100 protein-coding genes, 1 pseudogene and 1 riboswitch (2 of these 102 running past the window's edge) are annotated in these 114918 nt (G+C 59.3%); of the genes and pseudogenes, 53 read left to right on the top strand and 48 right to left on the bottom strand.

Annotation, left to right across the window (positions count from 1 at the left end; genetic code table 11):
- From ARC85_RS00750 to ARC85_RS00735, 4 genes are all read right to left on the bottom strand, one after another.
- Nucleotides 1-484, bottom strand: partial view of a hypothetical protein gene (locus tag ARC85_RS00750; protein ID WP_286714156.1) — the 5' portion only. The gene continues 140 nt to the left of window position 1, outside the view; only the first 484 of its 624 coding nucleotides appear in the window; its start codon is at nt 482-484; its stop codon lies off the left edge, out of view.
- An 83-nt stretch (nt 485-567) separates the two neighbouring features.
- Nucleotides 568-1146 carry a QsdR family transcriptional regulator gene (locus tag ARC85_RS00745; RefSeq protein WP_011783819.1) on the bottom strand — a complete coding sequence of 193 codons (579 nt, stop codon included), beginning with the start codon at nt 1144-1146 and terminating at the stop codon, nt 568-570.
- A 251-nt stretch (nt 1147-1397) separates the two neighbouring features.
- Complete coding sequence (locus ARC85_RS00740; RefSeq protein WP_286714155.1) at nt 1398-2120, bottom strand: 3'-5' exonuclease; 723 nt, start codon at nt 2118-2120, stop codon at nt 1398-1400.
- Nucleotides 2113-3990, bottom strand: a complete 1878-nt coding sequence (locus ARC85_RS00735) for a putative nucleotidyltransferase substrate binding domain-containing protein (RefSeq protein WP_286714154.1) — start codon at nt 3988-3990, stop codon at nt 2113-2115. Before ARC85_RS00735 ends, ARC85_RS00740 begins: the two co-directional genes overlap by 8 nt.
- A 140-nt stretch (nt 3991-4130) precedes the next feature.
- On the opposite strand from ARC85_RS00735, the gene cobU reads away from it, so the two are divergent.
- The gene (cobU, locus tag ARC85_RS00730; protein ID WP_286714153.1) at nt 4131-4661 is read left to right on the top strand and encodes a bifunctional adenosylcobinamide kinase/adenosylcobinamide-phosphate guanylyltransferase; all 531 of its coding nucleotides are present in this window, start codon (nt 4131-4133) and stop codon (nt 4659-4661) included.
- Here the strand turns inward: cobU and ARC85_RS00725 are convergent.
- Nucleotides 4645-5244, bottom strand: coding sequence for a histidine phosphatase family protein (locus ARC85_RS00725; protein ID WP_041656086.1), 600 nt, complete (start codon nt 5242-5244; stop codon nt 4645-4647). The two genes, cobU and ARC85_RS00725, sit on opposite strands and share 17 nt — an antisense overlap.
- Before the next feature lie 4 nt (nt 5245-5248).
- A complete protein-coding gene (gene cobT, locus ARC85_RS00720) occupies nt 5249-6307 on the bottom strand; it encodes a nicotinate-nucleotide--dimethylbenzimidazole phosphoribosyltransferase (protein WP_286714152.1) in 1059 nt (352 codons plus the stop codon).
- A 114-nt stretch (nt 6308-6421) separates the two neighbouring features.
- Here cobT and cbiB point away from each other — a divergent pair, with 114 nt between their 5' ends.
- Together cbiB and cobD are read left to right on the top strand one after the other, a co-directional pair.
- A complete protein-coding gene (gene cbiB / locus ARC85_RS00715) occupies nt 6422-7381 on the top strand; it encodes an adenosylcobinamide-phosphate synthase CbiB (RefSeq protein ID WP_286714151.1) in 960 nt (319 codons plus the stop codon).
- The gene (gene cobD / locus ARC85_RS00710; RefSeq protein WP_286714150.1) at nt 7378-8436 is read left to right on the top strand and encodes a threonine-phosphate decarboxylase CobD; all 1059 of its coding nucleotides are present in this window, start codon (nt 7378-7380) and stop codon (nt 8434-8436) included. Before cbiB ends, cobD begins: the two co-directional genes overlap by 4 nt.
- 18 nt (nt 8437-8454) lie before the next feature.
- Here the strand turns inward: cobD and ARC85_RS00705 are convergent, their stop codons facing one another.
- Both ARC85_RS00705 and ARC85_RS00700 read right to left on the bottom strand, forming a co-directional pair.
- On the bottom strand, nt 8455-9657 hold the full coding sequence (locus ARC85_RS00705; protein WP_286714149.1) for a hypothetical protein: 1203 nt from the start codon (nt 9655-9657) through the stop codon (nt 8455-8457).
- 19 nt (nt 9658-9676) lie between these two features.
- Nucleotides 9677-11647, bottom strand: coding sequence for a TonB-dependent receptor plug domain-containing protein (locus ARC85_RS00700; protein WP_286714148.1), 1971 nt, complete (start codon nt 11645-11647; stop codon nt 9677-9679).
- A 131-nt stretch (nt 11648-11778) separates the two neighbouring features.
- Nucleotides 11779-12007: riboswitch (cobalamin riboswitch) on the bottom strand.
- A gap of 81 nt (nt 12008-12088) precedes the next feature.
- Here ARC85_RS00700 and ARC85_RS00695 point away from each other — a divergent pair.
- The 6 genes from ARC85_RS00695 to ARC85_RS00670 all read left to right on the top strand — a co-directional run bounded on the left by ARC85_RS00695 (nt 12089) and on the right by ARC85_RS00670 (nt 17647).
- Entirely contained in the window at nt 12089-12970 is an 882-nt protein-coding gene (locus ARC85_RS00695; protein ID WP_286714147.1) for a cobalamin-binding protein, read from the top strand.
- Nucleotides 12971-13000: 30 nt separating this feature from the next.
- Nucleotides 13001-13960: a FecCD family ABC transporter permease gene (locus tag ARC85_RS00690; protein ID WP_094624422.1), complete on the top strand. Its 960-nt coding sequence runs from the start codon at nt 13001-13003 to the stop codon at nt 13958-13960.
- Nucleotides 13960-14730, top strand: coding sequence for an ABC transporter ATP-binding protein (locus ARC85_RS00685; RefSeq protein WP_286714146.1), 771 nt, complete (start codon nt 13960-13962; stop codon nt 14728-14730). Before ARC85_RS00690 ends, ARC85_RS00685 begins: the two co-directional genes overlap by 1 nt.
- 10 nt (nt 14731-14740) lie before the next feature.
- Nucleotides 14741-15352: a cob(I)yrinic acid a,c-diamide adenosyltransferase gene (cobO, locus tag ARC85_RS00680; RefSeq protein ID WP_286714145.1), complete on the top strand. Its 612-nt coding sequence runs from the start codon at nt 14741-14743 to the stop codon at nt 15350-15352.
- Nucleotides 15353-16822 (top strand): cobyric acid synthase, encoded by a 1470-nt coding sequence (locus ARC85_RS00675; RefSeq protein ID WP_286714144.1) that lies wholly within the window; start codon nt 15353-15355, stop codon nt 16820-16822. It abuts the gene before it with no gap.
- A 156-nt stretch (nt 16823-16978) separates the two neighbouring features.
- Nucleotides 16979-17647, top strand: coding sequence for a DNA-3-methyladenine glycosylase I (locus tag ARC85_RS00670; RefSeq protein WP_041654455.1), 669 nt, complete (start codon nt 16979-16981; stop codon nt 17645-17647).
- A gap of 14 nt (nt 17648-17661) precedes the next feature.
- Here the strand turns inward: ARC85_RS00670 and cobS are convergent, their stop codons facing one another.
- The 9 genes from cobS to ARC85_RS00625 form a co-directional block, all read right to left on the bottom strand.
- The gene (gene cobS, locus ARC85_RS00665) at nt 17662-18423 is read right to left on the bottom strand and encodes an adenosylcobinamide-GDP ribazoletransferase (RefSeq protein WP_011783835.1); all 762 of its coding nucleotides are present in this window, start codon (nt 18421-18423) and stop codon (nt 17662-17664) included.
- A gap of 75 nt (nt 18424-18498) precedes the next feature.
- A complete protein-coding gene (locus ARC85_RS00660; protein ID WP_011783836.1) occupies nt 18499-20247 on the bottom strand; it encodes an ArnT family glycosyltransferase in 1749 nt (582 codons plus the stop codon).
- Nucleotides 20248-20256: 9 nt separating this feature from the next.
- Nucleotides 20257-20925 (bottom strand): TVP38/TMEM64 family protein, encoded by a 669-nt coding sequence (locus tag ARC85_RS00655; protein WP_141066790.1) that lies wholly within the window; start codon nt 20923-20925, stop codon nt 20257-20259.
- 1 nt (nt 20926) lies between these two features.
- Nucleotides 20927-21694, bottom strand: a complete 768-nt coding sequence (locus ARC85_RS00650; protein WP_286714143.1) for a glycosyltransferase family 2 protein — start codon at nt 21692-21694, stop codon at nt 20927-20929.
- Between the two features lie 87 nt (nt 21695-21781).
- Nucleotides 21782-23194 carry an ATP-binding protein gene (locus ARC85_RS00645; RefSeq protein WP_286714142.1) on the bottom strand — a complete coding sequence of 471 codons (1413 nt, stop codon included), beginning with the start codon at nt 23192-23194 and terminating at the stop codon, nt 21782-21784.
- Nucleotides 23191-23874: a response regulator transcription factor gene (locus ARC85_RS00640; RefSeq protein ID WP_011783840.1), complete on the bottom strand. Its 684-nt coding sequence runs from the start codon at nt 23872-23874 to the stop codon at nt 23191-23193. The genes ARC85_RS00645 and ARC85_RS00640 overlap by 4 nt, the downstream gene beginning before the upstream one ends.
- 24 nt (nt 23875-23898) lie before the next feature.
- Nucleotides 23899-25446, bottom strand: coding sequence for an ArnT family glycosyltransferase (locus ARC85_RS00635; protein ID WP_286714141.1), 1548 nt, complete (start codon nt 25444-25446; stop codon nt 23899-23901).
- Nucleotides 25430-26437, bottom strand: a complete 1008-nt coding sequence (locus ARC85_RS00630; protein WP_058342313.1) for a glycosyltransferase family 2 protein — start codon at nt 26435-26437, stop codon at nt 25430-25432. The genes ARC85_RS00635 and ARC85_RS00630 overlap by 17 nt, the downstream gene beginning before the upstream one ends.
- Nucleotides 26409-26816 (bottom strand): GtrA family protein, encoded by a 408-nt coding sequence (locus tag ARC85_RS00625; protein ID WP_286714140.1) that lies wholly within the window; start codon nt 26814-26816, stop codon nt 26409-26411. Before ARC85_RS00625 ends, ARC85_RS00630 begins: the two co-directional genes overlap by 29 nt.
- A gap of 226 nt (nt 26817-27042) precedes the next feature.
- Between ARC85_RS00625 and ARC85_RS00620 the strand changes: the two genes are divergently transcribed.
- From ARC85_RS00620 to ARC85_RS00585, 8 genes are all read left to right on the top strand, one after another.
- Nucleotides 27043-27753, top strand: coding sequence for a thermostable hemolysin (locus tag ARC85_RS00620; protein ID WP_286714139.1), 711 nt, complete (start codon nt 27043-27045; stop codon nt 27751-27753).
- On the top strand, nt 27737-29929 hold the full coding sequence (locus ARC85_RS00615; protein WP_286714138.1) for an AMP-binding protein: 2193 nt from the start codon (nt 27737-27739) through the stop codon (nt 29927-29929). Before ARC85_RS00620 ends, ARC85_RS00615 begins: the two co-directional genes overlap by 17 nt.
- Nucleotides 29916-30698 (top strand): SDR family oxidoreductase, encoded by a 783-nt coding sequence (locus ARC85_RS00610; RefSeq protein ID WP_022993394.1) that lies wholly within the window; start codon nt 29916-29918, stop codon nt 30696-30698. Before ARC85_RS00615 ends, ARC85_RS00610 begins: the two co-directional genes overlap by 14 nt.
- Nucleotides 30695-31315, top strand: coding sequence for a tetratricopeptide repeat protein (locus ARC85_RS00605; protein ID WP_023007786.1), 621 nt, complete (start codon nt 30695-30697; stop codon nt 31313-31315). The genes ARC85_RS00610 and ARC85_RS00605 overlap by 4 nt, the downstream gene beginning before the upstream one ends.
- Before the next feature lie 77 nt (nt 31316-31392).
- Nucleotides 31393-32907, top strand: coding sequence for a sensor domain-containing diguanylate cyclase (locus ARC85_RS00600; RefSeq protein ID WP_286714137.1), 1515 nt, complete (start codon nt 31393-31395; stop codon nt 32905-32907).
- 82 nt (nt 32908-32989) lie between these two features.
- The gene (locus ARC85_RS00595; RefSeq protein ID WP_141066794.1) at nt 32990-33856 is read left to right on the top strand and encodes an MBL fold metallo-hydrolase; all 867 of its coding nucleotides are present in this window, start codon (nt 32990-32992) and stop codon (nt 33854-33856) included.
- 7 nt (nt 33857-33863) lie between these two features.
- Nucleotides 33864-35588: a SulP family inorganic anion transporter gene (locus ARC85_RS00590; RefSeq protein ID WP_286714136.1), complete on the top strand. Its 1725-nt coding sequence runs from the start codon at nt 33864-33866 to the stop codon at nt 35586-35588.
- Between the two features lie 87 nt (nt 35589-35675).
- Nucleotides 35676-36335 carry an energy-coupling factor ABC transporter permease gene (locus tag ARC85_RS00585; RefSeq protein ID WP_011783851.1) on the top strand — a complete coding sequence of 220 codons (660 nt, stop codon included), beginning with the start codon at nt 35676-35678 and terminating at the stop codon, nt 36333-36335.
- Between the two features lie 9 nt (nt 36336-36344).
- On the opposite strand, the gene ARC85_RS00580 is transcribed toward ARC85_RS00585, so the two are convergent.
- The 5 genes from ARC85_RS00580 to gdhA all read right to left on the bottom strand — a co-directional run bounded on the left by ARC85_RS00580 (nt 36345) and on the right by gdhA (nt 44527).
- Nucleotides 36345-38474 carry a putative bifunctional diguanylate cyclase/phosphodiesterase gene (locus ARC85_RS00580; protein ID WP_286714135.1) on the bottom strand — a complete coding sequence of 710 codons (2130 nt, stop codon included), beginning with the start codon at nt 38472-38474 and terminating at the stop codon, nt 36345-36347.
- Nucleotides 38475-38724: 250 nt separating this feature from the next.
- Nucleotides 38725-39258, bottom strand: coding sequence for a response regulator transcription factor (locus ARC85_RS00575; protein WP_199453598.1), 534 nt, complete (start codon nt 39256-39258; stop codon nt 38725-38727).
- Between the two features lie 2 nt (nt 39259-39260).
- Nucleotides 39261-40532 (bottom strand): sensor histidine kinase, encoded by a 1272-nt coding sequence (locus tag ARC85_RS00570; protein WP_199453600.1) that lies wholly within the window; start codon nt 40530-40532, stop codon nt 39261-39263.
- Nucleotides 40533-40581: 49 nt separating this feature from the next.
- Nucleotides 40582-43170 (bottom strand): PEP/pyruvate-binding domain-containing protein, encoded by a 2589-nt coding sequence (locus ARC85_RS00565; RefSeq protein ID WP_286714134.1) that lies wholly within the window; start codon nt 43168-43170, stop codon nt 40582-40584.
- Nucleotides 43171-43177: 7 nt separating this feature from the next.
- Nucleotides 43178-44527 (bottom strand): NADP-specific glutamate dehydrogenase, encoded by a 1350-nt coding sequence (gene gdhA, locus ARC85_RS00560; RefSeq protein WP_286714133.1) that lies wholly within the window; start codon nt 44525-44527, stop codon nt 43178-43180.
- 251 nt (nt 44528-44778) lie between these two features.
- Here gdhA and ARC85_RS00555 point away from each other — a divergent pair, with 251 nt between their 5' ends.
- From ARC85_RS00555 to ARC85_RS00545, 3 genes are all read left to right on the top strand, one after another.
- Entirely contained in the window at nt 44779-46824 is a 2046-nt protein-coding gene (locus ARC85_RS00555) for a TonB-dependent receptor domain-containing protein (RefSeq protein ID WP_286714132.1), read from the top strand.
- Nucleotides 46825-47013: 189 nt separating this feature from the next.
- The gene (locus ARC85_RS00550; RefSeq protein WP_273030723.1) at nt 47014-48066 is read left to right on the top strand and encodes an efflux RND transporter periplasmic adaptor subunit; all 1053 of its coding nucleotides are present in this window, start codon (nt 47014-47016) and stop codon (nt 48064-48066) included.
- Nucleotides 48067-48072: 6 nt separating this feature from the next.
- The gene (locus ARC85_RS00545; RefSeq protein WP_286714131.1) at nt 48073-51303 is read left to right on the top strand and encodes an efflux RND transporter permease subunit; all 3231 of its coding nucleotides are present in this window, start codon (nt 48073-48075) and stop codon (nt 51301-51303) included.
- A gap of 10 nt (nt 51304-51313) precedes the next feature.
- Here the strand turns inward: ARC85_RS00545 and ARC85_RS00540 are convergent, their stop codons facing one another.
- Nucleotides 51314-51760, bottom strand: a complete 447-nt coding sequence (locus ARC85_RS00540; RefSeq protein ID WP_014420223.1) for a potassium channel family protein — start codon at nt 51758-51760, stop codon at nt 51314-51316.
- Between the two features lie 114 nt (nt 51761-51874).
- On the opposite strand from ARC85_RS00540, the gene ARC85_RS00535 reads away from it, so the two are divergent.
- From ARC85_RS00535 to ARC85_RS00515, 5 genes are read left to right on the top strand one after another with little or no spacing between them, the layout of a single operon-like run.
- Nucleotides 51875-53116: an efflux RND transporter periplasmic adaptor subunit gene (locus ARC85_RS00535; RefSeq protein ID WP_286714130.1), complete on the top strand. Its 1242-nt coding sequence runs from the start codon at nt 51875-51877 to the stop codon at nt 53114-53116.
- A complete protein-coding gene (locus ARC85_RS00530) occupies nt 53113-56265 on the top strand; it encodes an efflux RND transporter permease subunit (RefSeq protein ID WP_286714129.1) in 3153 nt (1050 codons plus the stop codon). Before ARC85_RS00535 ends, ARC85_RS00530 begins: the two co-directional genes overlap by 4 nt.
- 15 nt (nt 56266-56280) lie before the next feature.
- Nucleotides 56281-56964, top strand: coding sequence for an ABC transporter ATP-binding protein (locus tag ARC85_RS00525; protein WP_286714128.1), 684 nt, complete (start codon nt 56281-56283; stop codon nt 56962-56964).
- Between the two features lie 6 nt (nt 56965-56970).
- Nucleotides 56971-59232 (top strand): FtsX-like permease family protein, encoded by a 2262-nt coding sequence (locus ARC85_RS00520; RefSeq protein WP_286714127.1) that lies wholly within the window; start codon nt 56971-56973, stop codon nt 59230-59232.
- Complete coding sequence (locus ARC85_RS00515; RefSeq protein ID WP_286714126.1) at nt 59229-60311, top strand: lipocalin-like domain-containing protein; 1083 nt, start codon at nt 59229-59231, stop codon at nt 60309-60311. Before ARC85_RS00520 ends, ARC85_RS00515 begins: the two co-directional genes overlap by 4 nt.
- 11 nt (nt 60312-60322) lie before the next feature.
- Here the strand turns inward: ARC85_RS00515 and ARC85_RS00510 are convergent, their stop codons facing one another.
- The 7 genes from ARC85_RS00510 to ARC85_RS00480 all read right to left on the bottom strand — a co-directional run bounded on the left by ARC85_RS00510 (nt 60323) and on the right by ARC85_RS00480 (nt 67456).
- On the bottom strand, nt 60323-61531 hold the full coding sequence (locus ARC85_RS00510; RefSeq protein ID WP_011783865.1) for an ammonium transporter: 1209 nt from the start codon (nt 61529-61531) through the stop codon (nt 60323-60325).
- Nucleotides 61532-61760: 229 nt separating this feature from the next.
- Complete coding sequence (locus ARC85_RS00505; protein ID WP_022993371.1) at nt 61761-62678, bottom strand: flagellar motor protein MotB; 918 nt, start codon at nt 62676-62678, stop codon at nt 61761-61763.
- 2 nt (nt 62679-62680) lie between these two features.
- Nucleotides 62681-63457 (bottom strand): flagellar motor protein PomA, encoded by a 777-nt coding sequence (gene pomA, locus ARC85_RS00500; protein WP_014420230.1) that lies wholly within the window; start codon nt 63455-63457, stop codon nt 62681-62683.
- A 90-nt stretch (nt 63458-63547) separates the two neighbouring features.
- Nucleotides 63548-63943 carry a YkvA family protein gene (locus ARC85_RS00495; protein WP_286714245.1) on the bottom strand — a complete coding sequence of 132 codons (396 nt, stop codon included), beginning with the start codon at nt 63941-63943 and terminating at the stop codon, nt 63548-63550.
- Nucleotides 63944-64011: 68 nt separating this feature from the next.
- The gene (locus ARC85_RS00490; protein WP_286714125.1) at nt 64012-65655 is read right to left on the bottom strand and encodes a phytoene desaturase family protein; all 1644 of its coding nucleotides are present in this window, start codon (nt 65653-65655) and stop codon (nt 64012-64014) included.
- On the bottom strand, nt 65646-66137 hold the full coding sequence (locus tag ARC85_RS00485) for a DUF6231 family protein (protein WP_278349817.1): 492 nt from the start codon (nt 66135-66137) through the stop codon (nt 65646-65648). The genes ARC85_RS00490 and ARC85_RS00485 overlap by 10 nt, the downstream gene beginning before the upstream one ends.
- Nucleotides 66134-67456: a DASH family cryptochrome gene (locus ARC85_RS00480; RefSeq protein ID WP_206855797.1), complete on the bottom strand. Its 1323-nt coding sequence runs from the start codon at nt 67454-67456 to the stop codon at nt 66134-66136. The genes ARC85_RS00485 and ARC85_RS00480 overlap by 4 nt, the downstream gene beginning before the upstream one ends.
- A 122-nt stretch (nt 67457-67578) precedes the next feature.
- Here ARC85_RS00480 and ARC85_RS19695 point away from each other — a divergent pair.
- The 3 genes and pseudogenes from ARC85_RS19695 to ARC85_RS00470 form a co-directional block, all read left to right on the top strand.
- Nucleotides 67579-68379: pseudogene (locus tag ARC85_RS19695) on the top strand (PAS domain-containing protein); the annotation flags it as partial.
- Nucleotides 68353-68919: a methyl-accepting chemotaxis protein gene (locus ARC85_RS19690; RefSeq protein ID WP_502688007.1), complete on the top strand. Its 567-nt coding sequence runs from the start codon at nt 68353-68355 to the stop codon at nt 68917-68919. The pseudogene ARC85_RS19695 and the gene ARC85_RS19690, both read left to right, overlap by 27 nt.
- Nucleotides 68920-69006: 87 nt before the next feature.
- On the top strand, nt 69007-70119 hold the full coding sequence (locus ARC85_RS00470) for an S-(hydroxymethyl)glutathione dehydrogenase/class III alcohol dehydrogenase (RefSeq protein ID WP_041654464.1): 1113 nt from the start codon (nt 69007-69009) through the stop codon (nt 70117-70119).
- An 87-nt stretch (nt 70120-70206) separates the two neighbouring features.
- On the opposite strand, the gene ARC85_RS00465 is transcribed toward ARC85_RS00470, so the two are convergent.
- Nucleotides 70207-70890, bottom strand: a complete 684-nt coding sequence (locus ARC85_RS00465) for a type 1 glutamine amidotransferase domain-containing protein (protein WP_286714123.1) — start codon at nt 70888-70890, stop codon at nt 70207-70209.
- A gap of 179 nt (nt 70891-71069) precedes the next feature.
- Between ARC85_RS00465 and ARC85_RS00460 the strand changes: the two genes are divergently transcribed.
- A complete protein-coding gene (locus ARC85_RS00460) occupies nt 71070-71840 on the top strand; it encodes a substrate-binding periplasmic protein (protein WP_286714122.1) in 771 nt (256 codons plus the stop codon).
- 102 nt (nt 71841-71942) lie between these two features.
- Nucleotides 71943-72626 (top strand): cytochrome b/b6 domain-containing protein, encoded by a 684-nt coding sequence (locus ARC85_RS00455; RefSeq protein ID WP_226597483.1) that lies wholly within the window; start codon nt 71943-71945, stop codon nt 72624-72626.
- A 10-nt stretch (nt 72627-72636) separates the two neighbouring features.
- On the opposite strand, the gene ARC85_RS00450 is transcribed toward ARC85_RS00455, so the two are convergent.
- On the bottom strand, nt 72637-73098 hold the full coding sequence (locus ARC85_RS00450; protein WP_286714121.1) for a c-type cytochrome: 462 nt from the start codon (nt 73096-73098) through the stop codon (nt 72637-72639).
- A gap of 135 nt (nt 73099-73233) precedes the next feature.
- Between ARC85_RS00450 and ARC85_RS00445 the strand changes: the two genes are divergently transcribed.
- Complete coding sequence (locus tag ARC85_RS00445) at nt 73234-73662, top strand: hotdog fold thioesterase (protein ID WP_286714120.1); 429 nt, start codon at nt 73234-73236, stop codon at nt 73660-73662.
- A gap of 440 nt (nt 73663-74102) precedes the next feature.
- Entirely contained in the window at nt 74103-74555 is a 453-nt protein-coding gene (locus tag ARC85_RS00440) for a YchJ family protein (RefSeq protein WP_286714119.1), read from the top strand.
- Between the two features lie 5 nt (nt 74556-74560).
- On the opposite strand, the gene ARC85_RS00435 is transcribed toward ARC85_RS00440, so the two are convergent.
- Entirely contained in the window at nt 74561-74941 is a 381-nt protein-coding gene (locus ARC85_RS00435) for a rhodanese-like domain-containing protein (RefSeq protein WP_286714118.1), read from the bottom strand.
- 144 nt (nt 74942-75085) lie between these two features.
- Here ARC85_RS00435 and rarD point away from each other — a divergent pair, with 144 nt between their 5' ends.
- Complete coding sequence (gene rarD, locus ARC85_RS00430; protein ID WP_014420262.1) at nt 75086-75982, top strand: EamA family transporter RarD; 897 nt, start codon at nt 75086-75088, stop codon at nt 75980-75982.
- Entirely contained in the window at nt 75979-76236 is a 258-nt protein-coding gene (locus tag ARC85_RS00425; protein ID WP_041654470.1) for a DUF3565 domain-containing protein, read from the top strand. Before rarD ends, ARC85_RS00425 begins: the two co-directional genes overlap by 4 nt.
- Here the strand turns inward: ARC85_RS00425 and ARC85_RS00420 are convergent.
- A complete protein-coding gene (locus ARC85_RS00420) occupies nt 76215-77096 on the bottom strand; it encodes a LysR family transcriptional regulator (protein WP_022993354.1) in 882 nt (293 codons plus the stop codon). The two genes, ARC85_RS00425 and ARC85_RS00420, sit on opposite strands and share 22 nt — an antisense overlap.
- Nucleotides 77097-77188: 92 nt before the next feature.
- Between ARC85_RS00420 and ARC85_RS00415 the strand changes: the two genes are divergently transcribed.
- Nucleotides 77189-78022 (top strand): cation diffusion facilitator family transporter, encoded by an 834-nt coding sequence (locus tag ARC85_RS00415; RefSeq protein WP_228285611.1) that lies wholly within the window; start codon nt 77189-77191, stop codon nt 78020-78022.
- Here ARC85_RS00415 and ARC85_RS00410 read toward each other — a convergent pair.
- Nucleotides 77945-79282 carry a CHAD domain-containing protein gene (locus tag ARC85_RS00410; protein ID WP_286714117.1) on the bottom strand — a complete coding sequence of 446 codons (1338 nt, stop codon included), beginning with the start codon at nt 79280-79282 and terminating at the stop codon, nt 77945-77947. The genes ARC85_RS00415 and ARC85_RS00410 overlap by 78 nt on opposite strands.
- Nucleotides 79283-79514: 232 nt before the next feature.
- Between ARC85_RS00410 and ARC85_RS00405 the strand changes: the two genes are divergently transcribed.
- From ARC85_RS00405 to ARC85_RS00355, 11 genes are all read left to right on the top strand, one after another.
- Nucleotides 79515-81191: a methyl-accepting chemotaxis protein gene (locus ARC85_RS00405; protein ID WP_286714116.1), complete on the top strand. Its 1677-nt coding sequence runs from the start codon at nt 79515-79517 to the stop codon at nt 81189-81191.
- 112 nt (nt 81192-81303) lie between these two features.
- Entirely contained in the window at nt 81304-82374 is a 1071-nt protein-coding gene (locus ARC85_RS00400) for a TRAP transporter substrate-binding protein (RefSeq protein WP_278349837.1), read from the top strand.
- 131 nt (nt 82375-82505) lie between these two features.
- Nucleotides 82506-83627, top strand: a complete 1122-nt coding sequence (gene potA / locus ARC85_RS00395; protein ID WP_011783894.1) for a spermidine/putrescine ABC transporter ATP-binding protein PotA — start codon at nt 82506-82508, stop codon at nt 83625-83627.
- Nucleotides 83620-84477, top strand: a complete 858-nt coding sequence (gene potB / locus ARC85_RS00390) for a spermidine/putrescine ABC transporter permease PotB (protein WP_113879541.1) — start codon at nt 83620-83622, stop codon at nt 84475-84477. The genes potA and potB overlap by 8 nt, the downstream gene beginning before the upstream one ends.
- The gene (gene potC, locus ARC85_RS00385; RefSeq protein ID WP_286714115.1) at nt 84474-85244 is read left to right on the top strand and encodes a spermidine/putrescine ABC transporter permease PotC; all 771 of its coding nucleotides are present in this window, start codon (nt 84474-84476) and stop codon (nt 85242-85244) included. The genes potB and potC overlap by 4 nt, the downstream gene beginning before the upstream one ends.
- Entirely contained in the window at nt 85241-86281 is a 1041-nt protein-coding gene (locus ARC85_RS00380) for an extracellular solute-binding protein (protein ID WP_286714114.1), read from the top strand. Before potC ends, ARC85_RS00380 begins: the two co-directional genes overlap by 4 nt.
- Nucleotides 86282-86434: 153 nt before the next feature.
- Nucleotides 86435-87508, top strand: a complete 1074-nt coding sequence (locus tag ARC85_RS00375) for an extracellular solute-binding protein (RefSeq protein WP_286714113.1) — start codon at nt 86435-86437, stop codon at nt 87506-87508.
- Between the two features lie 5 nt (nt 87509-87513).
- Nucleotides 87514-88608 carry an ABC transporter ATP-binding protein gene (locus ARC85_RS00370; protein WP_286714112.1) on the top strand — a complete coding sequence of 365 codons (1095 nt, stop codon included), beginning with the start codon at nt 87514-87516 and terminating at the stop codon, nt 88606-88608.
- Nucleotides 88605-89465 carry an ABC transporter permease gene (locus ARC85_RS00365; RefSeq protein WP_031210086.1) on the top strand — a complete coding sequence of 287 codons (861 nt, stop codon included), beginning with the start codon at nt 88605-88607 and terminating at the stop codon, nt 89463-89465. The genes ARC85_RS00370 and ARC85_RS00365 overlap by 4 nt, the downstream gene beginning before the upstream one ends.
- 4 nt (nt 89466-89469) lie before the next feature.
- Complete coding sequence (locus ARC85_RS00360; protein WP_286714111.1) at nt 89470-90318, top strand: ABC transporter permease; 849 nt, start codon at nt 89470-89472, stop codon at nt 90316-90318.
- A gap of 101 nt (nt 90319-90419) precedes the next feature.
- Nucleotides 90420-92621 (top strand): GGDEF domain-containing protein, encoded by a 2202-nt coding sequence (locus ARC85_RS00355; RefSeq protein ID WP_286714110.1) that lies wholly within the window; start codon nt 90420-90422, stop codon nt 92619-92621.
- 2 nt (nt 92622-92623) lie between these two features.
- On the opposite strand, the gene ARC85_RS00350 is transcribed toward ARC85_RS00355, so the two are convergent.
- The 9 genes from ARC85_RS00350 to ARC85_RS00310 form a co-directional block, all read right to left on the bottom strand.
- Nucleotides 92624-94036 carry an alanine/glycine:cation symporter family protein gene (locus tag ARC85_RS00350; RefSeq protein ID WP_286714109.1) on the bottom strand — a complete coding sequence of 471 codons (1413 nt, stop codon included), beginning with the start codon at nt 94034-94036 and terminating at the stop codon, nt 92624-92626.
- Nucleotides 94037-94185: 149 nt separating this feature from the next.
- The gene (locus tag ARC85_RS00345) at nt 94186-94629 is read right to left on the bottom strand and encodes a universal stress protein (RefSeq protein ID WP_011783904.1); all 444 of its coding nucleotides are present in this window, start codon (nt 94627-94629) and stop codon (nt 94186-94188) included.
- A 30-nt stretch (nt 94630-94659) separates the two neighbouring features.
- On the bottom strand, nt 94660-95946 hold the full coding sequence (locus ARC85_RS00340) for a TRAP transporter large permease (protein ID WP_011783905.1): 1287 nt from the start codon (nt 95944-95946) through the stop codon (nt 94660-94662).
- Between the two features lie 36 nt (nt 95947-95982).
- Nucleotides 95983-96576: a TRAP transporter small permease gene (locus ARC85_RS00335; RefSeq protein WP_286714108.1), complete on the bottom strand. Its 594-nt coding sequence runs from the start codon at nt 96574-96576 to the stop codon at nt 95983-95985.
- Nucleotides 96577-96682: 106 nt separating this feature from the next.
- Complete coding sequence (locus tag ARC85_RS00330; RefSeq protein WP_199453662.1) at nt 96683-97711, bottom strand: TRAP transporter substrate-binding protein; 1029 nt, start codon at nt 97709-97711, stop codon at nt 96683-96685.
- A gap of 141 nt (nt 97712-97852) precedes the next feature.
- Nucleotides 97853-98392 (bottom strand): YqiA/YcfP family alpha/beta fold hydrolase, encoded by a 540-nt coding sequence (locus tag ARC85_RS00325; RefSeq protein ID WP_153739838.1) that lies wholly within the window; start codon nt 98390-98392, stop codon nt 97853-97855.
- Between the two features lie 13 nt (nt 98393-98405).
- Nucleotides 98406-99425 (bottom strand): LLM class flavin-dependent oxidoreductase, encoded by a 1020-nt coding sequence (locus ARC85_RS00320; protein WP_153739839.1) that lies wholly within the window; start codon nt 99423-99425, stop codon nt 98406-98408.
- Between the two features lie 131 nt (nt 99426-99556).
- The gene (gene nadN, locus ARC85_RS00315) at nt 99557-101380 is read right to left on the bottom strand and encodes an NAD nucleotidase (protein WP_199453664.1); all 1824 of its coding nucleotides are present in this window, start codon (nt 101378-101380) and stop codon (nt 99557-99559) included.
- A 22-nt stretch (nt 101381-101402) separates the two neighbouring features.
- Nucleotides 101403-103877 carry an ExeM/NucH family extracellular endonuclease gene (locus ARC85_RS00310; RefSeq protein WP_286714244.1) on the bottom strand — a complete coding sequence of 825 codons (2475 nt, stop codon included), beginning with the start codon at nt 103875-103877 and terminating at the stop codon, nt 101403-101405.
- Nucleotides 103878-104062: 185 nt separating this feature from the next.
- Between ARC85_RS00310 and ARC85_RS00305 the strand changes: the two genes are divergently transcribed.
- The 3 genes from ARC85_RS00305 (at nt 104063) to ARC85_RS00295 (ending at nt 106637) form a co-directional block, all read left to right on the top strand.
- Nucleotides 104063-104611 carry a glutathione peroxidase gene (locus ARC85_RS00305; RefSeq protein ID WP_041654477.1) on the top strand — a complete coding sequence of 183 codons (549 nt, stop codon included), beginning with the start codon at nt 104063-104065 and terminating at the stop codon, nt 104609-104611.
- Nucleotides 104612-104704: 93 nt separating this feature from the next.
- The gene (locus tag ARC85_RS00300; RefSeq protein ID WP_041654478.1) at nt 104705-105886 is read left to right on the top strand and encodes a mechanosensitive ion channel family protein; all 1182 of its coding nucleotides are present in this window, start codon (nt 104705-104707) and stop codon (nt 105884-105886) included.
- Entirely contained in the window at nt 105879-106637 is a 759-nt protein-coding gene (locus ARC85_RS00295) for a putative 4-mercaptohistidine N1-methyltransferase (RefSeq protein ID WP_286714107.1), read from the top strand. Before ARC85_RS00300 ends, ARC85_RS00295 begins: the two co-directional genes overlap by 8 nt.
- Before the next feature lie 115 nt (nt 106638-106752).
- Here ARC85_RS00295 and ARC85_RS00290 read toward each other — a convergent pair whose 3' ends face one another.
- The gene (locus ARC85_RS00290; RefSeq protein WP_222447575.1) at nt 106753-107538 is read right to left on the bottom strand and encodes an FCD domain-containing protein; all 786 of its coding nucleotides are present in this window, start codon (nt 107536-107538) and stop codon (nt 106753-106755) included.
- Between the two features lie 220 nt (nt 107539-107758).
- On the opposite strand from ARC85_RS00290, the gene ARC85_RS00285 reads away from it, so the two are divergent.
- The 4 genes from ARC85_RS00285 (at nt 107759) to ARC85_RS00270 (ending at nt 112451) form a co-directional block, all read left to right on the top strand.
- Nucleotides 107759-109450 (top strand): L-lactate permease, encoded by a 1692-nt coding sequence (locus tag ARC85_RS00285; protein WP_286714106.1) that lies wholly within the window; start codon nt 107759-107761, stop codon nt 109448-109450.
- 63 nt (nt 109451-109513) lie between these two features.
- On the top strand, nt 109514-110341 hold the full coding sequence (locus ARC85_RS00280) for a (Fe-S)-binding protein (RefSeq protein ID WP_153739845.1): 828 nt from the start codon (nt 109514-109516) through the stop codon (nt 110339-110341).
- The gene (locus tag ARC85_RS00275) at nt 110338-111780 is read left to right on the top strand and encodes a LutB/LldF family L-lactate oxidation iron-sulfur protein (RefSeq protein WP_153739846.1); all 1443 of its coding nucleotides are present in this window, start codon (nt 110338-110340) and stop codon (nt 111778-111780) included. Before ARC85_RS00280 ends, ARC85_RS00275 begins: the two co-directional genes overlap by 4 nt.
- On the top strand, nt 111780-112451 hold the full coding sequence (locus ARC85_RS00270; protein ID WP_113879531.1) for a LutC/YkgG family protein: 672 nt from the start codon (nt 111780-111782) through the stop codon (nt 112449-112451). The genes ARC85_RS00275 and ARC85_RS00270 overlap by 1 nt, the downstream gene beginning before the upstream one ends.
- Here ARC85_RS00270 and ARC85_RS00265 read toward each other — a convergent pair whose 3' ends face one another.
- The 3 genes in view from ARC85_RS00265 to ARC85_RS00255 are tightly spaced (at most 2 nt apart) and all read right to left on the bottom strand, a layout consistent with a single transcriptional unit that may run on beyond the window.
- Nucleotides 112452-113849 carry an NAD(P)(+) transhydrogenase (Re/Si-specific) subunit beta gene (locus tag ARC85_RS00265; protein WP_153739847.1) on the bottom strand — a complete coding sequence of 466 codons (1398 nt, stop codon included), beginning with the start codon at nt 113847-113849 and terminating at the stop codon, nt 112452-112454.
- 2 nt (nt 113850-113851) lie between these two features.
- The gene (locus tag ARC85_RS00260; protein WP_011783921.1) at nt 113852-114139 is read right to left on the bottom strand and encodes an NAD(P) transhydrogenase subunit alpha part 2; all 288 of its coding nucleotides are present in this window, start codon (nt 114137-114139) and stop codon (nt 113852-113854) included.
- On the bottom strand, nt 114139-114918 hold the 3' portion of the coding sequence (locus ARC85_RS00255; RefSeq protein ID WP_014420290.1) for a Re/Si-specific NAD(P)(+) transhydrogenase subunit alpha. The gene runs 378 nt beyond the window's last position; only the last 780 of its 1158 coding nucleotides appear in the window; the start codon falls outside the window, past its right edge — the gene reads right to left on this strand; the stop codon is at nt 114139-114141. The genes ARC85_RS00260 and ARC85_RS00255 overlap by 1 nt, the downstream gene beginning before the upstream one ends.

Genomic DNA, 114918 nt, shown 5'->3' with positions numbered 1-114918 from the left:
TTTCGCGCATCTGGGCTTTGGCGGCTTCGGGCATGTCGGGATTGTTTTCCATCTCGGCAATGGCGCGCTCCATCTCCGCGATATCCGGAGCCATGTCGGGCTGGGCTTCCATTTCAATGGCAAACCAGGCGCTGACGATGCGGTCGCCTTTGCGGGCCCAGGCTTCCGGGCTGGAGAATCCGAAGTCATCGACCAGGTCGTCCAGGTCATCGTACATTTCGTGGCCTTTCACTTCGTCCACCATCGAGGACATCATCCGGGCGAAATCCACTTCCCGCTCATCGTCGGCTGGATCTTCGATGGATTCGATGAAGTCCTGATGCTTGTCGATCAGGGGCTGCATGGCTTCCATGCTGGCGATGAAGGAAGTGACATCGTCCTCGGTGAGGTTTTCACTGTGCGCTAACGGTGCCAGAGCCAGGCTGAGTAGCAGCAGGCCGGCTTGCAGCACGTTGAGGCGCGGTTGGGTGTTGCGGTGGTTCATGGTGCACTCCTTGCTGGTGATTTCCTGTGACTGTCAGCAAAGAGTAATCCCAGGCTGGCCAGGTTTCCAGCGGTATCAGGAGCTCAGACCTTTCCGCCCAGCAATATGCGCACGGCAGTGCAGGCATCCTCAAGCTCTTCATCGCGGGGTTCGCGGCCGCCAATGATGTCGCTGTACAGGCAGGACTCGGCGATTCGTACCATGAAGTAGGACAAGCTCTGGATGTTCATGGGTGGGCTCAGGTGGCCGGCGCGCACTTCGTCTTTGAGCAGGCGGGTGTTCACTTCCACGGTGCGGGCGTGCAGCGTGGAGTGGGAGGAAGTGAGCATTTTCAGGGCGTATTCCGGGTCCTGATGCAGGAACTTTCGCAGCGGGGCGAAGTGCAGGATGGTCATGTTGATGTGGCGGAACACGCCCACCACGTAGTCGACGCCATGGCCGGGGGTAACGGCGCGGGCTTCTTTGTACAGGGGCTCGTACAGGGACCACAGAATTTCACCAATCAGCAGGTCGCGGTTACCAACCCAGCGGAACAGGGTGGCGCGGCCGATGTGGAGGTCGTCGGCGAGGGCGGCCAGGCTGATTTTTTCCCCTTTTAGCCACATTCTTCTGGCGCGGCGGAAGGCGTCCAGGGGGGTGGTTTTGGCGGTTGGTGTGGTCACTTCGGTCCCTTTGGCTGGTTTGGGGACATTCTATCGGTTGCCGGGGCTTGGGGCTATGGCTGGCAGTCCACGAGTCTGGTTTATAGCCCGCATGGTGAGGTGCATGAGCAGCCGGGGTGTCCCCTCCAAAAACCGCTACGAGCACATCCATGTGCGCTTCTCTCCGGCCATCCATGGCCTCCGAAATTTTTGGAGGGGACACCCCGGCTGCTCATACCAAACCTGGAGTTGTTATCAGAGCGCTTGTTGAATCACACCCACAGATCGCCAATGGGCGTATCGGGGCTGAAGTGGTGAAGTATCTGGGCCTGCAGTAGCTCTGCAGTGGCAATGGCGTCGATCAGGGCGTTATGGGAGGCATAGTGGGGCAGGCCGTAGCGGGGCCGGCTGTCGGCCAGGCGGATGGAGATCGGTTTTTTGCCCATCAGTTGCTGCCAGCGGCTGGGATTGCGGTTTGGGTGCAGGTGCGCTTCGATGGCCATGGTGTCGATGACCGGGAAGCGGAGTTGTTCGTTCAGGCGCCATTGCAGGGCGGTATTCAGGAACGGGCGTTCGATGTTGCGGTAGTGCACCACGGGGATTCGGCCGTTGAGGTGTTCGAACAGCGGGTCGAGTACGTCTTCCAGGTCCGGGGCGTTCTCGATTTCGCTGTGGGTAATGCCGTGGATGGTCACCGAGGTTTTGTGCAGGGGCAGTCTGGGGCGAACCACCTGGTGCCAGCATTGGCCGAGCTGGATGCCTTCCAGGGTGAAGGGCACCAGGCCGATGCTGACGATGGAATGCTGGTCGGCTTCCAGGCCGGTGGTCTCGAAGTCCAGGGCCAGTAACGGGACATCCCGGACAGGCGTGTCCGGACTGGGGCAGCCGGCTTCGTAGAAGGCGCGGATTCTGGCGTCTTTTGCCTGTTCGGCGCCTTTGCGGTAATTCTCTGGCCAGTTCTGGTTGCTGTTTCCGCTTTTAATGCTGTCAGACATTCCTGGTGGCCCCTCCGGCGTTGTAGCGGAAGCGCAGGAATTTCTGGGCATTGCTGACCACCTGGAAGGCGTCTTTCAGGTGGCTGCGTTCGAACGGCGACAGGTCTTCCGGGCGCACGTTGTTGTCCGGTTCGCGGCCCTCTTCGATGGCCAGGGCCTGATGGCGGATGCGGACGATGGAGATGAATTCCAGGGCATCCCGCAGGTTGCCGGCGTCGTCGTCCAGCATGAGTTTGGTTTTGGCGATGTCGCGCAGGCGTTCGAAGGAGTTCTGGGAGCGGGAACCGCAGGCCAGGGCGTGCACCCGGATGAGGTCAGAAACCGGTGCGGTGCCGCGGCGTTTGAGGTTGAAGGTTTTCTGGTGTTTGCCGTCTTCTTCCAGGACGAAGGTGCGAAAGAAGCCCAGGGGCGGCGTGCGGTTCAGGGCATTGCGGGCCAGGAAGGTAAGGAAGCGCTGGCTGTTGCTGGCCTTGTTCACGATCAGGGTTTTCAGCTGTTCAGCATAGTCGGTTTCGCCGTAGATGCCGTCCAGGTCGAAGAAGATGTTGCTGTTGAGCAGGGCTTCGGCTTTGGGGTTGTCGATCCAGTCGGTGAAGTAATCCTTCCACACGCTCAGCGGTTGTCGCCATTTCGGATTGGTGGCCATGATGTCACCGGTGCAGTAGGTGTAGCCGCATTCAGCCAGGCCGTCGGAGACAAATTTGGCCAGGGCCAGGAAGTATTCGTCGTGCTCTTCCGGAATGAAGCTGTCGTCCAGCACCATGGCGTTGTCCTGGTCGGTAACCACCAGCTGTTCATCCCGGGCCATGGAGCCGAGAGCCATAAAGCAATACGGGATGGGTGGCGGGCCGAGTTTTTCCTCGCCCAGCTCCAACAGGCGCTGACTGAAGCTTCGGCCGATGCCAGCCATGGCGCTGCCGATCATGTGGGAATTGGCGTCTTCATTCACCATGCGCACGAAGCTGTCGCGCACTTCGCGGCTGATTTTCTTCAGGCCTTTGACGTCGTTCTGGTGGTAGATGTTGCTCACCAGGTACAGGCTGCTCTGGCTCTCGTATTTGACGATGTCGGACAGCGCGATTACGCCACGCACTTCATGGTCTTCCATCACTGGCAGATGGTGCACGTTATTGTGCAGCATGGTAAGCATGGCTTCGAAGATGTAGCTGCGGGCGCTGATGGTAATCAGCCCTTCGGACATGATCTCGCTGATGGGGGTTTCTGATGGCAGTGCGTTGGTGACCGCCCGGGTGCGCAGATCCCGGTCGGTGATGATGCCCTTGAGCCGGGGCGAATCCCCACTTTCGTCCATCAGCAGCAGTGCCGACACGCCGTTGTCGGTCATGATCCGGGCGGCTTCCTGAAGGCGCACGGTGGTCGGGGCGGAGACTGGCTCGCGGGCAATTAGCCGGGTGACCTTGGCGGACATCAGTTCGTTGGATTTGTGCCGGCGCGAGACCGCCGAACGCAGACGGCTGTGGTCTTCAATCTCGACAAAATCCGCGAAGTTCTCGTCGTTTTCCCACAGATGCTGGAAGGTCTCGTAGGGGATTTTGTAGATCAGGCAGTCTTCGATGGCTTTGGCCGGAAAGCGCACTTTCTGATTGCGCAGCAGGCCAAACTGGCCAAAGATTTCGCCCTCACCGATGCGGTTGTAAAGCTCGCCCGAACGCCGGAAGATTTCCACCGCACCGCTGCGGATGTAGTGCAACCAGTAGTTCTGCTGGCCCAGCTCAAGGATCTGGGTGCCGGCCCGGTAATAGGCCACTTCGATGCCAGTGACGATGCGGTCGAGCAGTTCTTCGGGCATTTCGTCGAAGGGAGCGTGTTGGGCGATGTGGTTGCGGATGTCGAGCAGCTCGGCCTGCATGGGCTCTCCAGGGTTAATCGGTCTTGTTCTGAAGCCGGCGATTGCGGTGCCGCCGTTTCCGGAGTCTGGCCAAACTATAGCAGTTGTCTGTCCGGTTGGTGTACCTTGGCACCGGAATGGGGCGGGCTGGAGAAAGGTTTATGGTCAACAAGTTACTGGTAACCGGCGGGATTCGCTCCGGTAAGACCGGGCTGGCTGAGCAGAGGGCCAAAGCGACCGGTAACGATGTGGTTTATGTGGCGACCGCGACGGCAGGCGATGATGAAATGGCACTGCGTATCCAGCGTCACCAGGAACTGCGGCCGGACCACTGGCAGCTTGCTGAAGAGCCGCTGCGCCTGGGTCAGGTATTATCAGAGTATGCCAGCGGCCCGGGAGAACCGCCTTTGCTGTTGGTGGACTGTATGAGCCTGTGGCTGAGCAATCTGCTGTTTGCCGACGGCGCCTTGTTCCAGACCGAACGGGCGGCCTTTCTTGAGGCGGTTGAGGTCTATCCTGGCTCCCTGGTCATTGTGACCAACGAAGTGGGGCTCGGGACCATCGGCATGGATCCGCTGACCCGTCGCTTTGCGGATGAGCTGGGCTGGCTCAATCAGGCCCTGGCCCAGCGTTGTGATGAGGTGGTGATGGCCGTGGCGGGTTTGCCACTTACCCTCAAGGCTGGTGGCTGATCAGGCTGCGAAACACACCGAATTCGGACTGGTCCACCTGTATCCGGCTGCGGCAGGCGTAAGGCACGGCAAAGCCGGTGAATGATCTCTCCAGCGGAATGCCCAATACATTGGCCAGCACCATGCGGATCACGCCTCCGTGGCAGACCACCAAGACCCGTTTGCCGGCAAGTGTTTGCTGCCATCGATCAAAACCGTCAATAGTGCGCTGGTAGAAATCCGTCACAGCCTCACCGCCGGGGGGGAGGAAGTTGATGGGGTCCTGCCAGAAGTGGTTAAGATGATCCCCATAGCGCTCCTGGATCTGCTCAGCGGTCAACCCTTCCCACTCACCAAAGCCGATCTCCCGGAGATCTTCTTCGATATGCAGTGGAATTCTGTGTTCATCGGCCAGTTGCTGGGCAAAACGCTGGCATCGTTGCATGGGTGAACTGACGATGGCGTCCCACTGATCACCCTCGGCGATGGCAGCTATCATCTGTTGCCACCCGGTGTCGCTCAAGGGGTCGTCTTTACTGCCCCGGAACATCTGGCCGCCTTCCGGTTCGCCGTGGCGTATCAGGTCGATTACTGTGGTGGTCATAGGGCTATTCTTCCGCTTTGCCACTGACGCCAGCGTCGGTAAAACTGGCCATCCGGTTATGCAGCGCGCAGGCGGCGCGTAACAGGGGAACGGCAACGGCGGCGCCACTGCCTTCGCCCAGGCGCATGCCAAGATCCAGAAGCGGCGAGGCATCAAGTGCCTCCAGCACGGCACTGTGGCCGGGTTCGGCTGACCGATGTGCAAACAGAAGCCACTCGCGCGCAGCCGGTTGTTGATGCACGGCCACCAGTGCAGCGACTGAGACAATAAAACCGTCCACCAGAACCGGGATCCGGCGCGCGGCGCAGCCCAGGATGGCGCTGGTCAGTGCGGCTATTTCGAAGCCTCCCAGAGAGGCCAGTACCATCAGCGGATCACGGTCGGGACCATGCCGTTGCAACGCGTTTTCAACCACCCTCGCCTTGCGGGCAACGCCCTCGGAGTTCAGCCCTGTGCCCGGGCCAACGAGGGTGGTGGGCTGCTGCCCCAGCAGGGCACAGGCCAGTGCTGCAGCACTGGTTGTGTTGCCTATGCCCATGTCGCCACCAATAAACAGGCGGCAGCCAACGTTTGCGGCACGCCTGGCGGCTTCGTCGCCACTGGATAGCGCGGATTCAACCTGGCGCGAGGACATGGCCGGTGATTCTGCCATGTTGGCCGTGGAAGGCGCGATAATCTGATCTATGACGCCGGGTAACTCCGGTACTTCACCAACGGTACCCAGGTTGACCACTTCCAGACTGGCACCGAGTTCCTTGGCCATCACGCTGATGGCGGCGCCGCCGCTGGCAAAATTGGCGATCATCTGGGCGGTGACAGCCTGAGGAAATGCGGAAACGCCTTCAGCGCAAACGCCGTGATCGCCGGCAAACACCACCATTCGCACCGGATCAACGCTGGGTCTGTCGGTGCCGTGCAGGCCCGCCAGACTGATGGCGAGCTGTTCCAGCTGCCCGAGAGAGCCGGGTGGCTTTGTGAGCACCTGCTGACGCTCGGCGGCAAGCGCTGTGTGCTGAACCGAGGGCCGTGGGGGAGACGTGAGCCAGCTGTCGGGCAGTGCCATGGCGATGGGTCCTTGTGGGCGGAAAACCGAGGATGGTCTAACCGGGAGGCAAGGCTGTCAAGTTTCGTGACCGGTCGGTTAGACTTGCCGGCAATTGAATCAGGGAGACCGGCTTTGGATACGTTTGTGGTTGCAGTGCTGGTGTGCGGTGCGGCGGTTTTGTTGGACTGGTTGATGGGTGAGCCCCGTCGGTGGCACCCGCTGGTGGGCTTCGGTCGGTGGGCATCCCTGTTGGAGCAACGCCTGAATGATCAGCAGACTTTCCCGGCGCAAAGCCTCTTGCTGGGGGTGCTGGCGACCCTGGTAGCGGTCATGCCAGCCGTCGTACTGGCAATTTTTCTGCAATTCCTGCTGGAGGGCTGGCTGTGGCTGCTCACTCAGGTGGCCGGTGTCTGGCTTGCCATTTCATTAAGGGGGCTGGCGGAACATGGCCGGGCGGTGTCGACTGCGTTGGCGTGCGGGGATGGTGCCAGGGCCCGGCTGGCGGTTGGCCGAATTGTCAGTCGGGATGCTGCAGCGTTGAGTGACGAAGGCGTTGCCGCCGCGGCCTCGGAATCCATGCTGGAAAACGGTGCGGATGCGGTGTTTTCAAGCGTGTTCTGGTATCTGGTCGCTGGCTTGCCCGGACTGGTTTTGCACCGGCTGGTGAATACGCTGGATGCCATGTGGGGCTACCGGACGCCACGATATCTGTATTTCGGGCGCTGCGCCGCCAGGCTCGATGATGCTATGAACTGGGTGCCTGCCCGGCTAACTGCCTTGACCTATGCGTTGCTGGGCAATACCCGGCTGGCCGTGAAATGCTGGCGTGAACAGTCCAGGGCCTGGGACAGTCCGAACGCCGGCCCGGTGATGGCAGCAGGAGCGGGCGCGCTCGGTGTCACACTGGGCGGCCCGGCGCCTTATTCCGGTGGCGTGAAGCAGCGACCGCTGCTGGGCAGCGGGCAAGGCGCCACGGCGCAAACCGTGGAGGGCGCGATTTCCCTGGTTCAGCGTGGCGTGATGTTGTGGCTGTTGGTGTTGTTGGCCTTGGCCGCAAGTCTGAATGCGTTCTGGTCAGGAGGTATCGGGTGACAGCGTTCGATGGTGCTGATTTGCCGGAGCATGGAGGTCGCCTGAGGGCAGCGGCTCAGCACTGGGGCATTCCTCCGGAACAATGGCTGGATCTCTCCACCGGTATTAATCCTGTGCCCTGGCCGGTTCCGGCAATTCCGGCGGAGGTATGGCAACGGCTGCCGGAGCCGGAAGATGGGCTGGAAGAGATTATCCGTATCTGGGCCGGGGCGCCGGAGCGTGCCTGCTGCCTACCCGTAGCGGGTTCCCAGGCGGCGATCATGGCCCTGCCAGCGGTTCGTGCCCGTAAGCATGGTTTCGGTCGGGTGGCCGTGCCCATGCCCGGTTATCGTGAGCATGGTCATGCCTGGCGGCGAGCGGGTTTCGACGTGGTGGCGATTCCTGAGCAGGCGACAATGCAAGCGGAGCTGGCGTGGCTGGATTCTGTGGATGTGGTGGTCTGGATACAGCCAAATAATCCGACCGGGCAGCTGATCCCCGTTGAACAGTTGCTGGTTTGGCGGGAACGTCTGCGAGCGCGGCAAGGTTGGCTAATAGTTGATGAGGCCTTTTTGCCGGCTTGTGACCAACAGAGCCTGATAGCTGCGGGGGCCCTGAAAGGACTGATCGTCCTCAAGTCCATGGGCAAGTTCTTCGGTCTTGCGGGGCTTCGTGCAGGCGCTGTGATAGCTGAGGCAGAGACAGGCAGAGCTTTGAGATCTGAGCTGGGCCCCTGGCCCGTGAGCGGACCAGCGCGCTATATGATGGCGGAAATGCTTCAGGATAGAGCCTGGCAGCAGCAGACAAGGGATCTGCTTGAACACCAGAGCCAACGATTGGGGGAGCTGTTGTCTGAGTTAGGACTTGGTCTCAGTGACGGCACGATTCTGTTCCGTTATCTGAGACACGCCAGGGCTAAGGACTTTCACCGCGAACTGGCGCAGAAGGGTATTCTGGTGAGGTTGTTCGAGAATCCCCTTGCAATCAGAGTCGGACTTCCGGGCACTGAGCAGGAATGGCAAAGACTGGAACAGGCGTTAGAGAGCCTGGTCGGGCACTGGGCGGGCGGCCACTAAAGCCGCCCGCTGTCGAGGTCAAGGATTGGCGACCACCGTGCCGAAGCTGATCGCGATGGGTAGCAGCGAGGTTCCAATGAAATCGGCCTGACTGTTGTCGGAAGGGTCGATGACCCGCACGCCCGGATTCGACAGAGTGGCATCTGCCAACCACAGGCGGCCTTCAGGACTCAGTTCAATATCCCGCAAGTCCTTGCCGGTCAGATTGTTGATGGTGGTCAGGGACGATGCGCCTTCGGAGGGGTTAAAGGATTGCAGGGAGATATCCTGCCAGCCAGCGTAGTTCAGGATGTAACCCTGAGTTTGACTGATGATAACGGCATCATTGATCTGAGTGTCAATGTCGGCGTCTGGAATCATTGAGGAAACCTGATAGGTTTCAGGGTCAACGACATCCAGGCTTGTGCCCTCAAAGGGCGCGGAAAAGCCTCCCAGGTTGGTGATGACCAGCCCGATGCCTTCAACGTGCTGAATGTTGGAAGGGTTCTTGCCAATGAGAGGAATGCCTTTCACTGTGTCGGTAGCACTGGCATTGGTCTCGATTTCTGTGTCTGTTGTGGTATCAAAAACCGCAACGTATCCGGCATTGGTGGGGCTCCAATTGCTATCGAGCCGTTGCATGGTGATAAACAGTTTGCCGTTTACGACAGCACCGGCTGACATCTGAACTACATCGTCCTTACTGTCTTCTGTGGGTACATAGCCGCTCAGATCCAGGGTTTTTCCGGTGAAAAAGTCCTCAGCCCGGTTGGCGGAAGGATTTACAACCCATGCCTCGTTTTTACCGTAACGGAGCAGATACCCTTTGCTTTCATTGGCAAAGACGATCTGGTACGGGTTGGCACTGCCCTGTTCGCCGCTCTCAAGTGTGCTTGCCTCCCAGACTTCCTTGCCAGGGTTTTCAATGTCGACCTTCAATACTTGGTCGCCGTTGAGCTTCCTGATCAGGTAGTAATGCTGACCATAGCCATTCACTGTGATGTCAGATATCCCGCTGAAGTATCCCCCGGAGGCCTGCATGCCCGTTTCTTTGATGGCCACTAGCTCCACCTCACCGGAAGTGTAGTCGTCCGCTGCGGTCGCAATAATCCCGAAGTTTTCGGTGATCACAGGGTCCTGTGTTGAAGATGAGGAATCGCCACCACAACCGGTCAGACCGATGGTCAGTGCGAGCGCTGCAAGGGTGTTTGTGCGCAATGAGAAAAATTCCGTTTGGTTCATGGTATTGCCCTTGTAATGGTCAGAAGGAATGCTTGATGTTGATAAACCAGCCACGCCCGGGGCCGGGGAACCGATTGAAGTCCTGATAGATTTCGTCGGTGATGTTGCGAACTTCCAGTCGTGCCTCAGTCATGCTCTTGTCCGGCCAGATCCGTTGCCATTGCACCGTTGCGTTAAGCGTCTCTCTGGCATCAGCTTCCAGGATATTGGCGGAGTCATAATAGAGTTCATCGTCCACCTGATAGGACAGGTCGATCTGGAAGGGCCTGAAACGCCAGCGGGTACCGGCAAGAAACGATTCGTGATAAATACCCGGCAACCGCTTTTCGAAACGCGTGCGCACTGACTTGTCGGTATTTTCCGACTCCTGCACCGTGGCATTGCCGTAGAGGGACCAGGCGGGGGTGATGGAGAAAACCGCATCCAGCTCCACGCCATAAACCTCGGCTTCCAGGTTGCGATAACGGCCGACGCCGCGCGCATCGTAGGTTGCGATCACCGCAGGGTCGAGCACCCGGAAATACCCCGTGGCTTCGGCATGCCCCCAGCCCTGGTCTGTGCGCAGTGTCAGGTCGTAGTTCATCGATTCTTCCGGCTGCAGGTCCGGGTTGCCGATAAACAGCCCCTGCTGACCGTATAGCTCTTGAAGGGTAGGAACGCGCACGTTGTTTGCAATGTTGCCAGAGAGTGTCCAGTTGTTATCAACCAGATGGGTCAGGCCGAGCTGCCAACTGGTGTAATTGTCTCGGGAACGGGTAGCCTGGGTGGTTCCGTCTCCAAGTGATTCGTCTGATTCATCCCGAACGTGTACCTGACGAATGGCGGCCTGGGTTTTCCAGCGGTTATCGCGACTCTGCCAGGCGTGTGAGAGTGACCCGGTAGCCTGGAAGCGTTCCCGCTCATCCCGAGGATCTGGGTCTTGTCTGTCGTCTTGCTGGTAGTCATAGCGGGTGGTATCAACGCTCAGCGTGATGGTGTGGTTGCCGAGTAAAGCGGATAGGGTATTCACCAGCCCAAGCTGTTGTGTGTCGGTTTTTACATCGGAGACTCCGAGACCTACCCGACCGCTGGTATTGTCGTAGTGTTCGGTGATATCGCCGACAATCAGGCGATGGCTGGAGTGCAGCTTGCCCTGTAACCATCCACGTTCCTGACCCTGAAGTTGTAGGCGAAAAGTTTCGTTCGCCAGAGACGCATCGTTGTCCCGCCAGTTCTGGATGGTTGGCACACCCTGCTCATAATGGGTGTATTGGAACAGAGCGTCGACCTGGGCTGTCCGGCTGATCTCCCAGCCAAGTTTCGTGCTGACAGCATCCTGTTGATAATCCGCATTGCGCCGCTTGGTGTTATCACCATCATTCGGATTGAACCAGTCACTGAGGTTGGGGTATTCAAAGTCGTTATTGCTGGTTTGTCGATCAAGCGACACCCAATAGTAAAAATCGTCGTGGCTGCCGCTGTTGAAGAGGCCGGTTCGGTAAGTATCAAAGGAACCAGCGCCGACATTGATGCTGGTGGCATCCTCGATGTCTTTGCCAAGGCTTTCCAGAACCACCACACCACCGATGCCCGCCTGAGGCAGCTGTGCTGGGGCTCCACTGGGGTACACCTGAATACGGCTGACATCAGTTAACGACAGTTTGCCGAGGTCAACACCGCCGGTGACCGGATCGTTCAGTAGCATACCGTCCAGAACAACCTGTACCTGCCGCGAGGTCGATCCTCGAATGGACACTGACGAGGCGCTTCCCAGTCCGCCGCTTTGTCGGATCTGGACGCCGGCCTGATCGCTAATAACGTCAGCGACTGAAGCGGTCCGGTTTTCGATGCTGGACCGATCCAGAACGCGCACGGGGCCTGTGGCCTGGCTTGGATCTATATCGCTGGCGGCGTTGATGGGAGAGCTTTCCACGACTATGAAGGGAAGAGTCTCTTCCGCAACGGCACTTGTGGCCATCAACGTAAAACCGAGGATAACGACTTTCTTCATCGTAGAACTGGGTACCGGCTGCGTTTCTCAGAGTCTGCAACCAGCATTGGTGATGTTTCTGGTTGCCTGAACAGCTACCAAAAGAGAAGAGGCGCATGCGCCTGCTCCGTGCTCTGACCCTCCGTCAAAACACTGATAGCCGGTAGCAGGCCGGTCTCCGGGCTTGCGGTTGGCGTTATCGCCAGAGTAGGATGCCTTCCCACAGCGTTTTGCTGCAGTGGCTGGCTCAGGGCCATTCCTCTCGTACCGCATACCGTTGCGGGGGCAGCGTCGGAATTTCACCGAACTTCCCAGTTTCACCCATCGCTCAGTCGAACAGTTGTCGCGCTTGAGGTGGGCACCTGCTACGGATAAAAAATTTGAGTGAGAGTTTACGGTGTGGCCAAGAGGTCGTCAATAAATGACAAATAGTTCAGAGTTAGCCAACGCTCAGGAGGTCTCATGATAGTCATTCGGGTTTTCGTGCTTTTCCTGATGCTCTCCAGCCATGTGGTGGCTGATGTCTGTGCCACGGACGATAACGGAGTGGAGCTTTGTTTGCCCGGGCCTGCCCAGCGCATCGTGACACTATCCCCCGGGGCGACGGAGCTGGCGTTTGCCGCCGGTGCTGGTGAGCAGGTTATCGCTGTTGTTGATTACAGCGATTATCCCCCGGAGGCTGAAATGTTGCCCAATGTCGGGAGCCATACCCGGATTGACCTGGAGGCATTGGTCGCTCTTAAGCCGGATCTGGTGGTTACCTGGGTGTCTGGTAATCCGGTTGAGCAGGTCGCTATGCTCAATCAGCTTGGCATGGCCACTTTTGCGATTGAGCCACGAACGTTTGAAGGTGTGTCCTCGGTGCTGGAGAGGCTGGCGTTGCTCGCGGGTACAGAGTCTGAGGGTTATGCTGAGGCGGCCCGGTTTCGACAGGGAATTGCCGCATTGGCCAAGCAATATCGGGGGCGTGAACCCGTTCGTGTGTTTTATCAAGTGTGGGATCAGCCTTTGATGACGATCAATGATGAGCATCTGATCGGAAAGGTGATTTCTTTGTGCGGTGGCCAGAATATTTTTGGCGAGATGGCTCGCCTGGTGCCGCGTATCGGGCCGGAAGATGTTCTGGCCGGTGACCCCGAAGCCATCCTGTCGGGCGGCACCGATGAAGACGGCAACAGTTATACAAGCCTTGAGCGCTGGAGGGAGTTTGGCGCGATGGCGGCGGTAGCGGCGGATAATTTGTTTATCATTCCGGCCTCGCCCATTTCACGCCCCACGCCGCGTTTGCTGGATGGAGCGCGCACGGTTTGCGAGAAACTGGATATGGCGCGTGCTCGGTTGTAATAACACAAGGATCCGCTTGAGGGACCGGGAATGATGCGAGCGCTGACAATACTGACGGTTATTGCGGCACTGGCTTGTGCGCTTTCCCTCGCCGTCGGCAGTGTAACTATCCCGCCCGGTGATCTGTGGCAGGTTGTTCTCGGGCAGGGTGATACGCTGGATCGAACCCTTCTGATTGATCTTCGTTTACCCAGGACGCTCTCGGCGTTTGCTGCTGGTGGTTTGCTGGCGATCGCCGGGGCATTGATGCAGGTATTGTTGCGAAATCCGCTGGCCGATCCCTATGTTCTGGGGCTGTCCGGTGGTGCTGCCACCGGTGCGCTGCTGGCCATGCTTGCGGGGGCTGGCATGGTTTTGGTGTCTGGCGCCGCCTTTGCTGGCGCCCTGTTTGCGACTTTGCTGGTGTTTGGGCTGGCCCACGGTACCGGCAGCTGGACCCCATCGCGATTGCTGCTTACCGGGGTGGTGACCGCCGCTGGTTGGGGAGCGGCCATTACCCTGATGCTTGCCATCACCCCCGCTCATCAGTTGCCGGGTATGCTGTACTGGCTGATGGGCGATGTGTCTTATGCACGTCTGCCCTGGCCCTCCATCGTGGTGCTGATGCTTGCGGTTATTGCCTTGCTGCCACTGGCTCGTAGCTTGAATGTACTGGCGAGGGGACCATTGCAGGCTGCGGCTCTGGGGGTGTCTGTTCGCCCTTTGGAATGGAGTATCTACCTGTTGGCCAGCCTGCTGACCGCAACGGCGGTCACCTCGGTGGGCAGCATCGGGTTTGTTGGCCTGATTGTGCCCCATATGCTGCGTCTCGTGCTGGGGAATGATCAGCGGGTTATCTTGCCGGCCAGTGCTCTGGCAGGCGGCACCTTGCTGGTTCTGGCTGATACTCTGGCCCGGACTGTGATTGCACCCGAGCAACTACCGGTGGGTGTGATTACCGCCTTGCTAGGCGTACCCACTTTCCTTTATCTGCTTCATCGGAGCCGATGATGACGATTCTCTCTGCTCGCGAGCTGATCATCGATATTCCCGGGCGCTCGAACGGTGCGAAGCTGAACCTGGACGTGGCTCCTGGACAGATCTGGGGGGTTCTGGGGCCGAACGGAGCGGGGAAAACCACGTTATTGCATACCCTGGCAGGACTGAAAGCACCCCGGTGTGGCGAAGTATGGCTTGATGATGTTGAGTTGGCTGCCATACCCCGGCGTGAACTGGCCCGGAAGCTGGGGTTGGTATTTCAGGAGCGACAAGACAGCTTTCCTGCCACGGTACTCGAAACCGCATTGATTGGTCGCCATCCTTGGTTGTCAGTTTGGCAAAGTGAACAGGCCGAGGATATCCGTCGGGCAGAAGCCGCGCTTGACGCCCTGGACGTTGGTGAGCTTGGGGAGCGTTTGCTGAATACCTTGTCCGGCGGTGAACGACAGCGCGTTGCGATCGCCACATTGATGACTCAGGATCCTGCTGTATGGCTGCTTGATGAACCGACCAACCATCTGGATTTGCATCATCAGGTCCAGGTGATGCGGCTATTGAGTGTCTGTGCCCAGCGCGACAAGAGCATCTTCATGTGCCTGCACGACCTGAATCTGGCCGCTCGATGGTGCACTCATGTTTTATTGCTGTACCCGGACGGCCAAGCCTGTTGGGGGCCGACAGAGCTGATGCTGGTGCGCGACGCACTGGAAGGCCTTTATGACCAGAAACTGATTGAGCTGAATAAAGATGACATTCGCCTGTTTGCTCCGGCGAACGACTGAAGGAGATCCTGTGAAAGAGCGCGCCAAAGACCCCGAACGCCATGCCAGGCGCATGGCCGCCAAACAGAAAATCATGCAAGAGCGCATTGCCAGTGCCCAGAAAGAACAGGGCGTGTTGCTGGTGCTCACCGGCCCTGGCAAAGGCAAAAGCAGTTCCGGCTTCGGCATGGTCGCCCGGGCCCTGGGCCATGGAATGAAAGTGGGCATCGTCCAGTTTATCAAGGGCGCTTTCAGCACCGGCGAGGAAGCCTTCTTCCGGGGACTGCCGAACGTCACCTACCACGTGATGGGACAGGGCTACACCTGGGACACCCAGAACCGGGAACAGGATGTGAAGAGCGCAACCGATGCCTGGGAAGTCGCAGCTGACATGCTCAAAGACGACAGCTATGACCTGATTCTGCTGGACGAACTGAATATCGCGCTGAAGTACGACTACATCGATCTGGACCGGGTGCTGGACGACCTGCAGGCCCGTCCCGAAATGCAGCATGTGGTGGTCACCGGGCGCGGGGCTCCGCAGGAACTGATTGATCTGGCTGATACGGTCACCGAGATGGGTGTGGTCAAGCACGCCTTCAAGGATCAGGGTATCAAGGCCCAGAAGGGCGTGGAGCTGTAAATGCCCACCCTGATGGTGCAGGGCACCACCTCGGATGCCGGCAAGACTACGGTGGTGGCGGCCCTGTGCCGTTGGCTGGCGCGCCAGGGCGTGGCGGTGGCGCCCTTCAAACCCCAGAACATGGCCCTGAACAGTGCGGTCACCGTGGATGGTGGCGAAATTGGCCGCTCCACGGCGTTGCAGGCACTGGCCTGTGGTCTGGAGCCCCACAGTGACATGAACCCGGTGTTGCTGAAGCCCCAGAGCGATTGCGGGGCCCAGGTGATCTTGCGGGGCAAGGTCCATGGCAATATGGATGCCCTGGATTACCACGCCTACAAAGCTGAGGCGATGAATTCGGTGATGGCGAGCTGGCAGGCACTGAGTGCCCGCTACGATGTGGTCATCGCCGAAGGCGCCGGCAGCCCCGCGGAAATCAATCTGCGGGCCAACGACATTGCCAACATGGGTTTTGCCGAAGCCGCCGATTGCCCGGTGTTGCTGGTAGGGGATATCGACAAGGGCGGGGTTTTTGCCCAGCTGGTGGGTACGCTGGCGTTGATTTCCGACAGTGAGCGGGACAGGACGGCGGGTTTTGTCATCAACCGGTTCCGGGGCGATATTGCGCTGTTGGAGCCCGGGCTGGACTGGCTGACGGAACACACGGGCAAGCCGGTGTTAGGGGTTTTGCCATACCTGCACGGGTTGGTGATCGACTCAGAAGACAGCGTCAGTGCCGCCGGCACCAGTGAGGCCGGCGCCCTGAAAGTGGTGGTGCCGGTATTGCCTCGGATCAGCAACCACAACGATTTTGATCCGTTGCGACTCCACCCGGGCGTTGACCTGGTGTTCGTGGGGACGGATGAACCCATTCCGCCAGCGGATCTGATTATCTTGCCCGGCAGCAAAAGCACCCGGCACGACCTGCAGTGGCTGAAGCAACAAGGCTGGCCGGAGGCCATCCAGAAACACCTGCGCTATGGCGGCAAACTGCTGGGTATTTGTGGCGGTTTTCAGATGCTGGGACAGCGAGTTGAAGACCCGGAAGGCCTGGAGGGTGAAGCCGGCACTACCGAGGGCCTGGCCCTGTTCGAAATGGTTACCCGCATGGTGCCGGGCAAGCAGCTCCGAATGGTAAATGGCGGGCTGACCTCTCATGTTGCCAGCACGGCGGCGACAGGCGCTCTGAAAGGCTATGAAATGCACAACGGTGTCACCGAAGGCGCCGCGCTGGTGCGCCCATTTGCAGAGCTGGAAGGCCGGCCGGATGGCGCCGTCAGTGCGGATGGCCAGGTGGCGGGTACCTATATCCACGGCGTCTTCGACGAGCCAACCGCCTGCAAGGCCATTCTGGCCTGGGCAGGCCTTAAAACACAGGGCGAGCAGTCGGTGGACTACCAGCGTCACCGTCTGCAGCAGCTTGATCGCCTGGCCGATCAGGTGGATCAGTGCCTGGACAAAGAGCGGTTAAGGAGGCTGTTACAGTTGTGAGTAACCCGAATGATCCCTTCACCGAGGCCCAGCGCGAAGGCCTGTACCGGGCCATCTTCGAGCGCCGGGTACCATAAAAAGCTATTATCGTTTTCCTCATAGGTCCCGAATTGGGTACGATCCGACCCGATTTGGGACTTCTGTTCAGGGGGTGAGATGAAGTTTTCTGTGTTTTACCAGCAGGCCTTGGCCCGGAAGGGTGGCGAGCAGGCCCTGAAATCTCTGTTGCCTCCGGTCACCGAAAAGCATCGTCTGGCGGAGATCGGCGACGACCGTTACCTGTCCGAGATCACCCGATGCATTTTCAAGGCTGGTTTCGTCTGGCGGGTAATCGAGAACAAGTGGCCGGATTTTGAGGCGGCCTTCGAAGGGTTTGTGCCCGCCTACTGGCAGCAGGTGCCGCCAGAAGTGCTCGAGCAGCTGGCTACAGACGAGCGTATCGTTCGCAACATGCAGAAGATCCGGACCGTGCCGGAAAATGCCCGGATGATCATGGATGTGGCGAAAGACCATGGCAGCTTTGGTCAGTTTCTGGCCCAGTGGCCGTCGACCGATCAGGTGGGGCTGCTGCTCTACCTGAAGCGTAACGGTGAGCGTCTGGGCGGGAACTCAGCCCAGTACTTCCTGCGCCGGGTGGGTTGGGATGGCTTTATCCTGTCCCACGATGTGGTTACCGCCCTGACCCGGGCCGGAATTCTGGATGCCTCACCGGCCAGCAAGAAAGGCATGAGCCAGGCCCAGGAGGCGTTCAACCGTTGGCACGAAGAGACGGAAATGCCCATCAGCCACCTGTCCCGGATAGTGTCCTTCACGGTGGATAACTGACGATTTCCCGAGCGTTAGAGAAACAGCAACAGCGCCAGTTCACTGAACACGACAGCTGCGCCCAGGGTGTCGCCGGTGTAACCACCGAGCTGGCTACGAAGATAGCTGCCCCAGAACACAGCAACCAGCAGGACGGCCGTTATGGCTGCGGGAATCAGTAACGGCTGCCAGAGTGATAATCCGGCTGCCAGCAACAATACAAACCCCGCGGCCGCCAGCAAACGGCTGCGGGAGAAACCGTCTGCCACCGGCTTGGATTTACTCTTATCGGGGTCAGTGACGTACGGCAGGCAGGCCATCAATATCAGTGGTGTCAGCCGGGAAACCGCAGGTGCCACCAGCAACGCAAGCCAGATCAATTCAGCCTCAGCCAGCAGAGCTACTTTCAGCAGCAAGGCCATCACCAGTGCCACTGTGCCATAGGTTCCGATCCGGCTGTCTTTCATGATCTCCAGTCGTTTTTCAACGGTATAGCCGCCGCCGAGAGCATCAACACTGTCGGCCAGGCCATCTTCGTGGAAGGCCCCGGTGATAAACAGGTGCAGAATAACTACCAGGATAATGGCCGCCAGCGGGCTGGCCACCAATGAGAACAGAAAGTAGGCGGCGCAATAGCCAAGGCCGAGCAGAAGGCCCACCAGGGGAAAATAAACGCTGCTCTGGTTCATCAGGCGCTGGGAGTAATCAATCCGAACGAGCATTGGGATACGAGTCAGGAAGCCCAGGGCCAGCCAGAAGGCCTGCCATTCTTGTGCAATCTGCGAGCGAGGGAGCAAGGGCGCCTCCTTGAGAATTCAAAAGCGCCCATTGTACGTGAGACCAACAAAATTTGCGGTGTTCTCAGGGTTGCATCAGTCCAACCACTTCCCGGGGTTTTCGGTGGTAAAGCGTGTCACCTTGTCCGGTGGTTCACAGCTGTCAGTCATGTCCTGGTCGCTCAGCAGCACGTAGGTATCCCGGTGAGCGGTGCCAATTGATTTTGCGCCGTCAGTGGTGAAGCACGACAGAGCATGCCGATCGGCCACAATGAGGTAACTGTCTGGCGTCTTCTTCATCCAGACCCATGCATTACGATCTTCCTGTTCCAGTGAACTGAAGAAGCTGAAATGAGTGAAATCCCGCTTCGAGAAAAGAATAAACTGTTCACGGAAATCAATCATGCCAATCTGCCCGCCGGCAGGCACGAACTGCTCGGCTGCGGCGAGCACATTTCTGGGTGTGCGCAATGGCTCGAGAATCCGATAACCCCAGGTTGTGAACACCAGCCAACTCACCATCAGGGCAATGAACCAGCGCCCGAGTGCCCGACAGCGCCAGAACGCCATGAGACTTGCGACCCAGATAAAACCAAGGGTGAACAACAGGGTGCCGGCTTCGTGCAGTCGAGCCGGATCCTGGGTGTAGTCAGCGACCTTTTCCACCAGACGAGGGTGGTCATTCCAGGCTAGGACGCCCAGGATGATCAAGGCTGCACCAAGCAGCAGATGCAGAACACTGATGACCGCCCCGAACCAGCGTGCCGGGTTTTGTCCACTCAATGCCGGGGCCAGGCTCAGGGCCAGTGCCGGCAAAGCCGGGAGCACATAGACCCCGCGTTTACCCGGGCTCAGGCTGAAAAATGCCACCACCAACACGACCCACGCCAGCAGAACCACCACGTCCAGCCTGTGTTTGAGAATCTCACGAATGGGCCGCAGCAGTGCCAGGAATAGCAGCGGCAGCGGAAACCACAGCGAGGGAATCACGCTGACGACGTAGTAATACCAGGGCTGAATGTGCCCCCAGGAATCGGCATAGCGCTCACCGGTCTGTTTGAACAGAATGTTGTCGCGATAGGCCAGGGCCTCGTCCGTGCCCAGGTGACTGACGGCCAGCACCATCGGCACCAGCCAGGCTGCCACAACGGCCAGCATGACCAGGGGCCCGAGGGCGCAGCGCCAGCGGAGTGTGCCCTGAAACCGAGAAGTGTCCTGCAGTTTCAGGGCCAGTATCGGAATGAACAGCAAGGCGGGCAGAAAGCCAACCCCTTTGGTAATAATGCCAAGCCCCATAAAGGCCCAGGCCACGAAATACCAACGCCAGGACGGCTGCACGAAAAAATGCCGGATCAGACCGTAACAGGCCACCATGATCCAGCAGGCCACCATGGCATCAATCTGGGCTCGCTGGGCCTGAATCAGGAACTGGGGTGCCACCATCAGCAGCAGTGCGGCAATGGCGCCGGTGCGTTGGTTCCACAAGCGTGTGCCCAGATCGAACACCAGGCCCAGAGTCAGCAGACTGCACAGGGCGTTCGGCAGCAGAAACGCGATTTTCAGGTTGCCGGTCAGCCAGTAGAAAAAGGCGATGGCCCACATGAACACCGGTGGTTTGTCCGGGTAGAGTTCGCCGCCCCGCATGGGCAGCAGCCATTGCCCGGAGGCCACCATTTCCCGGGCGACTTCGGCGAATCGCGGTTCGTCGGCGGGCCACGGAGAGCGTAACCCGATGCCGGTCAGAATCATGAGTGCCGCGAAGGCCAGTACCACCAGTAACAATCGGTTGTACGGCAGATTGAATAAGGTGTCGGGTAAACGCCGAAGACGGAAGTCGAGTGTCATAATCGCAACTCAGGAGGGGTCAGATACGGAATCAGCAAGGGTCTGATTGCGCTGGTTGTGATACAGGTAAGCGCCAATGGCACTTGCCAGCGCGAACAGAACCGCGCTTACCACAAGCTGATCGAGACGGGCCTGGCCAATCCCTGCGCCGGCCATTGCAAAGATCACCATCTGGGGCAGGTAGCCAAGAACGCTGCCCAACAAAAATGGGACGAATCGTATCCCGGAACACCCGGCGAGGAGATTGGTGACAAGATTGCTGCCTACCGGCAACAGCCTGATCATGAGTATTTTGAGCAGAGTGCCTTCCGTGAACAGCAGGTCAAAACGTTGCATGCGATCTGAAAAACGGTTCAGGAGTGATGTTCGCAAAAGCCAGCGTGCGACAAAAAAGCAGCCTGTCGCGCCAATGGCTGTAGCGATAGTCGATAGGATCGCACCCTGAATGCTGCCTGCGGCAAATCCCAGAACGAAAGCGAGGACCTGTCTGGGGGCTCCGAATCCAGTGAAAAGTGCACCGAGCAGCGTAATGGCTGAAAGTCCTGCCAGCCCATTACTGTTCAGGAAATCTGCCACGCGCTCCTGATCGGTCAGAAAACCGAACCAGTCCCCGCTCATGGTCAGATAGCCTGTTAATACCAGGATGGCGAAAGATAGCCAGCGCAGTCCCGAAGCCATATCAAGCCCGTTCCGTTGCCGGTCGACTGTTGTTCGGATCCTCTAGGTTTGCAATTTGAGGAACTCGTGTGCGGTGAAGTAACCACATAACGCCGATCATATCGACGATTCCGGCCCATGCACGGTTCCAGGCATTGTATTTGGAAATCCCGGCCATTCTTGGGCGATGATTGACCTCGACAATGGCGATTTCGCCTCCCGCGCCTTTCACCAGCGCGGGAATGAACCTATGGGCGTGATCGAACCACGGCAGTTTGAGAAAGGTCGATCGGGGAAACAGCTTCAGTCCACAGCCTGTATCGGGAACTCCATCATGTAGAAATGCATTACGAATACGGTTAGCCAGGCGTGATTGGAAGCGTTTCCATGCCGTATCCTTGCGGTTCCTGCGATAGCCCGCAATACAAAAGTCGGGATTGTGGAGTCTGTTCGCTTGTTGCAACAGCGCTGGAATATCTGCGGGGTCGTTTTGACCATCCCCGTCCATTGTCACAATCAGTTGGCCTGTGGCGCGACGGATACCCGTCGCCAGTGCCCCACTCTGACCGATGCTCTGTTCATGTCGAACCGCTAATAGCCGGCCCCCCAACGCCTCGGCCGAACGACGAGCTGTTGCCAACGTCTGGTCGGAACTGCCATCGTCCACGAGCACGACTTCAAAGCCCGGGTAATCCCTCATAACGTTGAAGGCCTCGGTCAGCAGCTTCGCGATGTTTTCCTGCTCGTTTTTTGCAGGAATGACCAGTGACAGAGTGCTGTGCTGAGACATTGAGATATTCTCCAAGATGTTAACCAAACCACGTTGCTGTGCGGTTTATGCCTTGAAGAATTATCTGCCTTAAAGCTTAACCGAATCTTAAGAGCGTTTAGTGAGCGCCGGGCATCGTGCTGGCAGCCATACTTGCACACAAAGCCCGGATTGACCGTCTGCTCTGTCTGCCAGGATTAGATGGCCACCATGGAGCTCTGCAATACGCCGAGCAATCGCCAGCCCTAGCCCTGCGCCTCCTCCTTTACGTTGATCCAGTCGCACAAACCGGCTGAGTGCGCGTTCACGCTCCTCCGCGGGAATTCCAGGACCCTGGTCACAAACCGAAATGGCGTAGCCTTCACCTGCGGGAACGAGATTGGTGGTGATTATGGTATGAGGCGGACTGTATTGGATGGCGTTGGCCAGCAAGGAGCGCATGAGGGTGTTAATCAGGGCACGATGGCAGCTAATCAGGGACTGACCTGTTTCGTCCTGGAGCACCGGCTCTATGTTTTTCTTTAGCGCCAGCGGTGCAACATCTGCGATGCTTTGTTCCAGAATGGCGGAAAGATTGTGATGCTCCGGCGGAAACTGAGCGCCGGAGTCCACCCGACTCAGTAACAGCATTTGTTCGACCAGATGAACCATTCGGTCTACGGCCTGGATAAGGTCTCCATATTGTTCGGGGTTGTCACCGTAAACTTTCTCCAGATTCAGGCGCAGCGCGGCCAATGGGGTTCGCAGCTCATGTGCCGCATCAGCGGAGAAGCGGCGTTCACGTTCCAGAGCCTGATTCAGTCGTCTCAACAGGCCGTTGACTGCGTGCACCAATCCAGCTACTTCTTTCGGAGCCTGACGATCGTCGAGGGGATGGATGTTCTCCGGTGCCATGTTCCGAACCGGTTTTTCGAGCTTTCTCAAAGGCTTGAAACTCACCTGAATTGATGCCAGTACGGCTATGGCCAGTAAAGGTAACGCCAACAGAAAGGGCAGTACGTTGCCCAGTGCAATTTCCTGGCTCAGTTCATCCCGAACGTCCTCTCGCTGGGCGGTACGTATCCAGAACCCGGTCGATGTATCTCGCATGGTAAACGTTCGCCATTGATAGCCGGCGGCCTCCTGCCAGGCAAATCCTGGCTCAAGGCCCTGGGCATCGTTAGCCCGGAGCGTGTCCAGCACAGGTTGTTGATCAGGAGACCAGACTTCGAAAGCGATTTTGCGTTCGTATTTATGCCCGGCACCGTCGGGCAGAATTTCGTCCTCTTCTTCATCGCCCTGAAATAATGCGTCCGGCAATTCGAGAGTTTTCGACAGCGTAAAGGCTAACTGCTCGATAGACTGAGTGCTCGAGAGATGTTCCACCAGCCCCTGCACAATCCGGGTACTTTGTGCCAGCTCCGCATCGAACAGTTCGTCCAACTGGTGATTGCTGACATAGAACCCCCAGCCTGCCGCGATCAGAGTGATCATAAAAACAGTGCTGGTAATTAGCAGAATCAGCTTCCGTGTCAGGCTCATATTTCTTGGCCTTCCGAGGCTGCTTTGCTGTCCAGCATGTAGCCAACGCCGCGCACAGTGCGAATGGCCTGCTTACCCAGTCGCCGGCGCAGATGGTGAACGTGAACTTCCAGGGCGTTGCTCTCGGCACCCTGATCCCAGCCGTAAAGTTGTTCCTCCAAACGTCGTCTGGTTGCCACCTGATCAGGGTGCCGCATCAGATAGTGAAGGATCTGCAGTTCGCTACGGGGTAGCACGAACGTCTCTGTGCCTACCTGCAATTGCGCAGAGTCCGGATCAAGCACGAGTCGCCCCACCTTGAGTCCTGAGACTCGTGTGCCTGAGCGGCGGCGAGTAACCGCCCTTATCCGGGCTTTCAGTTCTGACATGGCAAAGGGCTTGGTCAGGTAATCGTCTGCCCCTGCATCCAGTCCCTGTAGTTTTTCGGTCAGTTCGCTCCGCGCAGTCAGGATGATGATGGGCAACTCTACGCCCTGCTCCCTCACCTGGCGGACAATGTCCAGGCCATCGACACGGGGTAACGTCAAGTCAAGAATGGCCAGGTCAAAGCTCTCGTTCAGTAAGGCGTTCAGAGCCTGTTGGCCATCATCGACCCAATCTACGGTATTCTGGTCGTCCCGCAGCATGCTCAGCATGGTGTTGGCCAGTGGGTGATCGTCTTCGGTCAGAAGTATGCGCATTTGGCTACGCCATCCGGTTGGTTTTTAGCTCAAAGGTTGCTGGTGTTTTTCAGTGTAATGGAATGCGGGCAATTTGCGGTCCGAATAACTGTTCCCAGCCGTATTGTTGGTCATCGGTTCCAGCAGGAACAGCTTGTAACGCCGGTTTTCGTCGACCGGATCGGTAATCTGCTGCAACTGGCCAAGTAAGTCATGCTGGTTTTTTCCCACGGCCACCGCCAAAGGTCGCCGCAGAGTTCCATTCGCGAGCTGAAGACGAAGACTTTCCACGTCAATGCTATCGGCTCTGCCTGCGCTGTAAAACCTGGCCGAAAATGGCGGTTCGCCGGTGTACACAAGCCTGGCCGATGAACGCCCGGCCAGCTGGCTGGCGGTCATCACCAGCTCCCGTTCCGTTTTCAGTTGCTCCGGATACAGGTAGACCCAGCCGCTGGCCAGGGTGCCGAGCACGGGGATGAGCAGGCTGGCCGCTACCGTGGGGTGCGGCAGGCGCTGGCCGGTGTCTGGTGTCAGTAATCCCGAGGCAAGCACGGCCACAAAGGGCAGCCCCGGCAGCACATAGGTCCAGAGTATGTTGCCAGCCAGGGTAAAGAATAGGGCCGGAGCTAACGCCGCCAGCACCACCAGGGTGCTGACGTTGTGTTCGCCACTAAGCCAATGCTGCAGTTTGTGAACACCGCGCCAGTGGTGGCGGACCATCCCGGCCATCGCAGCCAGCCCCCAAGGCATGCTGGCAAGCACCAGATAGAGCCAGATCGTGCCCCGGGGGAAATCGTGGGCGCTGCCGTACAGATCACCCTGCCAGCCGCTGACCACAAAACGCTTGATGTGCTCGCCGACAATGAAGTAATCGAGGAAGCCAGGTGTCTTCAGCTCCGCCAGAACATACCAGGGGGCTGAAATCAGCAGGGTCAGGGCCAGGCCGCGCACCCAGGGCAGGCTGTGCCAGAGGGGCTGCCAGCGGTTGAAGGCGAGCGCCCAGAGGAACACCGGCAGGCCAGCCAGCACCAGAACCAGCGGGCCCTTGGCCAGCAGACCAATAGCCAGGCCGATGAAGAACAGCCAGCTCCAGAGCGGCGGGCCCCCTTGCAGGCGAATGACCAGGCTCACCAGTGTCAGGCTGGTGCCAAGCGCCAGGAACGAATCCGTCATTACCGTGCCGGCAGACAGAAATCCCAGTGCGGTGGTGGCGTAGATCAACGCAGCCCAGAGCCCTTGCGTTTTGGCTCCGTGGCCGAGCGGGTCGGGATGCAGGTAGCGCCGCAGGCTGTATACCAGCCAGACGATGCCGACGTTGGCCAGCCACGACGGCAGTCGGCCGGCGAATTCGTTGACGCCAAACAGCTTGAACGACAGCGCCTGAGTCCAGAACGACAGGGGCGGCTTGCCCCAGAAAGGCACACCAATATCGAACCAGGGGGTTATCCAGTCGCCGGTTTCCGCCATGATCCGCGCCATCTCTGCGTAGCGGGGTTCGGTGGTGTCTGCGAACGGCAACAAGGCAGACAGGCCGAGCCTGGCGGCAAGCACCGAGACCAGCAGCCAGAGCAAGGTGTTACTGATTCTGGTCATGTCCGGCCACTCTCAGCAGGGGTTGTGCGTAAGCCATGGCTTCATGGCTGTCTTCCGCCACGATAAAGACCGGGCGTTGCTTGGTTTCCATATAGATGCGCCCGATGTATTCCCCCAGCAAGCCGACACACAGAAGCTGGACGCCGGACAGGAAGGTGACCATGGCGATCAGGGAGGCATACCCCGGTGTTGAAATGCCGAAGACCAGTGCCCGGATTACCTCCCACAGACCCACCGCTCCTCCGGCGCCCGCCGCCAGCAGGCCCAGCACAAGGGCCAGTCGCAGCGGTCGGGTCGAAAAGGAGGTGATGCCTTCCATGGCCAGGTGCACGAGTTTCAGGTAGTTCCACTTGGTGGTGCCTGCGGTTCTGGGGTCGCGGTCGAATTCCAGGGTCACCGTGGGCATACCCACCCAGGCAAACATGCCCTTGAGGTAGCGGTTGCGTTCCGGGAGCTGTTTCAAGGCCTCGACTGTGCGCCGGCTCATCAGCCGGAAGTCGCCGGTATCCACCGGGATCGGAGAATCGCTGATCCGATTGATCAGACGATAGAAAAGGCTGGCCGTGATGCGTTTAAGCCAGCTTTCGCCGGCCCGGGATCGGCGTTTCATCAGCACGACATCGGCCCCTTTGCGCCATTCGGCAAGCATGTCGGGAATCAGTTCGGGGGGATCCTGAAGGTCTGCATCCATAAGCACCACGGCCTCGCCGCGGGCGTGCTCCAGGCCGGCCGAGACTGCCGCCTCCTTGCCGAAGTTTCGGGACAACTGCAAGACACGGATTTCTGGCTGCCGTTGCCTGGCGGCCATCAGAATGGCGACCGAATCATCCCGACTGCCGTCGTCGACAAACAGCAGCTCAAAGCTGCCGTCGAGCTTTTGCCCGGTTGTCCAGAGTCGAGCCAGCAGGGCCGGGAGCACTTCAGCCTCGTTGTGGACCGGAATAACTATGCTCAGCATAGGTTCAGGGGAGCTTGAGCGTTGTTTTTTCATGGAAAACAAACCTCTTGGCAAAGAAGTAATTGGCAACCGTGACGAGTGCCGTGGCCAGGAACTGTGCTGACAGGACTTTGAGGCCAGCCAGGCTGAGAACGGAGAAGCTGAAAAGGTTCAGGGTCCAGCCCAGACTGGCTGCCGCCAGGTATCGCGGCATCGCGACTCGGTGCGGCAGGTTCGAGGTAAACGCGTACTGATGCTGGGCCACGTAGTTGAAAACCAGTCCGGCCGTGGCTCCGGTTGCTGTTGCTAGCCTGGGGTCAAGCCCGGCCTGAACCAGCAGGCCCATCATCAGCCAATGCAACAGCGTGGCCAGTCCGCCGGCTGCAAGAAAACGGGCAAGTCGGCGTTGAAAAAAATGGCGAGCTTTGGGCATAGGTGTTTGCGTCTGTGTCGATTGTTTTCGGGATAGCCCCGAGGTTGGCCGCAATCTACCCCTCCTTTCTTAAGTGAGCCTTAACCGTGCAGGCACAGAAACCTTAAGGCGCTCTTAAGGTTTCTGTGGTGCCGTCTTAAGACTGGTTTAAGCCAGCCTTTCTAATCTGTCAGCCATGACCCTGCGTCCGTCTGGGCCAGGAAAAGCAAGCAGAGAGAAGGCAGCCATGACTGATCCGTTAACAATGTCGACCTGTTGTCCTCCGGATTCCGGGGAGTTGGTTCCGGCCGTCCGTTGTGCTGGCCGGTGGTTTTGCGAAATCCAGTCCAATACGCCATTGGCCCACACGGTGTCGGATTTCATTCGGCGCCGCTTCCTCCACGCGTACGGGGCCGAGCCTTCCCTGCGTATTCCACGGCTTCTGGCCCTGACAACCGCTCAGGGAACGCTGCTGGCCGCCGTTGGCGTGCGCAATGCGGAACAGGAACGGCTTTTTCTGGAGGATTACCTGTCGGTGCCGGTGCAAACACTGATGCCGGAACCGGGAACAAGGCGCAGCGGTATTGCCGAAATTGCCCACCTGGCCGGGGTGGAAGCCGGGGTCAGCCGCTATCTGTTCGCCTCGCTCTCAGTGTGGTTGGATGCTGCCGGCTATGACTGGGTGGTGTGTACCGGTACCGACCAGTTGCGCAACAGTTTCCATCGGCTCGGCATCGCCACGCAGGTGCTGGCGGATGCCGACCCTTCAAAATTGCCGGATGGCGGCGCTGGTTGGGGTCGCTATTACGACCATCATCCGGTGGTGATGGCCATCAAGGTCGCTGATGGCATGGCGGCCCTGCGCGCCGCCGGCTTGCTGAAGCTGGTGCAGCCGGCAGTCGCGGCCGGAGGTAAACCGCAGGCGGACCTGGGAGGTGCCTATGGCCGCCTTGCCTGATCTCCTGTCTCAGCGGGTCCGGCAACATCCGGAGCGCATTGCACTGCAGGGGCCAGACGCCAGTTTCAGTTATCAGCAGCTATGGCGGGCGGCGCAGTTGGTGGCCGAGCAGTTGCGGAGCCTGGGCGTGAAACGCATAGGCCTGTGTGGCGACAACACCCCGGCCTGGGTGGTTGCGGACCTGGCTTGTCTGATGGCGGACGTGGTGTGTGTACCGGTGCCGGTGTTTTTTTCCAGAAGCCAGACCGAGCACCTGATTCAGCGGGCCGGGCTGGATGCCCTGGTATTCAGTGGCGAAGCAGAACAGGCGGAGATGATCGGTCATGGCGTCTGGCTGAGACATTTGCCGGTGTCCCCTGCTGCCTCCTGGATGCCGGAACACACCGCCAAGATTACCTTCACCTCCGGCAGTACTGGTACCCCCAAGGGCGTGTGCCTGTCGGCGCAGCAGCTGGCGGCGACCGCCGGTGCGCTGCAGCAGCGGCTGGAAGGTGTGGAGCTGGAGCAACACCTGTGCATTCTGCCGCTGGCAACCCTGCTGGAGAACATTGCCGGGGTTTACCTGCCCCTGCTGATGGGCGCTACGGTGACGGTTGCCCCGTTGCAGACTCTGGGCATGACCGGCAGCAGTGGCCTCGATCTCGGCCAGCTGGTGGCCGGCCTGAATCGGCATCAACCCCATTCCGTGATTCTGGTGCCTGAGCTGGCGATGGCGCTGGTCAATGCCGGCGAGCAGGGATTGCTGACAACGGATTCGTTTCGCTTCCTGGCGGTCGGCGGCGGCCGGGTATCGCCGGACCTGTTGGCCCGGGGACGGTCGATTGGGTTGCCTCTGTACGAGGGCTACGGCTTGTCCGAATGTGGCTCGGTGGTGGCGCTGAACGTGCCCGGAGCCGAGCGAGAAGGCTCGGTGGGCCGGCCCCTGGGGCATGTTCAGGTAAAGGTGGATAACGAGCACCGGATTCTGGTCCGGGGCAATACCCATCTGGGATATCTCGGTGATGAGCCGCAAGCCGATGACTGGCTCGATACCGGCGATCTGGGCGACCAGGACACAGAGGGCTTTCTGGCTATCAACGGTCGGGCAAAGAACCTGTTGATTACCAGCTTTGGTCGGAACATCAGCCCGGAATGGCTGGAAAGTGAACTGGTCCAGGCATTGGGGGCTGCTCAGGCTGTGGTATTTGGCGATGGTGAGCCACAACCCGGTGCTTTGGTGGTGATCACCGATAACCGAAGCCCTGACGATATACGTGCGGCCCTGACGTTGCTGAATGCCGGTTTGCCGGATTATGCCCGCTTGCAGGCCGTGTACCTGCGCCGGCAACGGCTGACCCAGGCCGAGGGTCACATCACGGCCAACGGTCGCCCGGTGCGGCACCAGATTCAGGCGGACCTGCCCAGGCTCATGGCCGAATCCTTTCCCTTATTCATGAATCTCTCAGTGCCTGCGGGCACTTCTATCCGACAGACAACGCCAGGAGACTCAAACATGGCATTTTTTGACCGACTGCAATCCGAAACTGAACAGGCCCGGGCCCATGTCACCGGAGCCCCGGTGATTCAGGCTATCCGCGAGGGTCGCTTTGATCTTGAGGGTTACACCTGGTTCCTGACCCAGGCCTATCACCACGTGAAGCACACCGTGCCACTGATGATGGCCTGTGGTGGCCGGCTGCCCGAACGGCTGGAATTCGTGCGCAAGGCACTGGTGGAATACATCGAGGAAGAATACGGCCACCACGAGTGGATTCTCAACGACCTTGAAGCCTGCGGCGAAGACAAGGAAGCCATTCGTCATGGCCAGCCCGATACCTCCATCGAGTTGATGGTGGCCTACCTGTATGACCGCATCCAGCGGGGTAACCCGGCGGCTTTTTTTGGCATGGTTCAGGTGCTGGAGGGCACCTCCATTGAGCTGGCCACGCCCCTGGGTGAAGCCATCCAGAAACAGCTGGGCCTGCCCAATCAGGCGTTCAGTTATCTGTACTCTCACGGCGCCCTGGATCAGGACCACTTCGAGTTCTTCCGCAACCTGATGAACGACATCACCGATCCGGAGGACCAGCAGGCCATCATCGAGGCCGCGCGCATGGTGTATCGCCTGTATGGCGATATGCTTCACAGTATTCCGCTGCGGGCCCATGGCAAGGAGCAACGTCATGAGGCTGCATGACCGTACCTTCCTGCTGCTGGGTGGTACCGGTGGCATTGGCCAGGCCCTGATCGGGCCGCTGGTGGAATGCGGTGCCCGGGTGATCGTTGCGACCCGACATCCGGAGCGGCTGGAAAAGCGCGCCGGCGTTTCGCCGGTACACCTGGAGCTGGCCAGCCCGGAGCTGGATCGACAGCTTCAACAGTTGAGTGAGGTGTATCCCGATATTGATGGTGTAATTCATTGCGCCGGCCAGAACCGGTTTGCGGCGCTGGATGCCATGGCCGTCAGCGACCTGGATGCACAGCTTATGGTCAATCTGCGTTCCGCTATGCTGGTGGCCCGGCATTTTGTGCCTCGTTTCCGTAAAGCCGGCGTGGGCGCCCTGGTGTTGGTGGGGTCCACCTTCGGCAGCATCGGGTTTCCCGGATACACCGCCTATTGCGCCAGCAAGTTCGGCCTGCGCGGCTTCAGCGAAGCCCTGCGTCGGGAGCTGGCGGACACCCCGGTGCAGGTGGTGTACGTAGCGCCCAGAGCCACGGCCACGGCTATGAACCCGGCGCCGGTGAACGAGCTGAACCGTGCCCTGGGCAATGCCATGGACGCACCGGAAGCTGTCGCAGCCCAGATTCTTCAGGCGATGGAAAAAGATGAACGCCGACGTTTTCTCGGCTGGCCGGAAAAACTGTTTGTGGTGATTAACGGCATCCTGCCGAAGCTTGTGGATAAAGCCATGTTAAAACAACTGCCGGTGATCCGGCGCTTTCTGGATTCAGGAGTGGTGTCATGAAGTGGATCGTAATGGTGTTGGCGGGGGTCATGGCCATGCCCCTGTGGGCTCAGGACATGCGGGCTGAACTGGCACAAATCCAGCAACGCTGGGCGCAGATCCAGTATCAGTTGCCCGAAGATGATAAGGAAAAGGCATTTGAGGCACTGGCCAAAGAGGCCGAGACCTTTGTCGCTGATTATCCGGGCCGTGCCGAACCGCTGATCTGGCAGGGTATTGTGCTCAGTACCTACGCCGGCGCCAAAGGCGGCCTGGGTGCGCTGGGACTGGTGAAAGAGGCCCGGGCCTCCCTGGAAGCGGCCCTGAAGATCGCTCCGGAGGCGCTGGATGGCTCAGCCTATACCTCACTGGGTAGCCTGTATTATCAGGTGCCGGGCTGGCCGTTGGGGTTCGGGGATGATGAGATGGCCCGGAAGTACCTGCAGAAATCGCTGGCAATCAACCCGGAAGGTATTGATGCCAATTACTTCTTTGGAGATTTTCTGGCGGAGCAGGACGAGCCTCAACGGGCACGGGTCTATCTTGAAAAAGTGTTGGCAGCCCCGTCGAGACCTGGTCGGGAAGTGGCGGATGCCGGCCGTCGGGCGGAAGCAAAGGCCCGCCTGGACAGCCTTTGAAGCGCATTCGCCGCGACTGTCGGGCTGGACTACACTAAAAAAACCAGTGTAGACAATAGCAGGGAGACCGGCCATTTATGGCAAGCCAGCCCGACGATGAGCAGCCAGAGGGCCTGTCGGCCCGGTTTTTTCAGAAGCTGGCATCCGGCGTGCCGGGCGTGCTGTTTACCTATTGGCTCAGTGCCGATCACCAGTCCCACCGCTATCCCTACGTTAGTGACCAGGTAAAAGAACTGTTCGGCGTCGAGCCGCAAAAGCTCCGGGAAAATGCCGATTCGGTTTTCCGGGTCATTCATCCTGACGATGCGGCCGGCGTTGGTGAGAGCATCCTGCACTCGGTGCGAACGCTGCAACCCTGGTGTTACCGCGCCCGGCTGAGGATGAAGAATGGCGAGTACCAATGGTACGAGGCCCATTCCGTGCCGGAGCGGCAACCGGACGGCAGCACCCTCTGGTACGGCCAGTTCCACAACATTCAGCACTACAAGGAGCTGGAGCAGCATCTTCGGGATAGTGAAGCGGAATTCTCGTTCCAGGCGGGTTTCCAGAAGCTGATTGCCCGGCTTTCCAGTGAGTTCATTCATCTCGGATTTGGCTCCATTGACGACTGCATTGATGAGTTGCTCAGATCCATCGGCGCCTTCTTCAGCGTTGATCGCGCCTACGTCTATGCCTTTTCGCCGGACCTTGCCACCATGACCAATACCCACGAATGGTGTGCTCCGGGTGTGCCATCGTTGATGGCGGATCAGCAGGCGGTGCCGATTGACGATTTCCGCTGGTGGCAGCAACAGATTCGCCTGATGGAGAGCCAGAGCCAGGTGGTGTTCATTGAGGACACTGCGGATTTGCCGCCTGAGGCCGAAAATGAGCGGGCATTGCTGGAGCAGCAGGGAGTCAGTTCCATGTTCTGCGTCCCTGTCCGGATCCGCGGCCAGGTGATGGGCTTCTTTGGTGTGGATTCGTTATCCCGGCGGAGTTGGCGGCGGGATATGGCGGATCTGTTGATTATTGTCTCTGGTCTGTTGTCCGGTGCGTTGGAACGCAACCGGCTGGAAGAGGACCTGCTTAACCAGTCGATTCGTGATCCCCTGACTGGACTGCATAACCGTCGTTACCTGATGCCCCGGCTGGACGAGATCCTTGCTGCCAGCAATCGCCATGGCGACCGTTTCTGCCTGGCCATGTTCGATATTGATCACTTCAAACGGATAAACGACAACCTGGGCCACCTGGCAGGTGATCAGGTACTGATGCGATTTACCGACCTCCTGCTCGCCCATACCAGAACCACCGATGTGGTGTCCCGCTTCGGGGGTGAGGAATTTCTGGTGGTTTTTACCGGGGTAACCGAGAGGGATGTGCAAACCCTGGTGATGCGAATCATGGAAGCAGTAAGGGAGGAGGAATGGTTGGTCGACGGCAAGACATTAACCGTTACGGTCAGTGCCGGGGCGGTGTGCGTGTCGGAGCTGACAGACGAGCCGGCCACCCCGGAGGCAATGATTGCCAGGGCAGATGATAGGCTGTACCAGGCCAAAGATGGGGGCCGGGATTGCCTGGTTGATGCATCGGGATTATCGCGCATATAAGAAAACAGCATTTCACCTTATATATCGTTTCAGTATATCCTTAGATCAAATTAAAGAACTGGCGACTTCAAAGGTGAACACCATGACTCAGCCCATCGTTCAGCATTTTTTTGACGAACCCACTAACACCTTCAGTTATGTCGTGCGCGATCCCGACAGCCAGGTCTGTGCGATTCTGGATTCGGTTCTGGATTTCGATTATGCCGCTGGCCGCACCGATGTGCGCTCGGCCGACGAGATCATTCAGTACATTCAGGCGAACGATCTGATCGTGGAATGGATTCTGGAAACTCACGTACATGCGGATCACCTGTCAGCAGCTCCCTACCTGCATGAAAAGCTTGGAGGCAAAACCGGTATCGGGGCAAAAATCATTCAGGTACAGGAAATTTTCGGCAAGGCCTTTAACGCCGGTACCGAGTTTGCCCGCGATGGCAGTCAGTTTGACCGGCTCTTTGAGGAAGGCGACACCTTTGCGATCGGCAGCCTCGAAGGCCGTGTGCTACATACGCCCGGCCATACACCGGCCTGCCTCACCTATGTGATTGGCGACGCCGCATTTGTGGGCGATACCCTGTTTATGCCGGATTACGGCACGGCCCGCTGTGATTTCCCGGGCGGTGATGCCCGGGTTCTGTATCAGTCCATCCAGAAAGTTCTGGCGTTGCCGCCGGAGACTCGCATTTTCCTGTGTCATGATTACAAGGCACCCGACCGTGATGAATACCAGCACATGACCACCGTGGCCGAGCAGCGCCAGGCTAATGTGCACGTGCACGATGGTGTGTCGGAAGAGGAGTTTGTGAAGATGCGCACCGAGCGGGATGCAACGCTGGATATGCCGAGGCTGATCCTGCCGTCGGTGCAGGTGAATATGCGGGCGGGCCATATGCCGTCTGCAGAAGACAACGGCCAGGTGTACCTGAAGGTACCGGTCAACCTGTTCTGAGCCGCGCATGAATCTGAAACGCTATCTGCCCATTCTGCAATGGGCGCCATCTTACGGTCGCGACCAGGCCACCAGTGATCTGGTGGCTGCCGTCATTGTCACCGTTATGCTGATTCCGCAGTCCCTGGCGTACGCTCTGCTGGCAGGCCTCCCGGCGCAGGTCGGGTTGTACGCCAGCATCCTGCCACTGGTGATCTATGCGGTGTTCGGAACCAGTCGCACCCTCTCTGTTGGCCCGGTGGCGGTGGCCTCGCTGATGACGGCGGCGGCTCTGGCGCCACTGGCCGAGGCGGGCACTGCTGAGTATCTGGCTGGAGCTATCTTGCTGGCGGTGATGTCTGGCCTGATGCTGACCCTGATGGGGGTTCTGCGGCTGGGATTCCTGGCTAACTTCCTGAGCCATCCGGTGATATCCGGGTTTATTACCGCCTCGGGCATTGTCATTGCCGCCAGCCAGCTCAAGCACCTGTTCGGTATCCAGGCCAATGGCCACAACTTGCTGGATATTGGTCACTCGTTACTGGTTTCCCTGGGCAATACCAACGTGCCCACGCTGTTGATCGGGGGCGGGGCCTTGATGTTCCTGTTGTGGTCGCGCCGGTACCTGAAACCGGTACTGCATCGACTCGGCCTGGCGCCCCGGGCGGCTGATATCCTGACCAAGACCGCGCCCATTCTGGCGGTGCTCGTCACCGCTCTGGTTGCCTGGGCATTGCGGCTGGATGAGCAGGGGGTGCGACTGGTCGGTGAGGTACCGTCAGGATTGCCTTCCTTCACCATGCCCAGTCTGGATCTTGGCCTGTGGTCCCAACTGGCGGTCAGCGCCTTGCTGATCAGTGTGGTGGGTTTCGTGGAATCGGTTTCGGTGGGTCAGACCCTGGCGGCCAAACGGCGCCAGCGCATTGACCCGGACCAGGAGCTGATTGGTCTGGGTACCGCCAACCTGGGGTCCGGCCTGTCGGGCGGTATGCCGGTTACCGGTGGCTTTTCCCGTTCGGTGGTGAACTTTGATGCCGGCGCAGAAACACCGGCGGCTGGCGCTTACACGGCGGTGGGCATCGCCCTGGCCACTCTGTTCCTCACTCCGGCCATAGCCTGGTTGCCCCAGGCGACGCTGGCGGCGACCATTATTGTGGCGGTGATCACCCTGATTGATCTGCCTGCCCTGGGGCGCACGTTCCGCTATTCCCGTACCGATTTCGGGGCCATGCTGGCGACCATACTGCTCACGCTCGCTCACAGTGTCGAGGCCGGTATCATTGCCGGGGTGGCGTTATCGATCGGCCTGTTCCTGTACCGAACCAGTCGCCCCCACAGCGCGGTAGTGGGCCGGGTGCCGGGCACCGAGCATTTCCGCAACGTGCTGCGCCATGAGGTGGAACTTTGCCCCAAGGTTACGTTCCTGAGGGTGGACGAAAGCCTGTATTTCGCCAACGCCCGTTTCCTTGAGGAAACCGTGATGGATCTGGTTACCCGGGAGCCGGAGCTGACTGATCTGGTGCTGGTGTGCCCGGCGGTGAACCTGATTGATGCCTCAGCCCTGGAAAGCCTGGAAGCCATCAACGAACGGCTGCGCGATGCCGGGGTGCGCCTGCACTTCTCGGAAATCAAGGGCCCGGTCATGGACCGGCTCAAGGGCACGGAACTTCTGGAACACCTGGGTGGGCGTATCTTCCTGAGTACCTATGAAGCCTGGCAGGCACTCACGGGTCGGGCGGCGGTGGCGGCTTGACCTGTACGGTGTGATCCCATTGACGGTGTATGGGGTATGTGTAGACACTGCCTCTGATTCCAATCGCACCCGCACCGGTAAAACGCCATGGGAATGACCGACAACCTGCTCTCCACCAGTCAGTGGCTGATCACCGCTGTGTTGTTTGCGGTTATCCTGCTGAAGGCGGTGCGTTCTGTCGACTGGCCCGCCTTGCGCAAGGACAATGCCCTACAGCATTCGTTTTTCGGTGCGGCGGTTATTCTGGGCTTTGTCTGGCAGCTGAGGGCGGGTATTTCGCCAGGGCTGGCGATTCACATCTTTGGCATTACGGTGATTACCCTGATGCTGGGTTGGGCTTTGGCGGTGCTGGCGGGCCTGCTGGCCCTGGTGATCACCGTCATCACCGGGCGTGAGCCGCTACTGATGTTTGCCGCCAACGGCCTGATTACGGTGATGGTGCCGGCCTTGGTCAGCCACGGCATCATGTTGTGGGAACGACGGCGCAATTTCCGTAACTTCTTCGCCTACATCTTCTTCTGCGGGTTTTTCGGAGCCGGCCTGTCGGTGGCTGCGGCAGGCATTGTCATGTGTCTGATGCTGTGGAGCAGCGGCACCTACAGTTTTGATGAACTGGTGCATGAGTATCTGAGGTATCTGCCGCTGTTCATGATTCCGGAGGGTTTCATCAACGGCACCTTTGTCACTGGCCTGATGGTATTCCATCCGGACCGGCTCAGTACGCTGGATCAGAGCCGCTACCGGTAACCCTGCTGTTCAGATGCCCTCACCTTGCTCCGAAACGGTCTGCAGTTCACGAATGTCCCTGTTGGAGTGGCTTCTCTGACGCCAGTTGTCCAGCCAGTCCAGTACTTCGTCTGACGGCATAGGCCGGGCGATGCCATAGCCCTGAACCAGGTTGCAGCCCATGTCCCGCAGTGCGGTGGCGTGCTCCAGCGTTTCCACCCCTTCGGCCACTACGGGGTGGTCAAAACGCTGTGCGAGGAAAATGACGCTTTCGACGATGGCACGGTCATTGGCGTCGGTAAGCATGTTGCGGACGAAACTCTTGTCAATCTTGATGACGTCCACGGGCAGGGTGCGCAGGTAGGTCAACGAGGAAAAGCCGGTGCCAAAGTCGTCCAGCGCCACCTGCAGACCCAGAGACTGGCAGCGCGCCAGCACATTGCTGGCGCGTTTGGTGTCTTCCAGCGCCGTGGATTCTAGCACTTCCAGAGTGATTTGCCCGGGGCTCACTTCCGGATGGCTTTGCAGATAGCCTTCCAGGTAGTCCGCAAACTTCCGGTCCATCAGGTGGGGCGCGCTGATATTGATGCTGACTGCCAGAGCTTCGCCGGCTTCCCGCCATCGGTTCATCTGGTGAATCGCTTCTTTCAGCACCCATTGGCCCAGGGGGATCTCCAGGTGACTGTTGGCCGCCGCCGGCAGAAAGGCATCGGGGGTAATCAGTCCTTTTTCGGGGTGGTTCCAGCGAATCAGGGCCTCAAAGGCAATCACCTGACAGTCGGCCATGCGCAGTTGTGGCTGGAAGTAGAGTGCTAATTCCTCGTTCTCCAGGGCGCGGGAAATCTCCATCAGCAGGTTCCGACGTTCCTTGCGGAAGGCATATTGGCCTGGATCGAAAATATAAAACTGGTTGCGGCCTTTCTCTTTGGCAGCATACATGGCCTGGTCGGCATGGCGGATCAGGCCTTCGGCGTCGGTATCATCCTCCGGGTACAGGGTGACGCCGAGGCTGGCGGTCAGATTTACCGCTTTACCCGCCATGTCGAAAGGCTCACTGACCGAGCTCAGGATACGCTGATACAGCGGCTCCGAATGATCGCTCTGAATCAGCAGAACAAATTCATCGCCGCCGATTCGGGCGACGGTATCTCCGCTGCGGAGACTTCGGGTGAGCCGTTCCGCCACCATGCGGAGCGCCTCGTCGCCGAAATCGTGGCCGAGTTCATCGTTGATACCCTTGAATCCGTCCAGGTCAAGATAGCAGATGGCGAGTGAGCGTTTCTGCCGGTCCGCGTGCGCCCTGGCGGATCGCAACCGCTCTTCCAGAAGCTGGCGGTTGGGCAGGCCGGTGAGGTCGTCGTAATTCGCGGCCCGGTCGAGCTCTTTGGCGTGATTCTTCAGGGCGGTGATATCGGAGAACGCCGCCACATAATAATGTTTGCCGGGTTCTTCCAGGTGCACCCGGCTGATCGATAGCAGTTCCACATATTCCTCACCGTTTTTGCGGCGATTCCACACCTCTCCGCGCCAGTGATCGGTTTTTTCGATGGACTGCCACATGGAACGGTAGTATTCCCGGGAATGGCGGCCAGAGCTCAGAATGGAAGGGTTGAGGCCGAGTACTTCCTGACGGCTGTAGCCGGTAATCCGGGAAAACGCTGGGTTTACATCGATAATGTGGTTGAGGTGATCGGTGATGACAATCGCCTCGTGGCTGCGATCAAAGACGCTGGCAGCGATGCGCAGGCCGCGTTCGCTGTTTTTCCGGTCGGAGATGTTGGTCTGGATTACCACAAAGCCGGGTTCAATGCCGTCCTCTCCATCGACGGGTGTGCAGTAGGTGTGTACCCAGTAAGGTTCGCCGTTGGCGGTGTAGTGCAGGATGTCTTCTTCAAACGCCTCGCCCCGGAACAGGTGGCGGTGTATCCGGCTGACCGTCTCCGGATCCGTGTCCGGGCCGGCCAGAACCTGGCTGGGCAGTTTCCCGCGCACCGAATCCAGCGAGTAGCCAGTGTGCTTCTCAAACGCCTGATTGACCCACTCGATGCAGCCACTGGCGTCCAGAATCAGTGCCATGTTGCGGGTGGCGGTGGCCACCAGCGCCAGTCGTTTCGGGTCGATATCCGTGGCAGGCTGAGGGGTATCCGGGGTGTTGGGCATAGATCAGGTGTTCCGGTTATCGGTGGCTTTCGGCTTCCTCCTCTCCATGTGAGAACTGTTTGCGAGTATAGCAATGATGGCTACCCGCAACCTCCGTATTTGCCATGTACCTGTTATCCGTTTATTGCAAAGGGAGGTTGCGTGGGATGCTACCGTATCCGGGATTGGAAGGCATTCGACCTTGGTTTCAGGAAGTTGACCATCGTCAATTCGAAGTGAGATTTTTACCGTTTCAGGACAGCTGGGAGATTCACTGTCGCCAGCGGGAATGCTTCTGGAGTTTTCGTTGCAGAGTTCGGCGGTGCATGTTCAGAGCCCTGGCCGTTGCCGATATATTGCCCTCGTGTTCATTCAGCACCCGCTGGATATGTTCCCACTCCATTTCCTCCACCGAGGGCGGTTCCTGGCGGAGTGCGGGGCCGCCCTCAAGGGGTTCAAAGCCCTGTATCAGCTGGCTGACGGTGACCGGTTTGCACAGATAGTTTGCGGCGCCACGGCGCATGGCCTCCACCGCCGTGGCGATACTGCCGTAGCCGGTCAGTACCAGTACCTCCAGATTGTCATCGTGTTGCAGCAGCTCTGGCAGTAATTGCAGGCCGCTTTCACCCGCCAGATTGAGGTCCAGCACGCAGCGGTTAAAGCGGTACTCATCAAGTGCCCGTAGCGCATCCTCGCGGTTACTGGCCGTGACGCTCTCTACGCCTTGCCGCGATAGGGAGCGGCCCAGCACCTGAAGAAAGGTTTCATCATCATCAATCAGCAACCAGCGTTCGCCGTCTGTCATGTTCAGATAACCCCCGTAGAAGGCTCGTCAGTCACCGGAAGGTCGATCACCATGGTGGTGCCCTGGTCGCTTACCCGGGCACGAAGGTGGCCACCCAGTCGCTGTATGGTGGCGTTGGACAGAAACAGCCCCACACCCAGACCATTGCGGGAATCCACCACGTCTTCGCCCGGCGCACCGGCAAAGGCACTTTCCAGACCATCGCCGTGGTCTTCGACGATAATCTCCACCCGTGCATTGTCTGAGCTGCGGCAACTGACCGCGACCCATTGCGGACTGGCGGTCAGGGCGTTGGCGAGCAGGTTCAGTACCGCCTGATCGAGGGTGGCATCTACCGCGACCGTTGCCTCAGGACACTCGTCTGCCCAGCGTATCGGCCCGGCGGGCCAGAGCAATGTTGCAGACTCCCGAAGCCGCTTGAGCCAGGTGGATACCGCCAGGTTTTCCAGTTTTGCGTTGCGGGCTTCGATGGCGGCCTGGGTCAGCTGTTGCAGATGGCCACTGCACAGTGCCAGCTGTTGCTGCATCATGCCCAGGTCCTCTTCCAGATGTTCGTCGCCCCGCCCCGCGGTGGCAGAACGAATTTCATCCAGCAACAGCGTCATGGTGTTCAGAGGTGTTCCAAGCCGATGGGCGACGGCAGCGGCCGACAGGCCCAGGGAAATTATCTGCTCGTCCCGAAGCCGGTCTTCCCGGAACTGCCCAAGCTGGGACTGCTGTGCTCTCAGCTGGCGGGCCAGGGTTCCCACCACCAGCAGCAGAATGGCGGCGGTCAGGGCAAAGGTTACCCACATGCCGACCAGATGCAGCTGGGCCAGGTCGCTGCCGTGGTGCTGGTGTTCAATGGCAGGCGTGTGCCAGAGCACCAGGGCGGTATACACCAGAATACCGGATACCGTCAGGACGATACCCTGACGCCCGGGCACCAGGATGATGGCGACCGCAATCGGCAGCAGCAGGAGCGAGACCAGGGGGTTGGTGTAGCCCCCGGTGAGGTAAAGCCAGAACCCGATAAGCACCAGATCGGCCGCCAGGGTAAGGCTGACAAAAACCGCAGAGGCGGGCGGGCGCCGGCTGAACCATAACCACCCGAACGTGGCCAGTACACCGTACAGCAGGCATAGCAGCAGCGCCTCGGCCCGATGAGCAAGGGTGATGGTGGTTTCGGCAACGGCAACGGCCACCAGCAAGGTAACAATGATGGCCAGGCGCATGCCCAGAAGGTAACGGGCGGCCTGCCGAAAACCGGTCTGTGAGTGTGTCAGCCATTCCATGGGGGCATTCTAGCAGCGTGCGGCCGGTTCCGGCGCGAAAAACGCTTGGCTATTGCTTCGGGTCAACCGGCCGGTAGCACACCAGTTCTTGGCGAACCACATCGCCGGCCAGCTGAAGGGGCGACTGATCCATGACATACACCCTGATGGCGCGTTCAATGTCACTGGCGTTCTCAGGCTGGGGGATTTCACCGGGCAGAAGGTCAGGCTGGTAGTGGCACTGGCCGGATTCGGGAAACAGCGCCACATAGGCGATACCGGTTTCCACCAGGTCCTGAAAGAAATGAGAGCCGTAGGACAGATCCGGCACCATGTCGCCGGCGTTTTCGGATACCTCCACCAAAGCACTGACTCCGGCGATGTCGCCAAACCTGACCGGTACGCCCAGTTCCGGGCTGCTGGTGCCCCAGCGGCCGGGGCCGATCAGCAGGGTGCTGTCGCTGGATGCCCGCACCACCTCGCCGACACGGCGGGCCACCTCGTAACGCTCGTTGGTATTGAGATTGGCGTAAACAGCTGCATCCACACGGATAACCCGCTCGATCGCCAGATTGATGTTGCCGCCCATGAAATGGCCCTGGGTGCGGAAAATCTCCTGCTCTGCTGGCAGGTGTTCCGGCAGTGTGACCGGACCGGTTTCGCCAATGGTGGCCAGTGGCCGGCACTGCACCAGGTTGAAGGCCGGTTCGCCGTGCTCATCCAGGTGCAGGGTGAACTCGACATCCACGGGATGCTGATAGCCGGCCTCCAGGGTTGATAGCAAGGACGACAGCCGCTGAATAAACGAGCTGGCCTGAACCAGCGGCCGGAAGGTGAGCCGCCACACTGGCCCTGGCAGGCCAATCTGTTCCGCCCGAGCACTGGCGGCCCGGTCGATCTCGCCCATGTGTGCCATGGGCAGGTCGCTAACGGTTTCCAGTAACTGGCTCAGGGGCCGGGTTTCCAGATGGCCTTCCTGCAGATCGAGCAGATCCACCAGATGCTGGGAGAACCGGTAGTGTTCGTCCGGATTGCGGAATGGTTGCCGAGCGGGATGGTCCAGCGCCATCACGCAGGCGTGGTCGCCTTCAATTCGGTCCACGGCCCGGGTGCCCAGCCCCATAACCAGGCGGACCATGCCCGCTTTCGGGTCCATGGTGCTGTCCCAGGCAAAGGTGTTTCTGGACACGCCAACGCCCGCGGCATCGGGCAGGTAATAGCGGCCATGGAAACGGCCATTTACCCGCTGGATCAGCAGGGCCATGGGTTCCTCGCGCTGATCCAGGCCTCGTTGTTTACGGTACACCAGAGCGTCGTCACTCATGGACGAGGCGTAGACCTGGCGGATGGCATCTTCCAGTTCCGCCAGTCGCTGTTCCGGTGCCCCCTGGTTGATCAGGAAGACACTGTCGTATTTGCCGGCAAAGGCGTTGCCGAAACCATCCTCCTGCAGGCTGGATGAGCGCACCAGGATGGGATACTGGCCGTAATGGTCAAGCAGGCGTTCCAGCTCCGAACGGACTTCCGCCGGGAATTGCCCGGTCAGGATGGCCTTGCGCAGGGCGGGTGCTTCACTGAGATAACCTTCTGGTGAGCGTTGTCGCATGATTGCCGGCCACAGGCCGTTGTGGACCAGAAATGCGTAGTAGGCGTCGGTGCCCAGGTAGCTGGAATCGTGGGGTTCCAGATTCGGCTGCCAGAGTTCAGGCGCGTCTTTCAGCAGAATGTTCCGGGCAATCAGCATGCCTGTGGCCTTGCCGCCAATATAACCGCTGCCAACCAGACGGCTGCGAATGGTGAGCAGATCCTCCAGAGTCAGGTAGCGCCGGGCCAGTTCCAGAATCTTGGGGTCGCGGCTGATCATCACCTGCAGAACCTGCTCCTGCAGATCAGGCATGCAGGCCTGGTCCTGCTCAAAAACGGCCCGGCTGACTTCCTGGAACAGTCTGTCCCAGTAATCCAGCAGTGGCTGGCGATGCAGGTGCCCGGATTCCAGCGAGGCCTGCAAGCGGGTGGCATCGCTGCTGTCGGTAATCGGTCGGAACTGGCCAGCCTGTTCCCGATGGGGCAGGAACATGGTCGGTGACTGCCGGCGCCAGGCCTTGATGGGATGAATCTGCACATCGTCGCCGTGGCGGTGTACATCAATCATCACCTGGGTGGTCTGGCGAATCCGGTCCAGGGTCATCCGGGAGTGTCGGTCCGGGTGCAGGGCGAACCAGGCGACGGTATCCAGCTCGAACAGGAAGGGACACACGACCCGGAAAAAGTTGCCCACCATGGCGTCGGTGGCCCAGGCGTTGAGTAGCTCACTCAGGCTGTCGCAAACGTAGAAGGCGCCGCGGCCATGCCGTTCGATCAGGTGCCAGACCCGGCTGGTAAAACTCTCGAAGCCGCCGAGGGCATCAATGGTGATGGTGCGCACCGCAGGGTGCTGGTCAATGATCGGCGGATGCTCGCCGAAGCGGAGATAGATGATCTGCCGGCCGGCTTTGGCGGCAGCATCCAGAAAGGGAATAACGAATCGGCGGTAATCGTCCAGATCGGAGACCCGCCAGACAACATTGTCGCCGATTCGCAGGCCATCCAGCACCTCATCCAGACCGGGCAGTCCGGTGGACACCCGGCCTGTGGTCTGCTGAGGCTGCTGGTGCGTCATGGCGTGATCAGATCACGCCCATGGCGGTCATAGCCTTGGCTACGCGAAGGAACCCGGTGATGTTCGCGCCCAGCACATAGTTACCCTGAGCGCCAAACTCTGCGGCGGTCTCGTAACAGTTCTTGTGGATATCGATCATGATTTCCTCAAGGCGCTTCTGGGTGTAATCGAAAGTCCAGGAATCGCGGCTGGCGTTCTGCTGCATTTCCAGGGCGGAAGTTGCAACACCACCGGCGTTAGCGGCCTTGCCCGGGCCGTAAGCAATCTTGGCGTCCTGGAAGATGATGATGCCTTCCGGCGTGGTCGGCATGTTGGCGCCTTCGGCAACTGCGATACAGCCGTTTTCCACCAGGGTCTTGGCATCGCTGCCGTTGAGTTCGTTCTGGGTGGCGCAAGGCAGGGCCACATCACACGGAACGCTCCAGATGTTGCCGTCTTCCACGTACTTGGCATCCTTGTGGAACTCAGTGTAGGCGCTGATACGGCGGCGCTCCACTTCCTTGATGCGCTTGACCGTCTGCAGGTCAATGCCCTTCTCATGCACGATCATGCCCTGGGAGTCGGAGCAGGCAATTACCTTGGCGCCCAGTTCGTGGCATTTTTCGATGGCATAGATGGCTACGTTGCCGGAGCCTGACACCACCACGGTCTTGCCTTCCAGGGAGTCACCACGAGCCTTGAGCATTTCGTGGGTGAAGAACACGGTGCCGTAACCGGTGGCCTCGGTACGGGCGCGACTGCCGCCCCAGTCCAGGCCTTTGCCGGTGAATACGCCGGATTCGTAGCGGTTGGTGATGCGCTTGTATTGGCCGAACAGGTAGCCGATCTCGCGGCCACCGACGCCGATGTCACCGGCGGGAACGTCGGTGTACTCGCCCAGATGGCGGTACAGTTCGGTCATCAGGCTCTGGCAGAAACGCATGATTTCGTCGTCCGACTTGCCTTTCGGGTCGAAGTCGCTGCCGCCTTTACCACCGCCGATGGGCAGTCCGGTCAGGGCATTCTTGAAGATCTGTTCGAAGCCCAGAAACTTGATGATGCCGAGGTAAACAGATGGGTGGAAACGCATGCCACCTTTATAGGGGCCAAGAGCACTGTTGAACTCGACACGGAAGGCTCGGTTGATGTGGATCTCACCGCTGTCGTCCTGCCAGGGCACACGGAAGATGATCTGGCGCTCGGGTTCGCAGATGCGCTGGATGATCTTCTTGTCCGCGAACTCCGGGTACTTCACCAGCACGGGCCCCAGGGTTTCCAGTACTTCGTGAACCGCCTGGTGGAATTCCTTCTCACCCGGGTTGCGATGAAGAACATCCTGGAAGATCGGTTCGAGCTTTTCGTCGAGTTTTGCAGTCATGGTGTCATGCCCTCGGAATACGCGTATTGAAGGTCGCAAGAAAATGCGGTCGCCCAAAAAAAGGGCACTGATTGCACCACAGCGGTGCGGTATTTGGCAAGTGAATCTGCTGCAAAGCCCGGCGTTCTACCCGACGGAGATACCCCCAAGGGGGTGCGGCATTGTGTCTCAATCCAATGAAAATGAAGCGGCATACAATTCCGGCTAATTCGCAAAATACCTGATCAAAACGCCCCAAGGACCGCCAACCCATGCTGAGAAAGACCCACCTGGCTCGCTGTATCAGCCTTGTGATGGCCGGCTATGCTGTCGCACCTCTTGCCCATGCCCAGTCTGAAGCCGATGCCCTGATGTTGATCCGGGTGACCGAAGGTCAGTCTGCCGAAGCCGCCCGGCTCTCTGCCGCGGCCATTCAGACCGAACCCGTGCAGCGATTGTCATCGGATGCCGGGGTTTCGCTGTCGCGCATGGGTGGCCGCGGTCTGGACCCGGTGATCCGTGGCCAGAACGAAGAGCGGGTTGAGGTGCTGCTCGACGGCATGCGGGTGGAAGGAGCCTGCCCTAGCCGGATGGATCCGCCCACCAGCCGCTTGAGCACGGCGCTGGCTCCGGTGCTGGAAGTGCGCACCAGCAACCGCACCCTGCGCTGGGGCCCGATTGCCGGCGGCCAGGTGGTCGCCACCACCGCCGCCCCGGAATTTGCTGATGACAACCGCACAACCGGCCACCTGACCGTCGGCGGTGCCGACAATGGCGAAGGCAAGCTGGTGAATGGCAGCGTGGCGGTCGGTGACAAGGAAACGTTTATCCGCCTCGCTGGCGGCTACGACGAAGCCGACGACTATGAAGACGGCGACGGTAACGACGTCCGTAGCGCCTACAAAAACTCTGAAGGCCGGGTGGATGCTGCCTGGACCGCTGATAATGGCTTCTACATCAAGGGCCTGGTCAGCCGCCAGGAAGAGCGGGATGTAAAGTTTCCCGGCCGGGGTATGGATGCACCGAAAACGGATACCGACCTGTACCGGCTGGAGCTGGGAGCGCCGGTCGCCAGCGGCGGCTGGAACCTGATGGCCTGGCAGGCAGATGTGGATCACGTGATGGATAATTTCAGCCTGCGTGAGCCGCCGGTAAATATGGGTATGCCCATGAAAATGCAGACCAACTCGGAAACCCGTACCCGGGGCGCCCGACTGGTGCTGGATCAGACCATCAACTACACCAAAGATATTGCCTTTGGTGTGGATGTGGAAAGCAATGAGTGGGACGCCACCATGTACAACGGCATGAATCTCGACCACGAGGCCTCTTTGATGTGGCCGGGCGTTGAGCGAGACCGGGTAGGTGTGTTTGTGGAAGCCTTCCACCAGATCCGCGCCAACGCCCGCCTCGGTGCCGGCATCCGTTATGACCGGGTTGAAATGGATGCCACTCGAGCAGTCCAGACGTTTACTCCGATGGCCGGCGGTATGATGACGTTCTCCCCTTCGGGACTTTATGCCTCGGCCTATGGTGCAAACGATACCGAAGCCAACGATGACAACGTGAGTGGTTTCCTGACCGGGGAGTGGCGTTTTTCTTCGGTCCAGGCCCTTGAAGTTACGGCCAGCCACAGCGTGCGCTCCCCCAGCGTGAATGAGCGCTACGTTGCCCGTAAGACCATGAAAGGCAGTTGGATTGGAAACCCGGATCTGGACACCGAAAAACACCACAAGCTGGAAGTCAGCCTGCCCGGCAATCAGGGCGAGTGGAGCTGGCGCCCGGCCGTCTGGGTAGATCAGGTGGATGACTATGTTTACCGCTTTGACATCCGCAATCCGAATAACACCACGGATACCCGCTACGAAAATATCAGCGCCCGCCTGCTTGGTGTGGAGGGCATGCTGGGATGGAGCAACGGTACCTGGAGCAGCAACAGCAAGCTGGCTTCCGTGCGCGGCGAAAACCGGGATGCCGACAAGGCGCTGCCGCGGATTCCGCCTATCCAGTTTATCCAGACCCTGGGCTGGCATTATCAGGGCCATACTCTGGAGGCCGAATGGCAACTGGCCCGTCGCCAGGATCGGGTAGATCTTGAATCCGGACTGGACCCCAGTACTTCGCCAGGATACGGCGTATTCAACCTGTCCGGCACCCACCCGCTCATGGCCAATCTGAGCCTGACCTGGGCAGTGGATAACCTGTTCGACAATACCTGGGCGAACCATGTCAGTAAGGACAACCTGGCCGACAGCGGGGTGTTCCGGGTCAATGAGCCGGGGCGCACATTGCGCGCAGCGCTTACGGCCCGGTGGTAAAAACGATTATGGCGGTTACCCGCTTCTCATAGCCGGCGGGTGACATTGATACCCCGGGTGGAGGTCACTCCATCCGGGGTTTTTTTGTCGTTGATCAAACCCGGTTCGCAAGGACAGCAACTAGACTGAAGGGTGTCAGGGGTAATGCTACAATTGGTTATCAAGTAATTCTCTAAAGGAATAACGAAGATGGGTAAGTGTGTTCAGGCGATTCGGGTGCTGCTTCTGATGCTGATCAGTTCCGCTTTATCGGCTGAGACCGTGGAAACGCAGGCGGTAACGCGGGCCACCCTGCAGGAAACCGCCCATCTTGATGGTGTTATTGAAGCGGTTCAGCAGAGTACCGTATCCGCCCAGACCAGCGGTACGGTGGTGGAGCTGCCCTTTGATGTGGATGATTCTGTTGCCGCCGGTGATCTGATCGTGCGCCTGGAAGACAGCGAACAGCAGGCCCGGCTCAACCAGGCTGAAGCCGGATTGCAGGAAGCCCGTTCCGGGTTGCAGGATGCCCGTCAGCAGTATCAAAGAATCGAAGCCATTCATGAACGGGGCCTGGTGTCCCGGCAGGAATTCGACCAGGCCCGCAATAATATGAGCGCTGCTCAGGCCAGGGTGGAAAGGGCGGAAGCGGCGGTGGCCGAAGCCCGCAAGCAGCTGGACTACACCCGTATTATCGCCCCCTATGGCGGCATTCTCACCGAACGGCATGTCGAGTTGGGTGAGTCTGTGAGCCCCGGCCAGCCTTTGCTTAGCGGTTTGTCCCTCGAACAGCTGCGGGTGGTGGTGGATCTGCCCCAGAAATACGCCGACGTGGCCCGCAGCCAGCGCCAGGCCACCGTGACCCTGCCCGATGGCCGGGTGCTGGAGACCGGCGAGATGACGTTCTATCCCTATGCCAACCCGCAAACCCATACCTTCCGGCTGCGCCTTCAGCTCAACGAACCCAATGGTGCCTTGTTCCCGGGCATGCTGGTGAAAGTGAGTGTGCCGGTGGCGAGCCGGGAGGCGCTGTGGATTCCGGCGTCTGCCCTGGTTCAGCGCAGTGAACTGCGGGCCGTGTTCGTGATTAACCCTGAGGGCGAGCCACGGCTGCGCCAGATTCGGCCCGGCGTTCGCGATGGTCAGCGGCTGGAGGTGTTGTCGGGGCTCAGTGCCGGTGAACAGGTAGTGAGCAATCCGGGGGTTCTGGTGGGCAGCGAAACACTGGCCATGCCCGGTTCCTCAGCGGCAAGCGGGGAGTAAGCGGCCATGAGTCAGGAATTGCCCCCGGTTGGCCCGTCCGGTGTCATTGCCCGGGCCTTTCAGAACAATCATCTGACCCCGCTGCTGGCCATTCTGGCGATCATCCTCGGTGTCCTGTCGGTGATCGTCACACCAAAAGAAGAGGAACCCCAGATTGATGTCACCATGGCCGACATCATGGTGGCGCTGCCGGGAGCCAGTGCCCGAGAAGTGGAAAGTGTGATTGCCACGCCGGCCGAACAGGTGATGAGTGAGATCAAGGGCGTAGAGCATGTTTACTCCGTGTCACGACAGGGCCAGGCGGTGGTGACCGTTGAATTCGAGGTCGGTATCACCCGACAGGAAGCACTGGTGCGGCTCTACAACCAGGTGTATTCCAACCAGGACTGGCTGCCGCCGGATCTCGGAGCCTCCCAGCCCCTGATCAAGCCCCGTGGCATCGATGATGTGCCGGTGATGAGCCTGACCCTGTTTGATCCCACCAACACCCATTCCGGGGAGGAACTCACCCGGCTGGCACACATGCTCGAAGTGGCCCTCAAGCGCGTGCCCGGTACCCGGGACATCTATACCCTCGGCGGCGTACCGGACCGGGTGGACATCCTGTTTGATCCGGCGCTGTTGGCGGGCTATGGCCTCACCACCGAGGACATCGCGAGTGCGCTCAATGCCGGCAACGCGGCCAGCCAGGAAGCCCGGGTAACCCGCGACAACGTCTCCATTCCGGTACAGGCCGGAACGCTGCTGGAATCCGTAGACGATGTCCGTTCCCTGGTGGTGGGCATGCACAATGGGGCGGCCGTCTACATGGATGATGTGGCGCAAGTGCGCCGTGGCGGGACGGTGCCGGACCAGAGCGTGATGGTCGGTTTCGGCCCGGCCCACCCGGAGCATAAGGCAGGCGTGGCCGGCCAGGTGTATCCGGCGGTGACGCTGGCGATTGCCAAGAAGCCCGGCGAAAACGCCATTGATATCACCACCGCCATCGAGCGGCGGCTGGATGAGCTGCGTAACCGGGCCCTGCCACCGGATATTGAAGTGCTGGTGACCCGAGATTACGGGGTGACCGCCTCCGACAAGGCACAGAAACTGATCTCCGATCTGGTGTCCGCCACCGTGGCGGTGATGCTGCTGGTGCTGGCGGCCATGGGCTGGCGCCAGGCCCTGATTGTCGGTATTTCGGTACTGATTACACTGCTGCTAACGTTGGTGTTTTCCTGGGCCTGGGGCTTTACCCTGAACCGGGTGTCGCTGTTCGCGCTGATCTTTTCCATCGGGATTCTGGTGGATGACGCCATCGTGATCACCGAGAACATCAACCGGCGCATCCAGAACACTCGCCGTTCGATCAGGGACATCATCCCGGTGGCGGTGGATGAGGTGGGTACCCCCACCATTATGGCGAGCCTGACCATCATGGCCGCGCTGCTGCCCATGGCGTTTGTGACTGGCCTGATGGGCCCCTACATGAGCCCGATTCCCATCAATGCCTCGGCCGGCATGGTGGTTTCGCAGATCGTCGCCTTTGTGGTCGCCCCCTGGCTGGCCTTCCGTTTGCTGAAACACAAAAAGGGCCAGGAGCTGGACGACGGCGGTGAGGCCGCCAGTTCCGCCGAGGGTGCCAGCCCGCTGGCGATGAAGATCTTCAACGGTGTGTTGGGACCGTTTCTGGGCGAGCATGCCTGGCGCCGCCGTTTTCTGGGTCTTGGCGTGGTGCTGCTGACGCTGGCGGCAGCGTCCTTGCCGGTCTTTCTGGCGGTCATTCTCAAGATGCTGCCGTTCGACAATAAATCCGAGCTGCAGGTGATTCTGGATATGCCTGAGCGCACGCCGGTGGAACAGACCCAGCGGGTGCTCACTGATATGGGCCATTATCTGGAAACGGTGCCGGAAGTCACCGACTGGCAGACCTATGCCGGTACCGCATCGCCCATCAATTTCAACGGGCTGGTGCGGCAGTATTATCTGCGCAGCGAACCCTATCAGGGCGATATTCAGGTAAACCTGGCCGGCTCCGGGCACAGAGAGCGGCCATCACACCAGATTGCCCAGAGCCTGCGTGGCCCGCTGACAGCCATTGCCGATCGCTATGGTGCCAGGGTGAAAATTGTTGAGGTGCCACCGGGGCCGCCGGTGCTGTCGCCGGTGGTGGCCGAAATCTATGCCGCCGATGCCTTCCGCCGGGCGGAACTGGCAACCCTGATTGCTGACGATATGAACGGTATCGAGGGGCTGGTGGATATTGATACCACCCTGGAGGCCCCTACCCGGCAATGGGAAGTGGTGGTGGATCGGGCTCGGGCAGCCCGGCTCGGGGTCTCCCAGGCGCTGGTGGTCAGTACCTTGCAGACCGCGCTGGGCGGGGCTGGTGTCAGTTATCTGCATGATGACCAGGCCAAATACCCAGTGCCGATTCGGGTGATTCTGGCCGAGGGTGACAAGGCACAGCCCTCGGCCCTGCTTTCGGTACAGGTGCGCAGTCGCAGTGGTGAACTGGTTCCGTTGGCCAGCATCGCAGACGTGCGGGAGGCGGACTGGATGGGGGCCATCTATCATAAGGATCTGCTGCCAGTGACCTACGTCACGGCCGATATGGCCGGAGACATCGACTCGCCCCTCTATGGCATGTTCCGTATGGTGGACTTGCTGGAAAATCAGGCGGAGGCTCCGGAGCAGTTCTTTATCCAGCAACCGCCGTTGCCGGAAAAAGGTACTCTGAAGTGGGACGGTGAGTGGCAGATTACCTATGAAACCTTCCGGGACATGGGCGCCGCGTACAGCGTGGGTGTCTTCATGATCTTTGTGCTGCTGGTGGCCCAGTTCCGCTCCTATTTGCTGCCGCTGATCATCATGGCTCCGATTCCGTTGACCCTGATCGGCATCATGCCGGGCCATGCTCTGCTGGATAAGGAGTTCACCGCCACCAGCATGATTGGCATGATCGCCCTGGCCGGCATCATTGTGCGTAACTCCATCCTGCTGGTCGTATTTATCCAGCAATTAATGGAAGAAGGCATGGCGCTTGATAAGGCGGTGGTCATGGCGGGTGCGGTGCGCATCAAGCCTATCCTGCTGACGGCTATATCGGCCATGGTGGGCGCTTACTTTATCCTGAGCGACCCCATTTTCAACGGGCTGGCGATTTCGCTGGTGTTCGGCCTGGCAATGTCGACCCTGTTCACCGTGATCGTGGTGCCCTTGCTTTATTACACCCTGGCCCGTTGCAAATGGATCTGAGGCGTGGTGGCTATCGGGTTGGCCAGTAGCGCTGCATTTCCAGGAACAGGAACGAGGCACTCCAGGTGATCAACATCAGGCCAGTGAGTGCCTCGATGCCGGTGAGGTGCCGGAGTTGGCCGACGGCCTCGATATCGCCATAGCCCAGCGTGGTGAAGGTGGTGAAGGAAAAGTAGGCACAGTCCAGCATGGTGCCACTGAAGTTACCTGTTAGCTGGCCCCAGCCCTCGGCGTGGTGCATGAAATAAAAGGCCGTGGCGAAGATCCACACTTGCAGGGCATGGGCGGTCAGGCAGCCGAGCACCGCCACAATCAAACGGAAATGGTGGCTTTGGCGCATGCGTGCGAGAAGGCCGCTTAAACGGATCAGGACTTCGTTATGTATTACCACAACGGCACACACCAGAAGGATGTTCAGCAGGGTGACGTTGATCAGGGTATCGTGAGTGGCGTCCAACGGAGTCTGTCCTGAAGCCGGGAAACCTGCCGGAGTAATCCGGAACCTGTTGAAAATTGTATAGTAAATTCGTTGCCTTCGCGCACCTTCATTTAATCAGAGTATCGACGGCCCATGTCCAGAAAACTGCTCCCCCTGTTGATGATCGCTCTCGGTATCGCCGGCTTTCTGCTTCTGAAGGTAACCCGGCCGGAACCGGCGGAAGTGTCCGCCACCGAGCGCAGCTGGCTGGTTCAGGTACAGGAAATACGTCCTGCGAAAGCGACCCCGGTACTGCCTCTGTATGGTGAGGTGGTGGCGCCGGATCTGCAGACCATCACCGCCACTCTGGCCGGGCGTATTGACCGGTTACCGGTACGGGAAGGGCAGCAGTTGAGCGAAGGTGACTTGCTGGTCGCGCTGGATTCCGCCGATATTGAACCGGTACTTGCCCAGGCTCGGGCCCAGGTCGCCGACCTGGAGGCGCAGGTGCGGTCCGAACAGGTGCGATACCGCAACGATCAGCAATCCCTGGAGAGTGAAAAGGCCATTCTGGACAACGCCCGTCGCCAGTTTGAGCGCACTCAGTCGCTGGTTGAGCGCAACCTGGCCTCCCGCGAAAGCCTTGAGGCTGCCACCGATACGCTGGCCAGGGCGGAATTGACCGTTCGTACCCGGGAGCGGGCCATAGCCGAGCATCCGGCCCGGCTGCAAAGCCTGGAAGCCCGGTTGTCGCAGGCCCGGGCCAGTCTGAGTTCGGCAGAACTGGACGGTGAGCGGGCGGTATCAACAGCGCCTTTTGACGGTATGGTCACCAACCTGCAAGTGGCGGCTGGCGATCAGGTATCCCGCAATCAGGCGTTGTTGAGCATCTATCCGATACAGGGGCTGGAAGTCCGGGCGCGGGTGCCGCAGATGTATCTCGGCGAGTTGGTGGATGCCCTGGCCGAGGGGGCAACACTAACGGCTACCACCGAGGATTCCGGCCAGCGCTTTGAGCTGGTCCGGTTTGCCGGCCTGTCTGATCCGGCCGGTACCGAGGCGGTGCTGGAGCTGAACGGGGAATCGGGAGCCTTGCGGCCCGGGGCTTTGCAGCCACTGTTGCTGCAGCGGCCAGCAAGGGACAACTTGATTGCCATACCCTTCAGCGCACTGTACGGGGCCGACAGTGTTTACATCATGACTGATGATAACCGCATGCAGCGGGTGACGGTGCAACGGGTTGGCGAGGCACTCAGCGAGAATGGCGAGCGCCGGTTGTTGATCGCCAGTGAACACCTGAAACCGGGCATGCATCTGATCACCACCCATCTGCCCAATGCGATCACCGGCCTGAAAGTAAAGCTGGCGGATAGCGAGGGGGCACCGGCCTCATGAGTCGCAAAAAGGGTGTGATCGGCTTTTTTGTCCATCACCGGTTGGCCGGCAATCTGGTGATGCTGGTGATGTTGCTCGGTGGCGTAATGGCCCTGACCCGCATGAATATCCAGTTCTTCCCTACTTTCGCCCTGGATGTGGTCAGCGTGCGGGTGGTGTGGAGTGGGGCGTCGGCCGAGGATGTGGAGCGCGGTATTACCGACCCGCTTGAGCAGCGTCTGCGCAGCGTCGACGGCCTCAAGAAGATGACCTCCACGTCGGCGCAGGGGGTGTCGTCCATTACCCTGGAATTCCATGAAGGCACCGACCCGATACAGGCAGTGGATGACGTGCGCCAGCAGGTCGACGAGTTCAATAACTTGCCGGCGGATGCCGAAGAACCGCAGGTGGCCAGGGTTGAACGGTACGAACCGGTGGCCCGGCTGCTGGTTTACGGTGATGTCGACCGGGCCGAGTTGCGCCAGCTGGTGTACCGGTTTGAAGATGAATTGCTGGACCGGGGCATCGACCGGGTCACGCTCCGGGGCCTGCCGGAGCAGCAGATCAGTATTGATGTGCCGGTGGAGCGGCTGGAATCCTTGGGCCTGTCGCTGGAACAGATTGCCGATCGGGTGGCGTCGCTGTCCCGTGACCTGCCGGCGGGGATGATGGCTCAGCAGGATGCCACCCGAGAGCTGCGGGCGGTGGAACAGCGACGCAGCCCCCAGGCCTTCGAGACCATTCCGGTGCTCAGCGGTGATCGCATCCGCATGCAACTGGGTGACATAGCCATCATCCGCCAGGAAGCCCGGGACAACCAGACGGTCATGGAAAACAACGGCATGCCCGCCGTAGAGCTGCAGCTTCAGCGGGCGGAAAACGGCAACTCCCTGACCGCCGCGCGGGTGTTTGAGTCCTGGCTGACGGATACCCGCCCGACCTTGCCGGCCACCGTAAATATCAAGGTTTACGACGAAACCTGGCAGCTGATTGAAGACCGGATTTCCCTGCTGGTGAATAACGGCCTGGGTGGTCTGGTGCTGGTGGTGGGGCTGCTCTACCTGTTTCTTCCCGGGCGGGTCGCCGCCTGGGTGGCGGTGGGTATTCCCACCGCCTTTCTCGCCGCCCTGGGGGTGCTATGGCTGATCGGCGGCTCCATCAACATGATTTCACTGTTTGCCCTGATCATGGCCCTGGGGGTGATCGTTGACGATGCCATCGTTGTGGGGGAGGACGCGGATGCCCATGCCCGTATGGGAGAGCAGTCCATCTATGCCGCCGAAGGCGCTGCCAAGCGTATGGTCTGGCCAGTACTGGCTTCGTCCCTGACCACGGTGGCGGCGTTCATGCCACTGCTGGTGGTGGGAGGTGTAATAGGCAATATCCTGGGCGATATTCCGGTGGTGATGATCTGCGTGTTGATTGCCTCTCTGTTGGAGTGTTTTGTGGTCTTGCCAGCCCATCTTCGCCATGCCTTTGTCCGCAAGGTATCCGAGAATCAGCCAGAGCGACGCCCTCACGCCGTGGCCCGTTTGCGCCGGGGATTTGAGCAGCGGTTCGATACCTTCCGCGACGGCCCTTTCCGCCGGTTCTCCCGCTACAGCCTGAAGCACCGGGGCATGACCGTAGCCTCGGCACTGGCGTTGGCCATTGTCACCGTCGGCCTGCTGGCCGGTGGACGGCTTGGGTTCAATTTCTTCCCGACGCCGGAACCATCGGTGTTCTACGCCAATGCCAGCTTTGTGGCGGGCACGGACAAGGACACGGTGGCGCGCTTCATCCGGGAAATGCAGCGCTCACTCACTGAAACGGAGGAGGCCCTGGGTGGCGATCTCGTACTCCATGCCGTGACCACCTACGGCGCTACTCAAGGGGCTGAGGGCAGTTCCCGGAACGATGACGAGCTTGGCTCCATGCTGGTGGAGCTGGTGCCTTCGGACAGCCGTTCTGTGCGCAATGCCGAGTTCATTCGGGAATGGCGCAGCCGTATGACGCTGCCAGCCGGACTCGATGCCCTGAACATCAACGAGCGCCAGGCCGGCCCGCCCGGGCGAGATGTCAATGTGCGACTGACCGGTGATGACGCAGAGGCCCTGAAGCGGGCAGCGGATGAAGTGGCCCAGGCACTGGCTACCCTGCCGGGCGTGCTGGATGTGGAAGACGATATGCCCTGGGGCCGGGAACAGTTGCTCTATCAGGTGAGCCCCTATGGTGAAGCTCTGGGGCTGACCACTGTGGATCTGGGCCGACAGTTGCGGGCGGCATTTGATGGCCGGATCGCCCAGATCTACCAGGATGGTCGCGATGAGGTGGAAGTCCGGGTGCAGTTGCCGAGGGCGCAACGGGAGCAATATTCCACCCTGGAGCGCATGACCATCCGCATCCCTGATGGCCGTTTCGTACCGCTGACCCAGGTGATGAACCTGGATCACCGCCAGGGGTTCCAGGCCCTGCGCCATGCCGATGGCAAGCTCGCGGTGGAGGTCACCTCGGCACTGAATACCCGGGTTGCCACCACCGACCAGATTCTTGAAAGCCTGCAGTCCGGGCCTTTGCCGGAGATCGCCAGTCGCCACGGTGTGCGCTACAGCTTTGAGGGCCGCTCGGCCGATCAACGCGAAACCATGGCGGACATGCAAACGGGGCTGCTTATCGGCCTGGCCCTGATGTATGTGGTGCTGGCCTGGGTATTTGCATCCTGGAGCCTGCCCCTGATCGTCATGGCGATTATTCCCTTTGCCCTGGTCGGTGCCCTGCTGGGCCACTGGATCATGGGGCTGCAGCTCACCATACTGTCCCTGTTCGGGTTGTTCGGCCTGTCCGGTATCGTGGTGAATAACGCCATTATTCTGGTGGCTTTCTACAACCAGCAACGGCAGAAGGGGCTGGACATCACGGATGCCCTGAATGAGGCCGCCGTGCAGCGGGTTCGCGCGGTTCTGCTGACGTCCCTGACCACTATTGGGGGGCTGACACCGCTGCTGTTCGAAACGTCGTTGCAGGCCCAGTTCCTGATTCCTATGGCAACGTCCATTGCCTTTGGCTTGGGACTGTCCACCTTCCTGGTGCTGCTGGTGATTCCAGCGCTGTTGTCCTGGGTCGAGCAATTCCGGGAATGGCGTGCCCAAAGCAGGAACGGTGCGGCAGAACCTCTGGGGGCTGCCGACTGAATACCGGGAGAAAGCATGGCCGATAACCTGATCAGTGCCACCGGTCTGAGCAAACAGTTCGAGAGCGGCGACCAGCATGTGACCGTGTTGCGGGAACTGAGTGTGCATCTGGGGCGAGGCGAGTCGCTGGCGCTCATTGGCCCGTCTGGTTCCGGGAAAAGCACGCTGCTGAATATTCTTTGTGGCCTGGAGTCTCCCGGTTCCGGTCGGCTGGTGATGTTGGGACAGCCTTTGGCCGGGGATGGCGCGCCAACGGGTAAGGCCCTGGAGCGGGCCTGGTGCGAATTGAGGCAGAGCCGACTCGGCGTGGTCTTTCAGGATGCCAACCTGATGCCGACCCTGTCCCTGCTGGATAATATCCGGTTGCGAGCGCGCCTGGCTGGCCGGGACGACACCAGCGCTGGCAACTGGCTCCAGAGGTTGGGCATTGGTGAGCTGGGCCAGCGTTATCCGGATCAGGTTTCCGGTGGCCAACGCCAGCGGGCTGCGCTGGCCATGGTATTTGTTACCCGGCCGGCACTGATTCTGGCGGATGAGCCGACCGGTAGCCTGGACCGGAGGACGGCTGAGACTGTCGCTGATGAGTTGTTCGAACTCCAGGCCCGCCATGGCTGTGGGCTGGTGCTGGCGACCCACGATGCGGACCTGGCAGCCCGTTGCCTGCATCAACTGGACCTCGGGCACCAGGGCCGGCCCTGAAGACCTATGTCTCCCCGCATCGCATTGTTCAGTCATTATCGTCGTCACCCCCTGCAGCTGGCCGCGCTGGCCGCCATGATCCTGCTTGCCACCGCGCTCTGGACTGGAATACATCACCTCACCAGCCAGGCCAGGGCCAGCCTTGAACAGAGCGAGAGCGCTGTCGCCGAGCGCCAGCAAGTGGTGCGTGAGGACGGCCAGCCGGTCTCGGTGCAGGACTTTGTCACCCTTCGGCGCCAGGGCCTGTGCGTGATGCCTTGGCTGGAAGTGCCGGTACCGGGGCGCGGTCGGCTGGTGGGCATTGATCCGCTGGCGGCCCATTGCTTTGCCGAGCCGGAACACACGCCAGCACCCTGGCAGGGCGAACTCGATGGCAAGCCCTTCGTCGATATCAGCGAAGCCGCCGCCCAGGCCTCAGCCGAAGCATCGGCCCTGGTTCTGCTGGTGTCGCAAGCCGACGGTCAGACGCCACCACCGGCCGGCTACCGCTATCAGGCATTCGCCGTTGCGCCTGACACGGCAGAGCTGGGTGACAGTTTTCTGCTCAACCTGGATGCGCTCGGAGTGCTGGTCCTGCTGATTACCTCGTTGTTGTTGCGCAGTGTGTTCCTTCTGGGTCTGGCTCAACGTCGGGAAAGCCTGGCTTTGCTGTATCGCTATGGCGTGAACAGGAGCCAGCTCAGCCGACTGTTGCTGGTGGAAAACCTGCTGCTGGCGTTGGTGTGCATACTGCCCGGGGTTTGGTTGGGGCGGGCGCTGTCACTAGTTTTGGCAGATGGCTTTGGGCAGGCCCTGGAAGGCCTGTTCGACCGTCCGCTCTATGCCGGTGGAGGGGAGGACTGGTGGCTGCCAACCCTGACCATGGTGGCGGTGATCGTGGCCGCTTGCCTGGCGGGCGTTCGGGACTCGTCGGGGCCGCTCCTGACTCGGGTGCAACCGGCATTTTTTGCGGTGCTACTGGCCCTGGGGCTGGCAGTATCTCTGTGGGCACCAACTCTGATCTGGCTGTTCCTGGCGGTGGCACTGGTTTTTCTCGCTGCCGGTTGGCTGGCCCCGCTGGCGATTGCCGGGGTTGTCCGCTGGCTCGCCCGTAACACCGGGGATCCGCTGATTCGCTGGCGTTTACAGGAGGTCGCAGTCCTGGTGCGTCGGCTGGCGTTACCGCTGGTGGCCCTACAGTTTGCCTTGGCACTGGTGCTGGCGGTTCATGCCCTGGTAACCACGTTCGAGGACACCTTTGATCAGTGGCTGGGGCAACGGCTGGAAGCGGATTACTACATTGAAGTACCGCCAGGGGCGGATATCACCGCTGCCGCAAGCTGGCTGACGGCGCAGCCGGAGCTGGTGAGCCCGGAATTGTGGCATCAGGTGATTCGTGGGCGGGCCAGCGTGCAGGCAGCATCAGGCAGTGAGCCGGTGCCTGTCGATGTGTTTGCGCTCGGGCCGGTCAGTCACCTGGTGCAAAACTGGCGCCTGCTGGCGCAAACAGAAACGCCCTGGCAGGCGTTGGCGCGGGGCGAGGGGCTAATGGTCAATGAGCAGTTGGCCAGAAGGCAACAGCTTGCAGTAGGCGACCGTCTCTTCGTCAGGCTTGGCGCCCGTCGGTTACAGGCTCCGGTGCTGGCCGTTTATCCGGATTACGGGCGGCCCTCCGGTGAGGTGCTGGTGCCGGCGAGTCTCTTGCCCGAGGACTTTGAAGCCCGCTTTCGAAGCCTGTCGATAAGCGCGGGCATCGAAGAGATCAAAGTGGTTGAGGCGCAACTGGCCCGGCTTTGGCATACCCCTCAGCTGACCGTGAGGGATAACCAGGCCATCCGGACCCTGGCCACTGATGTTTTTGATCAGACCTTCTTGCTGACCCGGGCCATGACTACCCTCACGCTGATTCTGGCCGCCGCCGCGTTGTTGCTGATGGTGTGGGTCTTTCTCTCTACCCGCGCCTGGTATTTTCGCCTGCTGATCGTCTGGGGTATGCCCCAACGCCAGGCCGCGACTCAGCTCACCCGGGTCTCCCTGGCTCTGATTTTTGCGGTATTGGTTTGTGCACTGCCACTTGGCGTGTGGCTCACCTGGATTCTGGTCCAGCGCATCAATCCGCTGGCTTTTGGCTGGTCACTGCCGATGGCGGTATACCCGGGGTTCTGGATCGAGCTGGCCGTGTTGGCTCTGATCATCGGCCTCAGCATTGCCTTGCTGATGCGCCTGCAGCTGCGTCGCCCGGCCTCGGCGCCGGAGTCCGCACACGGGCTGCAGGGAGGGGAACGATGAATCGTTTCGTTATCGTACTTCTGGCGCTGCTACTCACCGCCTGTGATCGAGCAGAACAGCCGAGCGGATTCGCAGGCCTTGCCGGTGTGGCGGAATCTGAGCATGAGATTCAGTTCCTGCAGCCCGGGCCCGGAGACCGGCTGTCCTTCCCCGCCGATTTCGGCCCTCATCCCCAGCACCGCATTGAATGGTGGTATCTCACCGCGAATCTGGAAACCGAAAACGGCGGGCCGCTGGGTCTGCAATGGACGCAGTTCCGGCAGGCCTTGACCCCGAGGTCCGTTGAATCCGAACCGCCGAAGCCGGCACTCTGGCCTCTGGAGGCTGCCTGGATGGCTCACGCAGCGGTGAGCTACAGCGGTCAGCACCGCTTTGCCGAAAAGCTGGCCAGGGGTGACGTCGGGCATGCCGGGGCCACCGCCCAACCATTTTCAGTCTGGCTGGATCACTGGCACCTGAGGCCAGCGAGCGGACACGTTGGCTGGCGGCTGTCGGTCGCTACAGAACACTGGTCCTACGATCTGTCGTTGCAGCCGCAAGGTGATCCTGTGGCTCATGGTGACGACGGTTTCAGCGCCAAATCCGCCAGTGGCGAAGGCTCCATGTACTTCAGCCTGGTAGATCTGAAAATTGAGGGAACGGTTACCCTTGAGGGTGACACGTTGAGGGTGGCGGGCACTGGGTGGTTCGACCGGGAGTGGAGCAGCCAGTTTCTCAAAGCCGGACAGCAGGGCTGGGACTGGTTTGCCCTGCATCTGGATTCGGGGGACAAGCTGATGCTGTTCCAGTTGCGGGAAACACAACAGGCATTCCGCTCGGGTACCTGGATTCCAGCCACGGGCGAGCCGGTGGCGCTGGGGCCGGAACAGATCGGGCTGACCTCTGTGGGCCAGCCAGTCGGTTATCCGCGCCGTTGGCAGATAACCCTTCCGGCTTTCGACGTGAACCTTGAGGTCTCCGCGCCGGCAGGGGATTACCGGAATTCCGGGCTCTATCCGTATTGGGAGAGCCCGGTTTCCGTCACCGGAAGCCATTCCGGCGTGGGTTACATGGAGCTTACCGGTTACCAGGCACAATAAGGCCCGGAAACTCACTCAACGGCATTGGCACCGATACGGTGAATGCTGAGGTCGGCACCGTTGAACTCTTCTTCCTCTGTCAGTCTCAGGCCGCTAATGGTTTTGATGGCACCGTAAACGATGAGCCCGCCGGCAAAGGCCACGATCACACCGGCCACCGAGCCAATAATCTGCGACATCAGGCTGACGCCACCCAGGCCCCCGAGCGCTTCCTGGCCGAAGATACCGCAGGCAATGGCGCCCCAGACACCGCATACGCCATGCAAGGGCCAAACACCCAGAACATCATCCAGCCGCTCGATTTTCGCCTGTGCCCACTCGAACAGGTAGACAAAGATGGCGCCGGCCACGCCCCCGGTAATCAGGGCGCCAACGGGGTGCATCAGGTCTGAGCCGGCGCACACCGCCACCAGTCCGGCCAGCGGACCGTTGTGAATGAAGCCAGGGTCTTTGCGGCCGAGCAGCATGGAAACCAGAATACCCCCCACCATGGCCATCAGGCTGTTGACCGCGACCAGGCCACTGATGCCGTCCAGAGTCTGGGCCGACATGACGTTAAAGCCGAACCAGCCCACGGTCAGAATCCAGGCGCCGAGGGCGAGAAACGGAATGTTGGAAGGGGCAAAGGCCACGACCCGACCGTTGCGATAGCGACCGGTGCGGGCGCCGAGCAGCAGCACCGCAGCGAGAGCAATCCAGCCACCGACAGCATGCACCACAACGGAGCCGGCGAAATCATGGAAGGACGCACCAAACTGGTTCTCCAGCCAGGCCTGGAAACCAAAGTTCCCGTTCCAGATCAGGCCCTCAAAGAAAGGATAGACGAAGGCCACGATCAGGCCCGAGGCAATCAGCATGGGGTAGAAGCGGGCACGCTCTGCGATACCGCCGGAAACGATCGCCGGAATGGCCGCGGCGAAGGTCATCAGGAAGAAAAATTTGACCAGTTCATAGCCGTTGGCGGAGGTGAGTTCGGCGGCGCCATTGAGAAAGTGCCCGCCATAGGCGATGTAGTAGCCGATGAAAAAATAGGCGACTGCGGATATGCCGAAGTCGGTCATGATTTTAACCAGGGCATTGACCTGATTTTTATGGCGAACAGTGCCCACTTCCAGGAACGCAAAGCCGGCGTGCATGGCCAGCACCATAATGGCGCCAATCAGAATGAAGAGCGTGTTGGCGCTCTCGGTCAGGGTGTGTACGGCACTCGTGATATCCACGGGTTTTTCTCCTGAATGTTTTGATTACGCGGCTTCTGATGAGCCGTTGTGCATTGTTGGGGTGCGACTTAAGCAAGTGCTGTTCCAAAACAATGCATATCAAGTACTGCAGGGGGGTTGGAGAACCTGAGGGCGCCGAGGGAGGTATTTATCTGCGTCAAAGTGCACCAGAGGCGTGCGCATCAAGGGCTTGTGCACCAATCTGGATAGGGCGCGAGGCAAGGTTTTACTACCAGGTAATCTCGCTGGGCGTATCCCGACCGGGCTCAATGCCAATAATGGCTTCTTGCGACTCGCTTTCGGAACGAATCAGCTCGCGAAGGCGCAGTTCCTGCTCTTCCATGGGCTCTGACAGATCGATAACGATTTCAACCCGCCGGTTCTTGGCTCGGTTTTCCGGCGAGGTGTTGGGTACCCGTGGTTCGGTGTCTGCCAGACCGGTCACCCGGATGCGGTCCGGAGTCACTTGCTCCCGAGCCAGCAGAACATTAGCCACCGCGGCGGCACGGGCTGCGGACAGGTCCCAGTTACTGTAGAAACGTTCGGTGCGGATGGGCACGTTATCAGTATGGCCTTCAATGGCAAGGTCGCCGGGCATGTCGGCCAGAACCTCCGCCATATCCAGAAGCAGGCCTTCGAATTCCCAGGTCAGTTGGGCTGAACCTGAGGCAAACGAGCCCTTCTCCTCAATGCGAATGATGATGCGGCGCTGATCTTCCGAGACGTTGATCCGGCCATCCATAATAGCCGGTTCCAGCACTTCAAGAATCCGGGCCATGTTGGCGTCCATCTGTTCCTGGATGGATTCCTCAATGGCTTTCTCTTCGGGGCTTTTCAGAGTCTGGATTTCGGGCTGTACGTCGGTGGTGGTCTGTTTGACTTCATTGACCACAGTGGGCTCTGGCGGCGCCGGCGAAAACTTGTCGAAGATCGGGCTGGTGCCCTGAGGGATCTCAAGCGCAGGCACTTCCCGCTGCACCCCGAAGGCCTTGGAGAGTTCACCGGCGATCTGTTTGAACTTCTGGGCGTCGATTTCCGAAAACGACAGGAGCAATACGAAAAAGCACATCAGCAGCGACATCAGGTCGGCAAATGTGACAACCCACGCAGGAATCCCGGGCTTTTCCTCTTCTGGCAAATCATCCATGTTTAACCGCCTGCCGTTTCCGCATCGCCGTTTCTGGCCCGCTCTTTGGGCGAAAGATAGCTGGACAGCATCTGCTCGATAATGCGCGGGTTGGTGCCTTCCTGGATGGCGACGAGGGCATCAATATAGAGCGATTGCATGCGGGCCTCCTCCGTCATGCGCAGGGACAGCTTGTCGGCAATGGGGGTAGCGATCATTGTGGCGATCATGGCGCCGTAGAGCGTGGTCAGCAGGGCTACGGCCATGGCCGGCCCGATAGACTTGGGATCTTCCATGTTGGACAGCATCTGCACCAGGCCAATCAGCGTGCCAATCATACCCATGGCCGGAGCCACATCTGCCATGGCGGTGAACACTTTTGCGCCCGACCGGTTGTGTTCCAGTGTCATCAGGCGTTCCTTGTTGAGGAGCTGCTTGATGGTGTTGCCGTCCTGTCCGTCCACCAGCATCTGAATACCCTGGCCCAGGAAAGGGCTGCTGACCTCCCTCCCTTCGATACCAAGAACGCCCTCTTTTCGGGCGATGCTGGCAATCTCCACCAGTTCTTCGATGCTGGCCTGAGTTTCGGGCAGTTTGAACTTGAACGCTCGGGCTGCCACCTTGAAGGCATCAAAAAACTGGGCAAGACTGAATTTGGCCAGAACCACCAGCAAGGTACCGCCGATCACAATCAGCAGGGATGGCGGATTGATGAACATGCCTGGCGATGCGCCCAGGATAATGGCCGAAGAAATCAGAAGAATGGCGCCGACGAGGCCGATAAGGGTGGCGAAATCCACAGTAACTCCAGAACTGTGCAGGTGACGATTAAGGGGGCGGGAGAATACTCCCTGGTTGATTATTAATCAATGCCCGATTGGTCCCTCATCCTATGATGAGTGAAGATCCTTCCATGCAGCGTAGCGGTGCAGATCGGATTCGACCAGTTTAAGGCACAAGGCAACCACACCGGCATCATCAACCAGGCCGAAGCCGAAGATCAGATCCGGAATCAGGTCCAGCGGATTCAGCACGTACAGCAACGCTCCCGCTACTGCAGCGACGGACTTCCAGGGTATGGCCCGGTAGTGGCCGTACCAGTAATCGCGAATCAGCGAGAACATCAGCTTGATATCGGTAGAGAAACGATTCAGCCTGCCGCTGTCTCTGACCTTTCCCTCAATGGCTTTCTGTCGGTCCAGCAGCGTTTTCAGGTCAGCCTGATGGACCTTATTGCTCTGTTCGTTCAGTTCTTTCTCGGCCGTTTTTTCCGAAAACAGTGCCATGGGTGCTACTTCCTGATTCAGTGATCTTAGCTGGTGGTCTTCGGCCAGTTTACGGGATTCCAAGGGCATCAGCCCACGAAAATCCGTTTGGCCAGTCCCGCACCTTTCAGGCCGCGAATCGCCAGGGTTGTAACCAGCCCGCCGATCATTGCTCCGACTACGCCACAGGTAAGAATATCCTGCCCGGTGAGGTACAGGCCGGGTATGTCGGTTTTCGGCCTCAGCCAGCGTTGCTCGAAACGTTCTGGCGTGTGGTCCAGCCCGTACAGCTCACCCTGCTCATAGCGGCAGAACCAGGCGGTCGACAGTGGTGTGGAGGTTTCCACATAGTCGACTTTACCTCGAAGCTGGGGCAGTTTTTCGTACATGACTTCCAGAAGCTGCTCGGTGATCCGAGCCTTCAGAGCCTCATAATCCTCGCCCCGTTTGCCCCAGGTGGAGCCCTGCCACGGCTCGAACATTTCCCAGGTGGTGGGCGCCACAATCTCGATGGTGGAGGTTCCGGGCCAGCGGTTCTGGTAATCCGGATCCTTGGCGGCGGGGAAGGAAATATAGACCACCGGGAAGGGCTCGGATTCCGGGCTTTGCAGGAACCGCTGTACATTGCCGTCGTGGTCGGCGCTGGGGTAAATCCAGAAGTTGGTGCGCGGCAAGCCGAGCTGGTCGGGTGTGCCTTTAAGGCCTATATACAGACCGATATGGGGCATTGAGGGCTTGATGTGTTTCCGGTTGCCGGGATAGCCAATACTGTCTGCGACGGACTCGGGTAGCAGACGCTCGAAGGTATTGATCACACCCGCGTTACTGATCACCAAAGGTGCCCGGATGTCCTGGCCATCGGCCATGCGCACACCCACGGCTTTGCCCTTTTCGACCAGGATCTCTTTCACGTCGGCGTAGGTGAGCACGTCACCACCGCCAGACTGAATCACCGGGATGATGGTTTTGGCAATTTCCGAGGCGCCGCCCACGGGGTAGAAACCACCGTACAGATAATGTTTGGCAATGAGTGCGTGCACCATGAAGCTCGACTGTTTCGGGGTTACCCCACAATCCCCCCACTGGCCGGTAATGGCGCCAATCAGCTCCTCGTTATCGGTCAGTTCCCGCAATACGTCATAGGTGGTGCGGTTGAAGCAGTCCGGCAGCACTGTCTTTAGCCCCCGGGAGACCAGTGGGCCTGCCAGAGCGGGCGACAGCTTGGACAGGGTATACCACTGCATGCCATCGGCCACTTTGCCGAGCAGAGCCAGGTAATGGTCGATGGCCTCTTCTTCGTCCGGGAAGGACGTCAGTAGCGAGTGCCTCAGGCCTTCCTTGCCGGCCCGAAGGTTGACCACTTTGTCGCCCAGAAAGAACCGGTCGTAGTTCTCGTCCATCGGCGCCCATTCGAGCTTGCCGTCGGTAATGTAATCGAACAGCCGGCGGCCGAGGGTGTGGCGCGCGCCCATGTCGCCGATGTAGTGCACACCCACATCCCACTCGTAGCCATTGCGGGCGTAGCTGTGGGTGTAACCGCCAGCGGTGTAATGCTGTTCCAGCACCAGAACCTTGTAGCCGGCTTTGGACAGGCAGGCGGCGGTGGTCAGGCCGCCGATACCGGAGCCGATCACCACGGCATCATAGGGTCCTTTGAGCCGGCTGGCGCGGTAACGAGTACCGATGCGGATTGTACTGGGCTTCAAGGATTTCGAATTTGTTTCTACCACCACGCTTTTCCCCACATTTCCGGATTGGCCCAGTTATCGGGATTGTTCCAGGCCCGTTTATGATTGTAAGTATCCAGATTGTAGGTATAGAGCGTGAGTGCGCCGTTCTCGCTTTCGATATCGGCGTGACGCTGAAAGCCGAGGGCGATGAAGTCGGTAAAACCCCAGTCTGTGGTTTGGGACACCAGTACCGCAATCTGGTGGGTGCCGTAGTTGCGTAACTGACCCAGTAAAAGCGCCCCTTCTTCGTAGGGGAGATGTTCCAGAGTCTCGGTGATGATGGCCAGATCGGGCACCGAATCCAGTGGCAGTCGGGCGTTCGGGTCGGAAGTCTCCAGTGTCAGCAAGCGGACGGCTTCCCGCTGCCCGTGCCACAACTGGCTCACCCGGCTGGCGGTATCGCCGCAACACAGGAGCGTGTCTGGCTGGCTGGTATCCAGAATCCGGGCCAGTACTTTCTCCGGATGGCTTACAGATGTCGTCATGATAGTGGCCAGTCTGCTGCGTCTACGGTATGCAGGCCCACTGGTTGTAGAGCCTCGCCTTGCCAACGATGCACGAAGGCCCCCTCAGGATCGTACTGTTGCGCCTGCTTGTCCAGATTGAACTGCCTGAGCCCGCGGGGATCGGCGCCGACGCCGGCCAGGTACTGCCAGTTTCCGTAGTTACTGGCAACATCGTAATCCACCAATTGCTGTTCGAACCAGGCGGCACCGTAACGCCAGTCCAGTTCCAGTTCATTGATCAGGCAGCTGGCTACCAGCTGGCGTGCGCGGTTGCTGATATAGCCGGTTTCCCGCAACTGATTCATGGCCGCGTTGACAATCGGGTACTGGGTATTGCCCTCGCACCAGGCCTTGAATCGATGGCCATAGAAGGTCACCGGGCGGCGTTTACGCTGAACACCATCGCGACGAAACAACCGACTCCCGTGTTTGAGGGCATACCAGTAGAAGTATTCGCGCCAGAGCAGTTCGAACCAGAGCCAGTAGGTGGAATCGTTGCGGGTGTGCTTTCGTTCATACTCTTCGATGGCGGCGGCGACTTCCCTTACCGACAGGCAGCCGTTCGCCAGCCAGGGCGAGAACTTGGAAGATGAGCCCCAGTCGTCCAGCGCATTACGGGTTTCCTTGTAATCGGCAATGCGGTGCTGCTCGAACACGAAGGCCTGCAGCTGTGCCAGGCCGGCTTCCTCACCGCCGGTGAATGGTGACCGATGTATCGGTTCCGGTATCGGCGGGCACTGGCCCCGGTTATCTTCGGGGAATCCCGGGGGTGGTGGCAGGGCGCTGACGGTTCGGATCCTGAGCGTGTGGTCCGGTTGCTCGGTTTTTTCCACCTGCTTGCGGAATTGCGAGAAGGTATCGGGCAGCTCTGCCAGTTCCATGGGAAGCTGGCCTTCCGTGAACATGCCCAGGGTTTCAAACTGCTGGAACGTCGCCTCCGGTAATCGGGTTTTGAGGGCCTGCCACTGCCCGGCTTCTTCGGTGCCCGGTAAACGTGAGCGAATCAAACGCTGCACGCCGTGCTCACGGACCAGCGCCGGCAGAACGACTTCCGGTTCGCCCCAGGCGATATGAAGCCGCTGCCCCATGGGCCGCAGGCTGCGTTCCAGTGCCATCAGACTTTGCCACAGGAAGCGCCAGCGATGATCCCCCAGGGCACGGCACTGGAACCGGTCACCGGTAAACCAGCGCGGGTCGACCACAAAGACACACAGCAGCATGTCTGAACGGGCCGCAGCCAACAACGCCGGGTTGTCGTGTAATCGAAGGTCGCGGGTAAACCAGTAAAGGGTATGCAACGTATACACCTCGCCGTTAGATAGTAAACCGTTGAGTGGTACGCCTGCTGATTCGAAAAGGATCTGAAAACCCAATGCAGGAATACCTCGGGGCGCCGATATAACGCTACCCACGGAACAGGATGTCAGTGGTTACCGATCAATGTAAGAGTAAAACGACGATGTTCCTGACCCGAAAGCAAAAGCAAGACATGGCCGACTGCCAGGCCCGAGCTAGCCAGTGCCAGGCTGTGTACAGCGCTATCCGCCACGCGGTGGCGACGATTGAATTTACCACCGATGGGCTGATCGTGGATGTAAACGATCTGTTTCTTGAGGTGGTGGGCTACCACCGGGATGAGGTGGTTGGAAAACAACACAGTCTGTTCTGTGATCGTGAAGTGGCAAACTCGGCCGAGTACCGGAAGTTCTGGGATGGAATCCGGGCTGGCCAGGCACAGACCGATACCTTCCCGCGCCGGCGCAAGGATGGCGGCAAACTCTGGCTGGAGGCAACCTACTTCCCGGTTTATGGGAACGATGGCCGGGTGCAGCGAGTGATGAAAATTGCCTCGGATGTCACCGCGAAACAGGAGCGCCTGCGGGACCAGCAAGCGGTCTTTGAGTCCGTTGACCGCTCCATGGCAATCATCGAGTTCGAGCCGGACGGCACCATCATTACCGCCAATGCCAATTTCCTTGCCGCGACTGGTTACCGGTTGAGCCAGGTTGAGGGCAAACACCACCGGATGTTCTGTGATCCGGGCTTTTACCGGGATAATCCCGATTTCTGGAAGGGTCTTGCCAGTGGCCAGTTCCGCAGTGGCCGTTTTCATCGCCTGCGCTCAGACGGCAGCGACCTGTGGCTCGAAGCCAGCTATAACCCGATACTGGACGAGCGTGGCCGTGTCACTAAAGTGATCAAGTTTGCCAGTGACATTACCGAACGGGTGGAAAAATCACTGCAGATCCAGGATGCGGCAGCGATTGCATCATCCACCGCCACCCAGACCGCGAATATTATCGGCAAGGCGGATGAGGCCCTGCGCCAGTCCAAAACCACTGCCGAACGCATTGAAGCGGGCGTCGACAAAGCCCGGGCTCTGATTGCTGATCTGAACGAACGGTCGCAAAGCATCGAGAAAATGGTCGATACCATTGCCGGCGTCGCGGACCAGACCAACCTGCTGGCCTTGAATGCCGCCATTGAGGCCGCCCGCGCCGGAGAGCATGGCCGCGGCTTTGCCGTGGTGGCCGACGAAGTACGCAAGCTGGCGGCCAGAACAGGCACAGCCACCGATGAAATTGCCGATGTGATTCACACCATTCTGGAACTGTCTGGTGGCGTGGAAACGCAGATTGCCGAGGTTCTGGATGTGGCGGTGGAAGGTCGCCGGCAATCCGAGGATGCCGAGGCGGTGATCGCCGAAATCCGCGATGGCGCCAGAGCGGTACTGGCCGCTATTGATGACATAGGAAACTAAAGTCCGGACAGCTCTGAGCTGTGCTAGAGTTGTGAACTGTATCAATGTCGGCGCTGGCCGGCCGAACCGGACAACAGGAGACTGAACGTGATCAAATCCCGCGCAGCTGTGGCATTTGAAGCCAACAAACCGCTGGAAATTGTGGAAGTGGATGTGGCTCCGCCCAAAGAAGGCGAAGTGCTGGTGAAGATCGTGGCCACCGGCGTGTGCCATACCGATGCCTACACCCTGTCCGGCGCCGATCCCGAAGGCCTGTTTCCGACCATTCTCGGCCACGAGGGCGGCGGCATTGTTGAAGCCGTAGGCCCGGGAGTGACCGGCCTGGAAGTGGGTGACCACGTGATCCCGCTGTATACCGCCGAATGCGGCAAGTGCAAATTCTGCACCTCCGGCAAGACCAACCTGTGCGGCGCCGTGCGCGAAACCCAGGGCAAGGGTGTGATGCCCGATGGCACCTCGCGCTTTTCCTACAAGGGCCAGCCGCTGTATCACTACATGGGCTGTTCCACCTTCTCTGAATACACCGTGCTGCCGGAAATCTCCCTGGCCAAGATTCCCAAGGAAGCGCCCCTGGACAAGGTGTGCCTGCTGGGTTGCGGCGTCACCACCGGCATTGGGGCGGTGCTGAACACCGCCAAGGTTGAAGAAGGCGCTACGGTCGCCATCTTTGGCCTGGGCGGCATCGGCCTGGCGGCGATCATCGGCGCGACCATGGCCAAGGCCGGCCGCATCATTGCGATTGATATCAACCCCGGCAAGTTCGACATTGCCAAACAGTTGGGTGCTACCGATGTGGTTAACCCCAACGACTACGACAAGCCGCTCCAGGAAGTCATCATCGAGATGACCGACGGCGGTGCCGACTATACCTTCGAGTGTGTGGGCAACGTGAAGCTGATGCGCGCCGCGCTGGAAGCCTGCCATAAGGGCTGGGGTGAAAGCACCATTATCGGCGTAGCCGGTGCCGGTGAAGAAATCAGCACCCGCCCGTTCCAGCTGGTGACAGGCAGGGTATGGCGCGGTTCCGCCTTTGGCGGCGTGAAAGGCCGTACCGAGCTGCCATCCTATGTGGAAAAAGCCGAGAAAGGCGAAATCCCGCTGGATGTGTTCATCACCCACGAGATGAAGCTGGAAGACATCAACAAAGCGTTTGACCTGATGCACGAGGGTAAGAGCATCCGGTCTGTGATTCACTTCTGACCGGACCAGCCGTGTTCGCGCCAGTGTTCTGAAACCACAAAGGGGAGGCCGCCGGCCTCCCCTTTGCTTTCATGCTTCAGGACACTGTCAGCCTTCCTGCAAAGCCTGCAACACAGCCTTGGCGGCACCCTCAGAGGACGCCGGGTTCTGGCCGGTAATCAGCTTGCCGTCCACCACGATGTGCGGTGCCCAGTCATCGCCCCGGCTGTAGCGGCCGTTGTTCTGCTTGAGCATGTCTTCCAGCAGGAAGGGCACGATGTCGGTGAGCTGTACGGCGTCTTCTTCGGTGTTGCTGAAGCCAGTGACTTCGCGGCCACCTACGATGTTCTGGTCCGGTTTTACGAACACATTCTTGAACACGGCCGGAGCGTGGCACACCGCGCCGATCACCTTGTCCTGCTCGTAGGCGGTTTTGATCAGGGCGACGGACTTGTCGTCCTCGGCAAGATCCCAGAGTGGGCCATGGCCGCCGGGGTAGAAAATGGCGTCGTACTGATTCATGTCCACGTCGGCCAGTTTTTTGGTGCTGGCCAGCATTTCTTTGGCGTGGGTGTCTCCGGCAAAGCGCCGGGTGGACTCGGTCAGTGCCTCTTCGGCCTCGCTGTTGGGGTCAACCGGCGGCTGGCCGCCTTTTGGGGATGCCAGGGTGATATCGGCGCCTGCGTCTTTGAACACGTAGAATGGCGAGGTGAATTCTTCCAGCCAGAAACCGGTTTTATGGCCAGTGTCGCCCATCTGGTCGTGGGAGGTTAGTACCATCAGAATCTTCATACCAGTCGACCCTCCTGTCGGGAGTCCGGGTGTGTTTCATTGGTCTCACTACATCAAATTGTGATGATCGCTCGGTTTTCAACCGTTAGTACGTTGGCCCTGGCATATTGGATGCTCATTAACGGTTATACTGGCAGGATGGTCATAGCACATGTAACGCCATGGAACAGGACGGATTTATGAGGTGGATTGCCTTGAAAAGCGGGCTTGCCGGCATGCTGATGCTGCTATGGGCGCCCTTGGTTCTGTCACAGCAGGGCACCGAAACGGTTGAGCCACTGACGGTGACTGTTGGCGTTGACCACTCGCCGCCCTACCGGATAATTGAGCCGTCCCGTAAAACCGGTCTGTATCTAGACATATTCGAGGAAATTGCAGACCGGCTAGGCTGGCGTGTTGAGTATCGGGAGGCACCATTCCGGCGCGTACTGTTGCTGATGCGCAGGGGAGAGGTAGATGTCATGCTGGGACCGCTGCGCACGGAAGAAAGGGAAGAATTCATGACCTTCGTGGCGCCGGCTTTTCCGCCGGAACGGCGGCTGTTCTTTTACCTGAATGAGCAGAACCGTATTGAGCGCTACAGCGACCTGCAGGGAAAAACTATCGGTATTCTGGAGGGCGCCCGCTACTTTACCCGGTTTGATCGTGACCAGGCCCTGAAAAAAGAGTCTGCAGCCCACTACGAAAACCTGATGAAGATGCTTCAGCGAGGGCGGGTTGATGTGGTGGTGGCCCCGGAGCTGGTGGGGCAGTACACGCTGCGAGCCCTCGGTATCGACGCGAGTATTTCACCGTTTTTCGTGCCGGGTGAACGATCCTGGATTGCGGTTTCCGAGCAGTCGCCTGCGCGTAAATACGCAGAAGACATCAGGGCTGCCCTGAAGCTGATTGAGCGTGAAGGTATTCGGGAGAACCTGGTGTTGAAGTATCTGGAACAACCCGCCCATTGATCTCCAATCGCGTTTTATACCGGTATGCTCCTGTTTAAAGGAACTTAGGGTGCTTACCTTTGTCTGTGATCGTTTAACAGGTGTTTTGGCAAAGGAACTGGTATGAAAACGATTCGATTATGGGATCTCCCCACCCGGCTGTTCCACTGGTTGCTGGTTGCCGCCGTTGTCGGCGCGGTGGCGACCGTCAAGCTGGGGACTGGCTGGATGGTCTGGCATGAGCGGTTTGGTCTGGCGGTTATCGGGCTGCTGTCATTCCGTCTGGTCTGGGGGCTGGTGGGCTCCACCTACGCGCGTTTTGGCCAGTTCGTAGCGGGGCCGGGGGCGATCGTCCGTTACCTGCAAGGCCAGTGGAAGGGCGCAGGCCACAACCCGCTGGGCGCCTGGTCGGTGCTGTTGCTGCTGGGGCTGTTCGGTTTTCAGGCGGTTACCGGTTTATTTGCCAACGATGAAATTGCCTTTAACGGCCCGCTCTACCCGCTGGTGTCGTCAGGCTGGAGCGATACCCTGAGCGGCTGGCACCGTCTTACGGAGTGGGGGCTTTACGCCGTGGTTGCCCTTCATGTACTGGCGGTGATGTTTTACACCCACGTGCGCAAGGATAATCTGGTTAAGCCAATGGTGACTGGCCGAAAGCCGGTTCAGAACCCGGAGCTGAGAGACGCCAGCGGTGGTGGCTGGCTGGCATTTGCCATTGCACTGGCAATTGCCGTTGCTGTGGTCTGGGCGGCGAGCGGCGGGCTGATACCGCCACCGCCGCCACCGCCCCAGAATCTGGGCTGGTAATTCCTCTGGATTATTTGGCCCGGAAGTTGTCGTGGCAGGCCTTGCAGGTTTCGCCGACCTTGGCGAACTGGCGTGCAATGGCGGCCTGGTCACCCGCTGTGGCCAGTTCCTGCAGTGCGTTGGCTTCACGGACGAAGCTGATCGCAATTTCCTGAACCTTCATCGGCTCCTCAAAGAAATTCGGCTTGAGGCGGGTGTTCTCGGCCCGGTCGTTGGCGCTGTCACGACTGTAAAGCACGCTCATGCCAGAGTTGGCTACGGCGGCAATGGCATTGGCTGCTGCGGCAACCTGGTTCTGATCAAACGCTGCGGAGCCATCCACCGCCTGGGCCTTGATTTTGCCCATATTCCAGGAGGCGAACTGGTAGGCCGCCTGGCGGGTTTCGATCTGGTCTTCCACGCTCATCTGGGCAATGGCCGGGGTTGAGATGGCAGCCGCAAGCACCGCTGTGGCAACAAAACGTTTATTCATTCTAGGTCCCTCTCTTGGTCTGATTGGTCGTAATGCAAAAATGCTCTATAAAGGCGTGGTTATGAGCATGCTACCTGTATAGACTCATTCCTGACAGCTATAAGAAACGAAAGTTCAATATGGAGAAGTCGCACGATGTCGATCTGGACGGTTACCCCCAATCTTGAGCAAATGACAGAGGCCAGCAAAAACACCGCGGTCAGTCACATGGGTATTGAATACCTTGAAATCGGTGACGATTACGTGAAAGGCCGGATGCCGGTGGATGAGCGCACGGTTCAGCCATTCGGCATTCTCCACGGCGGCTCGTCGGTGGTACTGGCAGAGACCCTGGGCAGTATGGCCGCTAACTGTTGCCTGAAAGACAGGAATACCGTGGCTGTGGGCCTGGACATCAACGCCAACCACATCCGGCCTGTGACCGGAGGCTGGGTATACGGCACGGCGACGGCAATGCACATCGGCAGCACGACACAGGTGTGGGAGATCCGCCTGGAGAACGAGCATGGCAAACTGACCTGTATTTCGCGCCTGACCATGGCGGTCACCAGACGCCCGGGATGAACTGACGTACAAATTGACGGATATCAAAAAAAACACTGACTGCTGACAACCGCCAGGCTGCTATACTCGCAAATAGTTGAGTTTGTGAATTAAGTGTCATCGGGGTGGCTGTGTCAGTAAAGAGGTGGGCGTCAATGTTGTCGGTACTGCACAGAGTCGTTTCAGTGTCAGGCCTGTTCATAGCCTTTGCAACTGAAGAACCGCCTGTTTAATTACGGCATTGGCCGGACCTGAAAGGCCGGCAGAGCAGTACCCTTATCAATAACAGCTTCCTCCCTGGTCAGCCGGCTATTCGTCGGTGCTGAGATTCACCCGGCCCCGCCCTTGGTGCTTGGATTGATAGAGTGCCCGGTCGGCACGGGATAGCAGGTCTTCAAGTCTTCTGTCCCGGGAGCCCAGAAGGCTGATGAAGTTTTGGATTCATGAGGGTGCCGGAAGGTATGAATCGTTTCGGGGAAAACTGCCCCTGTGGTAGCGGAAAAGCCTACCAGCTGTGCTGTCAGCCCTGCCACGCCGGCGCCGCTGCGGACACACCGGAAGCCTTGATGCGTAGCCGGTTCAGCGCCTTTGTGGTGAAAGATGCCGATTACCTGCTGGCGACCTGGCATCCGGATACCCGGCCGGCCGAACTGGATCTTTCCGGCTCACCGGAATGGGTTTCGCTGCAGGTGCTCTCCTCCAGTGCCGGGGTAGACACGGGGCGGGTTCACTTCCGGGCGGTCTATCGTGTTGGTGGTGGCTGGGGTTATCTGGAGGAACAGTCAGACTTCAGCAAAGAGAATGGCCGCTGGTTTTACCGAGAAGGCAAAACCAGCGAGGGAGCCCTGAAGCCCGGCCGAAACGACCCTTGCCCCTGTGGCAGTGGCCGCAAGTTCAAGGCCTGTTGTCTTTAAGCGTTCTATTCGAATTTCGGCAGATCCGGCTGAGCGACCTCTTTACCCGCTTCCAGCCAGGCGTCAAAGCCGCCTTCAATGGATTGTGCGTTCATGTAGCCCATCTCTTTCAGCGCTTTAGCGCTGAGTGCTGCACGGCCGGAGGTTTTGCAGTAGAGCACAATTTTCATCTGCCGGTCCTCCAGTGCAGGGTCGTTGGTGAACTTGAATTCGAGCATGCCCCGGGAAACATTGACGGCCCCGGGGATGTGGCTGGCCCGGTATTCATCGGCATCCCGCACATCCAATAGCAAATCGGCATTTTTGATGGCCGCCTCGGCGCTGGCCAGCGGCACCTCCTGAATGTCTTTTTTGGCTTCGGCAACAAGATCGTGAGCAGTCTTCATGGCAGTTCCCTTTGAGCGTGGGTGTATCCGTTCAGGTTAAGGCATTTGCCACGGGTGAGCCACCTATGGGTTGCCTATGACTAAGGCATGAGCCTTTGGCGACGGGGTTTGTGTTAGATTGGCAGGCTGGACAATGAGGAAGCTATGAAACCGCTGAATGACACCACCAAAGGCGTGGTCTATGGGTTAGGTGCCTACACCCTGTGGGGAAGCTTTCCCCTGTATTTTGCCCTGTTCAAGGGGATCCCTTCCTGGGAGGTGCTGATTCATCGGGTGATCTGGTCCTGCCTGTTTCTGGCCGTGGTCATCTCGATACTCAAGCGCTGGCCGCCGGTGGTGGCGGCACTGCGACAGCCGCGCCGGCTGGGGTATGTGCTGGGTTGTGCCGTGTTTATTGCCTTGAACTGGGGTATCTATATTTATGCCGTGGAAACCCGCCATGTGTTACAGGCCAGTCTGGGCTATTTCCTGACGCCGTTGGTAAATGTGGCCATGGGGCTGCTGATCCTGGGTGAGCGTATTTCCCGGCTGCAGGCTGCGGCGGTGGGTCTGGCGGCGGTTGCGATTCTCTATCAGCTGTTGCTGCTGGGCGAGCTGCCGTGGATTACGCTGGTACTGGCGTTCAGCTTCGGCACCTATGGCCTGATGCGCAAGAAAGTGGAACTTGATGGTCTTTCCGGTCTGTTTGTTGAAACGCTGTTATTGCTGCCGTTGGGCCTGCTGACCCTGGCCTGGCTGTCGTCGCAGGGGCTGTCACACTTTTCGGACAGCACCTACAGTGCATTGCTACTGGCCTCCAGTGGCGCCGTGACCGCCATCCCGCTGCTGGCCTTTGCCGGGGCTGCGCGCCGTTTGAAGCTGTCAACCGTGGGCTTTCTTATGTACATCAACCCCACAATCCAGTTCCTGATCGCGCTGTATATCTTCCATGAGCCGCTCAGCACGGCCAAACTGGTGAGCTTTGTGATGATCTGGGTGGCGTTGTCAATATACTCGTGGTCGGCCTGGGTGGGCCGATCGAACAGAGAGGCTTCGGCATGAAACACCCCATCAGCGGCTATCACAAAGACGATGAAAACCACTGGGTAGCGCAGCTGGCGTGCGGTCATAACCAGCACGTGCGCCATGATCCGCCCTGGGTAAACCGGCCCTGGGTTGTCACGGTGGAAGGCCGGCAATCCATGTTGGGAGTTGAGCTGGATTGCCGGAAATGCGATGACCATGCGCCAGCGGATGTCCGTCCGGATAGTCCGGAAGGACCTCAGTCTCCCAATCAGGCCAGGGTTTCCAGATAGGCTTCCAGTTCGTTGGCGAGCCAGCCCACCACGGCGCCCCCTTGCGCCTGCTCCGACTCCAGCGCACTGAACACTTTCCACCAGCGGGCGCTGCGGTGGTGGATGGTTTTCAGCTGTTCCTTGCGCAATGCCTCAGCAATCAGGGGTAAGGGTAAATCCGCCCAGCCGGCGCCATCAATCACCGCATCACGCATCAGTTCGTATTGAGTAAAGGCGAGGTAGTTGGCGGTTTCCGGGGATTCGGCCACCAGTTGGGCATCGAGCATGTAGGCCAGGGTGATTTCCGTGTGGCTGACCAGGTCGTCCTGAGTGACCCTTTTCAGTTGGCTCAGGGGGTGGTCCGGAGCTGCCACGGTGAGCATGCGCACATCAGCCAGTTCCCGAAACCATTGATAACCTTCGTTCAGCAATTCCGGCATCAGGCCATAGGCCACATCCACGGACTGGTTGCGAACCAGCGGCGCCAGTTCCCGGGGCGAGGCCAGGTAAACCGACAGGCTGGTCTGGGGGAAGCGTTGTTTCAGCCGGCGCAGAATGTCGCGCCAGATATCTTCCGGAATGGCATCGTCCCGGGCAATGCGCAGGACCGATTCGGCACCACTCAGGTGGTGCTGGCAGCGAGCCCTGATCTGGCTGGCAACCTGGTCGAATCGGCGGCAGTCGGTCAGGATGGACTGGCCGATGGCCGTCAGGTGCAGTTGATTGCCGCTGCGTTCAAACAGCTCCACCCCCAGTTCATCCTCCAGGGACGCCAGCACGGTACTGACGGTGGTGCGGCTGCGGTTCAGCTCCCGGGCTGCCGCGGCCACGCTGCCGTTGCGCACAACCGAGAGGAAGGTCTTGATCTGTGACGTTTTCATGGTTTGCTCTTTGCGACGGATTTTCCGTCGCTCAGCGACTCACACCTGTTGAATGATGCCGCTAATATGGCAGCAATTCTCAGGAGGTCAAAATGTTTACTTCTCTGGCGCGGGAAAACCTGGCGCTGACATTATCAGCAGTGGGCGCGGGCCTGTTTGCGCTCGCCGGTATTACCTGGGGTCTTTGGGTCGATTCCCTGGTTATTCTCTTCGATGGTGCCTATTCCCTGATCAGCCTCGGGTTGTCGCTCCTGTCACTCTATGCCGCCCGTCTGGTGCGCAGGCCGGCCAATGACGATTACCCATTCGGGATGGGGGCCGTGGAGCCTTTGGTGATCGCCGTGAAAGGTCTGGTGATTGCGGTGGTGTGTATCTTGTCGCTGGTATCGGCGGTGGTGTCGCTGCTTCAGGGTGGTCGTGCCGTGGCGGCGGACATGGCAATGATCTTTGGTGCGGTGAACGTGGTGGGGTGCCTGGCGGTCTGGGCGTATCTACGGTGGTCAACTCTGCGCAATGGTTCGGGGCTGGTGCAGGCGGAACAGCGCCAGTGGCTGATGGACAGTGCCCTAAGCGCTGCCGTAATGATTGGTTTTGGCGCGGCCTGGCTGCTGGAACGCAGTCATTGGGCGGAGCTGGCCGTGTATGCCGACCCGGTAATGATGCTGGTGATTTCGGTCTACTTCATGACGGTGCCTGTGAAGATGGTTCTGGAATCAGTTCGGGAGCTGTTGCTGGCGGCGCCCAAAGAGGATGCGCTCGAAGACATCCATGAAACGCTGGAAGATCTGGGTCTGAATCCGGAACAGGTCCGGGTGGCCAAGCTCGGCCCGAACCTTCTTCTTGAGGCCTCAGACGTTCAGCCCTCCCATAGCCAGTATTTGCCTGCGGGTATTGGCTTTCTCTTGCTCAAGTTTGCCAGTCAGTGACACCCCGTCGCACTCCGGATGGTCGGCGAGGAATCGCCGGGTCAGCTCGATCTGGACATGCAGATCCTGGAAACGGCCATACAGATCCTGTCGCTGGCGCAGTTCTTTCAGTGTTGGCTTGCCGTGCCGGGCATCCCGCTCCAGAAGATATCGGATACGCTTTAGGGCCTTGCGCAGCTGGTGCAGGGCTTCATCCGGGGCGGTATGAAGCAGTTCTGCGGTTTTCCGGTTGAACTGTTTCAGGCGCCGGTTTGCGGCGACCTGGATGTCTTTTTTTCGCAGCTCTCCAGCCAGCTTATGAAAAGCTTTGGATTCAATATAGCCGTGCCAGCGCTCTAGACTTTGACGATAGCGTTTCTGGCCAAGGCGTTTGGCCAGTTTGCGCTGTGCTTTAGATGCCCTGAGCCGCGCCCAGTCGGTCAGCGTGGTGCAGAGTTCCGGGTTGTCGTGGCACAGCTCGGGGATATCCTGAAGAAATACGTGCAGATCCCGCAGGGCGCTGGTGGCCCGGGCATGTCGCTTCAGTTCGCGAATATGCTCCTGTAGTTGGCGATCGCCGGTAATCTCGGCCAGGGGTTCGGCAATGGCCCGGCTGCGGCGAAGGGCAATGCGGTACTGGTGCAGAAATTCGTCATCCAGCCCCAGAATGACCCCCGGGGTCAGCAGTTCCAACTGATTGTTCAGCTGCTGCAAAACCTCCGGGAGTGTGTTCTGGTCCAGTTCAGTGGCGCCGGGACTGGCTTTTCGGTTCTTGCGCCGGAATTCGTTGTAACTGAAATCACGAGGCGTCAGGAAGGTTTTCAGTGCACCCTTGTTTTTGTCCACTTTCTTCCAGTGCCTTACCGGCAGCCGGATCTCCAGGATACTGGCGGTTGGCAATTCGAACGGAGCCTGGGGTACCAGAAAGGCGGCCAGTTCGAGTAATGCCGGGTTGTGGCCGATGAGGGTGATGCGGTTCTGAGCGTTATCCAGATTCTGCAGCCAGCGTAATAGACGCCGGAAGTCGAAGGTGTAAAGCTCATCTTCGGTGCGGACATGGGCCGGCTGGTCGTTGACGCTGAGTGCACCTGCCAGCGTTTGCTGGGCTCGCACAGCGGGGCTTGCATAAATGGCACCGGACAGCGCGCCCAGGCATTTCATTGCCCGCGCGAGCGGCGCAAGCTGGCTTTGGCCTCTGTTATTCAGCGGGCGTTCCTGGTCGCAGAGGCTGTCGTCGTTCCAGCTCGATTTGGCGTGGCGGATAAGAAAAAGCCGTTTCATGCATGCTTGCTCATGAGCTGAATGTTCAGACCTTAGTCTGACACAGCCTCAAGTCGTTTACATGACGGCCGATACGTATTTAGACGTATGACTCTGATATGACGGGCTTGTTTACACAAAAACCTGTTCCGGACCTGCGTTTGGTATACAGCTTTTAACAAACTGCAACGGAGTGCGGACTGCGTTTGTGCATAATCAAAGGATTACAAGAAATGACCCCGGAGCGAAGACCATGACCTTCATGAGCAACCTGACCATCAGAACACGGCTTCTGATTGGTGTATTGGTGCCTGTACTGATTACGGCTGGAACAATTGCATGGATTACGGCGAACCAGATCCGGGCCAATGGAGAGGCAGAGTTGCAACGCCTCGAGCAGGAACTGTTGGAAGCGCGCAAGGAAGGTTTGAAAAATCTGGTTGAAACCGCGAAATCCGTGGTGCTTGAGGCCAAGTCCACTCCCGGTTTTTCGGAGCAGGAGGCGCAGGAAGAGGCGCGAGAGCGGTTGCGGTCAATCAAGTTCGGTCAGAACAACTATGTCTTCGCCTATGATCGCAGCCTGTTCAATCTCGCCTATGCACCGGACCCCTCCAAAGAAGGGCCGACCACCAATCCGAACACGCAGAAGTTGGTGCGAGGCTTATTTGACGCTGCAGGTGACGATGGTTTCATGCCTTATGAGTGGCCCAACCCTGCTACCGGCCAGGTGGAACCGAAAGTCTCCTATTCCACCATTATTCCGGGCTGGGACTGGATGATAGGGTCCGGCGTGTATGTAACCGATGTTCAGAGAGCGGTGGCCGCTGCCCGGGAAGAAATTGATGCAACCATGACATCTGCTATGGGCTTCATTTTACTGCTGACCATTGTGGTGGTGGTGATTTCACTGGTAATCGGGTTGGTCATTGGCCGCACCGTGACTGCGCCGCTGAACAAGGTCAGCGACATGATGCGGGAGATTGCCGACGGAGAGGGCGACCTGCGCCAGCGCCTGCCGGAAGATGGTAAAGATGAGCTGGCCGTTCTGGGTCGCCGCTTCAACCATTTTGTCATCAAGATTCAGGACACCATCCGCGAGGTGGGGTCTACCACGGACCAGGTGGCGTCGGCGGCTGAAGAACTGAGCCGGGTGGCGAATGAAACCCGCCAGTCTGTTCAGGAACAGGGTTCGGAAACCGACCAGATTGCTTCGGCCATCAACGAAATGGCGGCAACGATTCAGCAGATTTCCGGCAACGCCAATGAGGTGGAAGGCGCAGCTTCCGATGCGGACCGCATGGCCAAAGAGGGTGGCGAGACCATCAACAGTGCCCAGGGCGCGGTCAATCAGCTGTCCCAGGAAATGGAAGATACCGCCCGCAGCATCAATGCCCTGGCCGAGAAGTCGAACGATATTCAGCAGGTGCTGGATGTGATTCACGCGGTTACCGAGCAGACCAACCTGCTGGCCCTGAACGCTGCCATTGAGGCAGCCCGGGCCGGCGAGCACGGTCGCGGCTTCTCGGTGGTTGCCGACGAAGTGCGCCAGTTGGCCAAGCGGTCAGCGGAATCCGCTGATCAGATCCGGGAAATGATTGATGGCTTTGTGGCGGAGTCCAAGGCTTCGGTGGAGCGCATGAACAACTCCCGCAAGAGCTCGGAGGCGACGGTTGAGCGCATCAATCATGCCACCAGTGCACTGAACACCATCGTGACCTCGGTGACTCAGATTCACGATCAGGTGACACAGATCGCTACTGCCGCTGAACAGCAAAGCCAGGTGGCGGAAGAGATCAACCAGAACGTGGTGCGGATTGTCGACGCGGCCCAGCGCAGTGACACCGGCGTAACCCAGACCAATGAAGCCAGCCACGAACTGGCCCGGCTGGGTGAGAACCTGCGCGAGCTGGTTGGTCAGTTCAAGGTCTGATTGCCCTCACAAGAAAGCCGGCCCGCCACATTGGCGCGGTCGGCTTTCGTCGTTATGATGGATCATTCAGGCATGTTTGAATCAAAAATCGATAACAATGGAAGCCAACACTATGTCCCTGCGTAAAACCCTGCTGGCGGCAGTCAGCACTCTTGGCCTGCTGGCCAGTCCTTTCGCGGTCTCTGAAGAAACCTATACCCTGCGTCTCGCGGAAACCTGGGGCCCCAATTCCGGGCTGCTGGGGGATGCGCCCCGCAACATGGCGGCCATGGCCGAGGAAATGTCGGGCGGTCGGCTGAAGATCCGGATTGATTCCTCCAACAAGCACAAGGCCCCTTTCGGTATTTTCGATCTGGTCCGTAACGGCCAGTACGACATGGGCCACACCGCCTCTTATTACTACAAGGGCACCATTCCCAACGCCATGTACTTCACCACCATACCCTTCGGCATGATTGCACCGGAGATGTATGCCTGGTTCTACCACGACGACGGCATGGAGCTGATGCAGAAGGTGTATGAACCCTTCGGGCTGCTGTCCTTCCCGGGTGGCAACACGGCCAATCAGATGGGCGGTTGGTTCCGGAAAGAGATCAAATCTCTGGAGGACCTGAAAGGCCTGAAAATGCGCACCCCTGGCTTTGCCGGCGAGGTTATGTCGGAAGTCGGTGTGGCGGTAACCAACCTGCCACCGGGCGAGCTGTATACCGCGCTTGAGCGCAACACCATCGACGCCGTTGAATGGGTTGGCCCGGCGCTGGATCTGCAGATGGGCTTTCACCAGATTGCCAAGTACTACTACTCCGGCTGGCAGGAGCCCAATGCCGAAGTGCAGTTCCTGATCAACAAGAAAACCTGGGATAAGTTGCCGGCCGATCTACAGGCCATCCTGCGAGTCTCCATGCGCACGGCAGCGTATGACATGTATATCCAGAGCACCCACGAAAGCGGTGTGGCCTGGGAGAAGATGAAGCAGGAATACCCGGATGTGACCCACAAGGTGTTTCCGCCGGAAGTTATTACCGCCCTTCGAGAAACCACCAACCGCCTGCTGGATGAGTTTGCCGAGAAGGACGAGCTGGCGAACGAAATCATTACTTCACAGCGCGAGTACCTGAAGCAGGTTCGCCCCTGGACTAACATCTCGGACAAGGCGTATCTGAACAGCGTCGCCGACCAATAAGACCGGTGCGTGACAGCCCGGCCTGGTAAGGCCGAAAAACAAGAGGGGCGTGGTCAGGGAATATCCGCACGCCCCTTTTTGTTTGCGTCTGTTTCTGGAAAAATACGCCGCTCAAACTTTGGGCAGGGCCGATGAAACAGACACTGCTATCTCTGAGCAATCTCACCAAACAGTTCGACGGCAAAAAAGTGCTGGATTCTCTGGATCTGGACATTTTTGACGGCGAGTTCATTACCCTCCTGGGGCCCTCCGGTTGCGGCAAGACCACCTTGTTGCGGATGATGGCGGGTTTCGAGCATCCGGATGACGGCACCATCGCCCTGGGCGATCAGGACCTGACTCACACTCCGCCGGAACACCGGCCGCTGAACACGGTCTTCCAGAACTACGCGCTGTTTCCTCATATGTCGGTCTTCGACAACGTGGCCTATGGCCTGAAAATGGAGAAGCGGCCAAAGCAGGAAATCCGGGAGCGGGTCGAGGATGCCCTGGCCATGGTCCAGCTTGAGGACTTCGCCCGGCGCAAGCCGCATCAGTTGTCCGGTGGCCAGCAGCAGCGGGTGGCCATTGCCCGTGCGGTGGTCAAGCGCCCGAAGGTACTGCTGCTGGATGAGCCGTTGTCGGCGCTGGACTACAAATTGCGCCGCACCATGCAGGTGGAGCTCAAACGCCTGCAGCGGGAGCTGGGCATCACCTTTGTGTTTGTCACCCACGATCAGGAAGAAGCCCTGTCCATGTCCGACCGGGTGGTGGTGCTGAAAGATGGCCTGATCCAGCAACTGGGGACGCCGCGGGAAGTCTACGAGCGCCCGGCCAACCTGTTTACTGCCCGCTTTGTCGGTGAAACCAACTTCTTCCCGGGCCGGGTGGACAAAGCCAACGGCGATGACACCATCACCGTGGACGTGTTCGGTCTGAAGCGTACCTTCCGCAAGCCGGATTTCCCGGTCTCCGGTGGCCAGTCCCTGCATGTGCTGTTGCGCCCCGAGGATATCCGGGTACTGGCGCCGGACGATGAGGATGGTGTGGCTGGCAAGATCGTAGAGCGTAACTACAAGGGCAGTACCCTGGATTCGGTGATTCATCTTGAGGATGGCACCGAGGTGCTGGCGTCGGAATTCTTCGACGAAGACGACCCTACCTTCGACTATCGCCTTGGCGAGCCGGTCAAAGTGAGCTGGGTTGATGGCTGGGAATGGCTGTTACCCACAGAGCCGGAAGCTCTGCCAGAGGAAGAAGGCACCGATGCGTAGCCTGACACAGCAGCCGTTCAGAACGGCCGTGCTGGTGCTGGTCTGGGGCTGGTTGTTGTTTCTGGTGCTGACCCCCAACCTGCTGGTGGTCGGTGCCAGTGTAATGACCCGGGACCCGGGCTCCTTCATTTCGCTGCCGCTGACCCTGGATGCCTACCGGCAACTGCTCAATCCGCTGTACCTGGAAGTGTTCCTGCACTCCCTGTATATGGCGGCCATGACGACGCTGGTGTGTCTGCTGATCGGCTACCCGTTTGCGTGGGCGTTGTCCAAGGTCGGCAAACGCAATCAGGTGCTGCTGATCTTCCTGCTTATCGTGCCGTTCTGGACCAATTCCCTGGTGCGAACCTACGCCCTGAAGTTGATCCTGGCCACCAATGGCCTGCTCAACAACGCGCTGATGTCGCTCGGGGTGATCGAGGAGCCCATGCAGCTGCTGTATACCGAAGGAGCCGTGATTATCGGGCTGGTGTATCTGTTGTTGCCGTTCATGATCCTGCCGCTCTACTCGGTGTTTGAAGACCTGCGGGAGGACTACCTGAGGGCGTCGCACGATCTGGGCGCGGGGCGCCTGTCCACGTTTATCCATGTGATCGTGCCGCTGACCCTGCCGGGGGTGCTGGCGGGCATCATGCTGGTGCTCTTGCCGGCCATGGGGTTGTTCTTTGTGCCTGATATTCTGGGCGGTTCCCGCAACCTGCTGGTGGGTAACGTCATCAAGAACCAGTTTCTGGATGCCCGCAACTGGCCCTTTGGTGCCGCTGCCAGCATCCTGCTGACCCTGGCCATGGCGTTCCTGATGTTCGCCCACCGCCTGAGTAAACGGCGGATCGGGGAGGACGGTGTATGAATCGCTGGCTGCCCCGCACCTACCTGACGCTGGTGTATCTGCTGCTGTACGTGCCTATCGTGGTACTGGTGGTATTCTCCTTCAACGATTCCCGCACCGGTTACGAATGGGGTGGCCTGAGCCTGCGCTGGTACGAGGCCCTGTTCAACAACCGGGCCATGTTGCAGGCCATGTGGAATTCCCTGTGGCTGGCGCTCTCCGCGGCCACCGTTTCGACATTGATCGGCGCGCTCACCGCTCTGGCCCTGCACCGATACCGGTTCCGGGGCAAGAAAGTGCTCAACGGCATGTTGTTTGTGGTGATGATGTCGCCGGAGATTGTACTGGCGATTTCGCTGCTGGCACTGTTTCTGCTGGTCGGCCTTCAGCTGGGCTATGTATCCCTGTTGCTGGCCCACGTTACCTTCTGCCTGCCCTTTGTGGTCATCACTGTGATGGCCCGGCTCAGCGGGTTTGACGAACGCCTGCCGGAGGCGGCCCGGGATCTGGGCGCCAACGATTTCACCATGACCCGCACGGTACTGATTCCGGTGATCATGCCGGCCTTACTGGCAGGCTGGCTGCTGGGGTTTACACTGTCACTGGACGACGTGGTGGTCAGTACGTTTGTCAGTGGCCCGAGTTATGAAATTCTGCCGTTGCGTATCTATTCCATGGTGCGGGTGGGCCTGAAGCCCGAAGTGAATGCCCTTGGCACCCTGCTACTGGTATTCTCACTGGTCATGTTGATCTTGTCTCAATGGATACTGTTAAGGAGCAAACGATGAAGAAACTGGCACTGGCCGGCCTGCTGGCGGTGGGCCTGACTGGCTGCAGTGGTTCTGAGGAGCCCAAGGTTCTGAACCTGTACAACTGGTCTGAGTACATGCCCCAGGAAGTTCTGGATCGCTTTACTGAGGAAACCGGTATCCAGGTGGTCTACACCACTTACGACAGCAACGAAGCCATGTACGCCCGGCTGAAACTGCTGGATGAGAGTGCCGCCTACGACCTGGCCGTGCCCTCCACCTACTACGTGAGCAAGATGCGGCAGGAAGACCTGCTGATGCCCATCGACCGCAGCAAGATTGAAGGCTTCGACAACCTGGATCCGGAACTGGTGAACCTGGATATCGACCCGGAAAACCAGTACAGCGTGCCTTACCTGTGGGGCACCACTGGCCTGGCTGTGGATACCGCGGATGTGGAAGGCGAGGTTACCGCCTGGGCTGATCTGTGGGATGAGCGCTTTGAAGGCCGGGTCATGCTGACCAACGACATGCGTGAAGTCTTTCACGTAGGCCTGCGGGTACTGGGTTACTCTGGTAACAGCACCGATCCCCAGGAAATCGAGCAAGCCTACGAGAAGCTGACCGAGCTGATGCCGTCTGTGCGTACCTTTAACTCGGATGCCCCCCGCATGCCGTACCTGGAAGGTGAAACCGACGTAGGCATGATCTGGAACGGCGAAGCCGTCATGGGTCGCGATACCCTGGATTCCCTGGAATACGTGTATCCGGAAGAGGGCATCATCGCCTGGCTGGACAGCTTCGTGATTCCCAGGAACGCCAAGAACCCGGAAGCGGCCCACCAGTTCATCAGCTTTGTGCTGCAGCCGGAAATCTCTGCCCTGATCAGTGAAGAAATCGGCTACGCCACGCCCAACCTGGCGGCCCGGGATCTGCTGGATGACACTGTCGCGAACGACCGTGCCAGCTACCCCAACGCCACCGACATGATCAATGCCGAGTTCCAGACCGATATTGGTGACGAGGCGCTGCAGGTGTATGCCAAGTACTGGGAAATGCTGAAGTCCGGTCAGTAAGTCTGGTCAGGCTTAACAGCAATAGAAAACGGAGGCTTCGGTCTCCGTTTTTTATTGCCCGGGTTTCACAAAACTGAAATACATGGTCTATAACTTCCTGATAACAAAACGTTAGCGAATCCGCATCACACCGTTTCAGGGGAATGAACGACCATGGCACTGCGCAAGACACGGATATCAGCACTGGCCACCCTGCTGGCCGCAACCACAGCTTCCGGCAACCTGTTGGCGGAAGAACTTCGCCTGATTACCTGGGGAGGCTACGCCCCGGATGAGGTGGTCGCCCAGTTCGAGGAAGAAACCGGAATTGATGTAAAGATCACCTTGTCCAACAACGAGGACATGATCTCCAAGCTTCGGGCCACCGGTGGCGCCGGTTTTGATCTGGCCCAGCCGAGCCAGGATCGCATCGTGGGTGTACAGCGCCAGTTCAACATCTACAAGCCCATTGATTACAGCCGTATCAATACCGGCCAGTTGCAGGCGTCGATGGTGAAGGCGACTCAGGAGTCGACGGCTCTGGATGGTCAATCTTACGGTGTGCCCTCGGTCTGGGGGACCAGTGGCCTGATTGTGCACAGTTCCGTCGCGGACACCGTTACCGATTACACCGACCTGTGTGACCCGGCAGTGGCTGGCAAAGTGAGTTACCGCCTGAAGCGGCCGACGCTGATCGGCTTTGCTTTCGCCATGGGCATGGATCCATTTGCGGCCTATGAAAACCGGGACGAGTACCAGTCCATTATGGCGAAAGTGGAAGACAAACTGATCGACTGCAAAGACAACGTGAAAACCTACTGGACCGGTGGCGACCAACTGCTGTCGCTGCTTCGTACCGGAGAAGTGACCGCTGCCATGGCCTGGGATGCCGGCGGCTGGAAGCTGAATGCGGAGAACCCGGACATCCGCTTTGTGGCGCCGGAATCCGGAGCCCTGGGCTGGATTGATACCTTTGCCATCCCGCGCCGCAGCGAGAACGAAGAGGCCGCCTACAAGTGGATCAACTTTGTGATGCAGCCGGAAATTGCGGCCAAAATCACCAATGCCTCCGGTAACTTCACGGCCTCCAAAGGCGCCGATGAGTTTGTGAACGCCGAGCTGCGGGATGCCTATCGCCTGAGCTTCGATGAAGAAGCTATCAACAACATCAAATGGTATCCGCCAGTACCACCGGGGCTGGAAGCCATGGAAGGGCAGGTGCTGGATCGCGTCCAGGCGGCGAACTGATCCTTATGGCAACAGAGTCTGACCTGTCCTGCAGCGGACTGGTCCGCCGCTTTGGTAATAACGCGGCGGTGGACCATGTGTCGCTGGATGTTCCTGCGGGCACCTTTTTTTCCATTCTGGGGCCGTCGGGGTGTGGCAAGACCACCCTGCTGCGGCTGCTGGCAGGCTTCGACAAGCCGGATGAAGGGGATATCTTCATTCGCGGCCAGCGCATGAATGAGGTGCCGCCTAACAAGCGCCCGGTGAACATGGTGTTCCAGCACCTGGCGCTGTTCCCCACCATGTCCGTCGGTGACAACATTGGCTATGGCCTGAAGCGCAAGAAGGTGCCCGCGGCCGAGCGCCGCAAGCGGATTGCACGGGTGCTGGAACAGGTGGGGCTGCCGGAACTGGAGAATCGCAATCCCCAGGAATTGTCGGGTGGCCAGCGCCAGCGCGTGGCCCTGGCCCGCTGCCTGGTGCTCGAACCCACCTTGTTGTTGCTGGATGAGCCTCTCGGTGCCCTGGATCTGAAACTTCGGGAGCAGATGAAGGTCGAGCTCAAACACCTGCAAAAGCAATTTGGCACCACCTTTGTGTACATCACCCATGACCAGTCCGAAGCCATGGTGATGTCGGATCAGGTGGCGGTGATGAAAAATGGCCGCTTCGAGCAGGTGGCGCCGCCGGAGGAGCTATACCGGCATCCGGCAACGCCGTTTGTCGCGGGGTTTGTCGGCGACAACAATCGCCTGGCGGGGACGGTGGTGTCCGTGGCCGATGATGTGGCGGCTGTTCGTCTGAGCGATGGTGCGGTGGTACGCGGTCGGGCTGCATCGGCGGGCCTGGCACCTGGTGCCCAGGCAGAATTGTACATTCGGCCGGAATCATTGTCGTTTTCGCAAACGGCTGCGGTCGCGGGTTCCTCCTCACTGCAGACCCGAGTCCGGACCACGCTGTTTGATGGCGCCAACAGCCGGGTTGAAGTCGAAAGCAATGGCCAGGCACTATTTGCACGACTCCCCCAGGACGGCTCGGCGCCGGCGCTGACGCCGGACGGCCATCTTGAGCTGTCGTGGGATCCGGACCTGGCCCGGGTATTTGGAGCTTCGCCCCAGTGAATAGCTCGGTTAGCCGTTTCTCGCTGTGGCTGTTGCTGGCGCCTTTTCTGCTCTGGATAGTGCTATTGGTGCTGGTGCCCCATCTGCAGATGTTGCGGGTGTCGTTCCAGGTGCGGGAAAGCTGGGATACCCTGGCCTGGGGGCTGGAGCAGTACCAGAATTTCTTCAGTGAATCCTACTACTGGCGTACCTTCGTGCGTACCGGGGTGATGTCCCTGTTCACTACCTTCCTTACCCTGCTGATTGCCTTTCCCATTGCCTGGTACATTGCCCGCCTGGCCCGAGGGAGGAGCAAGGGTATTCTGTTCCTGGCTTGCCTGATCCCGTTCTGGGCCAGCGAGTTGGTGCGTACTTACGGCTGGATGATCCTGTTGCGGGAGAGCGGCCTGTTCAGTTCCTGGCTGCAGGCGCTGGGCTGGGTGGATGGCCCGGTGGAGATGCTCTACAACGATGTCGCGGTGATCATCGGCCTGGTCTACAACGGCCTGCTGTTTATGGTGGTGCCGCTGGTGACCACGCTCGACGGCATGGACGAGAACCTGGTCGAGGCCGGCTACGATCTCGGCGGCGGCCACGGTACCGTGCTGCGGGAGGTGGTGATTCCCTGGGCCATGCCGGGCATTGTCTCCGGCTGTATTGTGGTGTTCATGCTCACCCTGGGCAGTTACCTCACGCCGATTCTGATGGGGGGCAAAGACAGTGCCTGGTTTACCCAGCAGATTTTCACCCAGTTCATCACCCGGTTTAACTGGGAGCAGGGTGCGGCTTTGGGGGTCTTGCTACTGGTATTGTCGTCGCTGCTGGTCTGGCTGGGCCTGAAGCTGACCGGGCAATCCCTGCGCAAGGTTATGGGGTGATGTCATGATCCGCTCTGTACCTCGGTCCCGGTTGTTTGATGCCCTTTACCTGAGCTATCTGTTGGCCTTTTTCCTGTACCTGGCGTTGCCTTTGCTGGTGACGGCCGTGTTCGCATTCAACGACTCGCCGTTCCCGTCATTGCCCTGGCAGGGCTTTAGCCTGGACTGGTATCTGGCCGATGGCACGGCGGGGCGTACCGGGCTGTTTCATGACGACGGCTTGCTCAGTGCCCTCTGGGTCAGCACCAAGATCGCGTTCTGGGTAACGCTGGTCAGTGTGGCGCTGGGCTGCGTCAATGCGGTGTTGTTCGAGCGGCTGGAATTTCGCGGTAAAGAGCTGCTGTATCTGTTGATGCTGCTGCCGCTGGTGATTCCCGGCGTGATTCTCGGGGTGTCCATTCTGGTGTTCTACAGTGGCATGGCCAACGATGTCTCCCGCTTGTGGGGCATCGAGCTGGATCTGTTCCGGCCGGGTATGACCCTGGTGGTGATGGGGCAGGTCACTTTCATCACCACCTTGGCTACCCTGGTGATCGCGGCCCGGCTGCGCAAGTTTGACCGACAACTGGAAGAAGCCGCCCTGAATCTGGGTGCCACGCCGGTCGTGGCCTGGTTTACGGTTACTTTGCCGTGGCTGCTTCCCTCCATCCTCGGGGCCGCGGCGATGGCGTTTTTGATGTCCTTCGAGAACTTCAATACCACGGTCATGCTCACCGGTAGTGATACCCCGCTCACCGTGGCCCTGTTCAATCGTCTGCGGGAAGGCTCAACGCCGGTGTTGAACGCGGTGGCGCTGTTTCTGATGCTGGTGTCTGCGTTGTTGGCGCTGTTTACCCTCCGACAAAAAAGTTGAGAAAGTTCTGTATCTGCCGGTTACGGTTTATACTGGAACGATCACTCCTGAAAGCGGGTTCTGCTTTGCACGCGTCCACTTGTCGCATCAGGTTTCTGCTGGTGATCATCGCCCTCGGGGTCTGTCTGTCCCAGCCGGGATTTGCCGCCATGCAGCTGGTGGATGAGGGATGGCAGTATCGCTGGGGGGATTCACCGTTTCAGCCTGATGGCACGCCGCTTTGGGCCACGGAAGCCGATTCCGGCCCCTGGCAGGACATTGCCTTCCCGTCAAACCCGCCGGGCCGTAAAGGCCAGCAGCATGCCTGGTTCCGGGTGAACCTGTCAGAAGGTGAATGGTCTGCGCCGGCGCTCTATATCTACAGTGTGGACATTATCGTTCAGGTCTGGCTCCGGGGTGAGCTGCTCTACCAGTACGGCACCTTTGATGACCAGGGGCGGGGCAAGTTTGAGGGCTGGCCATGGCACGAAATCCCGCTGCCGGATGGCTACGAAGGCGAAACCATGTACTTCCGGGTTTTCTCCAACTACACGGATATCGGGTTGTGGGGAGAAGTGGCCATTCTGGACCATCCGGACCTGGTGTTGCACATTGTCAGCCAGTCTGCCGAAAGCCTCGTTATTGCCGCCCTGTCGGCCCTGATTGCCTTATTGGCCCTGGTGTTTGCCCTGATTCAGCGGGGCCAGCGCAGTTTCGCCAGCATTGCTCTGTTTTCATTCCTGACCTCGGTGATGCTGTTGGCTGAGAGCCAGGCGAGCTTGTTGATTGCTTACAAACCTTTGTTGTGGGACTACCTCGCGGCCGGCTCTTACTACCTGATTCCTATGGCGTTGGCCTTGTTGTTGCGGCAATGGCTGGGCGCTGCGCGCCCGGCGCTGATCAGCTGGCTGGTGTGGGTGCATCTTGGATTGGCGGTGAGTGCTCTGACCCTGGCGTTGGTCGGCGCGGTAGACCTTTCGTCGACCTTCCCGGTGTTTGATGTGTTGCTTCTGGTCTCCCTGGTGTTGATGGCTGGGGCTGTATTGCCTCGCTTCTGCGTGCTGTTCCGGGAGCAGCAGGTGCTGGTGGTGGCCTGTGGTGTGCTGGCGGTGCTGCTGATCGTCGATATGGCCGTTGCTCACGGGTTCCTGCCCTGGGGCCGGGTGCCGGTGAGCTGGGGCGCGCTGGGTTTCTCGCTGGCGGTGGTCAGCATTTCGGTCTGGCACTACGGCAAGACCCAGAAAGAGCTCCAGCAACTGAACATCCGGCTGGAACAGAAGGTTCAGGAGCGCACCGCCCGCGCTGAGTCACTGGCAGAAAGGGAAGTTGCCCGGGCCCGGTTGCTGGCACTGGAAAGCAAGAAAAGCCAGAAGCTGGCGGATGTCATTGCTGCCCTGCAGGATTGCGCCGGCATTGAGGAAGCCTTCGAGCCCCTGTTAAGAGCCATGCCGGAACTCTACCTGCCCATGACCGGTTGCTTTTATCGAAGAGGCGTCGATGGGCATTACGACCGCGTGGTTCACTGGGGCAGCGCCCCGGAGGACGTGTTCCCGGCGTCACTGGGGTCGAATCTTTCTGCCTTGACTGAAACCGTACTGCCGGTGCGTAGCTACGATTTACCGGCTCAAATGTGTTTCTTCCTGCGGGTAGAGTCTGCCCGCTCCGGCAACCGGCCTGAAGGGGTGTTGATGCTGGAGCGCCCGGATCTGCCGCCAGTGGTGAAAGACTATGGCATCGCACGGGTGATTGCCTGGGTATACCAGTCGGTTGAGAAAATTGGCATTACCTTGTCTGGTCTGGCCTTGCGGGCTGAATTGCAACGATTCTCTTATGAGGACAGCCTGACCGGCCTGAAAAATCGTCGCTACTTTGATGAACTCTTTCGCCATGAGCGGGAAGTGTCGGCCAGATCCGACAGGCCGCTTTGCCTGCTGATCTTCGATATCGATCACTTCAAACAGTTCAATGATTGCCATGGCCATGAAGCCGGTGATCAGGCGCTGAGAATGGTCGGTGACGTGCTCGGTACCTACTTTCGCGGCAGTGATACCGTATGTCGTTACGGCGGTGAGGAGTTTGCGGTGCTGATGCCGGGGGCATCCCTTGAGGAGGCCCGACAACGGGCCGAGCAGCTACGGGCGGCCATCTCAGCCGAACAGGTGGAATATCGGGGTGAAAACCTGGGCAGCCTGACCATTTCAGCCGGCATTGCCTGCTGGCGGGAGAATTGCCCGGAGTTTGACGAGCTGTTCCGGGCCGCCGACCAGGCGCTGTACCAGGCCAAGGAAGCGGGCCGCAACCGAGTAGTTGCGGCCACGCTCTGACATCAATGCCAGATATTGCTGTCGATCTTTTCGTGCAGCTCAGGATAGTCCTTGGACTTGAAGTGCGGCACCAGGCCTTCCTTGCGCTGAGCCAGGTAGTCTTTGGTCAGTTTCACAACCGTGCCGGACAACAGAACGATAGCAATCAGGTTGATGGTGGCCATCAGCCCCATGGATGCGTCCGCCGCATTGAATACCGTCACCACCGCTTCGTAGCCACCCCAGATCACCATACCAAGCGCGGCCAGGCGCAACAGGGTCAAGCCCAGGGTGTTGCCGCCGCGCAGGTAGATCAAGGCATTCTCGGCGTAGGTGTAGTTGGCGACGATGGAGGTAAAGGCAAAGAACAGGATGGCAATGGCGATAAAGTAGCCTCCGAAGTCACCCAGATGCACTTCCATGGCCTGTTGGGTCAACTGGGTGCCGGTCACGCCGGAACCCGGCTCCAGAACGCCCGCCAGTAGAATCATCACGGCCGTCGCCGTACAGACAATGATGGTATCGATGAACACACCGAATGCCTGAACCAGGCCCTGTGAAGAGGGATGATGCGGAGCCGGGGTTGCGGTTGCGGCAATGTTGGGTGCCGAACCCATACCGGCTTCGTTGGAGAACAGCCCGCGTTTGATGCCATTCAGCATGGCGGCGGTAATGGAGCCTGCCGCGCCACCAGCGGCCTCTTCCAGGCCAAAGGCGCTTTTCACGATCAGCGCCAGCACGCCCGGAACCTCGGTAATGTTCATAGCCATCACGCCCAGTGCCAGCAGCACGTAAGCGCCGGCCATGAACGGCACGACAAACTCAGCGAAGCGAACGATCTTGCGCAGACCGCCAAAGATAACAATGCCGGCAAAAGCCGCGATGACCACGCCAACACCGAGCTTGGGCACACCAAAGGCGCCCTGCATGGCATCGGCAATGGAGTTGGCCTGTACGGCGTTGAAAACCAGGCCGAAGGAGATAATCAGACAGACCGCGAAAATGGCCGCAGCCCAGGGCGCTTTCAGGCCTTTGGCAATGTAAACCGCCGGGCCACCCCGGTACTGGCCTTTGCCGTCACGGACCTTGTACAGCTGGGCCAGCGTGCTTTCAGCGTACCCGGTGGCCATACCGACGAGGGCTACCATCCACATCCAGAAAATGGCACCGGCACCGCCCAGGTACAGGGCAACCGCAACCCCGGCAAGGTTACCGGTACCCACCCGGGAGGCCAGGCTGGTACACAGGGCCTGGAAGGGAGAAATCCCGTGTACATCGCTTTCCCGGGAGCCACGGATGGCGCGGACCATTTCGCCGAAATTGACGAACTGAAGGAAGCCCAGACGGATGGTAAAGAAGACACCTACGGCAAGCAGGCCATAGACGAGGACATAGCCCCAGAGAATCGAGTTGAGAAAATCAACAATTGCAGTCATGGCTAGACGCCTTGTGATTTGTGAATGAGAAGTAATCCAAGGCGAGGCAGTCTAGCACGGTGAAAAATCAAGCTGACTGCGGAAATCCGTGATTGCCGGGCAGCTATGAATATGCTGCCCGGCGGTACTGCGGGGAGGACTTTACCGATTCAGACCACCAGAACCGGGCACTTGGCCTGGGAGGCGACCCGGTGTGAGACACTGCCCAGGAAGGTGCCATCTTTATCGCTATTGGTACCCTTGGTACCCACCACGATCAGGTCGGCTTCCTTGTCCTGGGCAAATTTGACAATCACCTTCGAGGGTCGACCGGCCTTGACGAAACCACGCACCTTGGTGGCGCCATGCTCCTTGGCCAGCTCCTTGGCGTGGTTCACTACGCCTTTGGCATACTCAGACAGCACCTTGTCCGGGATGTCCATGTCGTCGGGCCTTCCGATAGACAACGACGCCTCAAACAGGCTGTGATGCTTGTACACACAGAGGATGTAGATCTCGGCGTCCGGGATCAGTTTCTGCAGTTCAATGGCTTTATCCAGTGCCTTGAGTGAGGTTTTGGAACCATCCACAGCGGCCAGAATCCGTTTAAACATGTTGTTCTCCTTTGATCAGTGGCTGTGGATCTAGTCCCTGAACGCGATGTCACGCAGGAACAGGGCAATATCCGGGAAGGCGATGATCAGGCCGGCAGCCGCCACCAGCATGAATATGAACGGAGGCGTACCCCGGATAACTTCCATGTAGGGCCGTTTGAAGATGGCAATGGCGGTGAAAATGTCGCAGCCAAAGGGTGGCGTGGCAGAACCGATGGCCACCTGCAGGGTAATCAGCACACCGACAAGCACCGGATCCAGCCCGGTGGCCTGAATGGCGGGCGCAAAGATCGGTGTCAGCACCAGGATAACCACGATGGGATCGACGAACATACAGGCGATGAAGAAGGCCACACAGATGGCAATCAGCACGCCCACAGGTCCGGCCTCGTTGACGCCCACCGCTTCCAGGATGGCCTGGGGAATCTGGGCAAAGGAAATGATCCAGGAGAAGCCATTACCCACGGCCACCAGAATGAACACCACAGCCGTGATCAGCCCGGTGGATTTGGCAATCTTGTAAATGTCGTTCAGTTTCAGCGACCGGAAGACCACAAATTCCAGCAAGAAGGCGTAGAGCACGCAGACTGCAGCTGCCTCGGTGGGGCTGAAAATACCACCGTAGATACCACCGACAATGATCACCGGGAACATCAGGGGCCAGGAGGCATCCCTGACTGACATCGCCCGTTCTTTCCAGCTGGCCTTGGCTTCAGTCGGAACATCGTTCTTGTAGGCGTAGATCAGGCAGTAGATCGAGAACATGAACAAAATCAGGATGCCCGGGCCGATGCCCGCAATGAACAGTTCGGCAATGGAGGTTTCCGAGATGACCCCGTAGATGATCATGCCGATGCTGGGAGGGATCAGGAAGGCGATATCACTGGCGTTGATAATCAGAGCCAGCGTGAAGGGATCGGAGTAGCCAGCCTTGAGCATTTTCGGGCGCAGCGGTGAGCCCACTGCGACCACGGTGGCCTGGGTTGAGCCAGACACCGCCCCGAACAGGGTGCATGAGGTGGCGGTACTGATGGCGAGGCCACCTTTGATGTGGCCGATAAAGGCCATGACCATATTGATCAGGCGGTCCGCAGACTGGCCCCGGGTCATGATATCGGCCGCCAGAATGAACATGGGTACCGCAATCAACGACGCTGGCCGGATGCCACCCATCATCTGCTGGATGAATGTGCCCATCTGCCCGAAGCCATCGAACATCATAACGAAGCCGATGACGGCAGCAGTGGTTAGCGGAATCATCATCGGGAAGCCCAGAAGCAGCAGCCCGATCATGACGATCATCATAATAGTTGCCATGGTGTGTCTTTCCTTAACCTATGGGTTCACGCTGCTTCAGACTTCGGTTTCGGTATCGGCGTAGCCATCCACCACACCCGTCGACAGGTACACGTCTTTGGTGGTGAAGTTCTTGATGGCGGTCAGCAGGTACTGGATGCCGGTAATGGCGAAACCGACAGGGGCCCAGATGTAAATCCACCAAATCTCAAAACCAAGCGCTGGCAAAATCCGACCTCGGCTGTACAGGGTCTGGATGTACTCAAAGGAGTAATAGCACAGGAAAAACATGACCACGGAGGTAAACAGGGCGATGATGATCATCAGTACCTTACGGCCCTTGGTCGGGAAGGCATCGTACATGGCGGACATGCGGATATGGCGGCCGTGCCGGGCGGCGTAGCCAATGCCGGCAAAGGTAATCAGAATGATCAGAATCCGGTTGATTTCACCGGAGAAAAACAGGCCCTCACTGAACACGAAACGGGCAATAACATTGGCGCAGGTGTTTACCGCCATCAGAATCACGCCAGCGGCGAGCATGACGGCTTCGATTTTTGAAATCCAGACGTCAATCGTGCCCAGAAAGCCAGGCAAGCCGGACTCATAGTGACCGGTATCGTCTTCGATCTCCGGGGAATTCTCGGACATGGATTCTGCTCCAGAACATGTCGCTCCCGGCGGGAAGAATCCCCGGCGGGGCGGGGTTAAAGCTGGGTTGCCACCCGCCGGAGCGGGGGCAACCGTTTGGCGAGGTTCAGTCGTTCTGAACTTCTTTCAGATCTTCCTTGAACTGCTCCAGCAGCTCTTTACCACGCTCACCGGTCATTTCGATGAACTTCTCTTCCACCTGTGGCGCGCGGGCCTTGAAGGCTTCGATCTGTTCGTCAGTCAGACGGGTAACGGTAACTTCGTCGCTGTTGGACTGGATCTTTTCCAGGGCCTCGTCCGCCAGACCATCAATGTGCACGATGATTTCCTCGAAGGCGTAATCAGCGGCATCCTGAACCAGCTTCTTGTCCTCATCAGACAGGCCTTCGTAGAAGTTCTGGTTCGCCATCATGGCGGTGGTGAACCAGCCGTGGCCGGTGAATACCAGGTTCGGGGAAACCTCATACAGACCACCTGACTCAATCCAGAAAATCGGGTTCTCCTGACCCTGGATCATGTTGGTCTGCAACGCACCGTATACTTCACCCCAGGGCAGGGGCGTGGGAGTGGCACCAAACGCAGAGTAGGTCTCGGACAGAAGCGGGTTGGTCATTACCCGGATCTTCTTGTTGTTGAACTCTTCTGGTGAGGTAACCGGCTCATCCACAGTCACCACCATTTCCCCTTCCGGGTACATCTTCAGCAGCTCCAGGCCTTTCTCGGAATACAACTCCGGGAAGTCTTCGTTGATGGCCTCGGATTCACGGAAGAACTTGATCACCTGGTCCATGTCGGTAGGCATCAGGTAAGGAATAAAGAAGATCTGCGCTTCCGGGATCAGGGAGCCGGTAAAGCCAGGAGACTGGTTTACAAAGTTAAGGATACCGGCCTGGGTCTGTTCCATGATGTCGTCAGACTCACCCAGCTCACCGAAACGGTAAATCTGCAGGGTGTGGTCGGAATTCTCTTCAATGTATTCCTTGAACTTATATGCGAATACGTCCTGAACGTCGCCTTCGTATTCTTCATGGGCGTAGCGCCAGTTGGCGGCATTCACGGCATTTGCCGCGGTCAGGCCGGCAAATGCCAGCGCTGAAATACCAGCCAGTTTCCTGAATTTACTTGTGCTGCTCATCGGGTTGTCTCCGCTCGTTATTTTACGTTAATCCATTGTTACATTATTAAAGACTGGCAAATCAAAGCGGTTTTCGCAAGGAAACGGGGGAAATAACCTGCGCGCCAATAGCCGATTAAGTCAAATTGCAAGTGCATGAATTCAGGATGGATTCGGGTTTTCAACACACAGGAACAGGAACCTTCTGAACTCCTCTGCCACCCGCTGGACACTGTTTTCCAGCCGATGTCCGTCGGGTAGAACCAGGGCTTCAATCTGCTGCTTCCGGGCCAGCTCCAGAACCGGCATTACCGGTACCACATCGTCGTTCCAGCCGTGGATAATGCGAGCGTGGCGGGCGCCGATCACCGGGTTGGACTCCGGATAATCCGGTAGCGCCAGTGCTGGTGCCAGCATAAAACAGCCCCTGACCGGCGTCTGTTCGCTGGTCCGGGCGCAGACCCAGCCGCCCATGCTGGAGCCTGCCAGGATGGTCTGTTCGGGCTTTGCACCGACAGCTGCCATGGCGTGTCGCATCTGCGCGAGGCGTTCGGCAGGGTCTTTAGTGCTGCGATGATCCACCGCCTCGGCATAAACGCCTGAAAACGTTTCCGCCACCGTTTTCAGGGCCTGGATCTTGGTACTGCCGGGGCCACTTTCCAGACCGTGGGAGAGAAACACATGGAATGCCGGTTGAGCCATGATCAGGTTCTGCCTAGTTGATGGTTGCGTCGGAGTCAGTTTGCGGGGAACGGGTTTCGGCCAGGATATCCAGGGCCTGCCGGCGTTTGTCCGGGTCGTGGATATCAATGGTGAACATCAGTTCGTCCACCTGAATGTCGGCCAGCAGGTCGTCGAGTTGCTGGCGCAGGTCTTCACTGTTGCCCATGATCTGCAGTTTCAGGAAGTCCCGCACGCCGGCCTCTTCGGCCGGATTCCAGAGCCCGTCCATGGATTCGACCGGCGGTCGCATCCACAGGGGCTGCCCGCGGAACAGGGCCAGAATGCGCTGGTAGCTGGTGGTGGCCAGATGGCGCGCTTCGTCCTTTGAGGCCGCCGGGATAGCGGGAATGGCCAGCATGGCATAGGGCTGTCGCAGCTGTTCTGAGGGCTCGAAGTTCTCGCGATAGACCTTCAGGGCTTCCCGGTAGAGCCGCGGTGCGAAGTGGCCGGCGAAGGCATAAGGGAGGCCCCGCATTGCCGCCAGCTGAGCGCTGTACAGGCTGGAGCCCAGAAGCCAGATGGGGACATTGGTGCCGGCGCCGGGAATGGCCTTCACCGGTTGGCCCGGTTGAAGCGGTCCCAGCAGGTTCTGCAGACGGGCTACGTCTTCCGGGAATTGCTCGGCGCCCAGACCATCCCGTCGCAGTGCCCGGGCGGTGACTGGATCGGTGCCCGGCGCGCGGCCAAGGCCGAGATCGATTCGGCCCGGATAGAGACATTCCAGGGTGCCGAATTGCTCGGCAATCACCAGCGGTGGATGGTTCGGCAGCATGACACCGCCGGAGCCCACCCGGATACTCCCGGTTTTGCCAGCGATGTGCCCCACCAATACCGAGGTGGCGGAACTGGAAATCCCTTCCATATTGTGGTGCTCTGCCAGCCAGAAACGCTTGAAGCCAAGTGCCTCCGCATGCTGGGCGTAACGCACGCTGTTGGCCAGTGTCGTTGCTACGGAGTCGCCCTCGCGCACGGAGGCCAGTTCGAGCAGGGAGTAATCGGGTGTTCTGGACATGGGGTTCCGGTACCTGTGAAGAAACAACGGTGTTCAGCGTTTCACAATGACGCCAGCGGACGGTTTCTTCAAGGGTAATGACAGGAGGGGCAGGAGCATCCGTTAGTGCCGGATGCTCCTGCAAGCACTCGTTACGGTGCTGGCGTGTACATCTGAGTGGAGTACTCGCCCTGGACGGGCTTGCTGAGGGTTACCTCTTCCTTGACGTAATCGACGAAGGATTGGGCATAGTCCAGAAAGGTATCCGTGGCTCGGCCATCCTCGCTGACGGTTCCGAAGGTCAGGTAGCCGTCACGGCCAGCCGCGGTGAAGCTGTTGGTGACGACGTTCAGGGTTTCAGCGTCGGTCAGAGCGCGCCAGGTGGTTTCACTCCGGGGCCGAACTTCGATGTCGTAAAGGCGTTCGCCAGCAGGCCTGGTCATGTCGACGGTCCAGCGCAGACCGGCGGCATAGGGGTAGGCACCCGTGGAGCCGCCTTCAACGTGGGCGAAATCCACTGCTTCATTCAGCACCTGTCTGATTTCTGCTCCGGTCATGGGCAGATCGGTAAGGGTATTGGCAAACGGCAGCAGGTTGTAGGCATCACCAATGGTGATATCGCCGGCCAGAATGTCGGTGCGAACGCCGCCGGCGTTCTGGATCGAAACATCGGCATTCTTGCTCTGGAACAGGAAGGCCTGAGCCACCAGGTTCGGGATATCCCCCCCACGGTTCGGGTCTTCGTTGGCGCAGGTGTCATCGCCGTATGGCCGGCCGGGAATTCGGGCCAGGCACAGGTCCTCGGATGCGGTACCGATGACCTGATTGCGGAAGCTGTCCAACTGGTTGGCGTACGTGGCCAGGGTTTGAGCGCCGGTCGGGTCGTCCGTCACAAGGCTGAGTTGCGGGTCCGCCTCGATGGCTGCCCGAATGGCGGCCAGTTCCTCGCCTTGGGGTTGGTAGCCATCGTCGGTGCCGTCATCACGGATGATGGGGTTGCCCAGGAGCAGGTGTGGCGTTCCGGAGCAGGAGGAAACAGTGCCATTGTTCTCCCAGGTCACGCTCAGTTCACCCAGCACACGCGAATACTGCCAGGCCTGGGCCACGCACACTTTGTCGCCGTCGGCATTGGTCACTTCGGTGGGGTAGGGGCCGGAGGCACTCAGGCCGTAGGCGTCAAAGTTGCCAAGCAGGGTGTGGGAATCTCCGCCGATAATGACATCCACTCCAGACAGGCGCTCGGCCAGTGCCAGATCGTTGGCATACTGGTAGTGGGTCAGCAGGATGATCTTGTCGATGCCCTGGTCGTTCAGCTCATCAATCATGGCCTGGGCGGTTTCGGTTTCGTCCAGAAACTCAGTGCTTGCCAGCGGGCTTGAGCTGTTGCGGGTTTTGGTGGCGATGTCGATGCCGATGATGGCCACCTGCTGGCCATCAATGTTCTTGATGGTGTACGGCTGGATGTAATCGTCCTGGGCCACCGGGGCCAAAGGGGTGCCGATGGCCGGTTTGACGTTGGCCGCGAGAACCGTCGTGTTACAGCTGCCTGCCGCCAGGTAGTCGAGGAATTTCACCAGCCCTTCGTCACCACGATCAAACTCGTGATTGCCCAGTGCAAAGGCATCAAAACAAACCTGGTTCATCAGCTCGGCATCGGCCTCACCTTCGAAGGAGGTGAAGTACAGGGTGCCGGTCATGGCATCTCCGGCATGCAGTTTCAGCACGTTGTCCAGTTCGGCGGTTCGTTCGTTGATCTTGGCGATCACCCGGGGGAAGCCGCCGGCGCTGAATTCGGTTTCTTCACCAGCGATATCCAGGGACTGTGAGCCCGCTTCCAGATGGGAGTGGTGGTCGTTGATATGCAAGATGTTAACGGTAAAGCGCTCGGTTTCCGTGGCGGGCGCGTCGTCGTTATCACTGTTACAGCCGGTCAGGGCAATCAGCGGGATTGCCAGCCAGAGTCCTTGCCGAATCATTACTCTATCTCCGTTGTGGGGGTTAGCGGCTGGTCAGCACGCGAATCAGGGCGATCAGGTCGTAATGGTTAATGCGCCCGTCACCGTCAATGTCGTAAGCCGGAGCTGTGGCTTTGCCGAACAGCATCGCCAGCACCAGGCGGGACAGGTCCCGGCCGTTAACGCGGCCATCGCCGTTCAGGTCGGCGCGGTCTGCGGGGGTTCTGGTATCGAGATTCAGGGCAACGATCACAGGGTCATGGTCAGAGGCCCGGTAAGCGTCCGGTGCGTAGAAGCTGGCCTGCTGCTCCGGCGTCTTGAACTCGGTGTTGTAGTCCAGGGCTCGGGGCTCATCGGCATTGATCGGCCAGACGGTGGTATCGGCAATTTTGCCGGCCAGGGCGGTATTGGCCAGAGCGTGGTCCAGGTAGCCTGCCTGGCCATAGAACACGTAGGAATACGCCTGCTCGCCAACGTAGGCCGCCAGTAGATCGGTATAGCCGGCACTGGCCAGGGCGCGAATGGGGTCTTCTTTCGCGTAGGCGTTGAGATCGCCGATGATTAACACATCCGGTTCGCCGGTTCCGGTGGCATCGTCTGCCAGCCAGGATGCCAGCGCCTGGGCGGCCTGGGTCCGTACTGGATTCCAGCAGCCCTGACCATCGTTCTGGTCAGCGTTGCTGCCTTCGGCACTGCCGCAGCCTTTGGACTTGAAGTGGTTGACGGCAATGGTGACGCCATCGTCTGAATCCTTCAGCCGAAAGGTCTGTGCCAGGGGCTGGCGGTTCAACTGATCAAAAGGAGCCGCGCTCAGAGTGGCGGCGGTGCCAACGATCTCGACACGGTCGGCGCGATACAGCAGGCCAACGGCAATGTCATCATTGCCCAGTTGTGCCAGGCCGGGATCGACCCACTGCCATTCGGAACCCAGGGCCCCGGCAAGTTCGGCAATGGCACTGGTCTGGCCGTAGCCGTCATTCTCGATTTCCATCAGGCCGATGATGTCGGCATCAAGGGCGACCAGGGCACTGACCAGCTTCTCGGTCTGGCGGGCCAGTTCTTCCGGGTTGTCTGCGCCCCGCGCCGTCGGGAATCCGCCACCCATGCCGTCACCGTTGAAGAAGTTCAGCACGTTGAAAGAAGCCACCACCAGGTTACCGCGATCCTCAAGGCCGGGCTCGGTTACACGTGCATTTGCCTGGCTGAAGGACGGGCTCGCGGTCGGCTGCAGACGCCATTCCGAAAAACGGTAGTCGAGAACGCCGGCAAGATCCTGAACGGTGTCGCCAGCGCGCATGGTCTGGCTGGCGCTCAGTTGCGGTGTCGGGTAGGGCACGATGGCCGGGTTCTGGCGGTTACTGGCGTCGTCCAGGATAATCCGGTCCAGCGCATTCAGATCAGCCACCAGTGCGGCATCCGCTCCGGGCTCAGCGATACTGGTGGGGATAAAGTGGCGACCGCTCCCGAGGGTCAGGCTGCCGTAACGGCCCAGGTCGTAGTTGTCGTTCACCACAAGAGGCGCGCTGAATTGTACCCGCATGGCTTCAAAGGCTTCCGGAGCAGTGGCATCGGCCCAGGGCAGGGAGATCTGCGCCGCCGGTGGAAGCTCCGCATTACCACAGTTTTCGGTACCGCTCAGGTTGGTCAATTCGGTCAGGCCGTCGTATTCGGTCACTTCACCGGCAAGCCGCAGGCGCTGGCCGGGCTCGGCGTTCAGAGTTGGCGCATAGACAAACAGGCCTTCGGAGGTGGCAGGGTTGTCGTCGCGGTCTGAGGCTTCTTCCTCCACAAAGACGCCGCCAAGGCCATCGTTGGTGTTGAAGGCGGCCGTAACTACGGCTTCGATCACCACGTGCTGGCCGGCAACCGGGCTGATATCGCCTTCGCCCTGAATGTCCGAAATGCGGGTGGCGGGAGCACCACAGGTCAGATCCGGCGCAGTCGGTGGCAGGTCCGGGTTATCGTCATCGTTGCCGGCGACGCCGAGATCGTCGAAGCTGTTCTGGGGAAAGCCGTCAAAGACTGTGGCCGGGTCGTAATCATCGTAGGCATCGGTATCGGCCAGGGTGCCTGCACGGCGGCGCAGAGTGCGATCCTGAGTGCGGGTATCCCCGGAGCCCCAGTAGCTGCCGGGGTCTGTGCCGACCTGGCCGATACTGTCAGCAACCGTGCCGCCATTCAGGAGCAGGACAGCGTCATCACCGTTGAACAGCCCGGCTCCGGTGGTTTGATCCGCCACAGCGAGAATGGCCGGGTCAGCAGCGCTATGCGCGAAAACGAAGTTGCTGCCCGGAGCAATCGAACCCTCCAGGTTGAAGGTTTGCCCGGGGGTGGCGCTGCCGTTGAAGAAAACCTGCAGCTCCCAGGGGGCAAGATCCACCACCGCGTTGCCGGTGTTGAGCAGTTCAATGGCTTTGTTGTTGCTGGAGCCTTCGACATACTCGCTGATGACCAGCGATGCCTGTGTTGTCGATGCCAGAAGGCCGCCGATGGCGGCTGCCAGCAGCGTTGGTTTCATCGTCATGGTACTGTCCTTGTTTCGGTTATGTTGTGTGTTTTGACACCACAATCTGACCGTGCTGTGTGACGATGACATGAGAGTTTTGTGAAGGATGCTTTGCCGGTTTGTGTCAATGTGGACAACGCGCCTGAGCAGTTTGGTAATCCAGTGCGTATACAGGGGATCTGTCGACAGGAGGGCCGATGATGCGTTGGACAGTCTTGAAGTGTGTGAGTGTGCTTTTACTGCTAGGGTTGACGGTGCCTGCCGTTGCCCGGGATTGCCCGGATTTCCTGGACCACGAGCAGCGCAAGCTGCACTCCCGGGATTCGGTGAATCTGTGCGAAGTGGCTGCTGGCAAGCCGATGCTGGTGGTGAACACAGCCAGCCGTTGTGGTTATACCGGTCAGTTTGAAGGCCTGGAGGCCCTGCACCAGCGGTACAAGGATCGGGGGCTGACGGTCGTGGGATTTGCCAGTGATGACTTCCGGCAAGAGGCGGATTCCGAAGAAGAAGCCGCGAAGGTCTGTTTTGTGAACTTTGGTGTGAGTTTTACCATGATCGCGCCGAGCGCAGTGACCGGTGAGCAGGCCAATCCGGTGTTTCAGGAAATCAATCGCCAGAGCCAGCCGCCAAGCTGGAACTTCACCAAGTATGTGATCGATCGTGAGGGTAAGGTGGCAGCCCGTTTCCCGAGCCAGGTGCGTCCCGAAGATGCCCGGTTGATTCAGGCCCTGGAATCGGTTCTGTAATCCCCGGCCGGTTTGCGGATAGCAGTCTATTCTGAAGGCAAAGGTTGTTCACCGCTCCGGGTGTAGTATGCAGTGTTTGGAAAAGGATGCCCTATGGCAGAAGCCCTGTTTGAATCCGTACGAAGCCAGATAGCACAGAATCTCTCGGCTACCCTGGACGCTCTCGCGGGCGGACAGACCGATTGGGTGGCCCTGGCCGGGCATGTTCTCAGTCAACTGCTGATTTCGGTGATCTACCTCGGCATTCTGTTGCTGGTCTATGCCATTCTGATCAGCCTGATACGCCTTGTCGTCGGCAGCCGACGCAGCTCGAAGCCCTGGTTTGGTCAGTTGCGCACTGGCATCCGTTATCTGTTCGGGCTGGGCGGATTGCTGGTGATTATGGCGCAATTCGAGGCCTCGCCGGAGCTGTTGAAGGGCATGGCCAGGGCGGGCCTGATGGCGTTGGGCTTTTTTGTGGGCTGGCTGGCGATTGGTCGTCTGCTGCGGGAGACGATGAATCGCTACCGTCTGGAACCCTCTATCCGCCAATTGGTCGAGAATCTGTTCTCGGTGCTCACCGTTACCTTCGCGGCCGTTACGGTGCTGTCCCAGTTCGGTTTCGATGTGGTCTCCATCGTCGCGGGTCTGGGGATCGTGGGGATTGCCGTCGGGTTTGCGGCCCAGTCCACGCTGTCGAACTTTATTGCGGGTATTACGTTGCTGATTGAGCGCCCCTTCCGGATTGGCGATTGGGTCACCATCAACGGCCAGGATGGTAAGGTGGTGAAGATCGCCCTGCGGACCACCTGGCTGCGTACCCGGGACAATATCTTTACCATGATCCCGAACGATAACGTGGCGTCCTCGGAGATCATCAATTACAGCGCCGAAGGGGCGACGCGCCTGAACATTCCAGTTGGCATTGCCTACAAGGAGTCTGCCAGGGCAGCGCGGGACGTGATAATGCCGGTTCTGCTGGCGCACTCTGAAGTCTTGCAGGGGCCGGGTATGGAGCCGCGAGTGGTGGTCAAGACCCTGGGCAACTCTTCAGTCGATCTGGAGGTCAAGATCTGGATTACACCGGACAATCTGGAGGTTCAGCCCAGAATTATGGCTGATGTGCTTGAGAAGATTAAAGAGGCCCTGGACGAAGCGGACATTGAAATACCTTTCCCGCACCTGCAACTGTTCATAGATGATGCCAAAGGGCTTGCGCCGTTGGTACAACCGTTTTACCCAAGGTCGACGGAACAAGGGAAAGGCCTGTCGGCGCCAGGAGACAATCATGAATGAGCCGTCCGGCTACTACGAAAGCAACACCACCTTGGCCCAGTATCTGGAGTTTCACTTCGGTGAAAGCTGGCATGGTGAAGCCAACTTCGCGAAAGAACTGGCCGATGCCGCGCTTGGAGCGCTGGATGGCCGCGCCAGCTGCCGGGCGTTGGATATCGGTTGTGCGGTAGGACGTACCTCGCTGGAGCTGGCCCGCCAGTTTGACCATGTCGATGGGGTCGATTATTCGGAAACCTTTATCGGCAAATGCCGTGAGGTGGTGCGGGAGGGGGTTGCGCGGTATGCGCGGCCCGAAGAGGGCGAGCTGGTCAGCTACCAGGAGCGGTCACTGGCAGCCCTGGGTCTGACCGAGGCTGCCCGCCGCGTGGCGTTCCATCAGGGCGATGCCTGCAAGCTCGGCGCTGATTACCGGGACTACGATCTGGTGCTGGCCGGCAACCTGATTGACCGTCTCTACAACCCATCCCTATTTCTGGAACAGATCCATGAGCGTATCAATGCGCTGGGGCTGCTGGTGATTGCTTCACCCTATACCTGGCTGGAGGAGTACACACCCAGGCAGGACTGGCTCGGTGGTTTCCTGAAAGACGGTGAGCCATTCACCACCCTGGATGGTCTCAAGGCGGCGTTATCCCCCCGTTTCCGCTTGCTGGCAGAGCCCCGGAGCCTGCCCTTCGTGATCCGGGAGACCCGCAACAAGTTCCAGCACAGTTTTTCGGAGCTCACAATCTGGGAGAAGTTGCCAGATTAGCGTGCCCTGTCACACAAGCGTCATCTCTTCCGGTTAGTGTGAAGGCTCATCAGGACGACATGCATTGTGTTGATGCATCGTGTGATTGCTTATGCCGGGGCTTGCCCCGGCTTTTTTATGGAGCCCGGTGTTCGCCGCTCCCTTCCCTTCTCAACGCCCGTTCACGCCGCCGCGCGGTTTCACTCCGCTCCGATATGGTTTGCTGTACAAACTGAATGTGCTCCCCGGCGATGGCCCGGGCGTCTTCTTCCCGGCCTTCAACGATGGCGTTATACAGTTTCTGGTGTTGGTCCATCAGGCCCTGGCGGGTCTGAACCTCGCGGGAATACATGCCGCCGATGTTGGTGACAATGTTGTTCTTGAGCATGCTGAACAAGTTGCGCATGGTGTGCAGCAGCACCACGTTGTGGCTGGCTTCAGCAATGGCCATATGGAAGCGGGCATCGGCGGCGCCTTCTTCTTCCAGATTGTGGGCAGTGGAATTCTGGTAGCAGGCGTGGAGTTCTTCCCAGGCTTTTCCCAGTCGGGCCAGATCCACTTCTGTGGCGCGCAGGGCGGCATAGTAGGCGCAGTCGCCCTCCAGCGTGCGACGGAACTCCAGCAAATCCCGGTGCGCTTCCGGGTGCTTTTCCAACAGTGGAATGAGTGGGTCGCTGAAACTGGTTCCCAGATTCTCCGCCACGTAATTGCCGCCGCCCTGGCGGCTTTTCAGCAGGCCTTTGGCCGCCAGGCGCTGCACGGCTTCTCTGAGTGACGGGCGGGATACGCCGAATTGCTCCGCCAGTACCCGTTCCGGCGGCAGGCGCTGCCCCGGCTCCAGGGTTCCTTCCAGAATCATGGTCTCCAGCTGCTCGACAATGGTGTCGGCCAGCCGCTTGGGAGCAATCTGATTGATGGGCATGATGCCTCACTTGTGTGTCTAAAAATTGGTCATACCAATAAATCTTACCTGCGTCTACGCTTGTTTTTACAACAAAACTTCAAGGCAATACGACTAATGTATGAGTGGGCGGTTTTGACACCACAAGGCCTGCTCAAATAACGTACTCGGCACAGGTTTTTAAATTGGTAATACCAATTATCCAAAAACAGAATCCAACAACAAGACCCTGGAGAAGATAATGTCGTCCGGATTGCTCGCCCTGTTGGCGTTTACGCCCATTCTTCTGGCTGGAGTGCTTTTGATTGGCATGCGTTGGCCCGCCCGCCATGCCATGCCCGTGGTATTTCTGGTTACCGCGCTGATTGGCTATAGCGCCTGGGATATGACCCTGAACCGTATCCTCGCTTCCACTCTGCAAGGGCTGGTAATCACCATCGGCCTGCTGTGGATTATCTTTGGCGCGATATTGCTGCTGAACACGCTGAAGCACTCCGGTGCCATCACCACGATTCGGGCCGGCTTTACCAACATCACCCCGGATCGCCGTATTCAGGCCATCATCATTGTCTGGCTGTTCGGCAGCTTTATCGAAGGTGCCTCTGGCTTTGGTACACCGGCCGCCATCGCCGCGCCCCTGCTGGTTGCGGTCGGTTTTCCGGCCATGGCGGCGGTCATGCTGGGCATGATGGTGCAGAGCACGCCGGTATCCTTTGGTGCTGTAGGTACGCCGATTGTGGTGGGAGTGACAACGGGTCTGGATCGGGCCAGCATTACCGAGCGACTGGAATCCCTGGGCTCCAACTGGGACACCTACCTGCAGCTGATCACCTCGGAAGTGGCCATCACCCACGCCATTGTCGGTGTGGTCATGCCAGTGCTGATGGTGACGATGATGACCCGCTTCTTCGGCAAGAATAAAAGCTGGAAAGAGGGGCTGGAGGTCCTGCCATTTGCGTTGTTTGCCGGCATCGCGTTTGTTGTGCCCTACGCCCTGACCGGGGTGATCCTGGGGCCGGAATTCCCGTCTCTGCTGGGTGGCCTGATTGGTCTGGCGATTGTGACCACTGCCGCCAAAAAAGGCTTCCTGATTCCGAAGCGGACCTGGGATTTTGCCGACAGCAAAGACTGGCCCAGTGAGTGGCTGGGCAGCATTGAGATGAAACTGGAAGACATCGCCGCCAAACCGATGAGCGGTTTCCGGGCGTGGGTACCCTACGTGCTGGTCGGCGTGGTACTGGTTCTGAGCCGCACCGTTGAACCGATCAAGCAAGCTTTCACCAGCGTTGGCGTGTCGTTCTCCAACATCCTGGGAGAAGCAGGTATTAATGCCGGGATCCAGCCACTTTACCTGCCGGGCGGTATTCTGGTGATGGTAGTGCTGGCAACTTTCTTCATCCACCGGATGAACCTGAAAGCGCTGAATTCGGCGGTGAAAGAATCCGGTGGCGTGCTGCTGAGTGCCGGTTTCGTGCTGCTGTTCACCGTGCCTATGGTGCGAATACTGATCAACTCCGGCGTTAACCTGTCGGACCTGCCGAGCATGCCGCTGGCCATGGCCACCTGGGCTGCCGATGCGGTTGGCGGCATTTACCCGTTGCTGGCCCCCACGGTGGGTGCGCTCGGTGCGTTCCTGGCCGGTTCCAACACGGTCTCCAACATGATGTTCAGCCAGTTCCAGTTTGGCGTTGCCGAGAGCCTTGGTTTGTCCACCGCACTGATGGTGGCGGTGCAGGCCGTGGGTGCTGCGGCAGGCAATATGGTGGCCATCCATAACGTGGTGGCAGCATCTGCTACGGTCGGGTTGCTGGGCCGTGAAGGTCAGACACTGCGCAAGACGGTGTGGCCGACCCTATACTACCTGGTGATGACCGGTTCGATTGCGCTGCTGGCCGCCTACGGCCTGGGGCTGACGGACCCGTTACTGAACTGAAAACACTGGGATAACCACAACGGGTGGCCGGCTGCCGGCCGGACCGCCCGGAGGCAATGACTGATGAGTGAGCTGTTTTACGACGCCGCCCCCAATGCTACCCGCGTGGCTCCAGAGCGCTCCAGGCCACGAACGTATCCGGCCAAGCCGGCCGAGGTCATTTTGTTCGGCACCTGCGTGGTGGATTTGTTCTTTCCCGAGGCCGGGCTGGATGCTATCCGCCTGCTGGAACGGGAAGGCATTCGCGTGCATTTTCCACACGAGCAATCCTGCTGCGGTCAGCCTGCCTGGACCTCCGGCTACGTGAACGAGGCCCGGGAGGTGGCGCGGGCACAGCTCAATCTACTCGACAACGGCTTGCCGGTGGTGGTGCCGTCCGGATCCTGTGCCGGTATGTTCCGACAGCATTACCGGGAAGTCTTTGCAGAAGAACCAGATACCCTTAAACGTGTGGAAGATCTGGCTGAACGAACGTTCGAGCTGACCGAGTTTCTGCTGCATGTATGCAAGGTGGACTGGCAGGATCTCGGCCAGCCCACACAGATTGCCTTGCACACCTCCTGTTCCGCCCGCAGGGAAATGAACACCCACCTGCATGCGCGGGAGTTGCTGGGCAAGCTGGCGAATGTCGAGCGGCTGGACCACGATCATGAAAGCGAATGCTGCGGCTTTGGTGGCACCTTCTCTGTGCGCATGCCGGAAGTGTCCGGGGCCATGGTGCTCGATAAAACCCGTTCGTTGCGGGAATCCGGTGCAGCGGAAATGGTAACCGCTGATGGCGGCTGCCTGCTCAACATCAACGGCTCCCTGGAAAAACAGAAACAGACGTTCCGGGGCCGGCATCTGGCCAGCTTTCTGTGGGAGCGGGTGAGTGGAGAGGTGAAATCATGAGCCAGCGAATACCGGTTAAAGAACTCACCGACAGCTTCCGTGGCCGAGCGGTGGGCGCCCTGGCTGACGACCAGCTGCGCACCAACTTCCGCGTCGCCATGGACTCGCTGATGAAAAAGCGGGCCGATGCTTTTCCGGACGAGGAAGAGCGTGAAGGACTGCGGGAACTCGGCAACCATATCAAGGCCCGGGCGCTGTCCCGGTTGCCGGATTTGCTTGAGCAGCTGGAATCGAAGCTGACCGATAACGGTGTCAAGGTTCACTGGGCCGAGACTACCGAGGAGGCCAACCGAATTGTCCACTCCATCATTGAGGCGAAGCAGGGCTCTCAGGTGGTGAAGGGTAAATCCATGGTCAGCGAAGAAATGGAAATGAACGACTACCTGGCTGAACGCCACATCGAGTGCCTGGAGTCGGACATGGGTGAGTACATCGTCCAGCTGGATGGCGAAAAGCCCTCCCACATCATCATGCCGGCGATTCACAAGAACCGCTTTCAGGTCTCCAGACTGTTCCACGACAAATTGGGCGTGGATGAGACCGAGGATGTGAACGAACTGATCCAGATTGGTCGCCGCACCCTGCGCCAGAAATTCCTTGAAGCGGATGTTGGGGTCTCCGGCGTCAACTTCGCCATTGCCGAAACCGGCACCTTGCTGCTGGTGGAGAACGAAGGCAATGGCCGCATGAGCACCACGGCGCCGCCAGTGCACATTGCCGTCACCGGCATCGAAAAAGTGGTAGAGAACCTGCGGGACGTGGTGCCCCTGTTGTCGCTGCTGACCCGTTCCGCGTTGGGTCAGCCGATCACTACTTACGTGAACATGATTTCCGGCCCGCGCAAGGCGGATGAGCTGGATGGTCCGGAAGAAGTGCATCTGGTTCTGCTGGACAATGGCCGCAGTGGTGCTTTCGCCGATGCCCAGCTGCGCCAGACATTAAACTGTATCCGCTGCGGTGCGTGCATGAACCACTGCCCGGTCTATACCCGTGTGGGTGGCCACACCTACGGTGAGGTTTATCCGGGGCCGATCGGCAAGATTATTACGCCGCACATGGTCGGGTTGCACAAGGTACCGGACCACCCCAGCGCGTCTTCATTGTGTGGCGCCTGTGGTGAGGTGTGTCCGGTGAAGATTCCGATCCCGGAAATGCTGCAGCGCTTGCGCCAGGAAAACGTGAAGAACCCCGCCGAACAGCCGAAAGTGAAAGATGGCGGCGCCAAGTATTCCCGCAAGGAGCGGGCAATCTGGCGCTTCTGGGCCAGGCTGAATACGGCGCCGGTGTTTTACCGCCTGTTCCTGTGGGGCGCGACCCGTTTTGGCAAACTTGCACCGAAAAACGTCGGCCCCTGGACCGAGAACCACTCGGCGCCGGTACCGGCCCGGCGGTCTTTGCATGATCTGGCCAAAGCCCATTTGAATCAGGGAGACCGGTGATGAGTGCCCGCAGCAATATTCTCAACAAGCTCCGTGCCGGTCTGGCCGGCACCACGCCCCGGCCGGACGATTTCGATGAGGGTCTGGTAACCCGCCCCTGGCAGTATGCGCCGGAGGACCGGATTACTCGCCTGCGTTCTCTGATGGAAGCGGTGCACACCGAAATCCACCAGCTGACGACCGAGGAGTGGCCCTCAAAGGTTCAGGAATTGCTGGAGAGCCGCGGCCTGAAGAATGTGCTTTATGCCCCGGGTACCGGGCACGGCAAGCAGCTGGCGGAGCACTGGCAGCGTGCGGAGCCCAGACCGGAGCTGTTGGTCTATGACCGTCCGATTGAGGAATGGAAGGAGGAGCTGTTCTGGCAGGTGGATGCCAGCGTGACGGGCACGGTGGGCGGGATTGCTGCCACCGGTTCACTGGTACTGTGGCCGGATCGTCACGAGCCGCGGCTGATGAGTCTTCTGCCGCCGTTGCATATCGCGTTGCTCAAGGCCAGTGAGGTGGAAGACAACCTGTATGGGATGATGCAGAAGCACAACTGGTCCGCGGGTCTGCCCACGAACCTGTTGCTGGTATCTGGTCCGTCCAAGACGGCGGACATCGAGCAGGTGCTTGCCTATGGGGCCCATGGCCCCAAGGAGCTGGTGGTCCTCATCCTTGAGGACGGCTGATCAGAGTTCCTTGATCGCGCTGGTGGTGGCTTGCAGGACTTCCTTGGCGTCGCCCTTCACCATCAGGCTGTTGTCGCGAATGAACAGACCGTTGGGAATGCCGGCGAAGCCAGCGGACAGGCTGCGCTTGACCACCACCACGGTTTTCGCCTTGTGCACATCGAGGATCGGCATGCCAAAAATGGGCGAGTTCGGGTCTTCGGCGGCGGCCGGGTTTACCACGTCGTTGGCGCCGAGCACGATGGCTACATCCGCCTGCGGCAGTTCCGGGTTAATGGCGTCCATGTCTTTCAACTGGTCATAAGGGATTTCAGCTTCGGCCAGCAGCACGTTCATGTGCCCTGGCATCCGGCCTGCCACCGGATGAATCGCGTAACTGACCTTGGCACCACGGCCCTCAAGCTGGTTGGCGAGTTCTTTCACCGCATGCTGGGCCTGAGCCACCGCCAGGCCGTATCCGGGCACCATGACCACCTTGCGGGCACCATCCAGCAACAGGGCCAGATCGTCAGGGGTGGCGTATTTCACCTTGCCATCGTAGAACTCCCCTTCATCCTGCTGGCTCGCCGTACTGTCTGATCCGCCCAGTACACCGCCGAACAGAACGTTGGGCAGGGACCGGTTCATGGCCTTGCACATGATGGCGGTCAGAATCAGGCCGGAGGCACCCACCAGGGAACCGGTAATGATCAACCCCTGGTTGCCCAGCACGAACCCGGTGGCCGCACCCGCCAGGCCGGAATAGGCGTTAAGCAGGGCGACGACGACCGGCATGTCGGCACCACCGATAGGCTGGACCAGTCCAATGCCAAGTAGCAGGCAGAGCCCTACGAGGGCCGCGAGGGCCAGCGGGCTGGTGCTGCCGCTGGTGGCAAACAGCACCGCTCCGGTCACGGCGGCAATCAGAGTAACCAGCGTGACACTGTGCCACAGGCGATTGTTCCGGCTGTCGCCAATATTCCCCTTGAGTTTCAGAACGGCTACGACCGACCCGGTCAGGGTCACTGAGCCGATGACGATGGAGGCCAGAATAGCGGCGGTCCAGCCACTACTTCCGGCACCGGTGGCGTTAACCGCATGCATCCAGGTACTGGCGGCCACCGCAACGGAGGCGCCCCCGCCGATACCGTTCAGGCTCGCCACCAGTTCCGGCATTTCCGTGGTTGCGGTCCGTTTTGCGAGCCAGACGCCGATCGAGCCGCCCAGCAGCATACCAGCGATGATGGCCGCGTAGCTGATGATTTCCTGGTGCAACAGGGCGGCGACGACCGCAATCAGCATCCCGATGGCGGCCAGCTGGTTGCCACGTACCGCTGTTTTTGGGCGGGTCATGCCCTTGATGCCGAGAATGAAGCAGACAGCAGCTGCAAGGTAAGACAGATTGATCAATGCAAACATGGTTATCCCTTCCGCTTGAACATATTCAGCATGCGATCCGTCACCAGAAAGCCAGCTACGATATTGATGCTGGCCAGGGTGACAGCGATAAAGCCCAGAACGCCGGCGACATTAGGCGACAGCTCTGTGCTGCCCGCACTGATGATCGCGCCGACGATTACGATGCCGGAGATGGCATTGGTGCCGCTCATCAACGGGGTATGAAGGGTGGGCGGAACCTTGTTGATCAGTTCTACCCCGACGAACAATGCCAGAATGAAAATGGTAAAGCTGAGTGCAAACAGTTCCATCAGTCCGTGTCCTTTTGGGTTGAAGTTTGCGGAGTGTCTCGAGTCTCGGCGTTGTGGCGGACGCTGCCGTGCTGGACCACCAGTGTGGCCGCAACAATCTCGTCCTCCAGCTTGGGTACCACACGACCGTCTTCGGTCATGTTGAGCAAAAAGGCGGTAATGTTGCGGGTGAGCAGCTGGGACGCGTGCACCGGTACGCGGGAGGGGTGGTTGGCATGGCCGACCAGGGTAACGCCGTCCACATCCACCTTCTGGTTCAGAACGGTGCCTTCCACGTTACCTCCTTTGTCGGCCGCCAGATCCACGATGACCGAGCCGCTCTTCATTCGGTGAATCATTTCCTGGTCAATCAGTTTGGGAGCCGGTTTTCCGGGTACCGCCGCCGTGGTGATTACCAGGTCGGCGCGGGCGACGCAGTCTGCCAGTTGCTGTCGTTGGGCGGTGTAGAACGCCTCGCTCTGCGCCTTGGCATAACCGCTGTCTCCGGTGGTATCGGATTCAGGCACTTCGATTTCAATGAAATCGGCGCCCAGGCTCTCCACCTGCTCTTTCACCTCAGGGCGAAGATCGTAGGCCTCGACCACTGCGCCCAGACGGCGGGCGGTGGCAATGGCCATCAGACCTGCAACACCGGCGCCAATGACCAGTACCCGGGCCGGATGAATGGTGCCGGCGGCGGTCATCAGCATGGGGAAGTAACGGGGCAGGGCCATAGCGCCACTGAGGACGGCGCGGTAGCCGCTGATGCCCGCCATGGCACTCAACACGTCCATGGACTG

The organism is Marinobacter sp. tcs-11 (genome assembly GCF_002049515.1).
Taxonomy (GTDB): Bacteria; Pseudomonadota; Gammaproteobacteria; order Pseudomonadales; family Oleiphilaceae; genus Marinobacter; species Marinobacter nauticus.
This window is presented reverse-complemented; position numbering and strand designations above follow the sequence as displayed.

What these genes read in the sequence shown, in the direction of transcription:
- ARC85_RS00740 (WP_286714155.1), bottom strand. Translation starts at nt 2,120, where the DNA reads ATGTCTGACAGCATTAAAAGCGGAAACAGCAACCAGAACTGGCCAGAG.
- ARC85_RS00565 (WP_286714134.1), bottom strand. Translation starts at nt 43,170, where the DNA reads ATGACGCACCAGCAGCCTCAGCAGACCACAGGCCGGGTGTCCACCGGA.
- ARC85_RS00705 (WP_286714149.1), bottom strand. Translation starts at nt 9,657, where the DNA reads ATGAACCAAACGGAATTTTTCTCATTGCGCACAAACACCCTTGCAGCG.
- ARC85_RS00545 (WP_286714131.1), top strand. Translation starts at nt 48,073, where the DNA reads ATGAGTCAGGAATTGCCCCCGGTTGGCCCGTCCGGTGTCATTGCCCGG.
- ARC85_RS00655 (WP_141066790.1), bottom strand. Translation starts at nt 20,925, where the DNA reads ATGGCTTCGGGACTGCGCTGGCTATCTTTCGCCATCCTGGTATTAACA.
- ARC85_RS00335 (WP_286714108.1), bottom strand. Translation starts at nt 96,576, where the DNA reads ATGTCCGAGAATTCCCCGGAGATCGAAGACGATACCGGTCACTATGAG.
- ARC85_RS00605 (WP_023007786.1), top strand. Translation starts at nt 30,695, where the DNA reads ATGAAGTGGATCGTAATGGTGTTGGCGGGGGTCATGGCCATGCCCCTG.
- ARC85_RS00555 (WP_286714132.1), top strand. Translation starts at nt 44,779, where the DNA reads ATGCTGAGAAAGACCCACCTGGCTCGCTGTATCAGCCTTGTGATGGCC.
- ARC85_RS00290 (WP_222447575.1), bottom strand. Translation starts at nt 107,538, where the DNA reads ATGCCCATCAATCAGATTGCTCCCAAGCGGCTGGCCGACACCATTGTC.
- ARC85_RS00650 (WP_286714143.1), bottom strand. Translation starts at nt 21,694, where the DNA reads ATGTCTCAGCACAGCACTCTGTCACTGGTCATTCCTGCAAAAAACGAG.
- ARC85_RS00415 (WP_228285611.1), top strand. Translation starts at nt 77,189, where the DNA reads ATGTTTACTTCTCTGGCGCGGGAAAACCTGGCGCTGACATTATCAGCA.
- ARC85_RS00505 (WP_022993371.1), bottom strand. Translation starts at nt 62,678, where the DNA reads ATGGATGATTTGCCAGAAGAGGAAAAGCCCGGGATTCCTGCGTGGGTT.
- ARC85_RS00445 (WP_286714120.1), top strand. Translation starts at nt 73,234, where the DNA reads ATGTCGATCTGGACGGTTACCCCCAATCTTGAGCAAATGACAGAGGCC.
- potB (WP_113879541.1), top strand. Translation starts at nt 83,620, where the DNA reads ATGCGTAGCCTGACACAGCAGCCGTTCAGAACGGCCGTGCTGGTGCTG.
- ARC85_RS00370 (WP_286714112.1), top strand. Translation starts at nt 87,514, where the DNA reads ATGGCAACAGAGTCTGACCTGTCCTGCAGCGGACTGGTCCGCCGCTTT.
- ARC85_RS00485 (WP_278349817.1), bottom strand. Translation starts at nt 66,137, where the DNA reads ATGACGACATCTGTAAGCCATCCGGAGAAAGTACTGGCCCGGATTCTG.
- ARC85_RS00270 (WP_113879531.1), top strand. Translation starts at nt 111,780, where the DNA reads ATGAGTGCCCGCAGCAATATTCTCAACAAGCTCCGTGCCGGTCTGGCC.
- ARC85_RS00640 (WP_011783840.1), bottom strand. Translation starts at nt 23,874, where the DNA reads ATGCGCATACTTCTGACCGAAGACGATCACCCACTGGCCAACACCATG.
- ARC85_RS00520 (WP_286714127.1), top strand. Translation starts at nt 56,971, where the DNA reads ATGTCTCCCCGCATCGCATTGTTCAGTCATTATCGTCGTCACCCCCTG.
- ARC85_RS00615 (WP_286714138.1), top strand. Translation starts at nt 27,737, where the DNA reads ATGGCCGCCTTGCCTGATCTCCTGTCTCAGCGGGTCCGGCAACATCCG.
- potC (WP_286714115.1), top strand. Translation starts at nt 84,474, where the DNA reads ATGAATCGCTGGCTGCCCCGCACCTACCTGACGCTGGTGTATCTGCTG.
- rarD (WP_014420262.1), top strand. Translation starts at nt 75,086, where the DNA reads ATGAAACCGCTGAATGACACCACCAAAGGCGTGGTCTATGGGTTAGGT.
- ARC85_RS00420 (WP_022993354.1), bottom strand. Translation starts at nt 77,096, where the DNA reads ATGAAAACGTCACAGATCAAGACCTTCCTCTCGGTTGTGCGCAACGGC.
- ARC85_RS00380 (WP_286714114.1), top strand. Translation starts at nt 85,241, where the DNA reads ATGAAGAAACTGGCACTGGCCGGCCTGCTGGCGGTGGGCCTGACTGGC.
- ARC85_RS00350 (WP_286714109.1), bottom strand. Translation starts at nt 94,036, where the DNA reads ATGACTGCAATTGTTGATTTTCTCAACTCGATTCTCTGGGGCTATGTC.
- ARC85_RS00670 (WP_041654455.1), top strand. Translation starts at nt 16,979, where the DNA reads ATGAAGTTTTCTGTGTTTTACCAGCAGGCCTTGGCCCGGAAGGGTGGC.
- ARC85_RS00375 (WP_286714113.1), top strand. Translation starts at nt 86,435, where the DNA reads ATGGCACTGCGCAAGACACGGATATCAGCACTGGCCACCCTGCTGGCC.
- ARC85_RS00535 (WP_286714130.1), top strand. Translation starts at nt 51,875, where the DNA reads ATGTCCAGAAAACTGCTCCCCCTGTTGATGATCGCTCTCGGTATCGCC.
- ARC85_RS00515 (WP_286714126.1), top strand. Translation starts at nt 59,229, where the DNA reads ATGAATCGTTTCGTTATCGTACTTCTGGCGCTGCTACTCACCGCCTGT.
- ARC85_RS00455 (WP_226597483.1), top strand. Translation starts at nt 71,943, where the DNA reads ATGAAAACGATTCGATTATGGGATCTCCCCACCCGGCTGTTCCACTGG.
- gdhA (WP_286714133.1), bottom strand. Translation starts at nt 44,527, where the DNA reads ATGACTGCAAAACTCGACGAAAAGCTCGAACCGATCTTCCAGGATGTT.
- ARC85_RS00690 (WP_094624422.1), top strand. Translation starts at nt 13,001, where the DNA reads ATGATGCGAGCGCTGACAATACTGACGGTTATTGCGGCACTGGCTTGT.
- ARC85_RS00570 (WP_199453600.1), bottom strand. Translation starts at nt 40,532, where the DNA reads ATGGAATGGCTGACACACTCACAGACCGGTTTTCGGCAGGCCGCCCGT.
- ARC85_RS00725 (WP_041656086.1), bottom strand. Translation starts at nt 5,244, where the DNA reads ATGACCACCACAGTAATCGACCTGATACGCCACGGCGAACCGGAAGGC.
- cobT (WP_286714152.1), bottom strand. Translation starts at nt 6,307, where the DNA reads ATGGCACTGCCCGACAGCTGGCTCACGTCTCCCCCACGGCCCTCGGTT.
- ARC85_RS00695 (WP_286714147.1), top strand. Translation starts at nt 12,089, where the DNA reads ATGATAGTCATTCGGGTTTTCGTGCTTTTCCTGATGCTCTCCAGCCAT.
- ARC85_RS00435 (WP_286714118.1), bottom strand. Translation starts at nt 74,941, where the DNA reads ATGAAGACTGCTCACGATCTTGTTGCCGAAGCCAAAAAAGACATTCAG.
- ARC85_RS00440 (WP_286714119.1), top strand. Translation starts at nt 74,103, where the DNA reads ATGAATCGTTTCGGGGAAAACTGCCCCTGTGGTAGCGGAAAAGCCTAC.
- ARC85_RS00585 (WP_011783851.1), top strand. Translation starts at nt 35,676, where the DNA reads ATGGGAATGACCGACAACCTGCTCTCCACCAGTCAGTGGCTGATCACC.
- ARC85_RS00600 (WP_286714137.1), top strand. Translation starts at nt 31,393, where the DNA reads ATGGCAAGCCAGCCCGACGATGAGCAGCCAGAGGGCCTGTCGGCCCGG.
- ARC85_RS00525 (WP_286714128.1), top strand. Translation starts at nt 56,281, where the DNA reads ATGGCCGATAACCTGATCAGTGCCACCGGTCTGAGCAAACAGTTCGAG.
- ARC85_RS00495 (WP_286714245.1), bottom strand. Translation starts at nt 63,943, where the DNA reads ATGGCACTGTTTTCGGAAAAAACGGCCGAGAAAGAACTGAACGAACAG.
- ARC85_RS00645 (WP_286714142.1), bottom strand. Translation starts at nt 23,194, where the DNA reads ATGAGCCTGACACGGAAGCTGATTCTGCTAATTACCAGCACTGTTTTT.
- ARC85_RS00345 (WP_011783904.1), bottom strand. Translation starts at nt 94,629, where the DNA reads ATGTTTAAACGGATTCTGGCCGCTGTGGATGGTTCCAAAACCTCACTC.
- ARC85_RS00450 (WP_286714121.1), bottom strand. Translation starts at nt 73,098, where the DNA reads ATGAATAAACGTTTTGTTGCCACAGCGGTGCTTGCGGCTGCCATCTCA.
- ARC85_RS00260 (WP_011783921.1), bottom strand. Translation starts at nt 114,139, where the DNA reads ATGGAACTGTTTGCACTCAGCTTTACCATTTTCATTCTGGCATTGTTC.
- ARC85_RS00410 (WP_286714117.1), bottom strand. Translation starts at nt 79,282, where the DNA reads ATGAAACGGCTTTTTCTTATCCGCCACGCCAAATCGAGCTGGAACGAC.
- ARC85_RS00630 (WP_058342313.1), bottom strand. Translation starts at nt 26,437, where the DNA reads ATGAAAAAACAACGCTCAAGCTCCCCTGAACCTATGCTGAGCATAGTT.
- ARC85_RS00285 (WP_286714106.1), top strand. Translation starts at nt 107,759, where the DNA reads ATGTCGTCCGGATTGCTCGCCCTGTTGGCGTTTACGCCCATTCTTCTG.
- ARC85_RS00610 (WP_022993394.1), top strand. Translation starts at nt 29,916, where the DNA reads ATGAGGCTGCATGACCGTACCTTCCTGCTGCTGGGTGGTACCGGTGGC.
- ARC85_RS00625 (WP_286714140.1), bottom strand. Translation starts at nt 26,816, where the DNA reads ATGCCCAAAGCTCGCCATTTTTTTCAACGCCGACTTGCCCGTTTTCTT.
- ARC85_RS00735 (WP_286714154.1), bottom strand. Translation starts at nt 3,990, where the DNA reads ATGCAGGCCGAGCTGCTCGACATCCGCAACCACATCGCCCAACACGCT.
- ARC85_RS00620 (WP_286714139.1), top strand. Translation starts at nt 27,043, where the DNA reads ATGACTGATCCGTTAACAATGTCGACCTGTTGTCCTCCGGATTCCGGG.
- ARC85_RS00300 (WP_041654478.1), top strand. Translation starts at nt 104,705, where the DNA reads ATGGCAGAAGCCCTGTTTGAATCCGTACGAAGCCAGATAGCACAGAAT.
- ARC85_RS00465 (WP_286714123.1), bottom strand. Translation starts at nt 70,890, where the DNA reads ATGAAGATTCTGATGGTACTAACCTCCCACGACCAGATGGGCGACACT.
- ARC85_RS00700 (WP_286714148.1), bottom strand. Translation starts at nt 11,647, where the DNA reads ATGAAGAAAGTCGTTATCCTCGGTTTTACGTTGATGGCCACAAGTGCC.
- ARC85_RS00575 (WP_199453598.1), bottom strand. Translation starts at nt 39,258, where the DNA reads ATGACAGACGGCGAACGCTGGTTGCTGATTGATGATGATGAAACCTTT.
- ARC85_RS00325 (WP_153739838.1), bottom strand. Translation starts at nt 98,392, where the DNA reads ATGGCTCAACCGGCATTCCATGTGTTTCTCTCCCACGGTCTGGAAAGT.
- potA (WP_011783894.1), top strand. Translation starts at nt 82,506, where the DNA reads ATGAAACAGACACTGCTATCTCTGAGCAATCTCACCAAACAGTTCGAC.
- ARC85_RS00580 (WP_286714135.1), bottom strand. Translation starts at nt 38,474, where the DNA reads ATGCCCAACACCCCGGATACCCCTCAGCCTGCCACGGATATCGACCCG.
- ARC85_RS00295 (WP_286714107.1), top strand. Translation starts at nt 105,879, where the DNA reads ATGAATGAGCCGTCCGGCTACTACGAAAGCAACACCACCTTGGCCCAG.
- ARC85_RS00595 (WP_141066794.1), top strand. Translation starts at nt 32,990, where the DNA reads ATGACTCAGCCCATCGTTCAGCATTTTTTTGACGAACCCACTAACACC.
- ARC85_RS00660 (WP_011783836.1), bottom strand. Translation starts at nt 20,247, where the DNA reads ATGACACTCGACTTCCGTCTTCGGCGTTTACCCGACACCTTATTCAAT.
- ARC85_RS00400 (WP_278349837.1), top strand. Translation starts at nt 81,304, where the DNA reads ATGTCCCTGCGTAAAACCCTGCTGGCGGCAGTCAGCACTCTTGGCCTG.
- ARC85_RS00685 (WP_286714146.1), top strand. Translation starts at nt 13,960, where the DNA reads ATGACGATTCTCTCTGCTCGCGAGCTGATCATCGATATTCCCGGGCGC.
- ARC85_RS00275 (WP_153739846.1), top strand. Translation starts at nt 110,338, where the DNA reads ATGAGCCAGCGAATACCGGTTAAAGAACTCACCGACAGCTTCCGTGGC.
- ARC85_RS00305 (WP_041654477.1), top strand. Translation starts at nt 104,063, where the DNA reads ATGATGCGTTGGACAGTCTTGAAGTGTGTGAGTGTGCTTTTACTGCTA.
- ARC85_RS00310 (WP_286714244.1), bottom strand. Translation starts at nt 103,877, where the DNA reads ATGAAACCAACGCTGCTGGCAGCCGCCATCGGCGGCCTTCTGGCATCG.
- ARC85_RS00590 (WP_286714136.1), top strand. Translation starts at nt 33,864, where the DNA reads ATGAATCTGAAACGCTATCTGCCCATTCTGCAATGGGCGCCATCTTAC.
- ARC85_RS00320 (WP_153739839.1), bottom strand. Translation starts at nt 99,425, where the DNA reads ATGTCCAGAACACCCGATTACTCCCTGCTCGAACTGGCCTCCGTGCGC.
- ARC85_RS00425 (WP_041654470.1), top strand. Translation starts at nt 75,979, where the DNA reads ATGAAACACCCCATCAGCGGCTATCACAAAGACGATGAAAACCACTGG.
- nadN (WP_199453664.1), bottom strand. Translation starts at nt 101,380, where the DNA reads ATGATTCGGCAAGGACTCTGGCTGGCAATCCCGCTGATTGCCCTGACC.
- ARC85_RS00460 (WP_286714122.1), top strand. Translation starts at nt 71,070, where the DNA reads ATGAGGTGGATTGCCTTGAAAAGCGGGCTTGCCGGCATGCTGATGCTG.
- ARC85_RS00360 (WP_286714111.1), top strand. Translation starts at nt 89,470, where the DNA reads ATGATCCGCTCTGTACCTCGGTCCCGGTTGTTTGATGCCCTTTACCTG.
- ARC85_RS00530 (WP_286714129.1), top strand. Translation starts at nt 53,113, where the DNA reads ATGAGTCGCAAAAAGGGTGTGATCGGCTTTTTTGTCCATCACCGGTTG.
- ARC85_RS00340 (WP_011783905.1), bottom strand. Translation starts at nt 95,946, where the DNA reads ATGGCAACTATTATGATGATCGTCATGATCGGGCTGCTGCTTCTGGGC.
- ARC85_RS00550 (WP_273030723.1), top strand. Translation starts at nt 47,014, where the DNA reads ATGGGTAAGTGTGTTCAGGCGATTCGGGTGCTGCTTCTGATGCTGATC.
- ARC85_RS00405 (WP_286714116.1), top strand. Translation starts at nt 79,515, where the DNA reads ATGACCTTCATGAGCAACCTGACCATCAGAACACGGCTTCTGATTGGT.
- ARC85_RS00635 (WP_286714141.1), bottom strand. Translation starts at nt 25,446, where the DNA reads ATGACCAGAATCAGTAACACCTTGCTCTGGCTGCTGGTCTCGGTGCTT.
- ARC85_RS00265 (WP_153739847.1), bottom strand. Translation starts at nt 113,849, where the DNA reads ATGTTTGCATTGATCAATCTGTCTTACCTTGCAGCTGCTGTCTGCTTC.
- ARC85_RS00280 (WP_153739845.1), top strand. Translation starts at nt 109,514, where the DNA reads ATGAGTGAGCTGTTTTACGACGCCGCCCCCAATGCTACCCGCGTGGCT.
- cobU (WP_286714153.1), top strand. Translation starts at nt 4,131, where the DNA reads ATGGTCAACAAGTTACTGGTAACCGGCGGGATTCGCTCCGGTAAGACC.
- ARC85_RS00675 (WP_286714144.1), top strand. Translation starts at nt 15,353, where the DNA reads ATGCCCACCCTGATGGTGCAGGGCACCACCTCGGATGCCGGCAAGACT.
- ARC85_RS00330 (WP_199453662.1), bottom strand. Translation starts at nt 97,711, where the DNA reads ATGAGCAGCACAAGTAAATTCAGGAAACTGGCTGGTATTTCAGCGCTG.